The organism is Aequorivita aurantiaca (assembly GCF_030410135.1).
GTDB lineage: Bacteria > Bacteroidota > Bacteroidia > Flavobacteriales > Flavobacteriaceae > Aequorivita > Aequorivita aurantiaca.
The window spans coordinates 1-115343 of the sequence record NZ_JAUGQQ010000004.1; the positions used below are offsets into that span (position 1 = coordinate 1).

At 40.1% G+C, this 115343-nt stretch carries 115 protein-coding genes and 1 tRNA gene (1 of these 116 running past the window's edge); 23 read left to right on the plus strand and 93 right to left on the minus strand.

What is annotated here, in order from left to right; translation table 11 throughout:
- From QRD02_RS07600 to yaaA, 3 genes are all read right to left on the minus strand, one after another.
- On the minus strand, window positions 1–2537 hold a 2537-nt coding region (locus tag QRD02_RS07600), incomplete at its 3' end, for an HYR domain-containing protein (protein WP_290254340.1).
- A 233-nt stretch (window positions 2538–2770) separates the two neighbouring features.
- The gene (locus QRD02_RS07605; protein ID WP_290254341.1) at window positions 2771–3430 is read right to left on the minus strand and encodes a uracil-DNA glycosylase family protein; all 660 of its coding nucleotides are present in this window, start codon (window positions 3428–3430) and stop codon (window positions 2771–2773) included.
- Window positions 3431–3521: 91 nt separating this feature from the next.
- Complete coding sequence (yaaA, locus tag QRD02_RS07610; protein WP_290254342.1) at window positions 3522–4283, minus strand: peroxide stress protein YaaA; 762 nt, start codon at window positions 4281–4283, stop codon at window positions 3522–3524.
- A 101-nt stretch (window positions 4284–4384) separates the two neighbouring features.
- On the opposite strand from yaaA, the gene QRD02_RS07615 reads away from it, so the two are divergent.
- Window positions 4385–5245 carry a sulfotransferase family protein gene (locus QRD02_RS07615; RefSeq protein ID WP_290254343.1) on the plus strand — a complete coding sequence of 287 codons (861 nt, stop codon included), beginning with the start codon at window positions 4385–4387 and terminating at the stop codon, window positions 5243–5245.
- Here the strand turns inward: QRD02_RS07615 and QRD02_RS07620 are convergent, their stop codons facing one another.
- Window positions 5246–6721 (minus strand): potassium/proton antiporter, encoded by a 1476-nt coding sequence (locus tag QRD02_RS07620; RefSeq protein ID WP_290254344.1) that lies wholly within the window; start codon window positions 6719–6721, stop codon window positions 5246–5248.
- A 159-nt stretch (window positions 6722–6880) separates the two neighbouring features.
- On the opposite strand from QRD02_RS07620, the gene QRD02_RS07625 reads away from it, so the two are divergent.
- A complete protein-coding gene (locus tag QRD02_RS07625) occupies window positions 6881–7678 on the plus strand; it encodes a HipA family kinase (RefSeq protein ID WP_290254345.1) in 798 nt (265 codons plus the stop codon).
- Window positions 7656–8039 (plus strand): DUF3037 domain-containing protein, encoded by a 384-nt coding sequence (locus QRD02_RS07630; protein ID WP_290254346.1) that lies wholly within the window; start codon window positions 7656–7658, stop codon window positions 8037–8039. The genes QRD02_RS07625 and QRD02_RS07630 overlap by 23 nt, the downstream gene beginning before the upstream one ends.
- Here the strand turns inward: QRD02_RS07630 and QRD02_RS07635 are convergent.
- From QRD02_RS07635 to QRD02_RS07655, 5 genes are all read right to left on the minus strand, one after another.
- Window positions 8034–8411 carry a PH domain-containing protein gene (locus tag QRD02_RS07635; protein ID WP_290254347.1) on the minus strand — a complete coding sequence of 126 codons (378 nt, stop codon included), beginning with the start codon at window positions 8409–8411 and terminating at the stop codon, window positions 8034–8036. The genes QRD02_RS07630 and QRD02_RS07635 overlap by 6 nt on opposite strands.
- 103 nt (window positions 8412–8514) lie before the next feature.
- The gene (locus QRD02_RS07640; protein WP_290254348.1) at window positions 8515–9264 is read right to left on the minus strand and encodes a DJ-1/PfpI family protein; all 750 of its coding nucleotides are present in this window, start codon (window positions 9262–9264) and stop codon (window positions 8515–8517) included.
- Between the two features lie 2 nt (window positions 9265–9266).
- On the minus strand, window positions 9267–9707 hold the full coding sequence (locus QRD02_RS07645; RefSeq protein WP_290254349.1) for a carboxymuconolactone decarboxylase family protein: 441 nt from the start codon (window positions 9705–9707) through the stop codon (window positions 9267–9269).
- 65 nt (window positions 9708–9772) lie between these two features.
- Window positions 9773–10348 (minus strand): Crp/Fnr family transcriptional regulator, encoded by a 576-nt coding sequence (locus QRD02_RS07650; protein ID WP_290254350.1) that lies wholly within the window; start codon window positions 10346–10348, stop codon window positions 9773–9775.
- Window positions 10349–10435: 87 nt separating this feature from the next.
- Window positions 10436–12073: an ABC-F family ATP-binding cassette domain-containing protein gene (locus tag QRD02_RS07655; RefSeq protein ID WP_290254351.1), complete on the minus strand. Its 1638-nt coding sequence runs from the start codon at window positions 12071–12073 to the stop codon at window positions 10436–10438.
- A gap of 162 nt (window positions 12074–12235) precedes the next feature.
- Between QRD02_RS07655 and QRD02_RS07660 the strand changes: the two genes are divergently transcribed.
- From QRD02_RS07660 to QRD02_RS07670, 3 genes are all read left to right on the plus strand, one after another.
- Window positions 12236–13921 carry a hypothetical protein gene (locus tag QRD02_RS07660; RefSeq protein ID WP_290254352.1) on the plus strand — a complete coding sequence of 562 codons (1686 nt, stop codon included), beginning with the start codon at window positions 12236–12238 and terminating at the stop codon, window positions 13919–13921.
- A complete protein-coding gene (locus QRD02_RS07665) occupies window positions 13908–15233 on the plus strand; it encodes a hypothetical protein (RefSeq protein WP_290254353.1) in 1326 nt (441 codons plus the stop codon). Before QRD02_RS07660 ends, QRD02_RS07665 begins: the two co-directional genes overlap by 14 nt.
- Window positions 15234–15419: 186 nt before the next feature.
- Window positions 15420–15737 (plus strand): STAS domain-containing protein, encoded by a 318-nt coding sequence (locus QRD02_RS07670; protein WP_290254354.1) that lies wholly within the window; start codon window positions 15420–15422, stop codon window positions 15735–15737.
- 693 nt (window positions 15738–16430) lie between these two features.
- Here QRD02_RS07670 and QRD02_RS07675 read toward each other — a convergent pair.
- From QRD02_RS07675 to QRD02_RS07705, 7 genes are all read right to left on the minus strand, one after another.
- Window positions 16431–18836: a TonB-dependent receptor gene (locus QRD02_RS07675; protein ID WP_290254355.1), complete on the minus strand. Its 2406-nt coding sequence runs from the start codon at window positions 18834–18836 to the stop codon at window positions 16431–16433.
- A gap of 93 nt (window positions 18837–18929) precedes the next feature.
- Window positions 18930–19469: a hypothetical protein gene (locus QRD02_RS07680; RefSeq protein ID WP_290254356.1), complete on the minus strand. Its 540-nt coding sequence runs from the start codon at window positions 19467–19469 to the stop codon at window positions 18930–18932.
- Between the two features lie 120 nt (window positions 19470–19589).
- Window positions 19590–20468, minus strand: a complete 879-nt coding sequence (locus QRD02_RS07685; protein ID WP_290254357.1) for a DUF808 domain-containing protein — start codon at window positions 20466–20468, stop codon at window positions 19590–19592.
- 186 nt (window positions 20469–20654) lie between these two features.
- Window positions 20655–21653 (minus strand): alpha/beta fold hydrolase, encoded by a 999-nt coding sequence (locus QRD02_RS07690; protein ID WP_290254358.1) that lies wholly within the window; start codon window positions 21651–21653, stop codon window positions 20655–20657.
- 199 nt (window positions 21654–21852) lie between these two features.
- Window positions 21853–23994, minus strand: coding sequence for a S46 family peptidase (locus QRD02_RS07695; RefSeq protein ID WP_290254359.1), 2142 nt, complete (start codon window positions 23992–23994; stop codon window positions 21853–21855).
- 200 nt (window positions 23995–24194) lie between these two features.
- On the minus strand, window positions 24195–24824 hold the full coding sequence (locus QRD02_RS07700) for a hypothetical protein (RefSeq protein ID WP_290254360.1): 630 nt from the start codon (window positions 24822–24824) through the stop codon (window positions 24195–24197).
- A gap of 241 nt (window positions 24825–25065) precedes the next feature.
- Window positions 25066–25629, minus strand: coding sequence for a DUF2867 domain-containing protein (locus tag QRD02_RS07705; protein WP_290254361.1), 564 nt, complete (start codon window positions 25627–25629; stop codon window positions 25066–25068).
- Between the two features lie 551 nt (window positions 25630–26180).
- On the opposite strand from QRD02_RS07705, the gene QRD02_RS07710 reads away from it, so the two are divergent.
- Window positions 26181–27938 carry a T9SS type A sorting domain-containing protein gene (locus QRD02_RS07710; RefSeq protein WP_290254362.1) on the plus strand — a complete coding sequence of 586 codons (1758 nt, stop codon included), beginning with the start codon at window positions 26181–26183 and terminating at the stop codon, window positions 27936–27938.
- Between the two features lie 59 nt (window positions 27939–27997).
- Here QRD02_RS07710 and QRD02_RS07715 read toward each other — a convergent pair whose 3' ends face one another.
- Together QRD02_RS07715 and QRD02_RS07720 are read right to left on the minus strand one after the other, a co-directional pair.
- The gene (locus QRD02_RS07715) at window positions 27998–29041 is read right to left on the minus strand and encodes an RluA family pseudouridine synthase (protein WP_290254363.1); all 1044 of its coding nucleotides are present in this window, start codon (window positions 29039–29041) and stop codon (window positions 27998–28000) included.
- Window positions 29031–29657 (minus strand): PASTA domain-containing protein, encoded by a 627-nt coding sequence (locus QRD02_RS07720; RefSeq protein WP_290254364.1) that lies wholly within the window; start codon window positions 29655–29657, stop codon window positions 29031–29033. Before QRD02_RS07720 ends, QRD02_RS07715 begins: the two co-directional genes overlap by 11 nt.
- Window positions 29658–29898: 241 nt before the next feature.
- Between QRD02_RS07720 and QRD02_RS07725 the strand changes: the two genes are divergently transcribed.
- The 4 genes from QRD02_RS07725 to QRD02_RS07740 all read left to right on the plus strand — a co-directional run bounded on the left by QRD02_RS07725 (window position 29899) and on the right by QRD02_RS07740 (window position 34848).
- Window positions 29899–30876, plus strand: coding sequence for a D-alanine--D-alanine ligase (locus QRD02_RS07725; RefSeq protein WP_290254366.1), 978 nt, complete (start codon window positions 29899–29901; stop codon window positions 30874–30876).
- A gap of 93 nt (window positions 30877–30969) precedes the next feature.
- On the plus strand, window positions 30970–32088 hold the full coding sequence (gene lpxB / locus QRD02_RS07730; RefSeq protein WP_290254367.1) for a lipid-A-disaccharide synthase: 1119 nt from the start codon (window positions 30970–30972) through the stop codon (window positions 32086–32088).
- A 45-nt stretch (window positions 32089–32133) separates the two neighbouring features.
- Complete coding sequence (locus QRD02_RS07735; RefSeq protein ID WP_290254368.1) at window positions 32134–32727, plus strand: C40 family peptidase; 594 nt, start codon at window positions 32134–32136, stop codon at window positions 32725–32727.
- A gap of 96 nt (window positions 32728–32823) precedes the next feature.
- Window positions 32824–34848, plus strand: a complete 2025-nt coding sequence (locus tag QRD02_RS07740; RefSeq protein WP_290254369.1) for a ComEC/Rec2 family competence protein — start codon at window positions 32824–32826, stop codon at window positions 34846–34848.
- Between the two features lie 27 nt (window positions 34849–34875).
- Here the strand turns inward: QRD02_RS07740 and QRD02_RS07745 are convergent, their stop codons facing one another.
- From QRD02_RS07745 to rpsL, 40 genes are all read right to left on the minus strand, one after another.
- Window positions 34876–35409 carry a thioredoxin family protein gene (locus QRD02_RS07745; RefSeq protein WP_290254370.1) on the minus strand — a complete coding sequence of 178 codons (534 nt, stop codon included), beginning with the start codon at window positions 35407–35409 and terminating at the stop codon, window positions 34876–34878.
- Window positions 35410–35493: 84 nt separating this feature from the next.
- Entirely contained in the window at window positions 35494–37284 is a 1791-nt protein-coding gene (locus QRD02_RS07750; protein WP_290254371.1) for a peptide MFS transporter, read from the minus strand.
- 30 nt (window positions 37285–37314) lie between these two features.
- Window positions 37315–38718: a peptide MFS transporter gene (locus QRD02_RS07755; RefSeq protein WP_290254372.1), complete on the minus strand. Its 1404-nt coding sequence runs from the start codon at window positions 38716–38718 to the stop codon at window positions 37315–37317.
- Window positions 38719–38749: 31 nt separating this feature from the next.
- Complete coding sequence (locus tag QRD02_RS07760; protein ID WP_290254373.1) at window positions 38750–40939, minus strand: S9 family peptidase; 2190 nt, start codon at window positions 40937–40939, stop codon at window positions 38750–38752.
- 173 nt (window positions 40940–41112) lie between these two features.
- Complete coding sequence (locus QRD02_RS07765; protein WP_290254374.1) at window positions 41113–42027, minus strand: dimethylarginine dimethylaminohydrolase family protein; 915 nt, start codon at window positions 42025–42027, stop codon at window positions 41113–41115.
- A 62-nt stretch (window positions 42028–42089) separates the two neighbouring features.
- Entirely contained in the window at window positions 42090–43376 is a 1287-nt protein-coding gene (locus QRD02_RS07770) for a citrate synthase (protein WP_290254375.1), read from the minus strand.
- 177 nt (window positions 43377–43553) lie between these two features.
- Window positions 43554–44840 carry a phosphopyruvate hydratase gene (gene eno, locus QRD02_RS07775; RefSeq protein ID WP_290254376.1) on the minus strand — a complete coding sequence of 429 codons (1287 nt, stop codon included), beginning with the start codon at window positions 44838–44840 and terminating at the stop codon, window positions 43554–43556.
- An 82-nt stretch (window positions 44841–44922) separates the two neighbouring features.
- On the minus strand, window positions 44923–46044 hold the full coding sequence (carA, locus tag QRD02_RS07780; RefSeq protein WP_290254377.1) for a glutamine-hydrolyzing carbamoyl-phosphate synthase small subunit: 1122 nt from the start codon (window positions 46042–46044) through the stop codon (window positions 44923–44925).
- 140 nt (window positions 46045–46184) lie between these two features.
- On the minus strand, window positions 46185–46694 hold the full coding sequence (gene rplQ / locus QRD02_RS07785) for a 50S ribosomal protein L17 (protein WP_290254378.1): 510 nt from the start codon (window positions 46692–46694) through the stop codon (window positions 46185–46187).
- A gap of 65 nt (window positions 46695–46759) precedes the next feature.
- The gene (locus QRD02_RS07790) at window positions 46760–47752 is read right to left on the minus strand and encodes a DNA-directed RNA polymerase subunit alpha (protein WP_290254379.1); all 993 of its coding nucleotides are present in this window, start codon (window positions 47750–47752) and stop codon (window positions 46760–46762) included.
- Window positions 47753–47847: 95 nt separating this feature from the next.
- Window positions 47848–48453 carry a 30S ribosomal protein S4 gene (gene rpsD / locus QRD02_RS07795; protein ID WP_290254380.1) on the minus strand — a complete coding sequence of 202 codons (606 nt, stop codon included), beginning with the start codon at window positions 48451–48453 and terminating at the stop codon, window positions 47848–47850.
- A gap of 90 nt (window positions 48454–48543) precedes the next feature.
- Entirely contained in the window at window positions 48544–48945 is a 402-nt protein-coding gene (rpsK, locus tag QRD02_RS07800) for a 30S ribosomal protein S11 (RefSeq protein ID WP_290254381.1), read from the minus strand.
- Window positions 48946–48956: 11 nt separating this feature from the next.
- Window positions 48957–49331, minus strand: a complete 375-nt coding sequence (gene rpsM / locus QRD02_RS07805) for a 30S ribosomal protein S13 (protein ID WP_014782657.1) — start codon at window positions 49329–49331, stop codon at window positions 48957–48959.
- A 3-nt stretch (window positions 49332–49334) separates the two neighbouring features.
- Window positions 49335–49451 carry a type B 50S ribosomal protein L36 gene (gene ykgO, locus QRD02_RS07810; RefSeq protein WP_009779203.1) on the minus strand — a complete coding sequence of 39 codons (117 nt, stop codon included), beginning with the start codon at window positions 49449–49451 and terminating at the stop codon, window positions 49335–49337.
- 44 nt (window positions 49452–49495) lie between these two features.
- On the minus strand, window positions 49496–49711 hold the full coding sequence (infA, locus tag QRD02_RS07815; protein ID WP_111844210.1) for a translation initiation factor IF-1: 216 nt from the start codon (window positions 49709–49711) through the stop codon (window positions 49496–49498).
- A 2-nt stretch (window positions 49712–49713) separates the two neighbouring features.
- Window positions 49714–51057 carry a preprotein translocase subunit SecY gene (gene secY / locus QRD02_RS07820; RefSeq protein ID WP_290254382.1) on the minus strand — a complete coding sequence of 448 codons (1344 nt, stop codon included), beginning with the start codon at window positions 51055–51057 and terminating at the stop codon, window positions 49714–49716.
- 12 nt (window positions 51058–51069) lie between these two features.
- A complete protein-coding gene (rplO, locus tag QRD02_RS07825) occupies window positions 51070–51522 on the minus strand; it encodes a 50S ribosomal protein L15 (RefSeq protein ID WP_290254383.1) in 453 nt (150 codons plus the stop codon).
- 12 nt (window positions 51523–51534) lie between these two features.
- Entirely contained in the window at window positions 51535–51714 is a 180-nt protein-coding gene (rpmD, locus tag QRD02_RS07830; RefSeq protein ID WP_290254384.1) for a 50S ribosomal protein L30, read from the minus strand.
- Between the two features lie 11 nt (window positions 51715–51725).
- Window positions 51726–52250 (minus strand): 30S ribosomal protein S5, encoded by a 525-nt coding sequence (gene rpsE, locus QRD02_RS07835; RefSeq protein ID WP_290254385.1) that lies wholly within the window; start codon window positions 52248–52250, stop codon window positions 51726–51728.
- An 8-nt stretch (window positions 52251–52258) separates the two neighbouring features.
- Window positions 52259–52615, minus strand: coding sequence for a 50S ribosomal protein L18 (rplR, locus tag QRD02_RS07840; protein WP_111813973.1), 357 nt, complete (start codon window positions 52613–52615; stop codon window positions 52259–52261).
- Between the two features lie 11 nt (window positions 52616–52626).
- A complete protein-coding gene (gene rplF, locus QRD02_RS07845) occupies window positions 52627–53172 on the minus strand; it encodes a 50S ribosomal protein L6 (RefSeq protein ID WP_290254386.1) in 546 nt (181 codons plus the stop codon).
- Between the two features lie 15 nt (window positions 53173–53187).
- Complete coding sequence (gene rpsH, locus QRD02_RS07850; protein WP_290254387.1) at window positions 53188–53589, minus strand: 30S ribosomal protein S8; 402 nt, start codon at window positions 53587–53589, stop codon at window positions 53188–53190.
- A gap of 86 nt (window positions 53590–53675) precedes the next feature.
- Window positions 53676–53945, minus strand: a complete 270-nt coding sequence (rpsN, locus tag QRD02_RS07855; protein ID WP_290254388.1) for a 30S ribosomal protein S14 — start codon at window positions 53943–53945, stop codon at window positions 53676–53678.
- A 3-nt stretch (window positions 53946–53948) separates the two neighbouring features.
- A complete protein-coding gene (gene rplE, locus QRD02_RS07860) occupies window positions 53949–54500 on the minus strand; it encodes a 50S ribosomal protein L5 (protein ID WP_111813961.1) in 552 nt (183 codons plus the stop codon).
- A 2-nt stretch (window positions 54501–54502) separates the two neighbouring features.
- The gene (gene rplX / locus QRD02_RS07865; protein WP_068763215.1) at window positions 54503–54817 is read right to left on the minus strand and encodes a 50S ribosomal protein L24; all 315 of its coding nucleotides are present in this window, start codon (window positions 54815–54817) and stop codon (window positions 54503–54505) included.
- Window positions 54818–54830: 13 nt separating this feature from the next.
- Complete coding sequence (gene rplN, locus QRD02_RS07870; RefSeq protein WP_290254389.1) at window positions 54831–55199, minus strand: 50S ribosomal protein L14; 369 nt, start codon at window positions 55197–55199, stop codon at window positions 54831–54833.
- 2 nt (window positions 55200–55201) lie between these two features.
- Window positions 55202–55465, minus strand: coding sequence for a 30S ribosomal protein S17 (rpsQ, locus tag QRD02_RS07875; protein ID WP_068763097.1), 264 nt, complete (start codon window positions 55463–55465; stop codon window positions 55202–55204).
- A gap of 15 nt (window positions 55466–55480) precedes the next feature.
- Entirely contained in the window at window positions 55481–55672 is a 192-nt protein-coding gene (gene rpmC, locus QRD02_RS07880) for a 50S ribosomal protein L29 (protein WP_045079245.1), read from the minus strand.
- An 11-nt stretch (window positions 55673–55683) separates the two neighbouring features.
- Window positions 55684–56103 carry a 50S ribosomal protein L16 gene (rplP, locus tag QRD02_RS07885; RefSeq protein WP_290254390.1) on the minus strand — a complete coding sequence of 140 codons (420 nt, stop codon included), beginning with the start codon at window positions 56101–56103 and terminating at the stop codon, window positions 55684–55686.
- A gap of 18 nt (window positions 56104–56121) precedes the next feature.
- Window positions 56122–56856: a 30S ribosomal protein S3 gene (gene rpsC / locus QRD02_RS07890; RefSeq protein ID WP_290254391.1), complete on the minus strand. Its 735-nt coding sequence runs from the start codon at window positions 56854–56856 to the stop codon at window positions 56122–56124.
- A 4-nt stretch (window positions 56857–56860) separates the two neighbouring features.
- Window positions 56861–57271, minus strand: coding sequence for a 50S ribosomal protein L22 (rplV, locus tag QRD02_RS07895; RefSeq protein ID WP_290254392.1), 411 nt, complete (start codon window positions 57269–57271; stop codon window positions 56861–56863).
- A 6-nt stretch (window positions 57272–57277) separates the two neighbouring features.
- Window positions 57278–57556, minus strand: a complete 279-nt coding sequence (rpsS, locus tag QRD02_RS07900) for a 30S ribosomal protein S19 (protein WP_045079241.1) — start codon at window positions 57554–57556, stop codon at window positions 57278–57280.
- A gap of 3 nt (window positions 57557–57559) precedes the next feature.
- The gene (gene rplB, locus QRD02_RS07905; protein WP_290254393.1) at window positions 57560–58384 is read right to left on the minus strand and encodes a 50S ribosomal protein L2; all 825 of its coding nucleotides are present in this window, start codon (window positions 58382–58384) and stop codon (window positions 57560–57562) included.
- Between the two features lie 26 nt (window positions 58385–58410).
- Window positions 58411–58701 carry a 50S ribosomal protein L23 gene (gene rplW, locus QRD02_RS07910; RefSeq protein ID WP_290254394.1) on the minus strand — a complete coding sequence of 97 codons (291 nt, stop codon included), beginning with the start codon at window positions 58699–58701 and terminating at the stop codon, window positions 58411–58413.
- 7 nt (window positions 58702–58708) lie between these two features.
- A complete protein-coding gene (gene rplD / locus QRD02_RS07915) occupies window positions 58709–59338 on the minus strand; it encodes a 50S ribosomal protein L4 (RefSeq protein WP_290254395.1) in 630 nt (209 codons plus the stop codon).
- Window positions 59338–59949, minus strand: a complete 612-nt coding sequence (rplC, locus tag QRD02_RS07920; RefSeq protein WP_290254396.1) for a 50S ribosomal protein L3 — start codon at window positions 59947–59949, stop codon at window positions 59338–59340. The genes rplD and rplC overlap by 1 nt, the downstream gene beginning before the upstream one ends.
- A gap of 200 nt (window positions 59950–60149) precedes the next feature.
- Window positions 60150–60455 carry a 30S ribosomal protein S10 gene (rpsJ, locus tag QRD02_RS07925; protein WP_010181931.1) on the minus strand — a complete coding sequence of 102 codons (306 nt, stop codon included), beginning with the start codon at window positions 60453–60455 and terminating at the stop codon, window positions 60150–60152.
- An 11-nt stretch (window positions 60456–60466) separates the two neighbouring features.
- On the minus strand, window positions 60467–62599 hold the full coding sequence (fusA, locus tag QRD02_RS07930; RefSeq protein ID WP_290254397.1) for an elongation factor G: 2133 nt from the start codon (window positions 62597–62599) through the stop codon (window positions 60467–60469).
- A gap of 3 nt (window positions 62600–62602) precedes the next feature.
- On the minus strand, window positions 62603–63079 hold the full coding sequence (gene rpsG, locus QRD02_RS07935) for a 30S ribosomal protein S7 (protein ID WP_290254398.1): 477 nt from the start codon (window positions 63077–63079) through the stop codon (window positions 62603–62605).
- A gap of 61 nt (window positions 63080–63140) precedes the next feature.
- Entirely contained in the window at window positions 63141–63515 is a 375-nt protein-coding gene (gene rpsL / locus QRD02_RS07940) for a 30S ribosomal protein S12 (RefSeq protein ID WP_014782632.1), read from the minus strand.
- Window positions 63516–63702: 187 nt separating this feature from the next.
- Between rpsL and QRD02_RS07945 the strand changes: the two genes are divergently transcribed.
- From QRD02_RS07945 to rlmB, 5 genes are all read left to right on the plus strand, one after another.
- Window positions 63703–65400 (plus strand): POTRA domain-containing protein, encoded by a 1698-nt coding sequence (locus QRD02_RS07945; RefSeq protein ID WP_290254399.1) that lies wholly within the window; start codon window positions 63703–63705, stop codon window positions 65398–65400.
- Between the two features lie 120 nt (window positions 65401–65520).
- A complete protein-coding gene (locus QRD02_RS07950; protein ID WP_290254400.1) occupies window positions 65521–68589 on the plus strand; it encodes a SusC/RagA family TonB-linked outer membrane protein in 3069 nt (1022 codons plus the stop codon).
- Window positions 68522–70042 (plus strand): RagB/SusD family nutrient uptake outer membrane protein, encoded by a 1521-nt coding sequence (locus QRD02_RS07955; RefSeq protein ID WP_290254401.1) that lies wholly within the window; start codon window positions 68522–68524, stop codon window positions 70040–70042. The genes QRD02_RS07950 and QRD02_RS07955 overlap by 68 nt, the downstream gene beginning before the upstream one ends.
- Window positions 70043–70062: 20 nt before the next feature.
- The gene (locus tag QRD02_RS07960) at window positions 70063–70521 is read left to right on the plus strand and encodes a hypothetical protein (RefSeq protein WP_290254402.1); all 459 of its coding nucleotides are present in this window, start codon (window positions 70063–70065) and stop codon (window positions 70519–70521) included.
- Window positions 70522–70655: 134 nt separating this feature from the next.
- Window positions 70656–71393: a 23S rRNA (guanosine(2251)-2'-O)-methyltransferase RlmB gene (gene rlmB / locus QRD02_RS07965; protein WP_290254403.1), complete on the plus strand. Its 738-nt coding sequence runs from the start codon at window positions 70656–70658 to the stop codon at window positions 71391–71393.
- A gap of 4 nt (window positions 71394–71397) precedes the next feature.
- Here the strand turns inward: rlmB and QRD02_RS07970 are convergent, their stop codons facing one another.
- Window positions 71398–72168 carry a rhomboid family intramembrane serine protease gene (locus QRD02_RS07970; protein ID WP_290254404.1) on the minus strand — a complete coding sequence of 257 codons (771 nt, stop codon included), beginning with the start codon at window positions 72166–72168 and terminating at the stop codon, window positions 71398–71400.
- Between the two features lie 90 nt (window positions 72169–72258).
- Here QRD02_RS07970 and QRD02_RS07975 point away from each other — a divergent pair, with 90 nt between their 5' ends.
- Window positions 72259–73536 carry a replication-associated recombination protein A gene (locus tag QRD02_RS07975; RefSeq protein ID WP_290254405.1) on the plus strand — a complete coding sequence of 426 codons (1278 nt, stop codon included), beginning with the start codon at window positions 72259–72261 and terminating at the stop codon, window positions 73534–73536.
- On the opposite strand, the gene QRD02_RS07980 is transcribed toward QRD02_RS07975, so the two are convergent.
- Genes QRD02_RS07980 through radC form a run of 6 tightly spaced genes read right to left on the minus strand, consistent with a single transcriptional unit; the run spans window position 73533 to window position 79012 of the window.
- Window positions 73533–74324 (minus strand): hypothetical protein, encoded by a 792-nt coding sequence (locus QRD02_RS07980; RefSeq protein WP_290254406.1) that lies wholly within the window; start codon window positions 74322–74324, stop codon window positions 73533–73535. The two genes, QRD02_RS07975 and QRD02_RS07980, sit on opposite strands and share 4 nt — an antisense overlap.
- Complete coding sequence (locus QRD02_RS07985; protein WP_290254407.1) at window positions 74321–75736, minus strand: DUF5723 family protein; 1416 nt, start codon at window positions 75734–75736, stop codon at window positions 74321–74323. Before QRD02_RS07985 ends, QRD02_RS07980 begins: the two co-directional genes overlap by 4 nt.
- Window positions 75737–75740: 4 nt before the next feature.
- On the minus strand, window positions 75741–76286 hold the full coding sequence (locus tag QRD02_RS07990) for a hypothetical protein (RefSeq protein ID WP_290254408.1): 546 nt from the start codon (window positions 76284–76286) through the stop codon (window positions 75741–75743).
- A 49-nt stretch (window positions 76287–76335) separates the two neighbouring features.
- Entirely contained in the window at window positions 76336–77025 is a 690-nt protein-coding gene (locus QRD02_RS07995; protein WP_290254409.1) for a YjjG family noncanonical pyrimidine nucleotidase, read from the minus strand.
- Window positions 77012–78310: a DUF7033 domain-containing protein gene (locus QRD02_RS08000; RefSeq protein WP_290254410.1), complete on the minus strand. Its 1299-nt coding sequence runs from the start codon at window positions 78308–78310 to the stop codon at window positions 77012–77014. Before QRD02_RS08000 ends, QRD02_RS07995 begins: the two co-directional genes overlap by 14 nt.
- 6 nt (window positions 78311–78316) lie before the next feature.
- Complete coding sequence (radC, locus tag QRD02_RS08005) at window positions 78317–79012, minus strand: RadC family protein (protein WP_290254411.1); 696 nt, start codon at window positions 79010–79012, stop codon at window positions 78317–78319.
- Window positions 79013–79146: 134 nt separating this feature from the next.
- On the opposite strand from radC, the gene QRD02_RS08010 reads away from it, so the two are divergent.
- Window positions 79147–79587, plus strand: coding sequence for a DUF1569 domain-containing protein (locus QRD02_RS08010; protein ID WP_290254412.1), 441 nt, complete (start codon window positions 79147–79149; stop codon window positions 79585–79587).
- 88 nt (window positions 79588–79675) lie between these two features.
- Here QRD02_RS08010 and QRD02_RS08015 read toward each other — a convergent pair.
- From QRD02_RS08015 to mraZ, 15 genes are all read right to left on the minus strand, one after another.
- Window positions 79676–79749 (minus strand) — tRNA-Arg (locus QRD02_RS08015).
- A 73-nt stretch (window positions 79750–79822) separates the two neighbouring features.
- Entirely contained in the window at window positions 79823–80272 is a 450-nt protein-coding gene (locus tag QRD02_RS08020; RefSeq protein ID WP_290254413.1) for a GatB/YqeY domain-containing protein, read from the minus strand.
- A gap of 149 nt (window positions 80273–80421) precedes the next feature.
- Entirely contained in the window at window positions 80422–82386 is a 1965-nt protein-coding gene (gene ftsZ, locus QRD02_RS08025) for a cell division protein FtsZ (protein WP_290254414.1), read from the minus strand.
- A gap of 77 nt (window positions 82387–82463) precedes the next feature.
- The gene (ftsA, locus tag QRD02_RS08030; protein ID WP_290254415.1) at window positions 82464–83825 is read right to left on the minus strand and encodes a cell division protein FtsA; all 1362 of its coding nucleotides are present in this window, start codon (window positions 83823–83825) and stop codon (window positions 82464–82466) included.
- Window positions 83826–83829: 4 nt separating this feature from the next.
- Window positions 83830–84525 (minus strand): cell division protein FtsQ/DivIB, encoded by a 696-nt coding sequence (locus QRD02_RS08035; protein ID WP_290254416.1) that lies wholly within the window; start codon window positions 84523–84525, stop codon window positions 83830–83832.
- A gap of 10 nt (window positions 84526–84535) precedes the next feature.
- Window positions 84536–85891: a UDP-N-acetylmuramate--L-alanine ligase gene (gene murC / locus QRD02_RS08040; RefSeq protein ID WP_290254417.1), complete on the minus strand. Its 1356-nt coding sequence runs from the start codon at window positions 85889–85891 to the stop codon at window positions 84536–84538.
- 84 nt (window positions 85892–85975) lie between these two features.
- Window positions 85976–87070, minus strand: coding sequence for an undecaprenyldiphospho-muramoylpentapeptide beta-N-acetylglucosaminyltransferase (murG, locus tag QRD02_RS08045; RefSeq protein ID WP_290254418.1), 1095 nt, complete (start codon window positions 87068–87070; stop codon window positions 85976–85978).
- 43 nt (window positions 87071–87113) lie between these two features.
- On the minus strand, window positions 87114–88304 hold the full coding sequence (locus tag QRD02_RS08050) for an FtsW/RodA/SpoVE family cell cycle protein (RefSeq protein WP_290254419.1): 1191 nt from the start codon (window positions 88302–88304) through the stop codon (window positions 87114–87116).
- 41 nt (window positions 88305–88345) lie between these two features.
- A complete protein-coding gene (murD, locus tag QRD02_RS08055; protein ID WP_290254420.1) occupies window positions 88346–89683 on the minus strand; it encodes a UDP-N-acetylmuramoyl-L-alanine--D-glutamate ligase in 1338 nt (445 codons plus the stop codon).
- Window positions 89684–89799: 116 nt separating this feature from the next.
- A complete protein-coding gene (mraY, locus tag QRD02_RS08060; RefSeq protein ID WP_290254421.1) occupies window positions 89800–91032 on the minus strand; it encodes a phospho-N-acetylmuramoyl-pentapeptide-transferase in 1233 nt (410 codons plus the stop codon).
- 4 nt (window positions 91033–91036) lie between these two features.
- A complete protein-coding gene (locus QRD02_RS08065) occupies window positions 91037–92500 on the minus strand; it encodes a UDP-N-acetylmuramoyl-L-alanyl-D-glutamate--2,6-diaminopimelate ligase (protein WP_290254422.1) in 1464 nt (487 codons plus the stop codon).
- Window positions 92497–94497: a penicillin-binding protein gene (locus tag QRD02_RS08070; RefSeq protein ID WP_290254423.1), complete on the minus strand. Its 2001-nt coding sequence runs from the start codon at window positions 94495–94497 to the stop codon at window positions 92497–92499. The genes QRD02_RS08065 and QRD02_RS08070 overlap by 4 nt, the downstream gene beginning before the upstream one ends.
- 65 nt (window positions 94498–94562) lie before the next feature.
- Window positions 94563–94883: an FtsL-like putative cell division protein gene (locus QRD02_RS08075; protein ID WP_290254424.1), complete on the minus strand. Its 321-nt coding sequence runs from the start codon at window positions 94881–94883 to the stop codon at window positions 94563–94565.
- A 40-nt stretch (window positions 94884–94923) separates the two neighbouring features.
- Window positions 94924–95820, minus strand: a complete 897-nt coding sequence (gene rsmH / locus QRD02_RS08080; protein WP_290254425.1) for a 16S rRNA (cytosine(1402)-N(4))-methyltransferase RsmH — start codon at window positions 95818–95820, stop codon at window positions 94924–94926.
- Window positions 95807–96280, minus strand: coding sequence for a division/cell wall cluster transcriptional repressor MraZ (mraZ, locus tag QRD02_RS08085; RefSeq protein ID WP_290254426.1), 474 nt, complete (start codon window positions 96278–96280; stop codon window positions 95807–95809). Before mraZ ends, rsmH begins: the two co-directional genes overlap by 14 nt.
- Before the next feature lie 205 nt (window positions 96281–96485).
- Between mraZ and QRD02_RS08090 the strand changes: the two genes are divergently transcribed.
- The gene (locus QRD02_RS08090) at window positions 96486–97250 is read left to right on the plus strand and encodes an alpha/beta fold hydrolase (RefSeq protein WP_290254427.1); all 765 of its coding nucleotides are present in this window, start codon (window positions 96486–96488) and stop codon (window positions 97248–97250) included.
- A gap of 89 nt (window positions 97251–97339) precedes the next feature.
- A complete protein-coding gene (gene yihA / locus QRD02_RS08095) occupies window positions 97340–97951 on the plus strand; it encodes a ribosome biogenesis GTP-binding protein YihA/YsxC (RefSeq protein WP_290254428.1) in 612 nt (203 codons plus the stop codon).
- A 2-nt stretch (window positions 97952–97953) separates the two neighbouring features.
- On the opposite strand, the gene gldC is transcribed toward yihA, so the two are convergent.
- The gene (gene gldC, locus QRD02_RS08100; RefSeq protein ID WP_290254429.1) at window positions 97954–98295 is read right to left on the minus strand and encodes a gliding motility protein GldC; all 342 of its coding nucleotides are present in this window, start codon (window positions 98293–98295) and stop codon (window positions 97954–97956) included.
- On the minus strand, window positions 98295–99254 hold the full coding sequence (gene gldB / locus QRD02_RS08105) for a gliding motility lipoprotein GldB (protein WP_494337474.1): 960 nt from the start codon (window positions 99252–99254) through the stop codon (window positions 98295–98297). The genes gldC and gldB overlap by 1 nt, the downstream gene beginning before the upstream one ends.
- 105 nt (window positions 99255–99359) lie before the next feature.
- Between gldB and nadE the strand changes: the two genes are divergently transcribed.
- Together nadE and QRD02_RS08115 are read left to right on the plus strand one after the other, a co-directional pair.
- Window positions 99360–100160 (plus strand): NAD(+) synthase, encoded by an 801-nt coding sequence (gene nadE / locus QRD02_RS08110; protein ID WP_290254431.1) that lies wholly within the window; start codon window positions 99360–99362, stop codon window positions 100158–100160.
- A 131-nt stretch (window positions 100161–100291) separates the two neighbouring features.
- Window positions 100292–100924, plus strand: coding sequence for a response regulator (locus tag QRD02_RS08115; protein ID WP_290254432.1), 633 nt, complete (start codon window positions 100292–100294; stop codon window positions 100922–100924).
- A gap of 1 nt (window position 100925) precedes the next feature.
- Here the strand turns inward: QRD02_RS08115 and dnaG are convergent, their stop codons facing one another.
- Both dnaG and QRD02_RS08125 read right to left on the minus strand, forming a co-directional pair.
- Complete coding sequence (gene dnaG, locus QRD02_RS08120) at window positions 100926–102884, minus strand: DNA primase (protein ID WP_290254567.1); 1959 nt, start codon at window positions 102882–102884, stop codon at window positions 100926–100928.
- Window positions 102885–103161: 277 nt separating this feature from the next.
- On the minus strand, window positions 103162–104139 hold the full coding sequence (locus QRD02_RS08125; protein ID WP_290254433.1) for a polyprenyl synthetase family protein: 978 nt from the start codon (window positions 104137–104139) through the stop codon (window positions 103162–103164).
- Between the two features lie 324 nt (window positions 104140–104463).
- On the opposite strand from QRD02_RS08125, the gene QRD02_RS08130 reads away from it, so the two are divergent.
- Window positions 104464–105276: a T9SS-dependent choice-of-anchor J family protein gene (locus QRD02_RS08130; protein ID WP_290254434.1), complete on the plus strand. Its 813-nt coding sequence runs from the start codon at window positions 104464–104466 to the stop codon at window positions 105274–105276.
- Window positions 105277–105324: 48 nt separating this feature from the next.
- On the opposite strand, the gene rlmN is transcribed toward QRD02_RS08130, so the two are convergent.
- The 9 genes from rlmN to dtd all read right to left on the minus strand — a co-directional run.
- Window positions 105325–106365, minus strand: a complete 1041-nt coding sequence (gene rlmN / locus QRD02_RS08135; RefSeq protein ID WP_290254435.1) for a dual-specificity RNA methyltransferase RlmN — start codon at window positions 106363–106365, stop codon at window positions 105325–105327.
- Window positions 106366–106444: 79 nt separating this feature from the next.
- A complete protein-coding gene (locus QRD02_RS08140; RefSeq protein ID WP_290254436.1) occupies window positions 106445–108103 on the minus strand; it encodes a T9SS type A sorting domain-containing protein in 1659 nt (552 codons plus the stop codon).
- 129 nt (window positions 108104–108232) lie between these two features.
- Window positions 108233–109282 carry a tRNA preQ1(34) S-adenosylmethionine ribosyltransferase-isomerase QueA gene (gene queA / locus QRD02_RS08145; protein ID WP_290254437.1) on the minus strand — a complete coding sequence of 350 codons (1050 nt, stop codon included), beginning with the start codon at window positions 109280–109282 and terminating at the stop codon, window positions 108233–108235.
- Between the two features lie 171 nt (window positions 109283–109453).
- Window positions 109454–110698, minus strand: a complete 1245-nt coding sequence (locus QRD02_RS08150) for a 3-phosphoshikimate 1-carboxyvinyltransferase (RefSeq protein ID WP_290254438.1) — start codon at window positions 110696–110698, stop codon at window positions 109454–109456.
- Entirely contained in the window at window positions 110695–110937 is a 243-nt protein-coding gene (locus tag QRD02_RS08155) for a hypothetical protein (protein ID WP_290254439.1), read from the minus strand. Before QRD02_RS08155 ends, QRD02_RS08150 begins: the two co-directional genes overlap by 4 nt.
- Complete coding sequence (locus tag QRD02_RS08160; protein ID WP_290254440.1) at window positions 110938–111264, minus strand: nucleotide pyrophosphohydrolase; 327 nt, start codon at window positions 111262–111264, stop codon at window positions 110938–110940.
- Window positions 111265–111276: 12 nt separating this feature from the next.
- Complete coding sequence (locus QRD02_RS08165) at window positions 111277–113298, minus strand: DUF3858 domain-containing protein (protein ID WP_290254441.1); 2022 nt, start codon at window positions 113296–113298, stop codon at window positions 111277–111279.
- 11 nt (window positions 113299–113309) lie between these two features.
- A complete protein-coding gene (locus QRD02_RS08170; RefSeq protein ID WP_290254442.1) occupies window positions 113310–115208 on the minus strand; it encodes a DUF3858 domain-containing protein in 1899 nt (632 codons plus the stop codon).
- Window positions 115209–115270: 62 nt separating this feature from the next.
- Window positions 115271–115343 carry the end of a D-aminoacyl-tRNA deacylase gene (gene dtd, locus QRD02_RS08175; protein ID WP_290254443.1) on the minus strand. Its footprint extends 380 nt past the window's final position, so only the last 73 of its 453 coding nucleotides appear in the window; the start codon falls outside the window, past its right edge; its stop codon occupies window positions 115271–115273.

Sequence of the window (115343 nt, forward strand, 5' to 3'; positions counted from 1 at the left end):
TCAATAACGTTTACGGTAGCGAAACATGTAGAAACATTACCGCTGTCATCCGTAACAGTAACTTCTACAATATTTTCACCTATGTCTGCACACGTGAATTCTAGGCCTGAACTGGCAAGGGTTTCATAATGAACCGTACCGTTCCAAACGCGTGGTGTGAATACTGAGCCAGTAAACAATCCTGCCACGGCAGTTCCGAGTGATAAGGAAAGATCGGCATTGGAGAAGTTCTGGTTTGTACCATCGCCATTAGTATAACGTTGACCAACACCTGTTGTTACTACTGCAAACCCATAGGTGGTATTTGCTGAAAGTACTACTGGCGCATCTAGCACCACATTGCTCGGTAAGTCAGTGCCAGCACCAACTCCAGAGCCGGTTGCAACAGGAGCACCCCAAGCAGCTGCATTGGTTTCATTACCTACATAAGTTCCCGTAATAACGTATAAATCTAAATCAAACGCTGAGGTACTTGTAGTATTAATATCCAATTCCGTAACCTGAATATCTGCTGGGCCTACGGTCACATCATACATTACTGTCCAACCTGAAGAGCCTCCATTGGTACCAATAAATAAGGTGCTCAATGAACCAGCAGTTCCACCGCCAACTCCACCGGCAGTTACCGTGTAACCACATGCTTCATTCACATTAATCAATAGATCATTAGGATCAATACTAGCCATTCCGTTCGCATCAAGGTAAACGTCAAGGCCACCGCCCGAACCAGCTTCGTAGGTCAACAAGAAATTGTCTACACCTGCGCCCCAGTTCCAACCAGTTTCATCATCCCAAGTAAATTTTACTTGGAAGTTAGCGTTTGCATAAGAAAGTACGTCTATAGCACCAGTGTTCGTGGGATTAACGTCGGCATCGTCAGCAAGGAATATTTCCTGCCAGGCACTACCGTCCCAAACTTCGCCACGCAATAGGCCAAGACCGATAAAATCCTGTATGGCGTAATCAAAAGATAATTCTGCGGAAGTTGCGCCGGTAAGATCATATACTGGAGACAGTAATTCTGCAATATTATCGCCAGAACCTGCTGCGTCGTCATCAAAAATGGCCGCATTTGTTGGGAAATCACCACCCGTTGGCATATCGCCCGAGCCAAATGACCAATCCGTAGAACCTAAAACAATGTTCGTTGACCAGCCGGCAGGAACTGAAGAACCTTCAAAATCTTCAGACTCAGTAAATGTTCCTACGCCACCAATACAAACTATTTCTGGAGCTGTAACGTCCTGAACAGTAACAGTAGCAGTACAAGTTGCTGTGTTGCCAGAGTTATCGGTTACTGTCATAACTACCGTATTTGCACCGGTCATAGAACAATCGAATGAAGAAACATCCAAGGTTAAAGATGCAATGCCACAATTATCTGTAGAGCCATTGTCAATATCTGCACCTGTAATGTTTGCTATACCGGTTACGGGATCAAGATCTATAGTAATATCTTGGCAAACTGCAACTGGATTTTCATTGTCCAATACCGTAACGTTAAAATCACAAGTAGAGGTATTGTTATCGCTATCGGTAACAGAAAGCGTAACGATAGTATTTCCAACCGGGAAAACAGATCCACTAGGTGGGGTGGCAATAATATTGGCAGAAATATTTCCATCCTCTGTATCAAAAGCAACACCGGCGAAATTCGCGACAGCACCGCAAGTACCAGGATCGTTGTTTACTACAATATCAGCAGGACAAGCGATCACCGGTGGATCACCCATTGTAATGGTTGGGAATCCAGAAATATTGAGTTCAAAATTGCCAGAGTTAGCGCTAAAGCCGTGTACCAAAACATAATATGTTGAAGAACCATCGGTCATAAATGTTACTTCACTTCTGTTACCACTAATAGTACAATCAGCGCCAGCATCATCATTAGCGGTTACGCAAGTTAATGCCCCGCAGCTGCCTGAAAATACTGAAAGTTTAGTATCGTATCCAACAGCAGAACAAGTGTTTATTGTAACGGAAGATCCACCTCCGCTAACATCTGTAAAGGAATACCAAACGCCAGGCGCGGTTACGCTTACAGCGTTACAGGCAACTGGAGTATCAACGGTTGCATTGCTTGTTGTGCCAGCTACCGTTCCATCACCTGTCAAAACAATTGCGTTTGCACACAAATCGTTCGCTGGCGGCGGGGGCGGCGTTAGATTCTGTAAGGTTGTAGTAAAACAAGTGGAAGCTGTTCCACAAGTAGGGAAAGGACTGGAATGGGTATGAAGCCTAATGGAGGTAACCGGCATGTTGTTTACCACCACTGGTGAAGGTCCGAATCCTAAGGGATTATTGCTTAAATCGGTAATGGTAACGTAAGCGGCAGATGAAGTAAATTGATAATTACTCCCTACCAACAACCCATTGATAGTGTTGTAATCCCCACCAAAATTACAAGTTGAAATTGATTGAACTGTACCATTGTTAACGGCCGTCCGGGTGAGGTACGGGACCGTTCCAATGCATTGACTGAATGCGCTGCCCACCGTAAAAAGAAACAGCATGAGCAAAAAGGTAATTTTTTTCATAATGATAATTTAAATTAATAGTTAAAATGTCGTTAAAAATACTTTAATTTATCTTAAGTGCCAAATTATTTGATGGCCGATCAGCCTTTATATACAGGGAATTCTTAAGGACTTTATCAAAATATTTTGCTCAATTCTGACTTAAATATTTGTATCCTAACCAGTTAAAAGAATTTATCACAATAAATAAAATTTACCGCAATATTTTATTATTTAAAGTATTCTTTTTAGGACTAAAAAAAGGGTTTGTATAAGGCTACCCTAAAATCAATAGTAGTTTTTTCCGGAAATTTATCCTTCATTTTTTTATAGGCAGCAAGACTACCTACTGCCCTATTTGCGGCACCGGATGGTGCAATTAAAGAAACAGTTTTTATGACTCTATCACTTTCGGGAAGCTGAAAAGTGTGGATACGCGGAATATTGTTCGAAACAAGTTGCATCGAAATATTATACTCCCGTATATTTTTTCGGAAAAAGTATTCCGGACCGTTTTTACTGTTGCCACCCGTGAAAAGCAAGGTGCCAATTTTAGGATGTTGCTTTAATATTGCAATTAAATCCCGCAACTCAACTTCCATCATTCCAATATCAGAAGCATCTATTTTTAGCCGTTTGGCGGAAGCCACCATGTCGCAAATCCCGATCCCTCTTTTCCTTAAAAATTGTTCGCGCTGTTCAATGGCCTGGGCGGTTGTTTCAAACTTTAAATCCAGGCCAAAGATTTTGTCCAAAATTTGCCACAACTGCCCGTCACGGCTGCCGTAACAAAAATCAACATCCCCTTCCTTCAATTCTCCCGTGGTAAACCGAGGGGGCGGCAAGGTACCAACAATAAGTTTTGTAGCGTTTTCAGGAATAAAGGGCGGATATGGGTGGATGTGGTGGAACAACAATTTGATTTACGATTTACTATTTGGGATTGTGGTTTGTGGTTTGTGGTTCGAAATTATGAATTGGTTTCACATTTAAAAATTATGGACATCACCGTATAAAAACCGGCTCATTTTCCTTTTCAGTATATTCTTCACTGTATGCGTAGCCATCATCATCAAAACCTTTCAAAGTTTCCAAGGATTCAATGTTTTCGTCAATGGCGAACCGGGCCATACTTCCGCGGGCCTTCTTTGCAAAAAAAGAAATTATTTTCAGCTCCCCATTTTTAAAATCCTTAAAAACCGGGGAAATAACGGGGACTTTTAATTTCTTTTCGTCTATGGCTCTAAAATATTCCACACTGGCCAGATTCAGAAAAAGTTCGTTCTCCTCAAGTTCATTGTTCAACGTTTCAGTTATTGTTTTCTTCCAAAAGGTATACAAATCCTTTTTTCGATTTATAGGTAGTTTTGTTCCCATCTCCAATCGGTAGGGTTGCATTAAATCCAATGGCCTTAACAAACCGTACATTCCGGAAAGGATGCGCAGAGAATCCTGCATTAAATCTAATTTTTCTGAAGGAATTGTATAAGCGTCCAAGCCTAAATAAACATCGCCGGCAAAAGCATAGATGGCCGGGCGGGCGTTCTGTTTCGTAAAAGGGATGTGGAATTCTTTATATCGCTGATAATTGAGCTCGGCCAACTTATCGCTAATGTCCATCAGTTTTGCGATGGCCGATTTACTTTTGTGTTCCAGTTTGTTGTTTATCAATTCGGCCTCTTTCAAAAATTTTGGCTGCGTGGCTCTCGTTGTTGGAAGTTTAGATTCAAAATCCAGCGTTTTCGCTGGGGAAATTACTATTTTCATGAATGTTATTTGTTTCAAAAATAATCAAAAGAATCTGTACGGCTAAATTCGCCTTCCATATGTTTTTCTTAATTTCAAACCTTTAAAAAAAACTTACAGCATTGAAAAAACCTTATTTTCCAGTTTATACCAGAGTAGGCCCAAACCCTGTGGCTGTATGCGAAAAATTGCCAGTTCAAGTATTTGAATATCCGTTTTTTAATGATGGCGCAGCCATGCAGCCACGCTCAAACCCAAAGCGAAAGGAACTACGTCTTCAAGCTGACCCTATTTTTCCGAATCAAGAATTTTTAAAATTGAAAGGCTTTATTTTCCACACTTCCCATTGTGGCTCTACGCTACTGTCCAACATGCTCAAAAGTTCAAAACAAACGCGGATAGTTGCCGAAACGGAAGCCATTAATGGTCTGCTGCTTTCGGCCATTTTCTATAAACTGGACAAAGAGGAGGTTTTGCGTGGCCTTACAACTATTGTTTCCGCTTACCTGCAACCTTTGGGAAATGCGAAAAACGTAATTTTCAAATTAACTTCTTGGAATATATTTTTTATCGAATTGTTCCAAAAAGCCTATCCAAATGTTCCATGGATTTTCATCGAAAGAAATTCTGCCGATGTGGTGAAAAGTCTCTTAAAAAACGGACGCGGATTTGTGGAATGGTGGTACCACCCTACTGATTTGCTTCAGAAATATTTCTTGGGAAAAAACCCGCAACCAGAAACCTTTGATGCCTATCTTTTCGAAATGGTGGAAGCCCATAAAGCTGCAGCTCAAAAAGGAAATTCTTCAAATAAATTGGCGTTGGAATATCCCGATTTCATCAATGAATTTGAAAGCCGGGTGCTCCTCCATTTCAACTTAAATTTTACAAATACGGAACTCGAAGTTGCTTTGGAAAAAACAAAATTCGATGCCAAAAGTATTGAGAAAAGTGAATTTCTTAAAGATGAAGAGACTGTTTAGTTACCGAGCCGATGCCCTTATTTCTAAGGTTTCGAAGACTTGATCGATTCCTTTTTTGGAATCGGAAAGCACAATAAGCATATCATCCGCTTCAATTATAGTCGCGCCATTGGGGGTTATATATTTGTCATCTCTCTTTATCATTGCAATTATTGCGCTTTTCGGAAATTGTAGCTCCACGATTTGTTTGCCAACCGCAATATTTCCATTATCAATCCCAATTTCGCGCATTTCGGTTTTGGGGTGTTCCAAAAGAAATTCGTCAGTCGGATCCTTCGGCTTTGCTTTTGCTGGAAGTGACACGTGCAACCATTTCGCTACAATGGAAAGCGTGGTACCCTGAATTAAAATGGAGGTCAGCGAAATGAAAAACACAATATTAAAAATCATACTTGCCTTATCAATCCCCGCCAAAAGAGGATAGGTGGCAAACACAATGGGCACCGCCCCGCGCAGTCCCACCCAGGAAATATAAAAGCGTCGGCGCAGTTTCATCTTAAAGGGAATCAAGCTTAAAAACACGCTGATTGGCCGGGCCACCAGCATCAAAAACAATGAAATGACCAGCCCAATGCCAACTACGGGCATAATATGGGTGGGCGTTACCAAAAGTCCCAAGGTTAGGAACAGCACAATCTGCATCAGCCACGCCAGTCCGTCAAACATTTTCAGGATGGTTTTTTTGTGGATTAAGTATTGGTTTCCCAAATAAACCGCACAAATATAAATGGCCAAAAATCCGTTGCCGCCCAAAAAATCCGTTGCCGAAAACGTAATAAACATAAGCGTTATGACGAGCACGGGATATAACCCTTCAAAATCCAGTTTAATTCTGTTGATTATTATTTTGCTGAGTTTTCCAAAACCGAAGCCGGCAATTCCGCCAATAATCATTTGCTGGAAAAACATGGGAATCATCGAGGCCAAACCTTGGTCCTGATTCACGACCAAGCCCAAAAATGCAATGGTGAGCACGTATGCCATCGGGTCGTTACTTCCGCTTTCCATTTCCAGAGTTGGGCGCAAATTGGTTTTAAGGGCAAGATTTTTCGATCTTAAAATAGAAAATACCGCCGCGGCATCTGTGGAAGAAACAATACTTCCCAAAAGCAGACTTTCGTAAATGGTAAAATCGGTAATAAAATACACAAAGCCGCCAAGGGTCAATGCCGTGAGCAGAACGCCTAATGTAGAAAGGGCGATTCCCTCTTTCATTACGGGTTTCACGGTTTTCCAATCGGTGTCGAGCCCTCCGGAAAACAATATGAAATTCAACGAGATTACGCCTATCAATTGCGAAATATGCGGATCGTCAAAAGTTATTCCGCCTATGCCGTCCTCTCCGGCAAGCATTCCAATTCCTAAGAATAGCACCAAAGTGGGAACGCCAAATTTATACGAAGTTTTACCCGCAATTATGCTTATGAAAAGCAACAGCGACCCAATAAGCAGAATGTTTTCAATGGTTAAGGTCACTAAAATAGAAGTTTTTAAAAGTTGGATTTTTGCGAAAATACAAATTTTAAAAAGTAATTCCGGCCGAAATCATTCCTCAACCAAAAAATACTTCCGAGAGATTTTAAACGCAGATATTTAACAAATAGCCTTAATTTTGCCAAGGCTATTAATTTTGAAATGAAAAACAATCCTTTGGAACTCCGCACGGTTAACGTTACCCGCTACATTACGCCTCTTCGGGAAGGCGGTTCCCTGCCTGCTCTGGCCGAAGCGGATGACGATTTTAAATATGTTTTGAAATTTCGCGGCGCGGGCCACGGAGTAAAAGCATTGATTGCCGAATTGCTAGGAGGAGAAATTGCACGAACTTTGGGCTTAAAGGTTCCCGAGCTTGTGTTCGCAAACCTCGACGAAGCATTTGGGAGAAGTGAAGGCGACGAGGAAATACAGGATTTATTAAAAGGAAGCCGAGGCTTGAATCTTGCGCTTCATTTTCTTTCCGGCGCGCTCACTTTTGATCCGGTAGTAACGCAAGTGGATGAAAAACTGGCATCAAAAATTGTTTGGCTGGATTCCTTCACAACCAATATTGACCGCACAGTAAAGAACACCAATATGCTTATGTGGCATAAAGAATTGTGGCTTATAGATCACGGCGCTACATTTTATTTTCACCACTCGTGGGACAATTGGGAAAAAGCTGCCACTAGCCCATTTCCGTATATAAAAGACCACGTTCTTTTGCCACAGGCTTCGGCCGTAAATGTTATAAATTCTGAATTGATTGCACTATTGCCGAATGAAAAATTGCGGGAAATAACAAATCTAATCCCTTCCGATTGGCTGCAGTGGGAAGGCATTGAAATGAATTCCGAAGAAATTAGGGAAGTATATTATCAATTTTTGCTGATGAGAAGAAACAATGCAAACAACTTTGTAAAACAAATTCAGGATGCCCGGGAAAAACTTGTATGAATATGCGGTTATACGTTTGGTGCCTCGCGTGGAACGGGAGGAATTTCTGAACGTGGGGATAATTCTGTTCAGCAAGGGCGCGAAATTTTTAAACTGCAAACACCAAATCGATGTCGAAAAACTTAAACTTTTTTCTTGCGAGTTGGAGGTTGGAGAAATAGAAAACAATTTAAAAGCCTTCGGAAAAATTTGTTCCGGTTTAAAAGACGGAGGTCCAGTGGCGCAATGGGAAAAAGCCGATAGGTTCCGATGGTTAACCGCACAGCGCAGCTCCTCACTTCAAACCTCGCGACCGCACAATGGGTTTAGCGATGACTTAGACGCTACCTTGGAACGTCTTTTTTCAGAATTGGTTTTATAAAACCTTTGCTGCCAAATACCGCTGCACTTCGTAAATATCAATGCTTTTGTTGAATTTTTTGCTCACCGTTGGCAAGTCTTCGCTAGAAATCCAAATTTTCAGTTCGGCGTCCAAATCAAATGTGCCCGCCGTTTCCAACGAAAATCTTGAAATGTGCTTATAGGGCAAACATTTATATTCTGCCTTACTTCCTGTTAATCCTTGCACATCTATTAAAATCAAGCGTTTGTTCGTAAACATAAACACATCGCGAAAAAGCGAGAAACCAAGTTCCACTACTTCGCCAGCGATTAACAGTCGACCGTATTTCTCATTTAATTTTTCTGCGGAAACCTCACTTGCGTTTCCTAGTATTTTTCCAAATAAACTCATTTTTTAGATTTTTAGATTGTTGGATGATTGGATGATTGGATGATTGGATGATTGGATGATTGGAAATATAAGAATTTGATACTTGTTTATTGTTAAGTGATAATCATTCTTTCCATTGCTGTAATTCCTTCAAGTAAATATACGATTCCACAAAATCAACCTGCTCCTGCCCTGCCATTTTCTTCAACAAATTCAATGCTGAAATATAGCTCACAAGATTTCCATTTGAAGATAAAAACTTGCCATCTTCCACAAATCTCACAACACTATCATTTTGAACATTTAGGTTCGGATAGTTCTTTTGAAGCTCTTCGCCACCGCCGATCCATGTAACGATTTTTTTACCATCGGCAATTCCGCTTTCACCAATTAAATGTGCGCCCGCGCAATTGCTCACAGTGTATTGTGTGTTTTTGTTTTGCTCCTTTATAAAGTTTATGATTGCCGAATTGTGTACCTGGGCATACATATCATAAGCGCTCGGCACGAAAAGCACATCGAGTTTCGGGCAATTTTCAAAAGTATAATCCGGAACTATTTTCAAACCTTCCTCGCTCACGATTGCATCTGCAGTTTCTGCAATGGTTATTACATTGAAAAGCTGCTTCCCGTCTTGTGTAGGTTTTGCGAAAACATCTATCGTTGCCGTAACTTCAGTTGTCAAAACGCCATCGTACATCAACAGTCCGATAATTGGCAGGCTATCGTTTATCTTTTTTAATTCCTCGGCTTTCGTGTTGAATATAGGGTTTTGAGCTTCCAGCGATTCCGAAGAATTATCTATTTCCGTTTTGTTTTTACACCCCATAACGGCAATTGCTATTGCCAAAAATAAAATACCCAGCTTTTTCATAGTTAATTGCTTATAGGTTTATGAGTGCTTATGGCCATTCGGTTCCAAGCGTTTATTGTTGTTATCGCCATTATTATTTGCGAAAAATAGTTTTCGTCAAAAAATTCGAGCGCTTTCTTATAGGTTTTTGAAGTTAATCCATTTTTGTGAATCAAGGTAACTTCTTCCGTAATTTGAAGCAAAACCCTTTCCTCTTCAGTGAAAAGTTCCGTTTCGCGCCAAGCATTTAAAAGGAATATTCTTTGTTGGTTTTCACCCAATTTCAGTGCGTCTTTGGTGTGCATATCAATACAAAACGCACAACCATTTAATTGGGAAGCCCTAATCTTTATCAGCTCTTTGTGGGATTTGCTCAATTGGCTTTGTTGCAGATATTTTTCCAAAGCAAACATTGCTTTGTAAGCGTTCGGCTCTACTTGGTCTATTTGAATTCTTGTTTCCATTTTGAAGGGTTTTAATTTGTTTCAACAAAAGTAAAACCCATACTTTGGAAAAAACTTAAGCTGGTTTAAGAAAACTTTTTGCTTTTTATTTCGCTTAAATATTCCGGCGTCAATCCCAGATAGGAAGCAATTAAATACTGCGGAACTCTTTGAATAAACTCGGGGAACTGACGGCGGAAAGCGAGATACATTTCTTCCTTTGAGAAATCGAAAATATATTTTACGCGCATCTGTGCAGCGCCACACGCTTTTTCAAACACGTGTCGAAAATATCGTTCCAGCTGCGGAAAGTTTTTTAATAGAAGTTCCTGTTTTTGAAAATCGATGCAAAGCACTTCGGAATTTTCGACGGCTTGAATACAAAACTCGGTTTTCCGATTTTGCAGAAATGCGAGATTGTCAGTCAGCCACCAATTTTCCAATGCAAATTGAAGGGTTTGCTCTGCTCCTTTTTCATTGGTGTAATACATTTGTAGACAACCCGTTAAAACGAAAAAATGCCGATTGCAAATACTTCCAGCTTCCATCAAAATTTCCTTTTTTCCGAATATTTTTATTTCGAAAAAAGAAATTATTTCATCAAATTCCGATTCACTTATATCAGTGAATTTATTGAGATGGTTGAAGAATTGATTGCACATTCAAAAAAATTTGTTTTGATGACTTAAAGGTAAATTTAATTAGAAACACACAACCATATCTCCTCAAAAAATCCAATAATCTAAAAATCAAACCTTCAAATCAATCTCCCTCAAATTTTCAATTCTATTGCGCTGAAGGAAATCGTCGATGGTTTCAAAATGCTCAATCACGCGTTTGTCCTTAAATTCAAACACTTTTTCTGAAAGGCCCTGCAGGAAATCGCGGTCGTGGGAAACCAAAATCATTGTCCCATCAAACTGTAACAATGCTTCCTTCAAAACATCTTTTGACTTTAAATCCAAGTGGTTTGTAGGTTCATCGAGAATCAAAACGTTTACGGGCTCCAGCAATAATTTCACCATCGCCAAACGTGTTTTTTCACCTCCGGAAAGCAATCCCACTTTTTTGTCAATAGCATCTCCGCTGAACATAAATCTTCCAAGAACATTCTTGATCTGCGTTCGGATATCGCCTTTTGCAACCTCATCAACAGTTTGGAAAACGGTAAGTTCCTTATCCAAAAGTGCGGCTTGGTTTTGGGCAAAATAACCCACTTTGGCATTGTGCCCCAAAGCACATTTTCCCTCGAAATCAATTTCGCCCATTATGGCTTTTATCATTGTGGATTTTCCTTCGCCGTTCCTGCCCACAAAACTCACTTTTTCACCGCGGGAAATGCTCATATTTGCATCCTTGAAAACTACTTGGTCGCCATATTTTTTAGTCATCCCCTCAACCACCACCGGATAATCGCCACTGCGCTGCGCCGGCGGAAAACGTAATGCCAAAGCCGAAGTATCAATTTCATCAATCTCGATTATTTCCAATTTTTCGAGCATTTTTTCACGGCTATTCACTTGGTTGGTTTTGGAATACGTGCCCTTAAAACGTTCAATAAACTGCTGGGTTTCTGCGATGAATTTTTGTTGCTCTTCGTATGCTTTTATTTGGTGCGACCTTCTGTCAGCACGTAATTGCAGATAATGACTGTAATTTGCTTTGTAATCATAAATCCTTCCCATTGTTACTTCAATGGTTCGGTTGGTGATATTATCGATAAATTTTCTGTCGTGCGAAATTACGATTACGGCTTTTGCTTTGTTTATAAGAAAATCTTCCAACCAAATAACCGATTCAATATCAACGTGGTTTGTGGGCTCATCGAGCAAAATCAAATCCGGTTTGTGAAGCAGCAGTTTTGCAAGTTCAATCCGCATACGCCATCCGCCACTGAATTCGGAAGTTGGACGGTGCAGATCACTTCTTTTGAAACCCAGACCGCGAAGGGCCTTTTCAACTTCGGCTTCGTAATTTATTTCTTCGAGCGCATAATATTTTTCACCGAGTTCGGCTACTTTAGTAATGATGTTCATGTAAGCATCACTCTCATAATCGGTGCGGGTTTCCAGTTCTTTGTTCAATCGGTCCATTTCGTCCCGCATTTCAAAAATCTGTTTGAAGGCTTTTGAGGCTTCCTCAAAAACCGTTGCGGTATCGTCCGTCAATAAATGCTGCGGAAGATAGGCGATAACGGCATCTTTCGGCGCACGTACGTTGCCACGCGTTGGTTTCTGTTCGCCGGCTATTATTTTCATCATCGTACTTTTTCCCGCGCCGTTTTTTCCCATTAAGGCAATTTTGTCGTTTTCGTTCACAACAAAGGAAACATCGCTAAAAAGTGTATCGCCACTAAATTCAACCGCCAGGTTATCTATTGAAATCATAGTAAATTTTTGAGGTTGCAAAACTATTAAAATCCAGCTTAGGTTTTCGTTTTAAATTCACCAACATTTTTTAATTCGCTTCGCCTGTGGAAAGTTAGCATCTTTAATTTGTTAACAGTATTTTAAGATATTTTTATATTTTTGTCGCCAACCTTTTTAATTATGATTTACCAAACTTACCGAATCCTCCCAATTTATTTTCTCTTAGTTCTTGGCGTACTATCCTGCCAAAAGGACGACGAAGCTGAAGTTACCGCGAATATTTCAACGTTTCATCAATCGGGGCTGCTGGGAGGTTCCATCAATATTGAAGGCACCAATTTTGAACATGGAATGATCCAAGTATTTTTTGATTTGGAAGAAGCCGAAATAATACAACTAACCTCAACTGAATTGCAGGTAATGGTTCCGAGAAGCTTGGAACGTTACAACCCAATTCTAAAAGTAATCGATTTAAAAAACAACAGAACGATACTGGAAAATACTTTCCATTTAGAAACACCGCAAATAACGGGGTATAGCGCAAATACTGTGACTTTTGGGGAAAATTTGACTATTGAGGGATTTCATTTTGACCTGCATCAAGATTTTGTAAAGGTTACCGTTAACAATGTTCCGGCAATAATTGTAGATGCAGATCTGGGCAACGTTGTCATTAATATTCCCACCAATATTGATACTTCTGAACTTGAAATAAAACTCACCGCCCAATTGCAGGAAGTTACGAGTACAATATCGCTTACCTTAAAAACTCCCATAATTCAAGAAGTGGTGCAAGAGGAAGTATACATTAGCGGCACTTTAGAAGTGATAGGAGCCAATTTTAATCCTGATTACGAAAAAGGCAAAGTTTTCATCAATGATATTCCCGCCTATTTTACTTCCCAAAATGATAAACTATTTATTGATGTACCCGCCGGTCCATTTTCTGAATTTAGATTTACGGAAATACGCTATGAAACTGCGGGGCTTTCCACAACATTTGCCTGCGACGTGGCAATAAAGGATAACTCCATTATGGTAGATGCAAATGACTATGGACCAAACTTTATCTTTGTTCACGACAATGCTGCGTATAGTTTTGTGATGACGCAAACTGAACCGGAAAACCACTACGTGTTAAAGAAATTTGAATCAAGTGATGAAAAATGGCATCAGGTTTCCAACTTTGAATATATTGGCTATTTAAATGACGTAGTTTACGACGAGGAAGATACCGCTTATCTGTATGTTCGCGATGATTCCGAAACCCCTATGCGCCTTGTGGCCTTCAACCTGAATACATTTTCCGAAACAATTATGCCACTGCCCTCCCCTTCGGAAATTATTTATCCAATATTGTTTACGGTAGGCCACAATCTTTATTTCGTGAGTGGCAAGTATTACAACAATGGCAATCCAACCGTTTCAAGGGAAAAATTCAAGTTTACCAAATCTACCGGCCAATGGGAGTCGCTGCCCGAAAGTACCTTTAGCGAACTTCCTTTGGTTGACATTTATGGCGGAGGAACTGCCACTGCATATTTTGATGAAGGCAAAAGATATATAAATTATGGGCTTCACGATAAAACCTTCGTAATACATCCAGACCTTTCCGTAACTGTTCTGAACAGACAGATTTTCTTTATCTACCAAAACACCCCATTGGGTGGTCGATATAATTACACAGACACGCTGTATAATATGATAACCCAACAGGGAATGAATATTTATTATGGCAATTTTAGATATAGGGTTTATAATTTTTTTGTGCTTAATGGCGAAGTCTATTTCCACGGAAGTAGAAACAACGTAAACAACACCACCACTAACCGATTGCGAAAGGAAATACTCAATGAAATATTATAAGAACCTACTTTGCCTGGCATTTGCCATCCTTACATTAATAAGCTGCAATACCTCAGACGACGAATCAAATGGACCATTAAGGGTGGAGATTACAAATTTCCAGCCTTCATATTCCCAAATGGTTCTCGATTGGCGGCTCTCAAAGCCAGAAAATATTATTATCCAGGGTATCTCGGTTATGCGGCAGACTTCAGAAGATTTTTCGTATCCGGAAACAATAGACAACATTCCTTCGAACAGTGAAACCTATACCGATCTTGACGTGCCCTATTACCCAGAAGTATCCTACTTTTTAAGTATAGATTACCGCGATGACAATCAGCCAGAATTGGGAATGCAAACCCTGGAAAGTGAATTGAAAACCTTCACCAGAAATATTGTGCTCATAAAAACAGTGCCATACCAAGTAAAGCAGGATCCATTGAATCCGGATGATTTTCATTTAATTGACCGAATGGACCAAAATCTATTGAAAAAATACAACGCCATCCAAAATTCCATCGTGGCAGAAAAATCTTTTGATAATGCCTTTAGCTATTACAATCGGTTTTTTATACGAAACAGTTTATTGTTCTTCGTCAATTCCTATGGTCACATCGACCAGCTAAACACCGCGGATTACGAAACGCAAGCCAATTACCAATTGAACGTTCGCAATAGGGTGAATGCTTTTTCCGTAAACGCCGATAGGCTTTATTATATTGACGGGGAGGTAATAAATTTTATGACCTTGTCCACGGGAATAAGCACAAGGCTTGGTTGGGGTTTCAATCCCGAAGAAATGATCGCGCTGAATGATACCGACATTTTGTGCATCTATGACGGGTTCAATTCAACGGGCGCGACCATTTATGAGTTTACCCCGCAAAACTGCCCGGGAACTTCCTTCTGCGATCCCGTAAACCTTGCCTACACCGATGGGGCTTTGGATGGCAATGATGTGGATGCCAATATTCTTGCAATTAATAGTAGCCAAACCCAATTGGTTACAGGACGGGACGGCAATATTTTTAGAATGAGCGATCTTTCCAAACTTGCGAGTCTTTCCACAATTGCGGGAGAGCCATATTTTCAATTTGCATATGACTCACAAAACAATATTTATGCTACCGTACAGGGCAAAAAACTTATCCATAAATTTAAGGCCAACACTTTTGAACTGCTTGAAACCATTGAAACCAAGCTATATCCGCTTTATCCATTGATTACCAGTAATGGCCTTTACGTTATTGGGGGCTATTCTCCCGTTTCCTATTGGGGCCCTTATGAGAATTTCTCTTTCAATGTTGAATGTGCTATTGAAATTTTTTGATGGAAGCCGGGCAAATTGTAAGTTTTCTTCTTAAACTTCCATGGTAGCTATCTTCGCACAGGAGTAAGGGTGTTATTTGTATATATAATTTGTAAATTCCACCTTCATTAAACTCCCCGAATTACAATCGCCCTTAAATTCCTACGCAAAACCTATGTGATCCTTTAATTTTTCAATCACATTTGCATGGCTTTATATCATTTTTTAAACGACCGGTTTCTGCGCTTAGAGGGAAGGCTATACAGCGGAAACCTGTCCGAGGTTCAATTTAAAATAGAAGCTGCCTTGGACAAAACCCAAACCCTTATTGTAGATCTCGATCCCTTGGAAAAATTTGATGCCGCAGGGGCATACATGCTTTATATTGCGTCAGAAAAAGCAAGGGAAAACAACAAAAAGATTATCCTATTCTGCAAGGAAAATGAAAAGGTAAAGCAGGTATTTTCATTCGTCGGCATTTCCTATTCCATAAAACTCTCCCCCCCGACTTTAAAGGTATTTTGACTTGTTAATGATGCAATAATTGGCTATGTTTACCGGGCAAGCAAAAAGTTTCCAAATGCCTAATATTTATATATTCTGTAAGAGCAAACGTAACCAGATTAGGTGGCGGAAACCCTTGTTTTCTCACTTTAAACTGAAAATCATCTTTCCGAATTAAGGCACACCTGCGAGTGTGCCGTAACGGTTTCCTTTTTTTAAAGCTACACCCAAAATTTGAGCATCATTATATGGGCTCGCTACTCGCTTTATGAATTTTTACGGAAAGGAAAACGGGGTGTTAATTTCAAATTTAAAGTAATTGTATCATGGCAAAAGGAAAAAATCTAAGAAGCTCCTCGAAAGATGCAAAAGCATTGAAACAGGAAAAAATAATGAAAAAACTGGAAGAAAAGAAGATGAAAAAACGCAAATCGCGCGTGTAGTCTTTGTTTTTGAATAGTTGGTTTGATGAAGAACAGGGGCCAATGTCAGAACAACATGTTTTGACAGGCCCTTTTTCGATTTTGTACATCGCTGCAAACCCATCGTCTAAAACTTATAGCTAAAACACATCCAATAAAAAACCCGCACTTTTCAGCACGGGTTCCTTCAAATTAAGTGGGGAGAAATGAGCCATTGGCTCAATTCAAATATAATAAAAAAATTAAACAGTAATCACCGGTTTCAAAAATACCCTATTTTGAATGCAGATGATTAAAAATGAGCAGTCAAAGCAAGGATGAAATTCCTGCCTGCACCCGACAAGCCGGAACTATAAGGTCGGTAACGCTGGTCCGTCAAATTTTCGATACCCCCACTAATATCAAAAGTATCGGTCAATCTATAAAGCGCCTTAAAATTTAAGGTGTGCCAAGATGGAGCATAGGGATTTCCATTTTCATCCAAAGCATAAATTTCTGTTTTGTCCTTTTCCTCTTCCGGAAGGTCATCAAAATCACGTTTCGCCTGGAAATTTACATTCAATTCCATGCTTAATTTGTTCGCATTATAATTTAATCGCGAAACCCCGAAAAATGGAGATGCATGGCGAGATGGGCTGGTGTCGCCGTTATCCAGCTCCTCTTCCCCTTTTTGAAAATTAACGTCTGTAGAAAAACCAAAACCCTGTGGCAATTTCACTTCTACCCCCGCTTGCACCCCATATACATGGGCAACTGCGGCATTTTGAATGGCCTGCACTTGACTCATTTCCCCTTGGTACATAATACTGTCCTGTCCATTAAGGGTATAATCCCGCCGCACCATCGCATCCTTTAAATGCGTATAATAACCTGTAACGTCCAGTTTCACTATATTACCGAATACCTTGGCAAATCCAAGATCGGCATTATAGGCATATTCCGGCTTCAAATCAGGATTCGGGACCACCACATTGCCAGGTTCGGAATCGAAAACCTTGCCTACATCGTCCACATTGGGCGCTCTAAAAGCACTCCCCAAATTTGCACTAATCACCCACGTGTCCGAGGGTCGGTAAACTCCACCAATGCTCCCGGTTAATGCGCCGTTGTTCAGTTTGGCTTCCGAAAATGGAAACGGATAAAAAGTAGTATCAAATTCTGAATCCAACAATACCAAATTATATCTGGCGCCTGCACTTAAGGTGAAATTATCTGCCACCTTAAATTCATCCGTTACGTAGGCCGCCATGGATTGCCACTTGGATTGTGGATACCGAGCCGGCCCGACTTTCGAAATTCCTGTTGTAATATCGGTCAACTCCCCGTCGGAATCCACATCATTCAATACGTATTCAGCACCGTAAAATAAGGTGTTGCGTTCGCCCGTAGCTTTCATAAAATCCAGATTTACGGAATAGGCGCCCACTTCTTCACTCTGTGTATTTCGCTCGGACTTGTTGAAATTCCTATCGATCCTACTCTCCTCAAACCATTGATGTGCCAAACGAAGGCTCATTTGATCGAATACTCTATTGTTCGCCATATAGTTTATGTTCAGATTGTTCATCATCCAAATCTGTGGGCCATAACTCCATTCGGCATAGCGCGCGGTGCCATTTCTAACCCTGTTATGGCGGTCATATCTGCCATAAGGTGAGGTTTCGGAAAAGTGGAAACCATATTGAAAATCCCAATTTTCGTTTGGCTGAAAACGAATTTTCTGCATCATATTGATTTGCGAATAAGCCGAGGGAATCTGCAATAACTTGTCGTCCTGAGTTATTACAACATCAGTACTATCCTGCCTTTGTACATAATAATCCTTTATATAATCCTCGGGGCCGTGGCTACCTTGCCGTAAATTATCATAGTCCCACGAACTAATACTTGTTACGAATGCCCATTTCTTAAAACCCAAATTCACATCAAAATGGCCTGTTTTCTCATTATTGGCAGATGCGTAACGCGCCGTGGCCTTGCCGGAAATAAAAGGCTTTTCCGATAAGGAAAACTGAGGCGTCAAGGTTTGAAAACTCATCACCCCGCCTATGGCATCACTTCCGTAGATAACGGAGCCGGGACCAAAAAGCACCTCGGTATTTTCAATGGCGAAGGGATCCAAATTGATAACATTCTGCAGGTTTCCGGAACGGAAAATAGCAGTGTTCATACGCACCCCATCCACCGAATATAACAATCGACTAGTAGCAAAACCCCGTATCATTGGGCTGCCGCCACCTTGCTGGCTCTTTTGGATAAAAACTTCTCCCGAAATGCCTAAAAGATCTGCGGCCGTTTGTGGATTTTGAAGCGCCACGTCCTTTGCGGAAATCGAGATGATTTTTGAGGGCACATCATCACTGCTTTGTCGCCAGCGCGAACCCGAAATAACCACTTCCTCTAAATTCAAATTAGTCGTTTCCAGCGTAACACTGAAGCCTTCGGATTCCAGTTCGACATAACTTTTTACAATTGTTTTGTAGCCCAAACTCCTAATTTCAATTCTTTCCACATCTCGAAAGGCGGAAATATCCGCTTGACCTTTGACATTTGTTGTAGCATAAAGATTGGTCTTTATATTGGCTAGGGTAACCAATTCAATAGGTTCATTGGTCCCTTGCTCTGTTATGGTTACGGTTTGGCTATAGGCTGTGCCCATAAAGCCGAACAATATCCATATAATGAATATTTTTTTCATGTTTTTGCTTCATTTAATTAACGTGCCATAAAAGCACAATAGTTCGTGCTGCCATTCTGCGGCAGCAAGGAAAATTTTAGATCTATTGGAATGTTAACTTATTTTGGGAGGCGGAGTTGGTGGCGAGTTTTGAAGGGAATCAAATATAGTTGCCAGCATTTCATTTTCACAAACCAACACTATTTGTTGTGGCTGTTTTGCTTGCCATTTAAACGGCACATTGCAGAAAAAAGACCATAAATAATTGTGGAAATTCTGTTGGTTTCGCTGGTTTTCCTCGTTCTGATCGAAGGCAGACGCCACCAGCTTTTTCAGTTTCTTGTTGAGTTTTGTTTCCTCATGGTCCCACCAACATGTGTAAAAAATGGAATCTCCTTTCATTTCGGTGGAAACAATATCATACATCTGCCCGTCATATTCAAATTCCTTGGAATGTTCCCAACGCAGTTTTGTTTTAGTTTCCGTTTTGGTAAACTTTAAAACAACCAATTCCTTTTTGTCCAGTCCCGCAATCATCTTCCATTTTATTTCCCGCTTGATGGCCGATTTTTCAAATTGCATATAAAAATAAAGGGTTGCAGCTGGGGCAATCAGAATGAAAAGCAGTATCAGAGCAATTAACCTTTGTTTCAACTGGACATTAATTATAATTCAAATGTCGTAAAATTGACTGTATTCAGCCACGCATTTCCAATTTTTTCAGTGTCGGCATAAATGTGAAGGGAAAATTCTACTTCTAAAATATTCCTCGCACTACTTCTTTTTAATCAAACTCCAGGTTTTCTTAACGCCCATAACTATCATCAGACATAGAAACCCCACTATAAGTCCGACAATAAATTCAGTTAACATGGAAGGCAATTGGGGCAGGAAATGATGGAAAAAATCTATATTATGAACAAATATCCCTCCCGAAACCAAAAGTAAGGCAATGGTGCCAATTACGCTAAGACTTTTAATTACCTTCGGAAGTGCCTGAACTAAGATATTGCCTAATATTCTTGAAAAACTTTTTTCACTTTTGCTTCGTTTTATAAGCTTAAACCCAGCTTCATCCATACGAACAATTAGGGCAACTATGCCATATACACCAACCGTGGCAAGGAGGGCAATTACGCAAACCACCATAATCTGCGTGCCAATGGGTTGTGTAACGACCGTGCCCAAAGCTATGATAACGATTTCCAATGAAAGTATAAAATCCGTAACAATGGCCGATTTTACCCGTTCCTTTTCAATGGCCAAAATTTCACTTTCGGTAAGACCTTCCGCTACTAACGATTCATCGGCCTTTGGATGCGGAAAGAAGAATTCATAAATTTTCTCGGCCCCTTCATAGGCCAAATACAGGCCTCCGAGCACTAAAACTATTGTCACCGCCCAAGGCAAGAAGGCACTCATCAAAAATGCCAAAGGGAGGATGATCAATTTATTCAATAATGATCCTTTGGTTATGGCCCATAAAACGGGAATTTCTCTCGTTGATGCGAATCCCGAAGCTTTTTCGGCATTTACGGCCAGATCGTCCCCTAAAATACCCGCCGTTTTTTTGGCCGCAACCTTGCTCATCATGGCAACATCATCCAGCAATGCGGCAACATCATCCAAAATTGCGAAAATACCTGAAGCCATACGTTTATTAGTTTAGTTATCTAAAATTCAAAATTTTTTCTGATCACTTCAATCGGAAAAGTATCGGGTAAAATTATAAAATAAAACCAGTCCATTGTTATGGGACCGCTCAAATTACGGATATAATCTCTCCAATTTTTTTTCAAATTGAATAATATTTTTTCTACCGTAACACATAAATATTTTTTAGTCCTCGTGCTTCGCCTCCGCATATTTCAGGAATTCCAAAATCCTTCTGTTGATCTCATCTTCCTGGTCCACCGACAGGAAATGGCCCGAGTTCGCCACAATACCTCCGTGAAAATCTGGGAATAACCGTTTGGCCCTCTTGATGGAGTGTTTGTTGTTGAGCATGTCATTATCGCCAACCAAAACCAGAACTGGCATTTTGAGCGACCGTAGCTTTCTCCCGCCGAAGGGCACCATTTGTGGAATAAATTTGTTCACCGAATCATTTTTTCTTCCCTGCCGGTATTGTTCCAAATAATCGGGATTGATTTTGGAAGTATCGTTGGTGAGTGTTTCCATTGTTCGCGAAATGCCTCGCTCCGTAGAGTAGAAAATATTGAATGTATTTTTTAGCAATTTCCAACTGATGGGAATCCATATCAATGTTTGCACGGGACTCAACAAAACCAAACCTTTAATATCCTTGGTGGAGTTCAGCGCCAAATTTGTTGCCAACCATCCACCCCGGGAAGGGCCCATAACGTAAAAGGAATTTAAATTTAAGGCCGAAAAAATCTCGTCGTACCAAAGATTAATATGGTCAATTTTGTTGATATTTTCCGTTTTATAGGATTTGCCCGGCTCTATAATCAGGTCTATGGCAAAAAGTCTATATTCCTGCGATAACTCCCGCGAATGGGAATACCACATAGTGGAACTGCCACACATGCCATGCAACAAAATTATTGGCGTTCCATTCTTTGGGCCGCTGGTAATAACGTGGGCAATACCTTTAGAGGTGGGCACATAAAGTTCTTCAAAGGGCACTCCCCAATCTTCCAAAGTTTTGTTATAGGCATCAAAATAAATTTTTCGCTCGGGCGTGGGATTGGCAATATAATCGGGAACTATTTTAAACTGGGAGTATTCATCCTCTTGTGCTACTTCCACATCCGCTTGTGAAAAACCAGAAATAAAAGAAAGGAATAGCAAGGGCAGTAAAAAAATATATTTCATTCAAAATTGAATTTGCGGAGGTTTTGAGCCGATAAAATTCATCAAACAAAATTTAAATCCAATAAGGTTTTGCAGGGTTTTAACAAACGCAAAGGTTTGGAAAAAGTTCCAAAAAAAACTTCCGAAATATACTCAAGTAATGAATATATTTCGGAAGCATTCTATTTTATTCTGAACAACTCGGTTTAAATATTACCGGTTATTTCGATAACGTAAGCTCTTCAATAATATGGCTAGCTCCCGCTAATTTATCTATCAAAAATAAAACATAGCGAATGTCCACATTAATGGTGCGCTGCAATTGGTCGTCAAAAATAACATCACCCGCCATAGCTTCAATGTTACCGTCAAAGGCCAAGCCTATAAGTTCACCTTTCCCGTTCAACACGGGAGAGCCGGAATTTCCGCCGGTAATGTCATTATCGGTCAAAAAGTTAACGGGCAAATATCCATCGGCATCGGCATATTGTCCAAAATCTTTGTTCTCATAGAGTGCTATCAGTTCTTTCGGCATATCAAATTCATCATCGCCCGGCTGATATTTTGCTACGGTACCTTTTAGGGTGGTGTAGTAATTTTTCGCGGCATCATTGCGCTTGTCTGCCGGCAGGGCTATCACTTTGCCGTAAGTAAGGCGAAGGGTACTGTTGGCATCGGGATAATATTTTTCGTCCGGATTTTGAAGTCGCATCCCTTGGACCATCAATCTGTAGGCACGCTCAAAATCATTGTTCAATTGCTTTTCCTCTGCACTCTCGTAACGGTAGTGCTTCATTAAATCTGTGGAAAGCTTATACAATGGGTCATTCTGTATAACTTCCGCCTTTGGATTTGCCATAAAGTTCTGCAGTTTCTCTTTGCTCTCAAAAATGCTGTTTTCAAAAGCGGTATTGATGTAGTTGTTCCAGCCTGCATTATTTTTATTGTTTGCCTGTGCCGCCTCGCCGATCATCGGTGCAATATTCTTAGCCTTTGTGGAATATAGCTTCAGTTGGGTAGCCAAAACATCTTCTTCTAAGGGAATATACATCCCCTCATATAGATCATTGATTTCAGCCTCAAGTTGTGGTTTTAGCTCCGCTTGTTTTGCTTCATTCTGTTCCAGGTAATACGCAATGGCATTGCCCAATCTGTATGGGGTGGATGCCATTCGCGTACGCAATAACAGCCCAAGGTAATTATTGTGTGCGCTTATATCATTTGTTTTTTTGTAGTAGTTATTGATCACCGGGATAACTTCCGCATATTTTTCGTTGCCTTTTTTAGAAGCCCATTTTTGAAAGGCCGCTTCACTCTCTTTTTTACTTTTGGCAGTTTTATGTTGAGTTAGGGCATCTATCATCCCTTGGCGGTTTTTCCAATAGTTTGCGATAGAAGCATAACTGGAAGCATAGTCAAGTTTCACCTGTTGGTCCTTGTCCATATATTTCTTCATCACGTCCATCGACGTTTTGGAGGCCTCTACCCACGCGGGATAGGCATATTTCACATTTTGCTCAATTCCGCCGGCTGGCATCCATCGGTTGGTGCGGCCCGGATATCCCATAATCATTGCGAAATCACCTTCCTCAAAACCCTTCAAACTTGTAGTAAGATGTTTTTTCGGCTTTAGCGGCACATTGTCTGGAGAATATTCCGCCGGGTTGCCATCTTTATCTGCATAGACACGAAACAGAGCAAAATCGCCCGTATGTCTTGGCCATTCCCAGTTATCCGTATCGCCCCCAAATTTTCCGATGCTGGCCGGTGGTGTTCCCACAAGGCGCACGTCATTATAATCCTGATAAACGAAATAGTAATATTCGTTTCCTTGGTAAAATGATTTTACGGAAACAGTGTATTTTCCACCTTCGCTGTTCTCTTGTTCAATTTTTGCAATCTCGCGGTTAATGGCTGCTTCGCGATCGGCTTCAGTCATAGATTCGTTCACCTGTTCTAAAATTCTCTTTGAAACATCGTCCATCCTCACAAAGAAGCGCACGCTAAGTTTTTTCGGCTTTATTTCCTCACTTCGGTTTGCGGCCCAAAATCCGTTGGTCAAATAATCGTTTTCAGCTGTGGAAAGTTCGGCGATTTGTCCATAACCGCAATGGTGGTTTGTGAGCACCAAGCCACTATCTGATATAATTTCGGCAGTACAGCCACGGTTAAATTGCACAATGGCATCCTTTAGGCTGGCATTGTTAATACTGTAAATTTCTTCGGGCGTAAGTTGTAGACCCATTTTCTGCATATCGCGGTAGTTCAATCGCTCAATATGCATCAAAAACCACATACCTTCATTGGCCTGAAGAGGCAAAATAAAGGCGGCAAGTAAAAGGGAAAGAATAAATTTTTTCATTAATTAAGGGAATTTATATTAGTAATAAAACCGATAATTCACAGCGTTTTTGCACTTAAATTATCAGCGGGTTAAATATAGCATCATTCGTCATTTTTAGTCGCCAAAGGTTACTGAAAACACCAATTTTAACTTTTTGTTAGGATTAAAGCGCGAATAAAATGGAAATTGAGATTTCTTGATTGCGAGACTGGCAATGATCAATCAATACAACTAGTATTATAAATCTCAACAACCTCTGGAAGATCCGATCTTTCAAAACCTTTTTTATTTATGAATTCCATGGCAGGCGTACACGCTGCGAAGTAATCTTTTGACTTTCGCTCATATTTCGGCCCCGTTCCGGTTCCTGATCGGTGAAGTTCAAAAGGTTCTTCATCGCCGGTTTGAACAAATATTGAAAAAATATCATTTCCGTCTCCAGATTTAACAAGTAACTGGCATTCGCCGTCCTCAACTATATAATATTTTTCATAGCGTTTTTTATCCTTAATATATTTAATCCCTACGTAATTGTATATTAACTTATTGCCCACCATCAATTTACCGCTGATGTGAATTTTCTTAATATCCTTAATACTCACCAAATCGGATTTGTCTTTATATTCCTGATTTAGCTTTCCGGCGCCAAAACCCATAATGGATGTTTTCCTTTTCCATTTTTCCTTAAAATACCTCAAGGAATCTTTCTCAACAATAAGATCGTCGGTGGCCATATCCAATTGTTGGCTATTATTCATTTCTATCACCCCATATTGGCTCTGAGCATTAAAAGCCAGGAGCATAAACAGGAATACCATAATTAAGTTGATTGATTTGGTTCGGTTCATAGTTGTTTTTGTTTAGTTTATTTTTATTGGATTAAGGCAAATATTCTGAGGGTGACTATCAAACTTATTTTAATTCCACCCTTCGTACTTGCGGGTCACAATATAGAAAATTTCGTTAAAGCCAATAAGTAAAACTTGAAAAAACCCATACCGCTAAGCCATGTACCATTTTATTTAACTTGATAGAATTAAAGTTTCGAAGAACAATTGAAGTTGTTAGCTTAAACCAATAGCTTAAAACCTAAAGTTCTTTAATCCTTGTGTCAAAGTTCATATTTTCAACATTCCTAACAATCCCCTTCAACATAACTGGCACAATCAATTTGTGAAATGGCCGAACAGGAATAAAATAAAGCCTTCCAAACCAGTTGTTGAATTTTACGGCAGTGGTAATAATTAATAATTTGTCAATGGTATTTTGATTTTGATTGACGATTAATAAAGAAATTCGAAAATTCAAATGTTTGTCATCTTCCCCCAATATAATTTCACCATTGGTTTTATCCAACACTTTAAAAAGACCCATTTGTTCCCCCTTCTCACATTTAAAATCTTCAAGCATTTTTTGTCTGTTAGTTATTTTGCCCGAGGTTTTTAAACCGAATAGTCCAACCAACTTATTTCTAAATTCGAATAGTCCGTCTATCCATTTGGGTCCACTCGAAAAAAAAGATTTTCCTATATCAGTAATTCCAATTTTTTGAAGAGGGTCATTAAAGTATCCTTGAAAACTGTCAATATAATCGTAGTTCAATTCAGCTTTCAAAAGTGAATTGGGAGGAATGTCAGTAGCGCTAATTGCCATTCTTTTTTAAGTTTTCATTTTAGTTCGGTGTAAATTCTTCCCTCATCATCAACGTCTGGACTAATGTATTGAGCCCTTTATCATTGGTTAAAAGTATGGATATAAATTGAATGAAATTATAAAATAGGAACCGGGAAGCGCCATAAACGTACAAAGAAATAGATATTCCGCTTAGGTGGAAGCCGTACGGATTTCTAAAGAATCAAAAATAAAAAACCGGAAAATGGTAACCCAGAGTCCGTTAATACGAAACTATGCAATTCCTATAGTCCCCTTGCATTCGAAGCATAAACCCGTTCTCCCAATAGCTGGTAAAACCGCCCCTTCACAACGCCAAGCACAATAGCTCTCTTTTTCCGCTCCTCAGGCACTTCTCGCAACAACGACCGCGCCTCCACCCCATTTCAACTATAAATTCCCATCCCTCTGCTTCCAAAAAACCATCAAATTCCGAACAACACAAAAACAATTCCCACCCAGACAAAGCATAACTTTTTGATAAGCCAACATTTATCAATATTTTTATAGGAAGAACTTCAAAAACAAACCTTATGAAAAAAAGAATTACAGTATTTTTCACAATCCTTTTAGGCATCACCACCCCAATAAAGGCACAAACTCTAGGCAAAAAAGCTAGTCTGAAAAATGACGGTACCCTTTCAGTTGAATCAATTCTACTTCCTGAAAATTATACCAACCATCAAAAGTCCCAAACATTGGAAATGCTCTGGCGTTTTGGCGAGCCAGCCCATCCTAACCTCAAAAACAGTCGCGGTACAACCCTGGCAGATATTAACAATGATGGCGTTGAGGAAATTCTATATGGAATCTGGAATACACTTTACGTCCTAAATGGCGATGGCGCTATTCTCTGGGAAAAGGCCGTGAGCGGCACTATTTTGTTACCTCCAACAGTGGTGGATTTAAATAACGATGGATCCCTCGAAATAATCTTAAACACAGGTGGCGTGCCAAGCGCTGGCCGGGTTTATTTGTTAGATACTGTGGGCAATGATTTGCCGGGTTGGCCTTTAAACTTTGATGATCATTGGATGATAAATGCCCCTGCCGCGGCTGATATAGATGGCGACGGAATTTTAGATATTGTAACAGGTGAGCGCGTAGCCAGCAATCAAGGTTTTGTGCATGCCATTAAAATGGACGGTACTCCAATTAACGCAAATTGGCCAGTGGAAGTAGCCGCCACGCCAGCATTTACGCCTTCAATTGCTGATGTTGATAACGATGGCAATAATGATGTAGTGATAGCCGCCTCCAGTGCTGGGATGTATATTTTCGACAATCAAGGTGCGGTGTTTCCAAACTTTCCAGTTTTTGATCCAAATGTGAATTATTCCTACCAATCACCCATGCTCGCTGATTTAGATAACGATGGCGACCTAGAAATAATAGGAAGCAATCACGGCAACGCTGCCGGTTTTTATGTTATGGAACACGATGGTAGCTACAAATCAGGTTGGCCAATTGCTACTAGTGAATGGACCTACTCTCCTTCCACCGTTTGGGATGTGAATAATGACGGCGTTTTCGAAATTTTTATGTCAGATAGAAATACTAGCGGAACACAAGGCGAAGAACTACCCGTGGTTTATGGTCTAGACCCCGATGGCAATAACCTGCCCAATTTCCCAATAGAAAAATACGGAGGCACCGAAGGGGTAATTTCACTGGCAGATGTGAACAATGATGAAGTACTGGATATAATTTTTCCAAGTGTACTAACCGATGCTGATGGCTATGGTTATATACACGCCTATAATATGGATGGAAGCGGCGAAATAGCAGGCTTCCCGCTGCGCCCTCGCGGCTTTACGTTTTTGAACGGTGCCGTTTTGGGCGATGTGGATAATGACGGCATGTTGGACCTAACCGCCAATAGTTACACCCTAACCTTTGGCGCAGGGATAGACTCTACCTTCGTTAATGTTTACAACCTAAATGTGCCCTATAATCCAGAGAGAATCAAACGGAATGGTTACAAAGGTGACAATACCCGCGATGGTTTTGTAGAAATAGAAGACATTATAAGCATTACTGAATTCAAGACCAGTTCGATAATAAGTATATTCCCTAACCCTTCTGAAGGCATTTTGACATTCACAATCCCTGCCGCAATTCAAAACGCAAAGGTGAAGATTTTCAGCATTGATGGTAAGTTGGTTTTTTCAGAAGAAAAAAACCTAGAAACAACCTCAACTTATAATCTGAAACATCTAAACAGCGGGCTGTATTTTGTAACCATTTCTGATGGGGAGCATACTTCTACTGCAAAGTGGATAAAGAATTAATTTGTTGAAAGATTGATTGTCCGGTCGAGCGCAGTGGAGACCTCCGTTCGGCCAGGCAATTATTCAACTACATGCTGCGAATAATTTCGCCACTTGTCCAAACACCCTTCTATATCATCAGGAATGGGGCATTCAAAGCGCATAAACTCATTAGTTACTGGATGAACGAAGCCAAGTGTTCTCGCGTGTAAAGCTTGGCGTGGTAATACCTTAAAACAGTTTTCAACAAACTGTTTGTACTTGCTGAAAGTGGTGCCTTTCAATATTTTTTCGCCGCCGTAGCGCTCATCATTAAAAAGTGTATGGCCTATGTATTTCATATGCACACGAATTTGATGAGTTCGACCTGTTTCCAATCGGCAGGATACTAAAGTAACGTAACTAAGGCGTTCCAAAACTTTATAATGTGTAACCGCTGGCTTTCCTTTTTCCTCTTCGTCGTTTTCATAAACGGTATTTTGAAGTCGGTTTTTCGGATGTCTCCCAATATTTCCTTCAATAGTTCCTTCCTCCTCTTCTACATTTCCCCAAACCAAGGCCACATATTCCCGCTCAGTGCTTTTGTCAAAAAACTGTTTGGCGAGGTGGGTCATTGCTTCCTCGGTTTTGGCAATAACCAAAAGACCACTGGTATCTTTATCTATTCTGTGGACTAAGCCTGGGCGATTACTTGAGTTATTTGGAAGATGCTCAAAATGATAAGTCAAGGCGTTAATAAGTGTGCCGCTATAATTTCCGTGTCCGGGATGCACTACCATTCCGGCGGGTTTGTTTACAACCAAAACTGCCTCATCTTCATAAACAATGTCCAACGGAATATTCTCGGGCACCAACAAAAATTCATACGGCGGATGCTCAAAAAGAACTGTCACAACATCATTGCCCTTAACTTTATAATTAGATTTTACGGGAACTCCATTTACGTGAATATTGCCTGCCGCTGCAGCTTTCTGTATTTTGTTGCGCGTTGCCTTTTCAATAAGGTTCATCAAGTATTTATCAACTCGTAGCGCTCCCTGCCCCTTGTCTGCCTTAAAGCGGTAATGTTCGTAAAGATCATCGCTTCCGCCGGCGTCATCTATTTCCTCTTCGTTAAAATTCATCGGTGCCTTCTTCCAGAATTGGGGTTTCCGGCTGATTCTCCATAAGGGAATCCTCCGTTTGTATTCGGTTTTGCGACTCATCGCCCACAATCAAATCAATTATCGACGTTTTTTGAAGCGGCGTGCCAGGATCAAGTTTTTCGCCTTTAAAGCGCATTTCCAAAACATTGTCACTGATGTGCGGACGGTAACTAATTTTCCCTATTTTGAAGCCCATTGCCAAAAGTGTAGGCTCAGCTTGGCGGCGCGTACGGCCGAGAACATCGGGCACTTCAATTTTGCGATATCCGGACGGATTTAGCGTTAAATATAATTTGCGATTTTCCTTTACAAATTTTCCGGGTTTCGGTATTTGCTCGATAACCGAAAATCTCGGAAAGTCCGGATTATAATTTGCCGAATCCAAAATCTCGTAGCGAAGGTCCATTTCATCCAACTTCTCCTCTACTTTATCCAACGACATTTTGGCCAAATTTGGCACTTCAATCCTTTCATTGTGATTGGTGCTGATGCGCAGCCACCACAAAATCAAAAAAGCCAATACAAGCAAAGCCACAATAGCCAAGAGCAATTGTTTCAGAAATGCCTTTGAAAACACGAATTGGAAAAAAGTCATAAGTTTGTTTTGTTAATGCTCAAAATACAAAGGCCCAAAGGTAGTATCTTTTGCTGAAATAAGTTTAATTAGTGCTTTTAGTGCCTAGTATATTTGGGAAATCACGTTCAATTAAAATATTTACATCTCCAAAAATAGAGGATCTATATCCGCAGCAAGCGTCCACCATTTACCATTACCTAATACCTCAAACCTCATCCCTTTTTAATACTTTTGTAAACGCAGATATTAATCATTTGTTATGGGAAAGAAACATATAGCTGTTGCCATGGGCGGCTATTCCAGCGAATTCGAGATTTCGATAAACAGCGGCGGCGTTGTTTGCGATGCACTTGACAGAAATAAATATGAAGTGTATCCCGTCCACATTTTGGAGGAAGGCTGGTATTTCGTTTCCAAGAATGGCACCAAACATCCCGTAAACAAAGCCGATTTCAGTTTCAACAATGGCGCTGATACCATAAAGCCTGATGCTGTTTTTAACACCATCCACGGTACACCGGGCGAAGATGGTTATCTTCAGGCCTATTGGGAATTGCTGGGCATTCCGCATACCAGTACCGATTATTACCAAGCTGCGCTCAGTTTCAATAAGCGCGACTGCCTTTCGGTATTGAAAAATTTTGGCGTACGCGCGGCAAATTCTTTTTATGTAAATCAAGGTTCCGAAATAAATCTGGAAGAAATAGTTAAGAAAACCGGCCTGCCATGTTTTGTAAAACCCAACCGTTCAGGCTCCAGCTTTGGCGTAAGCAAGGTGCACGAAATGGACGAATTGATGCCTGCCATCGAAAATGCATTTACAGAGGATTCTGAAATAATTATTGAAACCGCAATCCATGGCGTTGAAGTTTCGGTAGGGGTGTACAATGATGGCGATAAAATTATCGCGCTGCCCGTTACCGAAATTGTTTCAGAAAACGATTTTTTCGATTACGAAGCAAAATATTTGGGGAAATCACAGGAAATAACTCCGGCGCGAATTTCCGAGGAAGAAACCGAAATGGTAAAAAAAGAAGCCATTCGCATTTACAGATTGTTGAATATGAAAGGCATCACCCGCAGTGAATTCATCATACAAAAAGGAAAGCCCTATTTTTTGGAAATAAACACAAATCCCGGATTGTCGGTTGAAAGCATCGTGCCCAAACAAGCGCGCGAAGCGGGAATGTCACTGACGCAATTTTTTGATATTTTGATACGGAATGTACTAAAATAGAATAAAGAAAAGAGAGTAAAGAAAAAAGACGAAATATTATGTCACCCTGAGCGCAGTCGAAGGGTGCAATCTGCAATAATTTAACCAACATCAATGAAATATTACCTCATAGCAGGCGAGGCTTCCGGCGATTTGCATGGAGCCAATTTAATGAAGGCCTTAAAAAAGGAGGATGCCGAAGCGGATTTCCGTTTTTGGGGTGGCGATTTAATGAAAGCTGCCGGCGGAACTGAGGTAAAACATTACAGGGATTTAGCATTTATGGGCTTCGCCGAAGTGGTGATGAATCTTGGCACCATTCTGAGAAACATTAAATTCTGCAAAAAAGACATCGAAATTTTCAACCCCGATGTTATCATTTTTATAGATTATCCCGGCTTCAATTTTCAGATTATGAAATGGGCCAAAAAGAAGGGCTATAAAAATCATTTTTATATTTCGCCACAAATCTGGGCGTGGAAGGAAGGCCGCATAAAAGATATAAAACGGGACGTTGATGAGATGTACGTTATTCTTCCTTTTGAAAAGGATTTTTATGAAAACAAACACAATTTTCCCGTGCACTTTGTGGGCCATCCGCTCATTGATGCCATTTACGATCGAAGACAAGTGGACCCCGCCACATTTAAAAAAGAAAATGGCTTGGATGAACGGCCAATAGTTGCACTACTTCCTGGCAGCCGAAAGCAGGAAATAAAGAAAATGCTGGAAATAATGATTTCCGTGGCAAAAAATTTTTCGGAATATCAGTTTGTGATTGCCGGTGCACCGAGCCAGGAAAAATCATTTTATGAAACATTCACAAGCACGAAAAATGCGTATTTCGTTTCAAACAAAACTTACGATCTGTTGAGCATTTCCGATGCGGCTTTGGTCACTTCCGGCACGGCCACCTTGGAAACCGCGCTATTTAAAGTACCGCAAGTGGTTTGTTATAAAGGAAGCCGAATCAGTTATGAAATCGCGAAACGCGTCATTAAATTGGATTATATTTCCTTGGTGAATTTGATTTTAAATAAAGAAACCGTTACAGAATTGATTCAAACGGAATTCAATACAAATCGATTAAAAGAAGAGCTCACAAAAATTCTGGAACCCTATAAAAGGGCAACCATATTTTTGGACTACTACGAGCTGGAACAAACCTTAGGTGGTCGTGGCGCAAGTGAAAAAACCGCGAAATTGATCTACTCCGAAATAAGGGGGAATTAAATAATATTTTCTATTTTTAAAGCTTTAACCTTCCATTTTCAATCGATGCGAAAATTTTTATCCTTTTTCTTTTTTGCCTTATTTCTAATTTCCTGCGGAAGCACCAAAAATACGGGCAAGGTTTCGGAGGCCATTATCGGAAAGGAGACCGCAAAGGGAAAGCCTTCCCGAAGGGTTGGTCCCAATAAAAACATAGCAACCTCAAAAGGAAGTTCTTCCAAAGAAAAAATTGAGAACACGGAAGATGTGAAACCAAAGGAAATTCGGGAAAACATCATCGATTTTGCAAAGACTTTTGAGGGAACCCGATACAAATTCGGGGGGACTACCGAAGCAGGAATGGACTGCTCCGGCTTGGTTTTTACGGCGTTCCAAAAGGAGAATATTACATTGCCAAGAATATCTCGTGACATGGCCACTAAAGGAATATTAATTTCTTTTAAGGATATTGAGGAAGGCGATCTTGTTTTCTTCAAAACTAGCAGCAAAAATATTATAAACCATGTAGGCTTGGTAGTGGAAGCCAAGCGCGGCGAGGTAAAATTCATCCACTCCACCACCCGCGCCGGCGTCATCATTTCATCGCTTGAAGAAGATTATTGGAAAAAAGCTTTTGTTGAGGTAAGAAGGGTTATCTAACGCTTTATATTTAGATTAGGTTTTATGATCAATTTTTTCTAAATTTAATTTCATTCTCCCCAGTAAATTTTAAGTGTAACCTTAAAACTATGGGGCATGAAATTTATCAATTTCGCCGTTGTAAAACTTTCTTTATTCCTTGTTCTTGGAATACTCGCCTCCCATTATTTCCTCATTTCCGTTAGTATCTTCCCACTTCTCTTGGTGCTTTTTGTACTCGTAATTTTCTTCTGGTTTCTGGACAGGAACCATTTGTTCCCAAGAGTATTTTTTGGAATTGCAACCTATCTTTGTTTCTTCTCCATTGGTTATTTTTCTTACCAAATGCGTCTGCCCAAATTTCAGCCAACGCATTTTTCGCATTTAATGATGGAAGATAGAGCTGATTTGCTTCAACTGAAAATAACCCAAATTCTTAAGCCGGATAAATTCAATTATAAATATTTCGCTGAGGTAATGGCACTGAATGGTTATGCTGCCACGGGAAAAATTCTATTGAACATTTCCGCAGAACCTGAATCAGAGACAATAACCCCGGACAAAATTTTACTGGTTTACACCTCGCTGAGCGAAATTCCCAAACCTTTGAATCCATATCAATTTGATTATTCCAAATATATGGCGTCACTGGGAGTGCATGGGCAAGTGAGAATTTCGATTCACGAAATTATTGACACCAAAAAAGGTTCGCATACCATTTTGGGAACTGCCCAACAATTACGCGCTTCAATTGTTGCAAAACTGAAAAAAACAAATTTAAAAATTGACGAACGTGCCATAATTCAAGCCTTGGTTTTAGGCGAAAAGAAAGATATTGACAAAAACCTTTATGCGGAATATGCCGCGGCGGGGGCGGTTCATATTTTGGCCGTATCGGGACTTCATGTTGGAATTTTGTATGTAATACTAGCCTTTCTTTTCAAACCCTTGGCCCGGGGTCGATATGGGATTATTTTTTACACGCTAATAATTGTGCTTCTTTTGTGGGGATTTGCCTTACTTTCTGGGCTGTCTCCATCGGTTACCCGTGCTGTCACGATGTTTAGTTTTTTTGCGGGGGCAAAGCTTTTATACCGGGAAACTAATTCGCTCAATACCTTATTTCTTTCATTCTTGGCACTGTTAATCATTAATCCATTTTGGTTATTTCAGATTGGATTTCAGCTTAGTTATCTGGCCGTATTTTTTATTGTATGGTTGTTGCCAATATTTAATAAAATCGGCTACTCACGATATCTAATAGTTCGCAAACTTTGGTCAATTGTAGCTGTAACCATATGTGCGCAAATTGGGGTCTTACCCTTAACCTTATATTATTTTCACCAATTTCCCGGACTGTTCCTGGTAACAAATATTGTGGTATTGCCATTCTTGACAGTTTTAATGTTTGGGGGAATTTTGGTGGTAATCCTGGCTACCTTTGAAATCTTACCAGATGGTTTGGCATCCTCCTACAATTTTTTGATTGAAACATTAAATGGGTTCATACATTGGATCGCTGTGCAGGATGAATTTCTTTTTAAAAACATCAGCTTTTCACCTTTAAAAGTAATTACCGCCTATGTGTTGATACTCGTTATGGCTCTCTATCTGAAGAATATGAATAACAAAAGACTGGTTCTCTCATTGCTAGTAATTTCAACCTTTGTATCCATTTTTATTTATGAAGAATACACCACCTCATCCAACCATCTAATAGTTTTTCAAAAAAGCAAACAAACTTTGGTGGGTTATAAAAATGGGAAACATTTAAGTATATTCAAAAAAGGATTTATTGAAAATGCTGCAGATAACTACCCCGTAAAATCCTATATAAGTTCGGTGAACGTAGCTTCTTATTCTGAAAGTGAGCTTCCAAATTTATTCAGGTATAATCATAGCAATATTCTCGTTTTGGATAGTTTAGGAGTTTTTCCAAAACAGACAAAAATCCATACACTACTGCTAACAAATAGTCCGAAATTGAACTTAGACCGTCTGCTTGACAGCTTAAAACCTACACGTGTAATAGCGGATGGAAGTAATTACCACACGTATGTTGCGCGATGGGAAAAAACCTGCCAAACAAAAAAGCTCCCATTTAGCCATACTGCCAAACAAGGAGCTTTCCTACTAGAATAGCCCGAATATGAAACCGAAAATGCTATTCTAGAATGTATATTTAAAGTTCTTTTGATAATTCTCCCATGCCTGCGCGGTAGTTATCTCCAAATAGTCATCGCTGTGAATCATTTTTAAAAATATTTCAAGTTGTTGTGGAGTTCTATACCCCGGCACAGCCTGAATTAAATCACCATCTTCCTCAAAAAACACAACAGTTGGATACGCCGTTACCTTTAGGGCATGGGCAAACAAATGCTGCGAGTTTCTACCTTTTCTTGCCGGGTCATAATTAGGATTTGTATACACAAAGTCCTGATAATCGACCTCTTCGGTTCCCTCCGCATTAAATTTTACCGCGTAATAGTTTTCATTTATATATTCAATAACCTCCTTATCACTAAAGGTATTTTTATCGAGCATCTTGCAGGGCCCGCACCAAGTAGTGTAAACGTCCATAAAAATTTTCTTGGGCACCTTTTTTTGTGCTGCAATAGCCTCATTCATCGTTAGCCACTTTATTTCCTGTGCCTTGGCAGGGAACAGTGCCAATAATAGAGCAAAGAGTAAAATATTTTTCATCTATAAGGTTTTAAAAAATTTTTAATTATCAAACAAATAGCGTTCCAAAATAGGGAACGCTATTTATATAGATTTTATTTTATGTTAACGGATGCCGTGCATCAACTTTTTTAGAACAGGGTTCAGCAAAATAGAAATAACCCCAACACCTATCGGTATCATCGTAAAAATCAAAAAGAACGTACCGAGGGAATATTCCGCAGAAATTTTATCAATCATACCGCCCATTGTGTTTGCGGCCTTTTGGCCCACGGCAATGGCGAGGTACCACACCCCGAACATAAACCCGATCATTCGCGCGGGCACTAATTTACTTAAATAGGAAAGTCCCAATGGCGATAGGCACAGTTCGCCCATGGTATGTAGCAGATAGGCCAAAATCAGGAAAATCATACTCACGGAAGCGGTCATTGCCCCGGAAGGAATGTCCGAAGCGCCGTATGATAAAATTCCGAAACCGAGACCCAATAATATTAATCCGATTCCATATTTCATTGCAGCACTTGGGTTGTATTTGCTTTCCCACCAACGTGAGAAAAGCGGCGCCAAGGTTATGATAAAGAATGAATTTAAAATTCCGAACCACGTAGCTTCAATCTCTAATTCAGTTTGGTTGAAATTATTGTATAATCTAAAAAGAACAAGTGCCCAAATACCGACAAAAGCCAATATCAACGCAACATTCGACGCTGCTATTCTATGATGCGTTTTCTTTATCAATAAATAAATTACCCACGAAATAATTACCAACGGAAGCGTTGTTAATAGCGTATCAACAATTTTGAAAATTATAGCCGAATTCCCGGATAAGGTTCTATCGGTATAATCCTGAGCAAAGAGCGTCATTGACCCAAGGGATTGCTCAAAAAATGCAAAGAAGAAAACCGTGAAAAGACCAAAAACCGAAACAGCTATCAATCTATCACGCACAACTGGCAAATAGCGGGCGATTCGAGTTACCAATAAAATCAGGAACATGGCCAGTGCCGCTAGAACAACGATGTTTGTGCCACTCATGCCCCCTATTTCAAAAGGAACTAAGGAAGTGTTATAAATCTTTTCCAATGGATCATTGAAAAGATAAAGTAAGCCGCCAATGGACGAAAGAACGATGAGTACATAATCAAACATCGTGAACGGATTCAATTTTGTTGGTGCTTCGTCCACTTTGTCACTTCGCAATTCTGGTCTTTCTTCATTAATGTTTTGGGGAATTTCAACTTCGTGCACCTTAGTCGGTTTAGCACCAATACTTCCGAACAGGTTACCCGCCAACAAAAACTGAAGCATTCCAAAAAACATAAAAATACCCGCAAGGCCAAAGCCCCACGACCATCCATAGTTTTCAGCCAAATAGCCGCAAAGCATCATTCCGAAGAAAGCGCCGGCATTAACCCCCATATAGAAAATGGTGTAAGCTCCATCCTTTTTGGATTCCTTGCCTTTGTACATTTCTGAAATGATGGAAGTAATATTCGGCTTAAAGAAACCTGTACCAATTACTAAAAGTGCGAGACCCAAGTAAAATGAAGCCGTGGTTTCCAAAGCCATCGATGCGTGACCCAACGTCATAACAATACAGCCAATAACCACCGCCATTCTGTAGCCGGTTATTTTATCTGCGATCCACCCTCCAATAATAGGGGTTAAATATAAAAGCGATGCATATGTTCCGATAAGAGCGAGTGCGTGCTCGCGCGGCCAATCCCAACCTGGGTTGTCACTTAAAAGGGGAGCGGTTAGGAAAAGCACTAAAAGTATTCGCATACCGTAGAAGGAAAATCGTTCCCACATTTCGGTAAAAAAGAGGATAAAAAGTCCGGCGGGATGCCCCAGTACCTTGTCCTTAAATAAATTTTCAATATCTGTATTCATACCTCGGATTGTTGAATTTTGTAAACAATGTTAAGCTTTATTGATGTTGGGGTCTGCTATTTCGTATCCCTCATTATCCCCACCAATATTGCGCTCGTTGTCCTCGGCACCATGGGTAAGATTTTCCAATTTCTTTCGAATCAATAAAACAAGTAAACCGAATACCACACAGAATACCGCAATTCCCGTAAATACGGTATATTCTCCCAAATCTGAAGCAGATTCGCCCAATAATCCCGCAACCTTGTTTCCGAAACCTGTCATGGCGAAATAAACTCCCATCATTAATGAAGCATATTTCAGCGGAGCCAACTTTGTAATGTATGAAAGGGCAACCGGAGAAAGACATAACTCCCCAATGGTATGGAAGAGATAGGCCAAAACCAACCAGTACATAGCCGAAGCACCTTCACTGCTAAATTGTGCAGCGGCCGCGGTCATAAAGAAAAAGCCCATCCCCATAATAATTAAGCCCAAACACATTTTGAAAAGGGAAGTCGAAATTTTTCCTTTTAGCTTCCGTTTCGCCCAATATGCAGCTACCACAGTTCCGAAAATGATAATAAACATAGCATTTAAGGATTGGAACCACGATGCAGGAACTTCCCAGCCCAACAACATTCTATTGGTTTTTTCCGAAGCATAAATATTCATCAACCCGCCGGCCTGTTCAAAAGCACCCCAAAACACAATCACCAAAATAAAGGAAATGAAAAGCACGACCATTCTATCTTTTTCAATTTTAGACAGTGGTCTTTTCATCGCAGCTTTCTCTTCCGGATCAATCGATTTATTGGTGTTATTACCTACGTATTTCAAATGTTTTTGACCTACCAAATATTGGATTAATCCTAATGCCATTCCTATTGCGGCTAATCCGAATCCGTAGTGCCAGCCGTAAACTTCACCCACATAACCCACGATTAAGCTGGAAAGGAAAGCACCTATGTTTATTCCAATATAGAAAATAGTAAACCCTTTATCCCTTCGAATGTCGCCCTGCTTATAAAGACCCCCAACCATTGTTGAAATGTTCGGTTTTAGCATACCAACTCCAGCAACAATCAAGCCCAGACCGGTGTAAAATGCCCACATTTCCTCCACGGAAAGTATTCCATGACCTAAAACAAGTAAAATTCCGCCCACGAGCACCGATTGCTTTTGACCTAAAAATTTATCGGCAATCCATCCCCCGGGAATTGAGGCTACGTAAACCAACATAGTATAGGTGCCATACAAGGATAGCGCTTCGGCATTGGTCCACCCTAAACCAGGATTGCCACTGGTGGCTTCGGCCACAAGATAAAGCACCAAAATGGCCCGCATTCCATAATAGGAAAAACGCTCCCACATTTCGGTGAAAAACAGTATATAAAGACCTACCGGGTGGCCAAATAATTCCTTTTGCTTTTGGTATTGAAGTGCTTCTGACATAAAAATTTGAATTTGTAGTTAGAGTTGTTTTCTATAAATTTTTCTTGATGAAATCGGTCATTAAAGTATAAAGATGCAAACGGGTGTTACCACCGTAAATGCCGTGGTTTTTGTCCGGATAGATGCGCCAGTCAAATTGTTTGTTTGCCTGCACCAAAGCCTCAATCAAACGCATGGTGTTTTGAACGTGCACATTATCATCTGCGCTTCCGTGTACCAAAAGAAATTTTCCCTGTAGATTGTTCACGTGCGTAATGGGCGAGTTTTCATCGTAACCGGAAGGATTTTCTTGCGGTGAGAGCATAAAGCGTTCGGTATAAATACTATCGTAGAATCTCCAACTTGTTACGGGCGCCACGGCAATGGCCATTTCAAAAGTATCGGGTGCCTGAAACAGACAGTTTGATGACATAAACCCGCCATAACTCCAACCCCAAATACCGGTTCTTCCAGCATCAATATAGGGCAGCGCGCTCAGTTTTTGGGCTACTGCGGTTTGGTCCTCCACTTCATATTTGCCCAATTCCTTTTGGGTCATTTTTTTAAACTCCCTCCCTTTAAAGCCGGTTCCGCGGCCATCAACGCAAGCAATAATTATTTGTTGATCATTGGCGAGCAGTTGGTGCCAAAAATCGTTGGCGTTCATCCACTTATTGGCAACACTTTGCGACCCGGGACCCGAATATTGAAACAGAAAAAGAGGATATTGCTTTGTTTCATCAAAATCAACCGGCTTTACCATATACATATTCAAATCCTCGCCATTGATATTGATAATCGAATATTCCTTTGGAGAAATTTTATAGGAAGCCAATCGGTTCTTTAACTCGTTATTGTTTTTTATTTCGCGGAGCACTTTCCCAGTTTTGGCTTCATTTAATGTGAAAATATATGGCGTATTTGAATCAGAAAAAGAACCGATATAATAGGTATAATCTGCGCTGAAATCGGCATCGTTCGTGCCCGTTTTATCGCTAAGCCGCACTTTATTTTTTCCCGACGGGAGAATGGAATAAACATCACGATTTATATTTCCATTTTCGGTGCTTTGGTAATACACACGACCCGTGTTTTGGTCAAAGCCGTAATAGGCCGTAACTTCCCAAGGCCCTTTGGTTACTTGGTGCAGAAGCTTTCCATTTTTATCGTATTGGTATATATGGTTCCACCCATCCTTCTCACTGGTCCAGAAAAAACTATTGTCATTCAGAAAGGTTAAATTGTCGGTAACATCCACATAGGCATCGTCCTTTTCCGCCAGAATTAATTTTGAAGTATTATTGGAGGCATCCACAAAAACCAAATCGATTACGTTTTGGTGGCGGTTGGCGAGTTGCACACTAAGAATATCGTTATTCTTAGTCCAAAGCAATCGGGGAATGTAGTAACTGTTATATTTGGAAAGGTCCACTTCAGAGGTCTTGCCGCTTGAAAGATCATAAAGCTGCAAGGAAACTTTTGAATTTGCCTCGCCGGCCTTTGGATATTTAAAAGTATTGGCCGAAGGATAAAGCTGGTTGCCGTACACATCCATATTAAACTGTGGCACTTCGGTTTCATCGAATTTAATATATGCCAGTTTATCGCCACTGGTGCTCCACTCAAAAGCGCGCACAAAGGCGAATTCCTCTTCATACACCCAATCGGTAATCCCATTTATGATGCTGTTCTTTTTGCCATCCGTAGTAATCTGTTTCGTTTCCCCTGAATTAAGATCCTTTATATAAAGATTGTTCTCAAAACCATAAGCAATCTTGTTTCCGTTGTTACTGAAGGTTGGCTCCTGGATTTTATTGGTGGAAACAAGGTTGAATTGTTTCGTATTTATATCGTAAACATAATAGGTGCCGAGGGAAGAATGGCGGTACACCGGTTGCATTTCAGTAGTGAAAAGGATTTTTGTTTCATCGTTGTTGAATTCATATGAGATAACGTGGTCAATACCGTTCATTTCCTTTGAATTCAATAGGGTACGAACCTTTTCACCCGTTTTGTAATCATACACATCTACGGTGGAAGCCTGCTGCTGTCGGTCATAATTCAACACCGCATATTCCTTTCCATTTTTCATGGAGCGGAGCACATCAAGCCTTTCGGTTTTAAAAACCGGGGAGCCAGGTTTCCAAATATCTTCTAAGGTTATGTTTCTTTGTTGAGCAGTAAGGGTAGTAAAAGCTGTTAAAAACAGCAGTAAAAAAGAGAGGGAGTTAAATCTTTTCAAAGTGTTAAAATTTTAATATGCCAAGTTTACTAATTTTTTGTGAAAGAGGGAAGGGTTTTTTTGTTAAATAAGCCGAGAACGCACTATTTAATGCCAATTACAATTAGCAACAATACCTCACAAAAACTATTGTTTTTAAGAATCAAGGAAGTACGTGTGAAAAAGATTAAAGGTTAATCGCGAATCAATGGCATAGTGGAACAACGGAGTAAACCTTCTTGTTTGGAAATTTCCGAATACGGAACTTCCTCGACCGTAAATCCCTGTTCGCGCAGCCACGTATTTAATCGCGTGAAGTTTTTTTCTGAGAGGACAACCTCGGGAGAAATGGAGAATATGTTGCTGTTCATATCGTACATTTCGCGTTTGGTAATATGGAAACAATTCTCCTTTCCAAAGAAATCTACAAGCCATTGATATTCTTCCTCAATCAAAAATCCCTCTTTGTGCAGTATTGCTTTTCCTTTGCCCAAAGGTTGAAAACAGCAATCGAGGTGCAGCGCATTTTCATCAGCCACAGTATTACTTTTTCTTAAGTTGAAAGACTTAATTTTTTTATGCGGAAACAATTTCTGAAGATGCTTTACGGCATTCATATTTGTGCGCGCGGTAATAAAGCTTGGGTAATCCTCGCCATAATAAGCACCCACAAAAATATAGTCGCCCCACGGCATCACATCACCTCCCTCAATATGGGCATTCTCCGGAAATTCTATAATTTTTGACGGATCAATCTGGTTTAAAACATGTTCAATGGCCTCAATTTCCATAGATCGGTCCTCGAGAATATTGGCAATAATAAATTTATCCTCGATAACGAAGCCAATATCGCGCGTAAAAATTTGGTTATAATCCTTTATGGAATGGGGCCTGTAAACTTTTATGTCATATTTTTTAAAAACTTCGGCGACTGCTTCCATTTCGGCAACCATATCCTCATCGGTGGGGTATGTTCCGGCTTTTATATGTTCTGCGGACTTAGGATCATAAGCATTTTCCAGCTTTGGCACAGGGCCATTACTATCCGCCCTGCCCAGCACCACCGCGCGCAGTCTGGAAATTTCATCCTTGATATTCAAATTGATCATATGGCAAATATAGAAAAAGCACTTCTATAGTGAAGTGCTTTCAATAGTATTAAATAATGTCTTTATCGTTTTTCGATAGGCACGAACGAACGAAGGTTTTCACCAATATATATTTGTCTCGGACGGCCTATCGGCTCTTTTTGAAGCCTCATTTCCCTCCATTGCGCAATCCATCCAGGCAAGCGGCCAAGCGCAAACATTGGCGTAAACATTTCAACAGGAATTCCCAGGGCTCGGTAGATAATTCCCGAATAGAAATCCACATTTGGGTAAAGTTTTCTATCTACGAAATATGGATCCTCCAAAGCTTCTTTCTCGAGCGCTTTCGCAATATCGAGCACCGGATCGTCAATTCCTAAAGCATCCAAAACATCATCGGCGGCTTTCTTTATAATTTTTGCGCGTGGATCAAAGTTTTTATAAACCCTATGCCCAAAGCCCATCAAACGGAAAGGATCGTTCTTATCCTTCGCCTTCGCCATAAATTTTTTGGTATCGCCACCATCTTCCTTAATGGCTTCCAACATTTCGATAACGGCTTGGTTCGCCCCTCCATGAAGTGGACCCCAAAGGGCTGCAATTCCTGCGGAAATAGAAACGAACAAACCAGCATGGGAAGACCCCACAATCCGAACAGTGGATGTCGAGCAGTTTTGCTCATGGTCGCCATGAAGAATTAAAAGTTTGTTCAACGCTTCCACTACGGTAGGTTTGGAAGTATATTCGCCACTAGGCTTTTTGAACATCATCTTTATAAAATTCTCAACATACCGAAGGGAATCATCACCGTAATCTAGCGGTAATCCTAAACGCTTTCTGTAAGTCCAAGCGGTAAGCACCGGAAATTTGGCCAATATTTTTACGATGGCTTTATACATATCTTCCTCGCTGTCCACGTTGACGGACGAAGGATTGAAAGCAACCAATGCAGAAGTCAAAGAAGAAAGCACACCCATAGGATGGGCGGATTTTGGGAACCCATCCAATATTTTTTTAACGTCCTCATCAACGTGGGATTGGGCCTTTATATCATCGTGGAATTTTTCGAGTTGCTGCTCGGTCGGCAATTCCCCAAAAATAAGAAGATAACATACTTCCAAGAATCTAGCCTTTTCTGCCAATTCCTCAATGGAATAGCCACGGTATCGAAGAATGCCTTTTTCGCCATCCAAAAAAGTGATAGCACTCTCGCAGGAACCAGTATTTTTATAACCAGGATCCAGGGTCACCACACCATCAGTCGCACTTCTAAGGTTTTTAATATCTATTCCTAATTCATTCTCGGTTCCTTCCACAATGGGAAATTCGTACTTTTTACCATCTATTTCTAGAGTTGCAATCTTGGCCATAAAATATGTGTATGTTTAATTTAATTCAGAAATGCTAATTTACAAAATCTCGCGCTAATTTTTTAACATTCCTGAATATTCTTAGGTTAAAAAAACCTTAATTGATAGGTAATACAGTGTAATTTTCAAGCATAAAAAAACCCCGCTCTAAGCAGGGTTTGTGAATAATATATATAGTTAAATTTTAAATGCCCTTCGTTGCGGAAAATAGGCTACCTCGCCCAATTCTTCTTCAATCCGAAGCAGTTGGTTGTATTTTGCCATTCGGTCGCTACGGGAAACTGAACCCGTTTTTATTTGTCCACAATTCAACGCCACTGCCAAATCTGCAATGGTATTATCTTCGGTCTCCCCGCTTCTATGGCTCATTACCGAAGTATAGCCCGCATTGTGCGCCATATTTACGGCAGCAATTGTTTCAGTTAAAGTTCCAATTTGATTTACTTTTATAAGAATTGAATTTGCTATTTTTTCCGAAATACCTTTTGAAAGTCGTTCCACATTTGTAACGAACAAATCATCGCCAACCAATTGCACTTTATCACCAACTTTTTCTGTTAAATATTTCCAGCCTTCCCAATCGTTTTCATCCATTCCATCCTCAATTGAAATGATTGGGTATTTTTTGCACAATTCAGCTAAATAATCTGCCTGTTCCTTTGAAGTGCGTACTTTTCCTTTTTCGCCTTCAAACTTGGTGTAATCGTATTTCTTTTTAATATAAAATTCCGCGGCAGCGCAATCTAAGGCAATCATTACGTCATCGCCCAATTTGTAGCCAGCTTTTTTAGTTGCTTTTGCAATAGTATCCAATGCATCCTCAGTTCCTTCCAACGTGGGAGCAAACCCACCTTCGTCGCCTACTGCAGTACTCAAACCTCTATCGTGAAGTACTTTTTTAAGGTTGTGAAAAATCTCAGAACCCATTTGCATGGCGTGCGTAAAACTTTTAGCCTTTACGGGAATCACCATAAATTCCTGAAATGCGATTGGCGCATCGCTGTGCGAACCACCGTTGATAATATTCATCATCGGCACGGGAAGTGTTTTTGCGCTTACCCCGCCAACGTAACGATATAATGGCATTCCCAATTCATTCGCGGCGGCTTTAGCAGCAGCTAATGAAACGCCCAAAATTGCATTTGCCCCAAGCTTCGATTTGTTTTTGGTACCATCCAAATCGATCATCGTTTTATCGATCAATTCCTGTTCGAAAACAGAAATCCCCAATAGGGTTCCGGCAATTTTTCCGTGAACGTTTTCAACTGCTTTCAAAACTCCCTTTCCCATATAATCCTTTCCGCCGTCTCGAAGTTCGACCGCTTCGTGCTCACCCGTTGATGCTCCCGAAGGAACCGCGGCGCGGCCCATAAAACCGTTTTCGGTAATTACGTCAACTTCAATAGTTGGATTTCCTCTTGAATCAAAAATTTGTCGGGCTTTGATGTCGATTATGATACTCATTGGTGAAAGTTAATAGTTATTGGTTAATAAGTTATTTGAAAAGCCCTCAAAGATTTTTGAAAACCTTTAAGGGCTATAAATTTTATGCAGTTTGCAATTTATGTTTTTCAATACTTTCGATAAACTGATCAAAAAGATATGATGCATCGTGTGGTCCGGGACTCGCTTCGGGATGGTACTGTACAGAAAACGCTGGTTTGTTTTTCATTCTTATTCCACTTGCGGTGTGATCGTTCAAATGCATATGTGTGATCTCAATATCGGGATGCGCTTCGGCCTGTTCACGATTTATAGCGAATCCGTGATTTTGTGAAGTAATTTCACCCTTACCTGTAACCAAATTCATAATTGGATGATTTATACCCCGGTGACCGTGGTGCATTTTATAAGTAGAAATTCCGTTTGCTAAAGCCAAAATTTGATGGCCCAAACAAATTCCAAACATTGGCACTTCCTTTTCCAAAATTTCCTTTACTACTTGAATTGCGTTGCTTAAGGGCTCGGGATCGCCGGGACCATTTGAAATGAAAAAACCGTCCGGACCGAAAGCTTCCATTTCTGAAAAAGTAGCATCGTACGGAAATACTTTTATGTAGCAATCGCGCTCTGAAAGCCTGCGTAAAATGTTTTTCTTTATTCCCAAATCCAAAGCCGAGATTTTGTATTTGGCATTTTCATTTCCGAAGAAATAGGGTTCTTTTGTGGAAACTTTTGATGCGAGCTCCAAACCATGCATATCCGGTACTTCGGCCAATTGCTTTTTCAAACCTTCAATATTATCAACTTCCGTGGAAATAACGGCGTTCATCGCACCATTGTCGCGGATATAACTTACCAATGCGCGGGTGTCAACATCGCTTATTGCGAGCAGATTGTTTTTGTTTAAGAAATTTTCAAGGGAATCATCCGCAGCTTCGCGTGAATAATGATAGCTGAAATTGCGCACCACCAAACCTGCAATTTTTATTCCTTCAGATTCCACTTCGTCTTTATTGACACCGTAATTCCCAATGTGGGCATTGGTGGCGACCATTATCTGTCCAAAATAGGAAGGGTCCGTAAAAATTTCTTGGTAACCGGTCATACCCGTGTTGAAACAAACTTCGCCAAAGGCAGAACCTTCTTTGTTTCCAACCGCTTTTCCATAGAAAATGGTGCCGTCTGCCAATAAAATGAGTGCTTTTTTTCGTGTTTGGTATTTCATTTTTAAAAGAGGTCTCGACTGCGCTCGACCAGACATAAATTTGTCGTAACAGTCAAATTATTTTTTTTGCAAAAATAGTATAAAAAAAAGGGATAAACGAAAACGCTTATCCCTTTGTTATTTAATGAATTCAAATTCATTTATTCTTCTTCTTTCTTCGCTTCTTTTTCAGCTTTTGCTGGAGCGGCTTTTGCAGCAGGTGCAGCGGCAGCAGCTTCAGTTCCGGTTCCGCTTCCACGACGGCTTCTACGAGTAGATTTCTTCTTGGTTGCTTTGCCAGCGTTGTAAAGTTCGTTGAAATCTACAAGCTCAATCATTGCCATATCAGCATTATCACCTAAACGATTACCCAATTTAATAATACGGGTGTAACCTCCCGGACGGTCACCAACTTTTGGCGCAACAGTTCTGAAAAGTTCTGCAACTGCATCTTTTTGACGCAATTTGGCGAAAACCAGACGACGGTTGTGCGTGGTGTCTTCCTTAGATTTTGTTACCAATGGCTCCACAAATTGTTTCAACGCCTTTGCTTTTGCAACAGTAGTGTTGATCCGTTTGTGCTCAATTAAAGAGTTCGCCATATTCGCCAACATTGAATGTCTGTGGGCTGTTTTTCTTCCTAAGTGATTTATTTTTTTTCCGTGTCTCATGACATTTTTGTTTTAATCATCATCTTGCATCAACCCATTTTGGGGAGCAAAATATGACGTATTAACTAATCTTTATCTAATTTATATTTTGCAAGATCCATCCCGAAGTTTAGGCCTTTCACGTTTACAAGCTCTTCAAGCTCTGTAAGCGATTTTTTACCGAAGTTGCGGAATTTCATCAAGTCATTTTTGTTGAAAGAAACAAGATCTCCCAATGTATCAACTTCTGCAGCTTTCAAACAGTTTAGCGCACGAACCGAAAGGTCCATATCTACCAATTTTGTTTTAAGCAACTGACGCATGTGAAGGGATTCTTCATCATAGGTTTCAGTCTGTGCAATTTCATCTGCCTCCAAGGTAATGCGCTCATCGCTGAACAACATAAAGTGGTGGATCAATGTTTTTGCAGCTTCGGTCAATGCATCTTTTGGGTGAATAGATCCGTCTGTTACGATTTCGAAAACCAATTTTTCGTAATCGGTTTTTTGCTCTACACGGAAGTTTTCAATACTGTACTTCACATTTTTTATTGGAGTGTAGATAGAATCCGTAAAGATGGTTCCCAAAGGAGCGTTCGCTTTTTTGTTCTCTTCAGCAGGAACATAACCGCGACCTTTTTCAATGGTAATTTCAAAATTAAGGTTCACTTTTGGGTCCATATTGCAAAGAACCAATTCTGGGTTCAATACTTGGAAACCTGAAATGAATTTTTGGAAATCCCCAGCAGTTAGCTGATCTTTTCCAGAAACTGAAATAGTAACGGTTTCATTATCTATCTCGTCAATCTGTCTTTTGAAACGAACTTGTTTCAGGTTCAAAATAATTTCGGTAACATCTTCCACTACGCCCGCGATGGTTGAAAATTCGTGATCCACGCCCTCGATGCGAACCGAAGTGATGGCGAATCCTTCCAAAGAGGAAAGTAATACGCGTCTTAATGCGTTACCAACGGTAAGTCCGTAACCGGGTTCCAAAGGGCGAAATTCAAATTTCCCCTCGAAATCGGTGGAATTTACCATTATAACTTTATCAGGCTTCTGAAAACTAAATACTGCCATTTTTTTTCTTCGTTTTAATTGTTATTTAGTTGCGCGGTTTAAAAGTTTGAAGAATACTATAAACCCTTTGGCTAAATACCAATATGATTATTTTATTATTTAGAATATAATTCGACGATCAACTGCTCGTTGATGTTTTCTGGGATTTGAAGACGCTCTGGAATAGAAACGAAAGTTCCTTCCTTTTTATCGCCGTTCCAAGTGATCCACTCGTAAACATGATTAGCATTTGCCAACGAATCGTTGATTGCGCCAAGAGATTTTGATTTCTCTCTAACGGCCACAACATCGCCAGGTTTCAATTGGTACGATGGAATGTTTACTTTTTCACCATTAACGGTGATATGACGGTGTGAAACCAATTGTCTGGCACCGGAGCGACTTGGGGAAATTCCCATTCTGTACACTACGTTATCCAAACGCGACTCACACATTTGAAGCAATACAGTACCTGTAATTCCAGGAGCTGCGGTAGCTTTTTTAAACATATTTCTGAACTGACGCTCCAAAATACCATAAGTATATTTTGTTTTTTGCTTCTCCATCAACTGGATAGCGTATTCAGATTTTTTACCACGGCGACGTGCGTTACCGTGTTGCCCTGGAGGGTAGTTTCTTTTTTCGAAAGACTTATCGTCTCCGAAGATAGCTTCCCCGAATTTACGGGCGATTTTAGTTTTTGGACCAGTATATCTTGCCATTGCTTGTTTAAGGTTATGAAGGAAAACTAAATTAAGGTCTTACGTTAATCCTTTAGTTTTTGATTCCTTCAGATTGATATTTATAATTAATTAAACTCTTCTTCTTTTAGGAGGACGGCATCCGTTGTGTGGCATTGGGGTAACGTCGATGATTTCGGTTACTTCAATTCCTGCATTGTGGATGGAACGTATTGCAGATTCTCTACCGTTTCCTGGCCCTTTTACGTATACTTTTACCTTACGTAAACCGGCGTCGTGTGCAACTTTTGCGCAATCTTCCGATGCTAACTGAGCTGCATAGGGAGTGTTTTTCTTTGATCCGCGGAAGCCCATTTTACCGGCTGAGGACCAAGAGATAACATCTCCGTTCTTATTGGTCAACGAAACGATAATGTTGTTGAAGGAAGCATTGATGTGCGCCTCTCCGGTTGATTCAACATTAACCTTACGTTTCTTAACTGTTTTCGTAGTTTTTTGAGCTGTCTTTGCCATAACTCTAGGTTTTATTTAGTTGCTTTTTTCTTGTTAGCAACAGTTTTACGTTTTCCTTTTCTAGTACGAGAGTTATTCTTAGTACGCTGTCCTCTTAAAGGAAGACCCGATCTGTGACGAATACCTCTGTAACAACCAATATCCATTAAGCGTTTTATGCTTAATTGAACTTCACTACGTAATTCACCTTCGATTTTGAAAGATCCAACAGCATCACGAATAGCACCGATTTCATCATCGTTCCATTCGCTTACTTTTTTGTCTTCGTTAACCTCGGCTTTTTTCAGTATATCCTGGGCACGGCTCTTACCGATTCCGAAGATATACGTTAACGCGATTACACCCCTTTTGTGCTTCGGGATATCTACACCTGCGATTCTTGCCATAACTTATCCTTGTCTTTGTTTGAACTTTGGGTTCTTTTTGTTAATTACATATAATCTGCCTTTTCTGCGAACAATCTTGCAGTCGGCACTTCTTTTCTTTACGGATGCTCTAACTTTCATCTCTTTTCGTTTTTATTGTTCAATGAACCGTGAGGTCCGTTGTATTAATATCTGTATGTTATTCTTGCCTTACTTAAATCGTAAGGGCTCATTTCCAGTTTCACTTTATCCCCTGGCAACAATTTAATATAGTGCATTCGCATTTTACCGGAAATGTGTGCGGTTACTACGTGACCGTTTTCCAATTCAACACGGAACATTGCGTTTGATAGTGCTTCCACTATACTGCCATCTTGTTCTATTGCGCTTTGTTTTGCCATAATTATGCTACTGCCTTTCTATTTTTTCCGCTTTTCATTAAGCCATCATAATGACGGTTCAATAAATACGAGTTTACTTGTTGCATTGTATCAATAGCCACACCCACCATAATTAATAGTGAAGTACCTCCGTAGAACAATGCCCAACCTTGCTGAATACCCAAAAGCTTCACCGCAAATGCCGGCGCAATGGCGATAAGTGCTAAAAAGATAGATCCGGGTAAAGTTATTTGCGACATAATTCTATCCAAATATTCTGCAGTTTGCGTTCCGGGTTTAATACCTGGAATGAAACCTCCACTACGTTTAAGATCGTCCGCCATTTTATTGGTGGGAACGGTGATAGCCGTATAGAAATAGGTGAATATAATAATCAATATTGCAAAAACAACATTGTACCACAATCCAAAAATATCGCTAAATGTAGCTTGAATACTCTGGGAGAAATCACTATCTGAAAGACTTGCAACAGCTGAAGGCACAAACATAATTGCCTGGGCAAAGATGATTGGCATTACCCCTGAAGCGTTCAACTTTAAAGGAATGAACTGGCGTGCGCCGAAAATATTCTTTTCATAACCACCGCTAGCAGTTCTTCGGGCATATTGCACAGGTATCTTTCGCACTGCCATAACCAACATAATAGAAAGGAGGATAATTACAAACCAAATTACCAATTCAATAAGTATCATAATCAACCCACCGTTTGACTCTATTACCCTTGAAACAAATTCCTGGGCGAAGGACTGTGGCAAATTGGCAATAATACCAACCATAATAAGTATCGAGATACCGTTACCAATACCTTTATCGGTTATTTTTTCACCCAACCACATTGCAAAAATTGTTCCCGTAACTAAAATTATTACTGAAGAAACGTAGAACATAACGCTTTGCCCCATTATGAACGCCTCTGCCGGAACGCCCATTGCTGGAAGACCTGCAAGATAACTCGGTGCTTGTACCAAACAGATACCAATGGTTAACCAACGAGTAATCTGATTAATTTTTTTACGTCCGCTTTCCCCTTCTTTCTGTAACTTCTGAAGATAAGGAACAGCAATCTGCATCAATTGAACTACAATGGAAGCAGAGATGTAAGGCATAATTCCCAATGCAAAAACAGAAGCGTTGGCAAAAGCCCCTCCTGTAAATGCGTTAAGCAAGCCACCAATTCCGCCAGAATTAAATTGTCCTGAGAATTTGGCCAACATATCAGCATCAATCCCTGGAAGTACAACTTGGGCGCCAAAACGGTATACCAAAAGCATTCCAAGAGTAAGCAGGATACGGTTACGCAGCTCCTCTATTTTCCAAACATTTTTTAAGGTATCGATAAATTTCATCCTTAGCTGTTGTTACAATGTTACTACTTCACCTCCGGCAGCTTCAATAGCTTCCTTTGCCGAGGCAGTGAACTTGTGTGCAGATACCTTTATTTTTGCTTTAATTTCGCCTCTTCCTAAAATCTTCACCATTTCGTTTTTACCAGCAAGACCCAAACCTACTAGGGTTTCGAAGTCAACGGTATCATTTATCTTTTTGTCGTCAACCAACTGTTGAAGGGTATCAATGTTGATTCCTTTGTACTCTTTACGGTTGATATTTGTAAAACCAAACTTAGGAACACGACGTTGTAGGGGCATTTGACCACCTTCAAATCCAACTTTCTTGGAATAACCTGAACGTGATTTTGCTCCTTTGTGTCCACGGGTGGCAGTACCACCTTTACCGGAACCTTGTCCGCGACCTACTCGCTTGCCTTGATTTTTTACCGACCCTGGAGCCGGTTGTAAGTTACTTAAATCCATTATCGTGTTTTCTTAGTTGGTTTCAACAGAAACCAAGTGATTAACTTTATTGATCATACCAAGAATGTTTGGCGTATCTTCATGTTCAACCGTTTGGTTCATCTTGTGAAGACCCAAAGATTCCATGATTCTCTTTTGGTTTTTTGGACGTTTTATAACGCTCTTTACCTTTGTTACTCTAATTTTTGCCATCGCTCTGATATTTATCCTTTGAATACTTTTTCAAGTGAAATTCCTCTTTGGTCAGCTACAGTTTGTGCACTTCGCAATTGCAAAAGCGCATCAAAAGTTGCTTTTACCACGTTGTGTGGGTTAGAAGATCCTTGAGATTTTGACAATACATCGTGAACACCCACTGCTTCCAATACAGCACGTACGGCACCACCGGCAATTACCCCGGTACCAGGCGCAGCTGGAAGAAGGTTTACACGGGCTCCGCCGTATTTTCCTTTTTGTTCGTGAGGAAGGGTCACTTTGTTAAGAGGGATACGAACTAGATTTTTCTTAGCATCCTCAATAGCTTTTGCAATTGCGCTAGCTACATCTTTGGATTTTCCAAGACCTTGTCCAACCACTCCTTTTTCGTCACCAACAACTACAATAGCTGAAAATCCGAAGGCACGACCACCTTTGGTCACCTTGGTTACACGTTGTACACCTACCAAACGGTCTTTTAATTCAAGACCTCCTGGTTTTACTAATTCTACGTTTTTATAATCTTGATACATAATTTGACTTAGAATTTAAGGCCACCTTCGCGTGCACCTTCAGCTAATGATTTTACTCTTCCGTGGTAAAGGTAACCGCCTCTGTCAAAAGCAATGGCTTCTACGCCTGCTTTTACAGCTTTTTCTGCGATTGCTTTTCCAACCAATTTTGCAGCTTCAACTTTGTTTACTTTTGAAGCGTCAATATCTTTATCTCTTGAAGATGCGGCGGTAATGGTCTTTCCATTTACATCGTCAATAATTTGAGCGTATATTTCTTTGTTGCTGCGGAATACAGCCAAACGTGGGCGACTTTCAGTCCCCTCAACCGTTTTTCTGATTCGCATGCGCAAGCGCTCTCTTCTTTCGTACTTTGATAATGCCATAACTCTATTTGTTATGCAGATTTACCTGCTTTTCTTCTTAATTGTTCCCCAACAAACTTGATACCTTTTCCTTTGTAAGGCTCTGGCTTGCGGAAGCCACGGATTTTCGCCGCTACTTGCCCAACCAATTGTTTGTCGTGAGAGGTTAACTTCACGATTGGGTTTTTACCTTTATCAGATACGGTTTCCACTTTTACCTCTGGAGCAATGTCCAGAACGATGTTGTGCGAAAATCCTAAGGCCAAATCCAATTTTTGCCCTTGGTTGCTGGCGCGGTAACCCACACCCACCAATTCCAAATTCTTTGTCCAGCCATTGCTTACTCCTTCAATCATATTGTTGATTAAGGATCTGTAAAGACCGTGCTTTGCAGTGTGGTCTTTTGAATCTGATGGACGTTCTACCAAAACGTTTCCGTCCTCTACTTTCACGGTTAAATCAGTATCAAATTCCTGAGTTAACTCGCCTAATTTTCCTTTTACGGTAATTACGTTGTCTTTTACATCAACTGTAACTCCTTGTGGGATTGCTACCGGGTTTTTACCTATTCTTGACATTTCTTTGTCTATTTTTTAGTAAACGTAACACAATACTTCGCCACCAACATTTTGAGCCTTGGCTTGCTTGCCAGTCATTACTCCTGAAGAAGTAGAAACAATAGCAATACCCAAACCGTTCAAAATACGAGGAAGTTCTGTTGAACTTGCGTATTTACGTAAACCTGGTTTACTGATTCTTTGAATTTTTCTAATTACCGATTCTTTGGTAATCTTGTCATATTTCAATGCAATTTTGATGACACCTTGTGCGGTGCTTTCATCATCAAATTTGTAGCTTAAAATGTAACCTTGGTCAAAAAGGATTTTTGTAATCTCCTTTTTTAGATTTGAAGCTGGAATCTCTACAACGCGATGTCCGGCTTTCGCAGCATTTCTAACTCGCGTTAGATAATCTGAAATTGGATCTGTAATCATTTATTTGAATTTGCGGAAGCGGTTTTTGGACTATTCCAAACCTTCAACCAGTTTATACTTTTTCCTGTGAACAGTAAAACCTGTTCTTACCAAGATGCTTTGCGCACTCCTGGAATTAACCCTGAATTTGCCATTTCACGGAACATTACACGTGAAATTCCAAAAGTTCGCATATACCCTCTTGGTCTGCCGGTAAGTTTGCAACGGTTGTGCAAACGTACTGGGGAGGCATTTTTAGGTAGTTTTTGCAAGCCTTCCCAATCGCCGGCTTCCTTCAAAGCTTTGCGCTTGGCGGCATATTTTGCTACCATTTTTTGTCTCTTAACCTCGCGGGCCTTCATTGATTCTTTAGCCATCTCTTAGTTCTTTTTAAAGGGTAATCCCAATTCCTGTAATAATGATTTCGCTTCTTTATCGGTAGCTGCGGAAGTGATGAAAGTAATGTTCATCCCTTCAATTTTCTTCACTTTATCGATATCGATTTCTGGGAAGATAATTTGCTCAGTGATTCCTAAAGAGTAATTTCCTCTTCCGTCAAAACCCGTAGCTTTAATTCCGTTAAAGTCACGTACCCGTGGCAAAGCTGAAGTAACCAACCTGTCCAAAAATTCATACATACGCTCTCCACGCAAGGTAACTTTCACACCAATTGGCATGCCCTTACGAAGTTTGAAGTTTGCAACGTCTTTTTTAGAGTTGGTTGAAACCGCTTTTTGCCCGGTTATCTTTGTAAACTCATCAACCGAATAGTCAATAAGTTTTTTGTCAGCCACTGCTGCGCCCACGCCGCGGGAAACAACAATACGCTCCAATTTTGGTACCTGCATAACGTTTTTGTAACCAAACTCGTCAGTAAGTGAATTGATCACTCTGCTTTTGTACTCTTCTTTAAGTCTTGGTGAATATGCCATAACTATATTGCTTGATTCGATTGTTTTGAAAACCGTACTTTCTTACCATTTTCGGTTTTGTACCCAACACGTGTAGCTTTTCCAGATTTTGGATCAACTAATGAAAGGTTAGAAATATGGATAGGAGCTTCTTTTTTTGCGATGCCACCTTGAGGGTTTTTCGCGCTTGGCTTCTCATGTTTTGAAACCATGTTTACTCCTTCTACGATTGCTTTGTTTTTGTCAAGGAATATCTTCATTACTTTACCTTCAGAACCTTTGTGGTCTCCGGCAGTAACTACTACTGTATCGCCTGATTTTATTTTAAGCTTTGTCATCTTAGTTTTCATATTAAAGCACCTCTGGTGCCAATGATACTATTTTCATAAATTGCTTGTCGCGAAGCTCTCTTGCTACCGGTCCGAAAACACGTGTTCCTCTCATCTCGCCTTGGGCGTTCAAAAGTACACAAGCGTTATCGTCAAAACGGATGTAAGAACCGTCAGGTCTTCTAATTTCCTTAGCAACACGTACAACTACGGCTGTAGAAACTGCTCCTTTCTTAATGTTTCCATTTGGTGTTGCTTCCTTTACGGAAACTACAATCTTATCACCAATAGAAGCATACCTTCTTTTTGTTCCGCCCAATACACGAATGGTAAGTACTTCCTTAGCACCGGTATTATCTGCGACTTTGAGTCTTGATTCTTGTTGTAACATAATTACTTCGCTCTTTCAATTATTTCTACTAATCTCCAACATTTGGTTTTGCTTAAAGGACGTGTTTCCATGATCCTTACTGTATCGCCTTCGTTGCAGTTGTTTGTCTCGTCGTGCGCAACGTACTTTTTAGTTTTCGTTACGAACTTTCCGTACATAGGGTGCTTTACTTTTTTCACCTCTGCAACTACGATGGACTTGTCCATTTTGTTGCTGGTTACTACACCTATACGTTCTTTTCTTAAGTTTCTTTTAATTTCTTCCATCTTTCAGCTGTACAATTATTGCACTTCTCTATTAGTTAGTTCCGTCGCTATTCTTGCTATCACCCTTCTTTGGGATCTTAGTTGAATTGGATTCTCCAACGGGGAAATGGTGTGAGCCATTTTAAGGTCTGTATAGGCCTTTCTTGATTCAGCGTATGCTTCCTGAAGTTCTGCCGTTGATGCTTTTTTAATTTCTGATTGTTTCATCGTTCAAAAAATTATGCTTGGAAATCCCGAGACATTACAAATTTAGTTTTAACCGGAAGCTTTTGGGCGGCAAGGCGCAATGCTTCTTTCGCTGTTTCAACTGGAACTCCGGACACTTCGAAAAGCATTCTTCCTGGCTTTACCACAGCTGCGTAATATTCCACGGCACCTTTACCTTTACCCATACGTACTTCAAGAGGTTTTTTGGTGATTGGTTTATCTGGAAATATCATAATCCAGATAGAACCTTCTCTTTTCATAAAACGGGTAGCGGCAATACGAGCGGCCTCAATCTGTCTTGCTGTAAGAAATTCAGATTCCATCGATTTTATACCGAAGGTTCCGTATGCTAGCTGGTTGCCACGTTCGGCATTGCCCTTCATACGGCCTTTCATTTGTTTGCGGTACTTTGTTCTTTTAGGTTGTAACATTTTCTTTTATTTAAAAAATTACTTTCTGCGACGTGCTTTGTTGCCACCGCGTCCTGCTGGAGCTCCTTTTCCGCCGCCAGTTTTGGTTTTGCCAGTGGCCAGACCAACTAGTGGAGAAAGTTCTCTCTTTCCATATACTTCGCCTTTCATAATCCATACTTTAACACCCAATCTACCATAGGTAGTGTGTGCCTCAACTAAAGCGTAGTCAATATCGGCTCTAAAAGTTGATAACGGGATACGACCTTCTTTGTACGATTCTGAACGTGCCATTTCAGCGCCGTTCAAACGTCCTGAGATTTGAACCTTAATACCTTCCGCGTTCATTCGCATAGTTGCCGCGATAGCCATTTTAATGGCACGACGGTAAGAAATACGGCTTTCAATCTGGCGGGCAATACTTCCTGCCACCAAAAATGCGTCAAGCTCAGGTCTTTTGATCTCGTGAATGTTGATCTGTACCTCTTTATCTGTAATTTTTTTAAGCTCTTCTTTTAGCTTGTCTACTTCCTGGCCACCTTTACCGATAATGATACCGGGACGGGCAGTGGTTATAGTAACGGTTACAAGCTTAAGCGTACGCTCAATAATTACTCTACTCACACTAGCTTTACTTAAACGTGCGTGAACATATTTTCTAATCTTGTCGTCTTCGGCAAGTTTATCGCCGTAGTCGTTGCCTCCGTACCAGTTGGATTCCCAACCTCTGATGATACCTAAGCGATTCCCGATTGGATTTGTCTTCTGTCCCATTTAATTAATTGCTTTGTGTGTTATCGTTTGCTGCCAAAACCAGTGTTACGTGGTTGGAGCGTTTTCTAATTCGGTGTGCACGGCCTTGTGGGGCTGGACGAAGTCTTTTCAACATTGTTCCACCATCCACACGGATTTCCTTAACGAAAAGATCTGCATCTTCTACTGAAGCATCTTCGTTTTTTTGTTGCCAGTTGTTGATGGCAGACAAAAGTAGTTTCTCCAATTTGCGTGAAGATTCTTTTGAACTGAACTTCAAAATGTTAAGTGCCTTGTCTATTTTCTCACCACGCACCAAGTCTGCCATTAAACGCATTTTTCTTGGTGAAGTGGGGCAATTATTCAATTTAGCCATGTAGATTGTCTTCTTGGCTTCCTTGATTGCTTCTGCTCTTTCTCTTTTACGAACTCCCATGGCCTATTATTTTTTACCTTTGTTTTTAGCACCTGAGTGACCACGGAATGATCTTGTAGGTGAAAATTCTCCTAGTTTATGCCCAACCATGTTTTCTGTTACATACACAGGAACAAATTGGCGCCCGTTGTGCACAGCGATGGTTTGACCAACAAAATCTGGGGTAATCATAGAAGCACGTGACCAAGTTTTGATTACGGTTTTCTTATTATCCTCAACGTTTTGTTGAACTTTTTTATCTAATTTGTAATGAACGAACGGTCCTTTTTTTAACGATCTTGCCATAACTTATTTCTTTCTTCGTTCTAAGATATATTTATTACTTGCTTTCGTTTTAGAACGGGTTCTGTAACCTTTTGCAGGGATACCTTTTCTAGAACGTGGATGACCTCCGGAAGCGCGGCCCTCACCACCACCCATCGGGTGATCTACAGGGTTCATCACTACTGGTCTTGTACGTGGTCTTCTACCCAACCATCTGCTTCTACCGGCTTTACCAGAAACCAATAATTGGTGGTCACTGTTTGAAACGGCACCAACGGTAGCCATACAGTTTACCAAAATCAATCGGGTTTCACCTGAAGGAAGTTTAACGGTAGCATATTTTCCATCACGAGCCATCAACTGTGCGAAAGCACCAGCGCTACGCGCCATAATGGCTCCTTGACCGGGACGAAGCTCGATGCAGGAAATAATAGTACCTAATGGAATAGCTGAAAGTGGCATTGCATTTCCAATCTCGGGAGCTACTGCTTCACCTGAAAGGATATTTTGCCCAACTTGTAGTCCGTTTTGTGCAATTACATATCGCTTTTCACCATCTTGATAGTTCAAAAGTGCGATAAATGCAGTACGGTTTGGATCGTATTGAATACTGGCAACTGTAGCAGGAACTCCCGCTTTGTCGCGTTTAAAATCGATAATTCGATATTTCTTTTTATGACCACCACCTATGTAGCGCATGGTCATTTTTCCTTGACTGTTTCTACCACCAGATCTCTTATTCGGAGCAAGTAAAGACTTCTCCGGCTTATCGGTTGTAATGGCGTCAAAACCATTTACAACCCTAAAACGCTGACCTGGGGTGATTGGTTTTAATTTTCTTACTGACATTTGTGTCTAATTAAATCTAAGAATTCTTAGATGTTGTTGTAAAAATCTATTGTATCACCTTCCGCCACCTGTACGATTGCTTTTTTATAAGCGTTCGTTTTACCAGTTTGGACACCTGTTTTTGTATAACGGGTCTTCCTATCAGGGCGGACATTCATTGTGCGAACTTTTTCAACAGAAACTCCGTAAGCAGCTTCCACCGCTTTCTTGATTTCTACCTTATTCGCCTTTGGGTTCACTACAAAGCCAAAAACGTTTTTGTCTTCAGCATCTTTGGTAGCTTTTTCCGTAATTATAGGTTTAATTAAGATGTTCATCTTGCTTCTATTTACTTAAGTTTGTTTCAATTCCTTCCAAAGAACCTTCAAATAGCACTACACTATTTGCATTCATAATTTTGTAAGTACTTAATTGTGAGTTAGTTATAACTTCAGTACCTTTCAAATTGCGAGAGGACAAATATACATTATTATTTAAGTCTCCCAACACAAACAAAGATTTTTTGTCGTTAAGCCCTAAACTGTTCAAAACCGCTGTAAAATTCTTGGTTTTTGGAGCGTCAAAATTTAGGTCTTCCATTACAAAAATAGCTTTGTCATTCGCCTTCATCGTTAGGGCAGATTTACGTGCCAAACGCTTCAGGTTTTTGTTCAATTTGAAGGAGTAGTTACGCGGACGAGGTCCAAACATTCTACCACCACCTTTAAATACACCAGACTTAATGCTACCCGCACGGGCAGTACCAGTTCCTTTTTGTTTCTTTATTTTTCTGGTAGAACCAGCAATCTCTGCACGTTCCTTTGCTTTGTGAGTACCTTGACGTTGATTGGCAAGGTATTGTTTCACATCAAGATAAACCGCGTGGTTGTTAGGCTCTATTCCGAACACATCTGCAGAAAGTTCAACTTTCCGGCCTGTGTCTTTTCCGTTTATGTCTAATACAGCTACCTTCATTATTTCTCGATCATTACATAAGCGTTTTTATGGCCAGGAACTGCTCCCTTTACCACAAGTAGATTCTTTTCAGGAACTACTTTTAAAACCCTTAAATTTTCAACTTTTACTCTTTCGTTGCCCATTTGGCCCGCCATACGCATTCCCTTGAATACTCTCGCAGGATATGATGCAGCTCCAATAGAACCTGGTGCACGCAAACGGTTGTGCTGACCGTGTGTGGCTTGCCCAACACCGCCAAAACCGTGACGCTTTACAACCCCTTGGAAACCTTTACCTTTTGATGTACCCGCGATATCCACGAATTCACCTTCGATAAAATGCTCCACAGTAATTGTGTCACCTAATTTGTAATTTTCTTCAAATCCCTTGAATTCGGCGACTTTGCGTTTTGCAACGGTTCCTGCTTTTTTGGCGTGCCCTTCGGCAGCTTTAGTTACAGTCTTCTTGTCATCGAAACCAAGTTGAAGAGCTTCGTACCCGTCAACCTCTTTGGTTCTGACTTGGGTAACAACACAGGGTCCTGCTTCAATAACGGTACACGGAATGTTCTTTCCGTTCTCGTCAAAGATGCTGGTCATCCCTATCTTTCTTCCAATTAACCCAGACATATTTAATTATTTATTGATTATTAATATTTATTTGAATTGCGATAAATCGCGATATTCATTTCAAAAGAAACGGGATCAAAATAAATTCGATCCCGAATATTACTTTGTTTTCCGTTTTTCCCTTGCTTACAAGCTCAGGACATTTTATCAAGGAACATTCCGTTCCTAATCATGAGATTTCCGCCTTCGCGGAAATTACACTATACTTTAATCTCTACTTCAACCCCACTCGGAAGCTCCAATTTCATTAGAGCATCAATCGTTTTTGAAGAAGAACTGTAGATATCCAAAAGTCTTTTGTAAGAACTTAGTTGGAATTGCTCTCTACTCTTCTTGTTTACGTGCGGAGAACGCAAAACTGTAAAGATTTTTTTATGTGTTGGCAAAGGAATTGGGCCAGTTACTACAGCACCAGTACTCTTTACGGTCTTAACGATTTTTTCAGCAGATTTGTCCACCAAATTGTGATCGTAAGATTTTAGTTTTATTCTAATTTTTTGACTCATTGCTGAAATTATTATACGTTAGCGGTTCCTCTTGCTGCTGCTATTACACTTTCTGAAATATTAGAAGGTGTTTCAGCATAATGTGAAAATTCCATAGTTGAAGTTGCACGGCCGGAAGACAATGTTCTCAATGTGGTTACATAACCAAACATTTCAGAAAGTGGCACTTCGCCTTTTATTACTTTCGCGCCAGCGCGGTCACCCATATTATTAATGGTTCCACGACGGCGGTTAAGATCCCCAACAATATCACCCATATTCTCCTCAGGCGTAATTACCTCAAGTTTCATAATAGGCTCAAGAATTACGGCACCTGCTTTTTTGGCAACTTCTTTGAAACCAATTTTTGCAGCCAATTCAAAAGACAGGGCATCAGAATCCACCGGGTGGAAAGATCCGTCCTTTAAAGTAACCTTCATACTGTCAACCTCGAAACCTGCAAGTGGGCCATTGACCATTGCTTGTTTGAAACCTTTTTCAACAGCTGGAATAAATTCCTTTGGAACGTTTCCACCTTTTACGGCGTTTACGAATTCCAAACCAACTTTTCCTTCCTCAGCCGGCTCAAGGGTGAAAACGATATCAGCAAATTTACCACGACCACCCGATTGTTTTTTGTAAACTTCTCTGTGATCGGCAACTTTTGTGATAGCCTCTTTATACTCAACCTGTGGCTGACCTTGGTTTACTTCAACTTTGAATTCGCGACGCAAACGGTCAACGATAATATCTAAGTGAAGTTCGCCCATTCCAGAAATAATAGTTTGTCCAGACGCTTCATCTGTACGCACTTGGAATGTTGGATCCTCTTCGGCAAGTTTTGACAAAGCCATACCTAATTTATCAACATCAACCTTAGTTTTAGGCTCCACTGCGATACCAATTACTGGATCGGGGAAATTCATACTTTCTAAAACGATTGGGTGTTTTTCATCGGACATGGTATCACCAGTCTTTATATCTTTAAAGCCAACTGCCGCTCCAATATCTCCAGCCTCAATATATTCGATTGCATTTTGTTTGTTGGAATGCATTTGGTAAATACGTGAAATACGTTCTTTTTTACCTGAACGGTTGTTCAATATATATGAACCTGCATCCAAGTGACCGGAATATACACGGAAGAATGCCAAACGACCTACGAAAGGATCTGTTGCAATCTTAAACGCCAATGCGGCAAAAGGAGCACTTACATCGGGTTTGCGAATTTCTTCTTTTTCAGTTTCTGGGTTAATCCCAACGATACCTTCTTTGTCGGTCGGGGCAGGCAAATAACGGCATACAGCATCCAATAGGAACTGAACACCTTTATTCTTGAATGAAGAGCCACACACCATTGGAATGATGGACATATCCATTACTGCCGCACGAAGCGCAGCGTGGATTTCGTCTTCCGTGATGGATTCCTCGTCTTCCATATATTTTTCGAGCAGGTTTTCATCGTAGGCAGCAACCTCTTCAATAAGTTTTCCACGAAGAACTTTTGCTTCAGCTTTCAAATCTTCTGGAATTTCAATTACATCGAAAGTAGCTCCAAATGAATCATCGTGAAAAATCACGGCTCTGTTTTTAACCAAATCAACAATTCCCTTAAAATCCGCTTCGTCACCAATGTTCAAAACAATTGGCACTGCATTGGATCCTAACATATCCTTCACTTGCTGGCAAACTGCCATAAAGTTAGCGCCAGAACGATCCATTTTATTAACAAATCCAATACGCGGTACCTTATAATTGTCAGCCAATCTCCAGTTAGTTTCAGATTGAGGCTCCACACCATCAACCGCGCTAAAAAGGAAAACCAAACCGTCAAGAACTCTAAGCGAACGGTTCACCTCTACGGTAAAATCCACGTGGCCTGGAGTGTCTATAATGTTGAAATTGTATTCTTTTGTCTCGGGAAGCACTTCGCCGTTTTCCATTGGGAATTTCCAAGTACAGGTGGTAGCGGCTGAAGTAATGGTAATACCACGCTCCTGCTCTTGCTCCATCCAGTCCATGGTTGCAGCTCCATCGTGAACCTCGCCAAGTTTGTGGCTCACCCCTGTGTAGAAAAGGATACGCTCCGTGGTTGTAGTTTTACCCGCATCAATGTGTGCGGCAATCCCGATATTTCTTGTATATTTTAAATCTCTTTGTGCCATTGTTTAGAATCTGAAATGTGAGAATGCTTTGTTAGCTTCTGCCATTTTGTGAGTATCCATACGTTTCTTTACCGCAGCGCCTTCTTCTTTTGCAGCGGCAAGAATTTCACCCGCTAATTTTGCGGCCATGGATTTCTCGTTTCTTTTTCTTGAATAGGTAATCAACCATTTCATTGCAGTTGCAATTTTACGGTCCGGACGTATTTGCATAGGAATCTGGAAGGTTGCCCCACCAACTCTACGACTACGAACCTCTACGTGTGGCATAACATTTGAAAGTGCATCCTTCCAAAGCTCCAACGCAGTCTTTTCTTCGTCTTGTTTCTTTTCTTCTACAATGTCAATTGCATCATAGAAAACTTTGAAAGCCACACTCTTCTTTCCGTCCCACATCATGTTGTTCACAAAACGTGTAACCAACTGGTCGTTAAACCGCGGATCTGGTAAAAGTGGTCTTTTTTTGGCCTGTCTTTTTCTCATTTGTTGTTTGTTAATGGCCGAGAATCAATTTTTTCAATTTATCCCAAACCCGTTTTCATTTTTACTTCTTTGGGCGTTTTGCTCCGTACTTAGATCTACGTTGCGTGCGGCCTGCAACACCTGCGGTGTCTAAAGCTCCACGAACAATGTGATACCTAACTCCTGGCAAATCCTTTACCCTTCCACCTCTAACCAATACTATCGAGTGCTCTTGGAGATTGTGACCTTCGCCCGGGATGTATGCGTTTACTTCCTTACCGTTGGTAAGTCTTACCCTTGCAACTTTACGCATTGCAGAGTTAGGCTTCTTAGGCGTAGTAGTATATACACGCGTACAAACACCACGACGTTGTGGGCACGAATCCAAAGCAACCGATTTACTCTTCTTGGTTATTTTGGTTCTTCCTTTACGTACTAATTGTGAAATTGTTGGCATATAAAATATGTATTATTACTGTTTAAAAATAAAACACCCCTATTTTTAGGGGATGCAAATGTAGAATTTTTTTTCAACTAATCAAACCATACCAAATTAATTTTCAGCATACTTTGATTATTTTTTTGATTTAATATGAAACGCAAATTTGAAGCGTTAGTTTTACACAGTAAATTTTCGTCTTTTTTTGAAAAAAATCCTATTCACATTCTTTTACCTTAATATATATACCTGTTTTTTCTTCGGAATAAATGCACAGGAACTTACGCTTTCTATTAAAGCGGAAAAACCAATCTCACCAAGCCTTAAGGATTCGCTGAAAATTCCCAACAGTTTCATAGATTCCATTTCAGTTAAAAAAGAAACTGATACCGTTTTTATGAAATTCCAACAAATGGGATTTATTGAAAGTGAAATTTTGAATTTAAAAAAAGAAAATGACAGTAGCTATGTCGCAAATTTTTTCCTCGGAAAAAAATACAGCGAAATAACCATTTATTATTCCAAAGAAGACTTCAGCAAAAAGGAATTGCAGCGCTTTTCATCAGAAATTACCGAAAACTATTTCGTACTTCCATTTGAAACAATTCCCATTTCCTTGAAAAAACTTACCGCCGTGCGAAATCAACAGGGCAATGCCTTTGCGCGGTTGAAATTATCGGAATTCGAAAAAGATGAAAACGGCAATTTAAGCGCCACCCTAATCGTCGATAACGGAAATGTACGCACAGTGGACTCCATTGCGGTGAAGGGATATGAAAAATTCCCCCGATCCTTTCTGAAGTATTATGCCGGTGTAAAAAAAGGGGGGATTTTCAATCAAAAGAAATTGGTGGAACAGAATGAAAACTTGAACAGTCTCGGATTCGTAAATGCAATTAAAGCCCCCGAAGCACTTTTCAGAAAAGACTCCACCACAGTTTATTTTTATTTGGAAAAACATAACAACAATCTTTTTGACGGGATACTCGGGTTTGCAACCGATGAGGAAACCAAAAAACTTTCCTTCAACGGCTATTTAAATTTAGAACTGAACAACAATCTAAATTTTGGAGAGCAACTATTGATAAACTATAAGGCCGACGGTCAAGAACAGGTGAATTTTAGAACCAAGGTCACGCTGCCGTATTTGCTGAAAACACCCTTTGGCCTAAGCGGCGAGCTAAGAATTTTCAAACGCGATAGTTCCTTTATTACAACTGAACAGCAAATTAGAACCACCTATCAAATAAATCCGAAATCAACGACCTATATCGGCTACAAAGGTTATGATTCTAGCAATCTCTTAGACATAGCTGTTGCAGGAACACCTGTTGAGGATTTTAAGTCCAAATTTTTTATTGCCGGTGTGTCCTATATTAAACCCCAGAACAAAAAACTTTTTCCAATTAAAACAATGATTGGTGCAGACGCCGGGGTGGGAGTTCGCGATACTCAAGGAAATAGCGATGACCAATTGCGAATAGAAACATTCCTAAACAATATTTTTAACCTTAATTATAAAAATTCCATTTTTGTTCAAAATATCACCAGCGCACTTTTCAGCGACAGCTATTTGGTTAACGAATTATTTCGTTTTGGAGGTATTAACAGCATTAGGGGTTTCAATGAAAATAGCATTGATGCTTCACTATATTCAATAATAAACACAGAGTATCGGTATCAATTCAATGATGGGGTATACATTCATAGCATAATAGATATCGGTTATTTCGAAAACGAAACCCTAGCACTTAAACAGAAATTGTATAGTTTCGGATTCGGTATTGGGCTGAATACCAAGGGCGGACTATTCAAATTCAACGTTGCCAATGGAAACACACAGGACCAGGACTTCAGTTTTTCCAATACCAAAATTCACATAAGCGTTTCTACCAAATTTTGAGAATATCCAATCAAACGCTTTTCATAAGGTTTATAAATCGTAAAAAATGGGAGCAAATACTTGTGTAATTAACTTTTTATTATGATTTTTGCCGTTGGCTAATTCAAATAATTTATAAAAATGAGAACAAAGTTTAGTGGAATTTTAACGCTTATATTAGCGTTAGTTGTGCAGCTTACCTTCGCACAGCAAAAAACTATTACAGGTACGGTGACGGACGATACAGGTCTGCCATTGCCTGGTGCAAACGTTATTGTTAAAGGCACAAGTTCTGGAACACAATCGGATTTTGATGGAAACTTTACCATCTCCGCCAATGTGGGGCAGACTCTTGTATTTAGCTATGTAGGGTTTGTCGCCAAAGAAGTAAAAGTAGGAGCTCAAAACAGCATCGACGTTTCTTTATTACCAGATGCTGCGGCACTAGAAGAAGTTGTTGTAACTGGGTATTCTACAAGAAATCAAACGGTACAAACATCAGCTGTTGTATCCATTTCCGCTTCGGAATTATCGCAAATGGCGCCAACCACCAGTATAGACAATATGCTGCAAGGTAAGGCGGCTGGTGTGCAGGTAACTGCCGCTAACGGTAAACCGGGACAAGGAGCTTTCGTTCGTATTCGTGGAACAGGATCACTTGTTGCTGGAGCATCTTCCCCGCTTTACATCGTGGATGGCGCACCAATAAGAGAACAAGATCTTGCAAATGTTCCTAACGAAGATATTGAAAACATTACTATTCTTAAAGATGCTGCCACAACGGCGCGTTACGGTTCACGTGGTGCAAACGGCGTTGTAGTTATCACAACAAAAAATGGTAATAGAAATAAAGATGCGGTAATCCGCTACAGTACACGTTACGGTACAACCTCTAGAATAGAGCCCAACTTCACCATGATGAATGCGGAACAAAAACTTCAATACGAAGCAGAAATTTATGCTTTGGGCGGACCTGCAGGATCATTGCCTGGGGTGCAAACAACGCCTGGCTCGCCAGAACGTGCTGAACTATTGTCTAGAGAAACGGATTGGGCAGACCTTATGTTGAAGGACGGGGTGATTCAGAATAATAACGTCTCTGTATCTGGAGGTGGTGATCGTGTTGATTATTATTTCTCTGTGAGCCACGACAAGAATACTGGTATCATTGATAAAATAGACGGTTTCGAAAGATTGGGAACTCGTTTGAACGTTAATTTCGATGCAAAAGAATGGTTAACAATGGGCGTTAACGTGGGTTATTCACGTTCCACTAGTGACGAACCAAGAGATAGAAACAACACTCAGAACCCTTTCCAGGCTGTTTACGTTACCAATCAATATGAAACGGAGTTTTTGTATGATGCTGATGGCAACATACAGTTAGATGATAACGGAAATCCCGTTTACAATCCAACCCACAGAAATTTCGCCACAAGAGGTGCTTTGGAAACAGAGCCTTCAACAGATATTGACCAAGTTACCCTTGCGAGCGTTGATGCCTTGATTAAGTTCTCCAAAAATTGGAGCTATGGATTCAATACATCCGTTAACCACGGCTTAATTAGAAGAGAAAGCTATTCCAAGCCAGGAGGTATTTTGGATATCATTCTGAACAATGCGCCCGTTGGTAACAAGTTTGACGATCAACAGGACCGTTTGGATTTAACCATCAGTAATAGACTGAACTATACCTTGAATTTAAACAATCACAATCTAAATGTGTTAGGTCTGTATGAATACAACCTGAACGAATTCTACCGTACATTTGTACGTAGTACTGGATTCCCGTCCCCATTGTTAAGTACTCAAATTAGTGCTGCTGATTTGAACGACGGCTTCACCAATAGATCAAGATTAACTTTGGTATCGTACGGTGTTTTTGCTGACTATGATTATAAAGAAAAATATCTTGCCTCAGGGTCCATTCGTAGTGACGGTTCATCAAACTTTGGTGACGACTACAAATACGGAACATTCTGGAGTGCGAGTTTAGGATGGAACATTGCAAAGGAAGATTTCTTCGGAGTTGATGCAATAAACGATCTTAAATTAAGAGCTGCATACGGTTCTGTAGGTAACAGAAATGGAATACAAAGATATGATTCTCAGGCAACAAATGCATTTGGTTTTTACCCTGGTGGATCAAGCTCCTATCCTGCTACAGTGGCTAACCCTGAACTAAAGTGGGAAACTACAACCACTGCTAACGTAGGTCTTGAATTTAACCTTTTCAACAAACGCCTTAGAGGAGTTACCGATTATTTCGTAAGAAATACTACCGATCTATTATTTAATATCCCTACCGCTTGGGAAGCTGGAATTATTGACCCTACTGGAAGAAGAGGGGTTCCAGGAAACTTAGGAGAAATACAAAATAAAGGTGTTGAAATATCCTTACAAGGAGATATTATCCGCACAAGTGATTTAACTTGGACAGTTGGTGGAAATATCATTTTCTTGGATACCGAGATAATCGAATTACCGGAGGGTGAGGACATTTCTGTTCCTCTAACAAACATCTTGTTTAGAGAAGGAAGTAAGATCAATGAGCACTATTTGGTTCGTTACGTTGGAGTTGATTCCCAAACTGGAAAATCATTATTTTTAGGCGGAGATGGGAACACATATTTCGCTGAAGACCTTCCGGAAGGTGAAAACCGAGTATTGCAAGGAAAATCAACCATTGCAGATAAAGAAGGAGGATTCTTCACTAACCTAAACTACAAAGGTTTCGGTCTACGTGCTGATTTTGTTTTCAAAGCTGGAAACTGGATTAATAACTATGTACGAGCTAATGCAGAATCTGATGGTCAAGCCGTTGAAGATAATCAAGCCGTTACTGCATTTAACTATTGGCAACAGCCTGGTGATACTGACGTAATGCCAAGTCCAATATATGCAGCAGTTGATCAGGCAGTTAATTCTGATAGATTCTTGGAAAAAGGTGACTATATCCGAATGAGAAATGTTACACTTTCATACAATTTCCCTAGCAAGTATTTGGATAAAACACCTTTACAGTCTTTGAGGATTTATGCTCAGGGTCAAAATTTATTGACGTTTACTGACTTTTGGGGTGATCCAGAAGTAGGTCTAGCATCTGGAGAAACAATCAATTTTGCTGATTCAGTTGCTCCTGGTGAAGCTACTCTTTACAGTTATCCAAACGTTAAGTCATTCCAATTCGGTTTGGATGTTAGTTTCTAATTTAAAAAAAATTGATAAGATGAAAAAAATAATTTATAAAATTGCGGTTCTTACCCTTGTCATAGGAGGCTTTACCTCCTGCGATAATGAGCTGGACCAGATACCATTTGATTCTCTTGCAACTTCTCAAGCATACATTACCGCTTCGGATTTTGAGAATGCAGCCAGAGGTATTTATTCAACCTTAACAAACGCTAGTTTGTACGGCGGCAGTGATGCCGGAGGAATGCTTGATGCTCCGGACGTTTTGGCTGACAACGTAACCCTTGCCTCAAAAGGTAGAGGAAGTAGAAGAACTTTGCATAACTGGCAATATTCTGCATCTACTGAACCTATGAGTGGTCTATACGAACGTTCTTACCAAATGATTTTTAGAGCCAATACTTTGTTGGAACAAAGTGTATCCTTTGAAGGTACTAACAAGGAAAAAGTAGTTGCAGAAGCAAAAGCTTTAAGAGCCTTAGGTCATTTGAACCTTGCAACGTTCTTTGCTAAACTACCTACGCAATCTGCAGACGCAAACAGCAGCCCAGGAGTTGCTTATGTAACTACAGCTGACTTCTCAATTGAGCCAGCAAGATTATCAGTAGGCGAAACCTATGATATGATTGTACAGGATCTAAAAGACGCTTTGGTAGGTATACCTGCAACAAGTGAGCCTGGAAGATTGAATGCCGACGGTGTAAACACCTTATTGTCCAGAACCTATTTATATATGGGTCAATGGCAAAATTCTATTGACGCAGCAAATGCGGTAACAAAAGCAGTTGCTCCACGAAACACTGTAGTGGGTGTATGGGAAGATGTAACTAAGGACGGAGTTATTTTCTGGATTGATGTAGATCCTCCAGGATTGGACATTACACCTGGGGTAACTTGGAGCCAGTTCGGTGTCAATACACTAGTTCCCGAATATGTTGTTTCATATCCGCTATTCCAACTTTTCGAAGATGATGACATTAGAAAAGATGCCTATACCCTACAAGCAAGAAACGGCCCATCAAAATATAACGCAATTAAAAAGTTGTTCGCAAGAGAGGACGGGCAATTCCCAGGACGTGTGGATATAAAAATCCTTCGTGCTGCTGAATCCAAATTAAACATTGCTGAGGCTCAGTACAATCTAGGGAATGAAGCCGCTGCACTTGCTGCATTGGATGCTGTTAGATCAAAAAGATACGCAAGCCCTCCAACCGGTGAAACTGGCACAGCTTTACGTGACGCAATTCGTCTTGAAAGAAGATTGGAGTTCGCTTTTGAATCACAACGTTTCTTTGATTTAAAAAGATGGGCCCTTCCGGTTGAACGCGGAGGTTTTGGAGATTTGAACGATGGAACTGGCGTACCGTCTGAAGCACAAAATTTAGCTGTTGGTTCAAAATTTTTCCAACTGCCAATTCCGCAAACAGCAATGGATTTGAATCCAAACTTGGAACAAAATTCTGGATATTAATAATCTAAAAAGTTATCATAATGAAAAAATTCAATATAATATTAACATTCGTCGTTTTGGCCCTTGTTGCCGTTTCTTGTGAAACTTACGATGATTATGACACTGACCGTAAAACTGTAATCGGATTTACTAGCGCTTCAGACAATGTCAACAATATTCCCGAAGGAGGCGAAAGAACAAGAACGTTTACAGATGTATTGTTTGTTTCTGATTTGGCACCTGTAGATAGACAATTTACGGTAACAGTTATTCCAACTATTTTGCCTGATGCTGAACCCCCTTCAACAGCTACAAATCCTGAAAACTATACTTTTGAGTCTACAGTAGTGATTCCCGCAAACTCTCAACGTGGTTCCTTTACCGTTACTGGTATTGACAACTCTATTGAAGATGAAAGAGGTGAGTATTTCTCAGTCGCCATTCAAGGCGGTGGAAATGTTGTATCTGGCGGTAGATTTACAGTAAGACTTAGACAATAAGTTTTTTGCAATCGCAACCAATATTTTTAAAACATCCCTTAATTTTTAAGGGATGTTTTTTATTACCAGATTTTTATATCCAATCCCATCCCAAATCTATTTACCTTTGAAAACATTAAATTCTTATAAATAATATGAGCGATACCACAAATACCATTTTTGGAATTTATCCAGTGAAGGAAGCCCTAGCATCACGAATTGTTTTCGACAAAGTTTTCATTCAAAAAGGAATTGAAAACGATAAATTTGAAGCACTCATTAAAGATCTTGAAAAAGCGAACATACCCATAAGTACAGTTCCCTTTGAAAAATTAAATAGGCTCACTAAAGGAAACCACCAAGGTATCGTGGCCGTAACATCTCCTGTCGCATTCCACAGTTTGGAAGAAGTTGTGGAGACGGCATTAACTAGCGACAAAGCTCCGCTATTTCTAATACTAGATCAAATTACGGATGTCCGAAATTTTGGCGCCATTCTTCGTACCGCAGAGTGCACCGGCGTAAATGCTGTAATCATTCAAAAAAGTGGTGGTGCGCCCGTTTCTGGCGACACCGTAAAAACTTCTGCCGGAGCCATATTTAAGATTCCCATCTGCAAGGTAGAACATATAAAAGATGCAATATTCTATTTGCAAGGTTCCGGAATAAAAACCATTGCAGCAACGGAAAAATCAAACTCGGAAATATTTTCAGTTGATTTAACCATGCCATTGGCTATTATCATGGGCTCGGAAGGAAAAGGAGTTTCAAAATCTGTGCTGTCATTGGTAGATGAGCGCGCGGCCCTTCCCTTAATGGGCGAAATCAATTCATTAAATGTTTCGGTGGCTTGCGGAGCGATTCTTTATGAAGTGATTAGACAACGGAGATAGAACTTCATTCGAGATCTGTTTCAGACTTCTTCTTAAGGGTATAAACTATTTTTATAAATCGTGGCGTTGGAGCGGTAATTTTCTCAGAAACTGGATCGATTGGTATATTCTTAGGTATTTCAATAAAATTTCCATTTTCGTCAAACTGTTTCAAAAACGGATCCTTTTCCGAGTCGTAATCATCGTGTTCCCAGTCATATTTCTTATTCGGAATTGGATTTCTTTTAAAATAAAAAGCGAATAATAAGCCAATAAAAAATCCTGAAAGATGCCCTTCCCAAGAAATTTCCGGATTAACTGGAAAAACGTACCAAAGCATTCCACCATAAAGGAAAACCACAATTAATGATAAGGCAATAAGTTGATATTGTTTGGAGAAAACCCCCTTAAAAAACAAAAAAGCAGCTAACATATAAACAATCCCGCTAGCGCCAATGTGTAGCGAAGGCCGGCCAATAAGCCACGTAGCGATACCAGTGAATAATAGCCCGAACAGCAGCACTTTCCAACGGATATCGCGATAAAAATAAAACAAGGCGGAAGAGAGCACAAAAAGTGGAACCGAATTATTAAAAAGATGTTTTAAGCTTCCATGAATGAATGGGCTAAAAATAATTCCGCGTAAACCCTTCCAATCGCGCGGATATACGCCGAATGAATTGAAATTCAAACTGAATCTCGACTCAACCCAAAATACAATCCACAGTACCATTACGAAAAGTAACGGAAATCCGAAAACCTCGGGACTGAATTTCAATTGGTTTGAAGTGGACATAAAAAGTAAATTACAAAAAGTAAACCTCTATTCAAATTTATGATAAATTGTCAGTGAATCGGATTTATTAAAATTGTAATTTTGAACAGTATGAATGCACCGCTTGCCGAAAGAATCCGCCCAACCATTCTTAAAGATTATTTAAGTCAGCAGCATTTGGTTGGTCCTAATGGTTCGTTGACTACACAATTAAAGACCGGAATGATCCCCTCCATAATATTTTGGGGACCTCCTGGAACCGGGAAAACTACTCTTGCAAACATTATTGCCAACGAAAGTGGGCGGCCATTTTATATACTGAGCGCCGTAGATAGTGGCGTTGCCGCAGTTCGTGAAGTCATTGAAAAAGCGAAGAAAAGTGACAATCTTTTTTCAGCCAAAAATCCAATTCTATTTATTGATGAAATACACCGTTTCAGCAAATCGCAGCAGGATTCCCTTTTGGGAGCTGTGGAAAAAGGTTGGATTACATTAATTGGGGCCACAACAGAAAATCCGAGTTTCGAGGTAATTCCAGCCCTTTTGTCCCGCTGTCAGGTTTATGTTCTTGAACCCTTTAGCCGCGAGGACTTGGAAGCACTTCTCAAAAAAGCATTGCTACACGACGAAATTTTATCAAAAAAAAATGTCACCCTAAAAGAAACCGAAGCAATAATTCGACTTTCAGGCGGTGATGCACGGAAGCTTTTAAATATTCTGGAATTGGTAGTACTTTCAGAAAATGAAGAAAATATTGTAATTACCAATGAATTGGTCATGCAAAAGGCACAGAAAAATACGGTGCTATATGACAAAACTGGAGAACAACATTATGATATCATTTCGGCCTTTATTAAATCCATACGAGGAAGTGACCCCAACGCAGCCGTTTATTGGCTGGCCAGAATGATTGAGGGCGGTGAGGATTTAAAGTTCATTGCCCGCAGGTTAGTGATACTATCTTCCGAGGATATCGGAATGGCAAACCCGAATGCTCTTTTACTGGCCAACAGCACTTTTCAAGCAGTAACTACCATCGGATATCCCGAAGCACGAATCATTTTGAGTCAATGCGCCATCTATTTGGCAACCTCTCCAAAAAGCAATGCTTCATATAAGGCAATTGGGCATGCCCAACAACTTGTGAGGCAAACTGGCGATCTATCTGTGCCCTTGTCAATTCGGAATGCACCTACCAAATTGATGAAACAGTTGGGATACGGGAAAGAATATGAATATGCCCACAATTATGAGGGCAATTTTGTGCCTCATGAATTTTTGCCAGAGGAAATTAAAGGAACAACATTTTATAAACCCGGAAACAACTCCAAGGAAAATTCACTAAAAACATATTTAAAGCAACTGTGGAAAAACAAATACGAATTTTAATCCTCAATTTGGTAAGTGGTGGAAGAACCATTCGCCGTTATCACTAAATTTCCCGAAGCATCAAAAGTAGCATTTGCAACATTTCCGGAAACGTCCATAAATTTCACCACTTTCTCCATTACAATTATTTTTCCGACCAAAACAAGTCCGTCGGCCGCCGCGACAGATTCTTCATATAATGAATAGCCTTCAGCGGTTTTGCGAAGTAAATAGGTTTTCCCGGCACTGGAATAGTTTGAAAATTTGGCATCTGGCAATAAGCTCTCGTTTTTGGGCAAAATTATGGGTTTCGAGGCGCCAGACGACTGCTGTTGTACTTCTTTTTCCGATTCCGGTTTGGCGAAATTGTTAGCTAAAAGAACTACTTCCTTTTGATCCACGTTCATTGCTTTCAAGCTGATAAATGCCTTCCGAAGCGCATCCTGATAGGATTTGTCGAACTCTTTGAATTTGCTTTTTCCTTCTTGACTTCTATATATTTCCTTATCATTACAGTCCTTCAAAACCACTTGTAGCTTTGTACCGAAAATGGTGCTGATCTTTTCAACATTCGCGAATAAACCGTCGCATCTGTTGGCATTAGGAGCTTGGTCTGCCATAAAGGCATTAAAACCATACTTTTCCAAATAGAAGTGCGTCATGGAATTTATTTGAAATTGATCCCTGCCCTTCAAAAAGTCATATTGTTCGGGCACAACCACATAACTGTAGTCGCTTAAATTTGAATTTTGTGAAATGATGTTAGAAGAAAATAAGAGCGCAACGGAAATTAGAAAATAACGGATCATTCTTCGTCAATTATTATATTAAAGCCTAGTTGTAAAGATACACTTTTTGCTTTTGCCAAATTGCTATAATTTATGAGGTTGTCCGTAACAATGTAAAAATTCAGCTTGCCAAAATCGGCTGCCATTCCCAGTCCAATATTTGAATATGAATAAGAATCTACCGTATATGTTGCTTTTGCGGAAAGAAAGTCTGTAAATCTTCTTTGGTAAAAAAGTGTTGCAGCCATTTGGGGTCTTTTGGGCCTAAAAATGGAATACAGTTGAAGCCCGATATTTTGCTTATGAAGATTATTATTGCCCATATTCAAACAATCGCAGGCGCCGCTGCCATTAAATCTGCCAAAGCCATAACTTAAGCTAGCATTCAATTTTGTGGGCCGGAATTGCACATAGCTGTTATATAAGGTATCAATGGGAATTTCCTCCTTTATTTCGTCTTCAAGATTGTCATAATAGGGAAATGTCGGATCTCCTTCACCCAAAGGTGGAAAAATCAGATTAATTCCATCCAACGTATAGCTTCCGTGGGCTCGATAGTTTTCAACATCTTTTGAATGGAAAATGGCGCCAACATCCAAGGCACTTGCGGAAAGGGTAAATGCATCATTAATTTCATATGTTAAACCCACATCCACTCCAACTCCCACATTGCCGCCAAAAAAAGCGCGGCCTAAAATTTCTCGAGTAACCTGCCCCGCCCCGTCTAAATCCCGCAATGAGGAATAGCCCGAAGTTTCCACGCTAACATCTGCGTTTTGAATGGTGTGTTCATAAATATTTTCAGAAGTTTCATCACCCAAACGAGTTACGAAGGTTCCGGAATTATTTACACTTCGATAACTGAACATACTTGAATAAAGCTTCAATCGGGCGCCAACGGTAAGTTTTTTGCTTATTTGCTTATTGAGCCCGAAATGGTATACTGTCATAAAATCGCCCGTGGTGCTTATTTCGCCCAAATCAAATTCATAATTCAAATAGTCCCGATTTCCTTCCCAAGCCAAAATGGCCAGATCTCTGGGAAAGTAGGCTATAAAATCAAGTTCTTGATAAATACCTCCAGAAAAGTAAATTTCACTTTGCGATCGCCATCCAAAATTTATAAGCTCCAACTGCTGCGTTGCCGTAAAGAAATCCGTATTCTTCATTTCGAAAATCTTCTGGGTAATACGATCATTGATATTATCATTGCCGTTCTTAAAAATATCATAGGCAGATACGCCCGAGGAGCCACCGTTCACATGAATTTGTGACAGGAACGGGATTCCATAATGTTTCTTTTGAAGCACCTTGCTACCAGGGTTAAGCATCAAGGATTGGGGAATATCATCAAATCCGTAGAGAATTTGCTTATTCTGTGATGTAGCAATTGCTCCCACGAGAGATAATATGATAACAAGAAAATTTCGCATTGTATTAGTATTCCAAAAAATAGGTAGTCTTGGATTTTAAATTCAAGTTGCCTTCTAAGGTTTCATCGGAGGAGGGAATTGATACCGAAACCACAACTTTATGTGCTTGGGTTAGAAGCAAAATATTTTCGCCTTCCACATTTTCAACAAATTCCGTTACTACAGGAGCAGCAAGCGAGCCTTGTGCTACGGGCGTTCCTGTTGCATAGGTTGTGTCATTAGCCTCGCTCAAAAATTGGAAATTTACTAGAAAATCTCGTGGAATGCTGTTTGTGAATTTAAAGTAGAATTCGGCCCGCTTTAGGCTTTCCTGCAGTGTACCGTCATCCAAAAATTTAATTTCAGTTGTGTCGCGAACGGTAAGTACGGGTGTGGAATTTATAGAGTCAAAGAACCGATTTGCCTGAATATCGAAGTAAATCAAATCCAGTTCAACAATGGGAGTAAGGGCTATTTGTTCGGCTTGGTCAAAATCAGTATCCTTTATGCATGCCGTAAAAAATAGGCAAGCACAGGCCATAAGAATGGACAAAGAGAATTTAGTATTCATTAATGGGGATAATTTATCTGTAGTAAACGCCGAATTTATCAGATTATTACTACAAATATTTTTTTATCTCGGAAAGTTCAGTAATGGCCAAATATGGTGGCGCCACCGCTTCATTTCTATAATTGAAGAATAGTGTATGCATCCCAGCGTTATTTGCGCCAATGATGTCCGCTTCAAAACTGTCGCCAATCATTACGCTTTTATTCGGAACGGCAGATGCCTTGTTCAGCGCAGCTTGGAAAACGGACGGATGGGGTTTTTTTAGTCCCACTTCCTCCGAAGTGGTTACGGTCTTAAAATATTTTTTTATGCCGCTATTATTCAATTTTAGATATTGCACCTGTTCGAACCCATTGGTAATTATGTGAAGATTATATTTCGAGGAAAGGTAATCCAGGATTTCAACGGTGTTTAGAAAAAGATGGTTGTCAATGGGAAGCTCCTCAATATAGCAAACGGCAATCGCGTCAATGGTTTCAAGCGGATATTTTAATTCGAAGATATTGAAGGTATCTGTCAATCTACCTCTTCGAAGCTCGTCTTTTGATACACGATCTTCTCGAAATTTTTTCCAATACAAAAGATTGATGGGCTCATATTCTCGCAAAAAATCCACAAGCGGCAAGGTGATGTTATGCTTCCGGAAAACCCTTTCAAATGCCAAGCCGGAATTTCGATCGAAGTCCCAAAGGGTATGGTCCAAGTCAAAAAAAATGTCGGCTATCTCATTGTTTCGCATATTCTTGGAGTTTTTCTGAAAAAATTATTCGCCAAACCTTATTATTATCTGTAGCCGAAAAATCTCGGTTTGAGAAAATCATGCTAAAAGTTCCGTTTACTTCCTCCACTGCCTTAATTGTATTGTTCACGGTTTTTTCAATATCCGAGGCATATTTTTTTTGGAAGGCCAAAGTTGTCATTGCCGAAGGATGAATTACCAGCGGAGTTTTAACTTCATAATCCAAATCATAGAATAAAAATGGAGTGCAGGTACCTGCCCGGAACCCGACCGTATCTCGAAAAACCATAGTGAAATCGCGTTTCACTTCTAGTTCCACCAAATGTCTGTAAATGTCCGGAAGGTTCACCAAATAATCTGAATTCATGGAACTAGCCAAGGCACGATTGGTAATTTCCTGCATCCGCCGCTTTTCAATTTTTAATAGCTCATAATCTTTAAGAGAATTAAATGAAAAGATAAGTCCCACTTCCTTGTAATCAGATATATATTTTATCAGCATTTTGAATGTCTGCCGATGCGTATTCATACTTTCAGTGAACGACCGGGCATTTCCCAAAAGAAAGAAAACAGTGAGTTTAAAATCGCTGCGCGTGGCTTTGTTAACTACCCATTTGAAAGTGTCCATCGGGTCCCGCTTAATTCCTAGTACAACTTGGGTCCGCTCCATCATATTTCGAAACTTTCCGTTGAAAAAGCTATCAACGAAGCCCACCACCGTCCTAAACATGCCTTTCTGTTTATACGCATAAGGCTGCGCGGCCTCAATCACGGGATGTATCGTGAGTGATTTTTGTGGAAAGACAAGTTCTGGAAAAGTCTGATTCAATTTATCCTTAAAAAGATAGGCCCAAATATCTACGATAGGTTGGTGCAAAAATCCTTCTTTATATGCAAGACTTTCCGAGGCCATAAAACGGCCAATTTCATCCTTCACGTGCGGAAGATATTCCTCATAACGCGTAATCATATAAAAGCTGGCAGAAAAAATATCAAATGGAAGGCCGCTACTACTTGAGACAGAAAAAAAACCAAAGGTCTCGCCCCACTTCTTCACTGTAAATTCAATCGATTCCAAACCTTGCTGTTCCAGCAACCCATAACTCTGAAAAAACAGTTCGTTGCCCAGTGGTTTTTTTCCATAGGAAATTTTGGGCCCTTGATGTGCTATAAACTCTTCAATCCCCGAAGTGAACGAAACCTCTGTTCCCAAAATACGAATGCAAATGTGCTTAAAAATATAGGATATTCGCGGGGTAAGTTTTTGGGTGTAGATTAACAGCATGGCGGGTTACAGCATATTTTCATCGGCAAAGCTAAAGTAAGCCTTTTCGGTAATTATAAGATGGTCCAGCACTTTAATGTCGAGGCTTTCGCCTGCAATCTTCAATTTTTTGGTTAGTTGAATGTCAGCCTGGCTGGGCTTCAATGTTCCCGACGGATGATTATGTGCCAAAATAATGCCCACCGCTCCAAGTTGTAAAGCATCTTTGAAGGCCAAGCGAACATCCACTACAGTTCCAGTGATTCCGCCCTTGCTCAACTGGGCACTTTTAATAATTTTGTTCGAATTGTTTAAATAAAGAATCCAAAATTCCTCGTGCGGAAGTTCGCCAATAATGGGTTGCACGAATTCGAATACTGAATTGCTCGACGTAATTTTCTTACGTTCCAAGGCCTCGCCGGTTCTTCTTCTTCGGCCCAATTCCATGGCGGCGGCAATACAGATGGCCTTAGCCTGCCCTATTCCTTTAAATTCCATTAATTCAGGAATTGAGAGTCTTCCCAATTCGCTCAGATTGTTATTTGCAGATGCCAGGATACGCTGGCTCAGGGATACTGCACTTTCGTTCCTGCTGCCGGACCCTATCAAAATTGCTATTAATTCTGCGTCACTAAGTACAGCTCGACCTTTCAACAGCAGCTTTTCGCGCGGACGGTCGTCTTCGTTCCAATTTTTTATGGAAAAGGAATTGTTGTCTTCCAAGGTTAGTTACGTTTCCTTAAAGATAATAATGATTGGGTGAACCGCCATTCAATTTTATCGAAAACAATACTTTGGAAAATATAATTTTCATTTTTATTGAATACATTTATTCCTTCAACCAACATGATTTAAAGATGAAATCACTTTTAGAAGCAGAACCCTTGGCGGAAATAAAAACTAGGCTCAATGCACTTACTCCAATAAGCGAAAGAAAATGGGGAAAAATGGAGGTTGCTCAAATGCTCCATCACTGCCAGCACCCTTTAAACGTTTCATTGGGGAAGGGGAATGTCAAAAAACAATTTTTTCCGTTGGCCTTTCTTTTTAAACCCCTGCTTTACAACGACAAGCCATGGAAACAGGGATTGCCCACGTCAAAATCATTTAAGGTAACGGACAGTAAAGATTTTGAAGTAGAAAAAGCCACACTTGGGCAGCTAATTGATGAGTTTCACACAAAGAAGAATGAAACTCACTGGAATCCGCACCCTCTTTTTGGGAAGTTCACGCCACAGCAATGGGGACAGATGCAGTATAAACATTTAGACCACCATTTTCAGCAGTTTGGGGTTTAAACCGATTTGTTGGGTGTGTATACAAAAAAAAGGAGGAGAAAAAATTCTGAGCAAGCTCAAAATTTTTCTCCTCCCTTTCATTTATTCGTGACCGCGGAGGGATTCAAACCCCCAACCCTCAGAGCCGAAATCTGATGCGCTATTCAGTTGCGCCACGCGGCCTTATTTCAGTGTTCAGTTTCAGTGTTCAAAATTCATTCTTTCAGAAAAATCTTTTACCTGGTAACCATTTTAATTATGAAAGTTTTGCCTTAACTACTGTAGAAATAGTTTTTCCATCTTTCTTTCCCGCCAATTTTGCACTTGCCAAGCCCATAACCTTACCCATATCTGCCATTGATGTGGCTCCAGTTTCTGCGATAATTTGTTCAACAATTTTTGCAACTTCCTCATGGCTGAGTTGCTGTGGCAAAAATTTCTCTATAATTGCCGCTTGGGCCAACTCTGGTTCAGCCAAATCTGGCCGATTTTGTTGATTGTAAATTGCAGCGCTATCCTTGCGTTGCTTCACTTGTTTTTGAAGAATTTTAACTTCTTCTTCTTCTGATAGTTCTGCCCTAGAACCTGTTTCTGTCTGAGCCAATAGCAGGGCAGATTTAATGGACCTCAATGCTTCCAAGGACTGTGTGTCCTTAGCTTTCATTGCCGTTTTCATTGCTTCCATTACTTTATCCTGCAGACTCATTTTTTATTTTTATAGAGTGCGAAGATACTTAATAAACAGCAAATGCAAAAAAGGAAATCTTATATTTCTATGCCCAAAATTAGTTCAATAAAAAAGCCCGAACTCAATATTGAAATTCGGGCTCCAGCTTTAAGTGAAAAAAATATCACTTAGTCCACGTTATCGTGCAAAAATGAATTGTTTCTTCTTAATTCAATTCCGTCTTCGTCAGTGTTTACCGATGTCCTGGAAATATTGGGCTCGCTTTTGGTTTGGTTTAGGTCAATCCCCATACGTTTGTATGCGGGTTGTTTTTCAATTTCATCAATGCGGGATGGACTGTTTTTAAATTTATAATTAAACTCCTTCATCTTTCTTTTTCGCTCTTCCGTGCGTTCACTCAATATTTTGGATATTGGGGAGTTTAATGGGTCTTCATCTTCCTGGCTCTCTTTTTCGTTAGTTTCTGGGTCTGAAATGGTCCTCTTTTCAAAAACAATTTCCTCTTCGTCCACTTCTTCGGCAACTGCTTTGGAGGGTTTCGCACTATTTAGCCGATTTTCCACTTCTTGATAATCGTCCAAACTATAGCGTTTTATACCATCACCAGAAACCTCTGTAACTGGAATAATTTCAATATGATCCTGAACTTCTATTTCATCCAAATTAATGAAAACGGCATCTTCAGTATTATCCTTCTCTACACTCTTTTTTGCATTATTAATAGGAAGGTCAAACATTAAAATTTGATCTTCATTATTTTCAACACTATTTTTCGGAACTACGGTTTCGTCTTTTTTCGGTGCCTCAAGAATTACGAATTGGTTAACATTCATATTGTTCACCGCCACTTGATTGAACTCTTCTATGTCCTTGGCAACAACTTCCTCGTAAGAAACATTTATATTTTTCAGTAATTCCGAAGTTTTCACGTAACCTTCGAACGGCGGTTTTTGTTCAATTTCGGCGTCGTCAAAAAGGGTATGCTTTACAACTGTCGGTTCTGTTTTTTGTTGTGGCGCTATGAGCTGCGGAGGTAATTTAACTGAAGTGGCTGTTGCTTTTGGATTAAGCTCGTGTTCCGCCTTTTGTTCGTCTTCCAGAGTGTGGATTATCTTTTTTGTTTCAGTATTGACAATTTCATTTTGTTGTTCAACATTGAAACCAGTTGCAATTACTGTAATGGAAATGGAGCCTTCCAGACTTTCCTCTTCGCCAACACCCATTATAATATTTGCACTGTGCCCTGCCTCATCTTGAATATGGTCACTGATTTCCCCAATTTCGTCAATGGTGATTTCATCGGATCCAGAAACGATTAACAACAGTACGTTTTTTGCGCCTTTTATTTTATTATCGTTTAGTAACGGGGAATCCAGCGCCTTACCTATGGCCTCCTTAGCCCGATTTGAACCAGATGCGGTGGCGCTTCCCATTATTGCCGTTCCGCTATTGGCAAGAACAGTTTTAGCATCGCGAAGATCTATGTTTTGGGTGTAGTGGTGCGTGATAACTTCGGCAATTCCACGAGCAGCGGTGGCCAAAACTTCATCGGCTTTTGAAAATCCGGCTTTAAAACCAAGATTTCCATAAACTTCACGCAGTTTGTTGTTATTGATTACCACCAAGGAATCCACATTTTGGCGTAATTTTTCTACCCCGATTTGAGCTTGGTCGTTTCTGGTTTTTCCCTCAAACTGAAAAGGTATGGTAACAATCCCAACGGTAAGAATATCCATATCCTTTGCCATTTTCGCGATTATAGGCGCGGCACCGGTTCCGGTTCCTCCGCCCATACCTGCTGTAATGAAAATCATTTTGGTGCTGGAGGTGAGCATACTACGTATTTCTTCCATACTTTCCACCGCGGACTGTTCGCCTACTTTTGGATTCGCGCCCGCGCCAAGCCCTTCCGTAAGGGAAACTCCCAATTGGATTTTTATGGGTACGGGGCTATTTTCCAAAGCTTGCGAATCTGTATTACAAATTACAAAGTCAACTCCCTTTATGCCCTGGCTGAACATATGGTTAATGGCGTTACTTCCACCGCCGCCTACTCCAATCACTTTAATCACGTTGGATTGGTTCTTCGGCAGATCGAATGAAATGTTGTCGAATTCTGTTTTGCTGCTCATAGTTCTATTTTTTTTGCAATTTTTTTATTTTCTTTTTTTTTCCGAATTCAAAGTTTTTAATCCTTGACATAAACTCCTTATTCCGCATTGTCCAGAAATTCTTTGAATTTCTCGGCCCATTTGTCAAAAAACCGTTTTGAGGTCTTCGTTTCCTTTTCGGGATTCTTTTTTTCCTTTTTTGCTATTTCTGTTTCAGAAGTGGTTTCAGCTGTGTCCGCTTTTTCATCTTGGGAAACTGCCGTATCATGCGGAAAGCGTTTCATCAATGAAGATTTTTCCTTGCTTTCCAGACTGTTCAACACCAATCCAACGGCGGTGGCATACATGGGGCTGGTTGTTTCGGCATCGCTGTCGCCGGCCAAATGCTCATTGGGATAACCAATTCGCGTATCCATTCCCGTAATATATTCCACCAACTGCTTTATATGCTGCAGTTGGGCACCACCTCCGGTAAGTACAATCCCGGCAATAAGTTTCTTTTTTTGGTCCTCGTGTCCATAATTTTTTATTTCCATGTAGGCCTGCTCAATAATTTCGATTACGCGGGCGTGGATTATTTTGGAGAGGTTTTTTAAGCTGATTTCTTTTGGCTCCCTGCCTCTTAAACCGGGGATGGAAACAATCTCATTGTCTTTGTTTTCTCCTGGCCAAGCGGAACCGAATTTTATTTTCAACAGTTCGGCCTGCTTTTCAATTATGGAACAACCTTCCTTTATGTCTTCAGTAATAACGTTGCCACCAAATGGGATAACGGCCGTATGGCGAATAATTCCATCTTTAAAAATTGCCAAATCCGTTGTTCCGCCTCCAATGTCAATCAACGCAACTCCTGCCTCCTTTTCTTCCTGGCTTAATACCGCCTTCGCCGATGCCAATGGTTCCAACGTTATGGCGGAAAGTTCCAGTCCCGCACTTTTAATACATCTACCTACGTTTCTGATTGATGAAACCTGCCCTAGCACAACGTGGAAATTAGCTTCCAATCTGGCGCCGTACATCCCGATAGGTTCCTTTACTTCAGCCTGCCCATCTACCTTAAAATCTTGAGGCAGCACGTGCAGTATTTCTTCACCGGGTAGCATTACCAATTTGTGGACCTGGTTGCACAGACGGTCAATATCTTCCTCGCCAATAACATCCTCACCGTTGGGACGGGTTATATAATCACTGTGCTGAAGACTTCTAATGTGCTGCCCGGCAATGCCCACAACCACTTCCTTTATTTTCAATCCGGATGAAGTTTCGGCATCCTGCACGGCTTGTTGGATGGATTGAATGGTTTGGGTAATGTTGTTCACAACGCCTCGGTGCACGCCAAGGCTTTTCGCTTTCCCAATTCCCAACACTTCCATTTTGCCATAATCATTTTTCCTACCAATCATTGCAACTATTTTGGTAGTTCCAATATCCAATCCTACGGCAATATTATCTTTTTCCATGGTCTTACTTTTTTGTGGCAATTACCTGATTTTCAAATTTCAGGTTTACCTTGTTGTACGCGTACAACGTACTATCCTGTTTTGTCTTTTTATAGAATGCTTTAAAGTTTTGAAACTTTTTATCGATGTTTTCTGGTTGCCCGAAAAGCACTTGAAAATCCATCGTGCGTAGTTCCAATGCTATGTTGCCATCAGCTTTTCGGTGCAAACCAATCACGCTGCTTTTCATAAATTCATCCTCTTCAATTTTGAGCAACAGCGAGGTTACTTCCTTAAAATTATTTTTTGAAACTCCTGTAATTATTGGCACCCTTGCGGAGTATACATCAGAAAGTGGCATTTTTTTACCATCCGCATCCAAATAATAATCCGGTGTTGCGGAGACCCGACCTACTGGTTTTCTTTGTTCAATTTTAGCGCCAAGTGCGCCATCTATCGATACATAAACCTGAGCGCCACGAACCATAGGATTTTCAAGCAATCTTTGCTCCATCTTCTTCAAAACTAAAGTTTCTTTACCTATGCTCGTAACATCGTCATGTTTTTGTATCAACAATTTATTAACTGTATTATAGGTGATAAAAGGGCTATTTTCATCTAAAAACTCTACGTTTAGTTTGGTGATCTTTCTGGCATCATTTCGTTTTTTGGTAAAGCTGAAAAGAAAGGCCAAGAGTCCGATAAGGAGTATAAATTTCATTATGTCAATACTACGTCTCATGTCTCAACTTTTCGGTTAATTTTTGTACTTCGGCCCCAATATCGCCAGCACCAACCAGCAACTTTATCCTGCATTTGGATTGTAATAAAATTTCTGGCAAGGCAGATTTAAACACCACTCTTTTATGTTCTACGTTTATCTGTTTTAAAAGCCATTCGGAAGTAATTCCAGCCATTGGCTCCTCCCTTGCCGGGTAAATATCCAACAGGACCACTTCGTCAAATTGGGAAAGACTTTTTGCAAAACCTTCAGCAAAATCGCGCGTTCTGCTAAAAAGATGGGGTTGAAAAACAATCTGTTTACGATCTTCCGGATACATTTCATCCACCGCCTGGAACAGCGCGTCAAGTTCTGTAGGATGGTGCGCATAATCATCTATCAGAACAAGTTCCTCGGTTTTAATTTTGTATGAAAACCTTCTTTTAACACCTTTAAAGGAAGCCAATGCTTTGGGCAGGCAATCGGTTGGGGAGCCTGCTAGAATTGCCATGCCCAGAGCCATAATGGCATTCGTAAGATTGTGGTGTCCCGGAAGTTTGAAGGTGAAATTTTCCAAAACTCCGTTCGGCGTTTTTAAGTTGAAATAATATATACCATCCTCAATTTTTACTTGCTGCGCTTCATAATTCGCCGTTTCATCAATGGCCACGGTCATTCCATCCAAAGGCAGATTCTTTTTTATAAGAATGTGATCATCCTTTTCAACCAATTGCGCGAAAGTTCTGAAAGCGGCCTCAATTTCAGAAGCATCCCCGTAAATATCCAGATGGTCAGCATCCATCGACGTAATGCAGGAAATGTCGGGACGAAGCTGAAGGAAGGAGCGGTCAAATTCATCTGCTTCAACAACGGTTATTTTATTGCCTCTGTAAATAAAATTTGAGTTATAATTTTCTGCGATTCCACCTAAAAAGGCAGTAACGGGCATCTTGCATTCTGCCAACAAATGCCCTAAAATTGCGGAAGTCGTAGTTTTTCCATGTGTTCCGGCAACGGCAAGGCAAAGGGTATTTTTTGAAACTTCACCCAAAAGTTGTGCGCGCTTCAAAATTTTAAAATTTTCAGAGATAAAGAAATTGAATATTTTGTTGCCCTGCGGAATGGCTGGCGTATAAACGATCAAAACAGTTTCCTTTGCTAAAATTTCTTCCGGAATTTCAGAAACTGCATCCACAAATGTTACCGGAATTCCTTCGGAAATTAAATCATCGGTCAAATCCGTGGGCGTTTTATCGTACCCAAAAACAGCCTTCCCCTGCATCTTGAAATACCGCGCGAGCGCACTCATTCCGATGCCACCGATGCCGACGAAATAGTAGGTTTGTATGTTTTTGAGTTCGATCATTTTAAGTTTAAATATTTAGAAGTTTAAATGGTTAAAAGTCGGTGCGATTGAAAAAGCACTAAAACTTTTAAACTCATAAACTCTTCAACTCATTTCGAGTAATTTTTCTATTTCTTCAACTATATCTTTCGTGGCATTTGGTTTTGCCAGTTTTTTTATGTTTTCCGAAAGGGTTTTTTGTTTTTCTTCGGAAGAAATTAGTGCCAAAAATTCCTTTTCAAACTTGCTTTCCAATTCCGTTTCGCGAATTAAGAGTGCTGCATTTTTATCAGAAATAGCCATTGCATTTTTAGTTTGATGGTCTTCCGCAACATTTGGTGATGGAATGAAAATTACCGGTTTTCCCACCAAACATAACTCTGAAACCGAAAGGGCACCCGCGCGTGAAATGATAAAATCGGCTGCGGCATATGCCAAATCCATTCGGTTTAAAAATGTGTGCACCTGCACACTTTGGTTTCCGGAATTTTTATAGGTTTCTTCGTAATATTTCCCGCACTGCCAAATCACTTGCAAATTATTTGCCTCGAAAAATTGTAATGATTTTTCAATCAATTGGTTTATTCTTTTAGCGCCCAAACTTCCGCCCAAAACCAATAGCGTTTTTTTGTCATTTTCTAATTTAAAAAATTGGATTGCTTCAGCTCTTTTTGATGAAATGTCCAGCAAATCCTGCCGTACTGGGTTGCCAGTTAGTTTTATTTTTTGTGGGGGAAAGAACTTTTCCATTCCTTCATATGCCACACAAATTCTTTGAACTTGTCCGCTAAGCCATTTGTTTGTAATTCCGGCGTGGCTGTTTTGTTCCTGAATCAAACAGGGAATTTTTCTTATGGAAGCCATTTTCAGCAACGGGGCGCTAGCATAACCTCCAGTTCCAATGGCTGCATCAGGTTTAAATTTTTTCAGAATTTTGCCCGATTTTATCAAACTTGAAATCAATTTCAGCGGAAATGCCAAGTTTTGTAACGAAAGATTTCGTTGAAAACCGGAGATCCACAATCCTTTAATTTTATATCCGGCCTGCGGCACCTTTTCCATTTCCATTCTGTCCTTTGCGCCCACAAACAAAAATTCAGCATCGGGGAAACGACCTTTTAACTCGTTCGCAATGGCAACCGCCGGGTAAATATGACCGCCGGTTCCTCCTCCGCTAATGATGAATTTTTTTGGTTTCAACAGATTATTATTGTTTCATTTTTGAAATTCTTGTTTCCTGTTTTTAAATAGCTTCGCTTAAAATGTCCAAGGGATTTTCTTCTTTTTCTTCCTTCGCGACCACTTCCCGTTTTGCACTTACACTTAAAATCATTCCCAAGGCCAAACACGTCATCCAAATGGAGGTTCCGCCACTGCTTATTAATGGTAAATTTTGCCCGGTAACTGGGAACAATTCCACCGCAACCGCCATGTTTATCATAGCTCTAAAAACGATGGGCAAACCCACGCCAATGACGAGCAGTTTTCCGAAAACTGAGGTAGATTTATGTGCAACTACAACAATTCTGAAAAGCAAAAACAGATATAATACCATTAGAAACATACCGCCCAAAAGGCCCCATTCCTCAACGATAATGGCATAAATAAAATCTGAAGAGGACTGTGGCAAAAAGTTTTTCTGCACGCTTTTGCCTGGGCCCAACCCCGTTATGCCACCGGAGGCGATTGCTATTTTGGCCTTTTCAATTTGGTAGTCGGCTTCGGTATCTTTATTATCGCTGAAATTTTCAACCCGACTTATCCACGTATCCACACGGTTCGGGAAAACCCCGGGAAATGCCTTTGCGGAAATCACAAAAAACGTGAGAAAAACTAAACCCGCACCAAGTATGATAGCCAAGTAACGCAACGGATACCCGCCAATAAAAACAAGGATAACAATCATTACGAAAAAGATTGCGGTGGTTGAAAAATTCGCGGGAAGAATTAATGCCAAAACAATGAAAACTGGGGTCCAAAGGGGCAGGATGGTTTCCTTAAAAGTTACGGTTTTGTCCTTTATGCGAGAAAGATACCGGGCCACATATGTCATTAAAACAACGCCCGCCAAGGTTGACGTCTGAAATGTTACGCCCACAAAAGGAACGCGTATCCACCTACTTGCGTTTGCCCCGTCAATGGTGGTTCCTTCAGCCATTGTGATTATTAATAGTAGAATAATTACGGGAACGGCAATAATGGAAAGGCCTCGGAAATAATTATATGGAATTTTATGTACGCCATACAAAATGGCGATTCCCAATACCAAATGTGCAAAATGCCTTAACAGGTATGGAAGCGTGCTACCATCGCCATACAGATAGGCCAAATTACTGCTGGCGCTGTAAACCGGCAAAAAGGAGAAAAGCGCCAAAAGGCCTGCTATTCCCCATATTGCCCTATCGCCCTGTAAGTATTGGAAAATGTTTCGCACTTTTATTTATTGTTTATTGATTATTACTTCAATTTCAAGAATTATAGGTTCCTTACCGCTTCCTTAAACTGTCGGCCTCGGTCTTCGTAATTTTCGAACAAATCGAAGCTGGCGCAGGCCGGAGAAAGAAGTACGGTATTATTTCTTTCAGCTAATTTGTAGGCAATCTGCACCGCTTGCGCCATGGAATCCGTTTCAAAAATTGTATCGACAATATTTCCAAAGGCATTAATGATTTTTTGATTGTCGACGCCCAAGCATATAATTGCCTTCACTTTTTCATTTACCAGCGGCAAAAGTTCACTGTAATCGTTGCCTTTGTCCACGCCACCCACAATCCAAACCGTTGGGTTTTCCATACTATCCAATGCATAAAATGTTGCATTTACGTTCGTAGCCTTGCTGTCGTTTATATACATCACATTGTTGATTTTCAAAACTTTTTCAAGACGGTGTTCAACCCCTTGAAATCCTTCCAGACTTTCACGAATGGTTTGTTTTCTAATTCTCAATAATGTGGCTACGGTTGATGCGGCCATAGCATTTTTAACATTGTGTTCCCCCTGTATTCCTAATGTTGCGATTGGCATAGTAAATTCTGTGTTATTTATTTTTATTATTATTTCGTTGTTTTTTTTAAATGCCCCTTGATTCAATTCTTTTTTAACTGAAAAAGGCAGCGGCTGCGATTTTATTTGGTTCTGCGAAAGCCATTTTATAATTTCCACATCGTCTGCGTCATAAATGAAATAGTCCTGCGACGTTTGGTTCATTACGATCCTGAATTTTGAAGCGATATAATTTTCATATTTATAATCATATCTATCCAAATGGTCCGGACTTAAATTGGTCAAGACCGCGATGTGGGGCGTAAAGGTTTCAATTCCGTCAAGCTGAAAACTGCTGAGCTCAAGCACAAAATTTTCATACTTTTCCTCGGCAACCTGTTCCGCAAAACTCTTCCCGATGTTACCGCCCAATGCCACATTCAGTCCGCCGTTTTTCAATAATTCGTATGTCAAACTTGCGGTTGTGGTTTTTCCGTTACTGCCGGTAATTCCCACGGTTGTTGCTTTCGTAAATTTTGAAGCGAATTCTATTTCAGAAATTATCTTCACTCCTTTTTCAATCAATTTTTTAATGATCGGCGCCGTATCAGGAATTCCCGGACTTTTCATCACCAAATCCGCAGCAAGGATTTTTTCTTCGGAATGGCCTTCATCTTCCCATTCAATCCCATTATTTATAAGAACTTGTTTGTATTTCTCCTTTATTTTTCCGAAGTCTGAAACAAATACTTCGAAACCTTTTTTCGTTCCCAAAAGGGCAGTTCCCACTCCGCTTTCACCACCTCCCAGAATTACGATATTCTGCTTCATAATGCGTACAGATAATTTTCTTCTTCCGATGACGCTAGGGCGCAAAGTGTTTTCATATCTGCATAAACTTCTAAACTCATCACTAAACTTTTAAACTTATTGACCCACCGATTTCCTCAACGTATCTTCAGCGTTACAATCGTAATTACTGCTAAAAAAATCCCCACAATCCAAAACCGTGTTACAATTTTACTTTCGTGAAAACCTTTAATTTGATAATGGTGATGCAATGGCGACATTCTAAAAATCCGTCTTCCCTCGCCAAATTTTTTCTTTGTGTATTTGAACCAACTTACCTGCAAAACCACCGAGAGATTTTCCATCAAAAATATTCCGCAGAGGATGGGGATTAACAATTCTTTTCGCACTGCAATTGCGATCACGGCAATGATTCCGCCGATAGTCAAGCTGCCCGTGTCGCCCATAAATACTTGTGCGGGATACGTGTTGTACCACAAAAAACCAATGAGCGCTCCCACAAAAGCTGTTATGAAAATGGTCATTTCGCCCGTATTTGGGATGTACATAATATTTAAGTAATCAGAAAAAATGACATTGCCCGAAACCCAAGCGAAAAGTGCGAGGGTGAGGCCAATGATGGCTGAAGTTCCCGCCGCAAGTCCGTCAATACCATCTGTTAGGTTTGCGCCATTTGAGACTGCAGTAATAATAAAAATAACGATTGGAATGAAAATGAGCCAGACGTAGCTTTTGTAGTTATCGCCCGCCCAACTTATTAATTCTGAATAATTAAATTCATTTTCCTTTACAAAGGGAATGGTTGTGAGCATCGCTTTGTCCTTCACATAAAATTCATTTGTGGGGCCTTTGGCAATTATTTCGGTTTCCGTTCCCGGATTTTCTATAGTTCGCTGCACAATGATGGCCGGATGGAAATACATTGTGGCGCCCACGAAAAGTCCCAGCCCAATTTGACCGATCACTTTAAATTTCCCCGGCAAACCTTGCTTATCGTTTTTAAATTTTTTGATGTAATCGTCTATAAATCCAATGGTTCCCATCCACAGCGTAGTTACGATTAGAAGGATTACGTAAATATTTTCTAGCTTGGCAAAGAGCAATACGGGAATAAGCGTGGCCAAAATGATGATTATACCACCCATAGTCGGGGTTCCAGCTTTTTCATTCTGGCCTTCCAACCCAAGGTCGCGGATGGATTCCCCCACCTGTTTCTTTTGAAGGAATTTTATTATTTTCTTCCCATAAACAGTGGCAATAAACAAAGAAAGAATAACGGCCAAAATAGCGCGAAACGTAATAAAATTGAACAGCCCGGTGCCCGGTACGTCATATGTTCTGTCTAAATATTCAAAGAGATAGTAGAGCATTAGGCTATTTGTTTAGAATTTTTAAAAGTTGGCTCGCTATTTTAAAATCATCAAAATCAAAGCGTTCACCGTTTATTTCTTGATAAGTTTCATGGCCCTTTCCGGCAATTAAAATGATGTCGTTTTCCTGGGCCATTTGGCATGCCGCCTTTATGGCTTCCTTTCTATTTGTTATTGAAATGGTTTTTTTATAATGTTCCGGCGGTACGCCGGCCTCAATTTGTTGTATTATTTTCTCAGGATTCTCCGAACGCGGATTATCACTTGTGAAAATAACTTTTGTGCTCAGTAATGCCGCAATATTGCCCATAACCGGCCGCTTTTGAGCATCGCGATCGCCGCCACAACCCACAACTGTAATTACTTCTTCATTGCCGGTGCGAATGCCGTTTATCGTTTCCAAAACATTTTTCAAGGCATCAGGCGTATGCGCATAATCTACAATTGCCGTGATTTGCTTTTCAGAAATTAGATATTGAAATCGGCCGTCAACACTTTCCAAAGTGCTCATAATTTGAAGAATTTCAAGCTCCTTCAATCCCAAAAGCTTAGCAGTACCGAAAATTGCGAGTAGATTGTAAGCGTTGAAGCCGCCAATCAATTTCACCCATAGTTCCTGATTTTTTATTTTTAAAAGTTGTCCGGTAAACTGGCTCTCTAAAATTTGGGCTTTGAAATCGGCATAAGTTTTTAGGGCGTATGTTTGCTTTTTGGCCTTTGTGTTTTGGAGCATCACCACGCCATTTTTATCGTCCACATTTACCAATGCGAAAGCCTTTCCAGACAATTCATCGAAAAAGGATTTTTTCACATCGCGGTATTCAGCAAAATTCTTGTGATAATCTAAATGATCGTGGGAAAGGTTGGTGAAAACGCCACCGCAAAAGTTTAGCCCTTCAGTTCGTTTTTGATGTATTCCGTGGGAGCTCACCTCCATAAAACAAAACTCCACCCCCGCGTCGACCATTTCACGTAAATAGTTGTTGATGGTCAATGAATCCGGTGTAGTGTGCGTAGCTTTATATTCCGTATTGCCAACCATTATTTTAACGGTGGAAAGTAGCCCAGCCTCCATACCCGCCTTCTTAAAAAGCTGGTATAATAGGGTGGAAACAGTGGTTTTACCGTTGGTGCCAGTAATGCCAACCAATTTTAATTCTTCGGAAGGATTGTTGTAATAATTGGCAGCCATAATTGCCATTGCCTCATGTGAATCCGCAACTTGCACGTAGGTTATTCCGTTTACTATAGTATTGGGCAAAATTTCGCAAATAATGGCCAATGCTCCGTTATCCGCAGCTTTCTTTATAAATTGATGGCCATCGGAAACGGTTCCCTTTATTGCAACAAAAACATCATTTAGCGATACTTTTCGGGAGTCAAATTCAAGATTATTTATTGCCACGGAAGTGCTGCCCACAACACTTTCAATGGTAACTTTATATAATATGTCCTTAAGTAATATCACGATAAATTCAAGGTTATCAATTGGCCTTTTTTGATGTTTTCGCCGGATTTTATGGATTGGTGGGAAACGGTCCCATTCCCCACCACCTGAACTCTTAGGCCAAGATTTTCCAACAGCGATACTGCGTCCATACCAGCCATTCCTGTTACGTTGGGCACAATTTTGGGAGCTTGTTGTAATTTGGCATAATATCTTTCATAATCCTTTTTTACAACCGGATCAGATTTTTCTACTTCTTCCACCGAATCAATATTCGGAGAATCCGTAAATATTTTTTGAGCAATTCTTTTAAAAACCGGACCCGAAACATCAGCGCCGTAAAAACCCTTTCGCGTACTAGGTTTGTGAATGATCACAATGCAGGAATATTTAGGATTTTCCGCAGGGAAAAACCCTGCAAATGAGGAAATATAGCGGCGGTTACCCTTCCAATCCGGCATCCAATATTCCGTTTGTGCCGTTCCAGTTTTACCGGCCATTGAGAAGTCTGGGGAATACAATGATTTTGCGGTACCGCGTTTCACTGTATTTTTAAGAATTTCCCGCACCTGCTTCAATGTTTCATCGGAACAAATTTTAGGGTTTATAATTTTCGTATCGTAGGTTGTAACCTTTTCATTCCAAGCCCTCACCTCCTTGATAAAACGAGGTTTTACCATTACACCATGGTTTGCAATGGCGTTGTAAAAAGTCAATGTTTGCAAAGGCGTTAAGCGCAATCCATATCCATAGGACATTGAAGGCAAGGCATTTTTACTCCATTTTTTATCGCCCGGCTGCGGAATCATAGGAATTCCCTCACCTTTTATTGCGACTCCTGTTTTCTGATCTAAATGCCAGCTTTTTAAACGATTGATAAATTTATTGGGTGTTTTGGAATAGCCATCGTCAATAATAGTTGCCAGGCCAATATTGGAAGAAACCTCCAGCGCGCGGGCAGCAGAAATTTTTCCGAAGCCTCCCCGGTGCGAATCATTTATAGGTTTTCCGTAGAAAATTTTTCTGCCATTTCCGGTATCTAATACAGTGCTAGTATCAATTACCTTGTCCTCCAAAGCCGCCATAAATGCCATTACTTTAAAGGTTGATCCCGGTTCATGGGACTCACCGATGGCGTAGTTTAATTTTTCATAATAGGTGCCTTGCGAGGTTCGACCCAAATTGGAAACTGCCTTTATTTCGCCTGTGGCCACCTCCATCACGATCACGCTTCCGTGTTCAGCCTCATAATGTTCTAGCTGTTTTAAAAGCGCATGATGGGCAATATCTTGAATATTTACATTTATAGTTGAAACAATATCAAACCCATCTTGCGGCTCAATTTCATTGTCATCGGAAATTGGCTTCCATTGGCCTTTGGCAATTTTTTGTTTTAGGCGATGGCCTTCTTTTCCGGTCAAAAGATCATTAAAAGCGCCCTCCAAACCTACGGCGTAATAGCCTGGGCGATCGAATGCTTCATCGCCCACTGTCCGCTGTGCGATTTGGCCAATAGGATGTTCACGAACGGTCCGTTGCTCCACTATAATGCCTCCCTTGTATGGCCCTTTTCTGAAGAGCGGCAAGTTTTTCACCTTTATATAGTTAGAATAACCCAAATTTTTGACTACCAATTGATATCGGTTTTTATCGGCGCGAGCCTTTCTAAACATATCCTGATAATACGATACGGGCTTGCCGAAAAGCTTACTTAAACCTTCGGAAAGGGGTTTTAAATTTTCATTAAAATCTTCGGAAGAAACCGTTACAGCGTCAAAACGTATATCATATTTTGGAACTGAAGTAGCCAATAAGCTCCCATCATCGGCATATACATTGCCCCGGTTAGCAGGAATAACGAAATTTTTGGTTGTGCTTTCCTTGGCAAGTTCTCTGTACTGCTCTCCATGAACAAATTGAATATTCATCAATTTAACGCTTATGGCCAATGCAAAAACAAACATACATCCCGCGATGATGTATAAACGGTTCAATATGTTTTTTTCCTCAAATGCCATATTCAGTGGTCAGTGGTCGGCGGACGGTGTATTTCTGTCCTTGCCTTTTGTTCTTTATTATTAGCTTACTTTTTCCTCTGTATAATTCTGATTCTCTTTGGCGGTGTGGATGAAGGCTGCAACCCGCGACTTTCCATTGCAGCAATTATTTTGCTCTCCATCCGGGCTTGCATCAACAGCATTCTTACATCAACATATTCGCTTTTTAGCTCCTTAACTTGTGCATTTAGCTTAGAAATTTTGTGCACTTTTTTGTCGGCGCTGTGCGAACTCCCAATCATTACAAGGGCCAAAATGGAAAGGAAAATGATGAACCGCCAATTTTTGAGCGCATCATCACTTACTAGAAATTTCCCTTTTATAATGTTGTAAAAACCCTCTTTCATTATCCCATGTTTTTTCTTTCCTCTGTGCTAAATGCGTGACCTAATTTTTTTCGGCGATACGAAGTTTGGCGCTTCTGGCGCGATTGTTTTCTTTAATTTCCTCATCGGAAGGAGTTATGAATTTCCCGATTGGCTTAAACGGAACCTCTACCCTTCCAAAAACGTCTTTTTCCGGCTCACCCTCAAACATCCCATTTCTGATAAAGCGTTTCACCAGTCTATCTTCCAAAGAATGATAGCTAATTAGGCTAATTCTTCCCCCGGGCTCCAGAACCTCTTTGGTTTGAAGCAAAAATTCTTTTAGGGCCTCCAATTCCTGGTTTACTTCAATGCGAATGGCTTGATAGATTTGCGCCAAAAGTTTGTTCGCCTTGTGCGGGGGCAAAAACCTGCTCAAAACTTTTTTAAGCTGTTCGCTGGTTTTTATTTTTTCCTCTTGCCGCGCCTCAACAATTACTCTTGCCATTCCGGCCGCGCTTCGCAATTCACCATAATTTGAAAGAACGCTCCGCAATTGGGCTTCTTCATATTTGTTGACCACCGTATACGCCGAAAAATTGCTGTCTCTGTTCATTCGCATATCCAAATCCGCTTCAAAACGAGTTGAGAAACCTCTCTCTGCCACATCAAATTGATGGGAGGAAACTCCGAAATCGCCGAGAATTCCATCCACTTTTTTGAAGCCGTTAAATCTTAAAAATTGCTTCAAAAAGCGAAAGTTTTGATTTATCAACAAAAATCGGGAATCATCAAGGGCATTTTGGAGGGCATCCTTATCTTGGTCAAAAGCGATCAATTTGCCAGTCGGACCCAAACGGTTCAAAATTTCCCGGGAGTGGCCGCCGCCGCCAAAAGTTACATCCACATAAACCCCATCGGGCTTTATGCTTAAACCCTCAACCGTTTCTTGAAGCAAAACCGGATTATGATATTCCATCACCATCATTGCTTTTGTTTCCCATTACTTCTTCCGCCAAATCAGCAAAGTCGCTAGCGGCATCGTCTATGGCCTGTTCATATTTATCCTTATCCCAAATTTCCACAATGTTGATTGCCGTGGCAATCACCAATTCCTTGTTTAAGCCCGCAAAAGCAAGTAAATCCTTTGGGATCAACAAGCGACCTGTAGAATCTAGTTCTACGTGCTTCACTCCGGCAGTAAACCTTCTAATAAAATCGTTGTTTTTTCTGTTGAAACGGTTTAGCTCCCCCATTTTCACCATTAAGCTGTCCCATTCTTTCATTGGGTAAATTTCCAGGCAGGGCTGAAAAACAGCTCGCTTAATTACAAAGCCTTCTGGCGCAACCGAAGCTAATTGCTTTTTTAAAGGGGCGGGCACCATGAGCCTTCCCTTTACGTCTGCTTTACATTCGTATGTGCCTATTAGATTGAGCATTGTGAAAATTTCCTGTATGCAATTTGTATTTTCAAATATAAATAACTTTTACCACAATTTACCACATTCTACCACTTTGTTGATAAGTTTTACCACCTTGTGAAGAACGGGAAAATCATTTCATCATTAACAAACCCTGCATATAGTTAGATCATATGAAAATATTTTGTTTACTTTTGTTCTTTCTAAATTGGACCAACCAAGTATGTCGGATAACTTAAAGAAAGAAGGGAAATTTTCATATTTAGAAATAGGTGAAGGCGCTCCGATAATCATCCTTCACGGGCTTATGGGCGGGTTGAGTAATTTTGACGGAGTGGCAGATTTTTTTCCCACAAAAGGCTACAAAATTCTAATTCCCGAACTTCCCATTTATAAAATGACGTTGTTGCGCACGAACGTTAAAAATTTCGCGAAATACGTTGGACAGTTTATTGACCATTTAGGTTATAACGAAGTTATTCTTCTAGGAAATTCATTGGGCGGACACATAGGTTTGCTTTGCACGAAAATGTATCCGGAAAAAATAAAAGCGTTGGTAATAACAGGAAGCTCTGGGCTTTATGAAAGTGCAATGGGCGAAAGTTATCCAAAGCGGGGCGATTATGACTATATTAGACAGAAAGCCGAAAATGTTTTTTATGATCCGGCCATTGCCACCAAAGAAATAGTAGATGATGTTTATCAAACGGTAAACGATCGAAACAAGCTGATACGTACGCTTGCCATTGCCAAAAGTGCAATTAGGCACAATATGGCGAAGGATTTGCCCAAAATGCGCACTCCAACTTGCATCATCTGGGGAAAGAATGATAATGTAACGCCTCCGGAAGTTGCTATTGAATTTCACGAACTTCTACCGGATTCCGATCTTTTTTGGATTGACAAATGCGGACATGCCGCAATGATGGAGCATCCGCAAGAATTTAACGAGCTGCTTTATAACTGGTTACAGAAACGCGGGTATTGATTCATTTTAATTCTTAGCTGCAAGGGTTGAGGTATCACATTAAATTCCAACAAAGTTAATCTCATTCATTTTTAAATATTTTCCAAAAAATGCAAATTAAATCGGCTGAATTTCTAATGAGCAATAGCGAGGTTGCCAAATGCCCAAAGGATCGATTGCCGGAATACGCATTTATTGGTCGCAGCAATGTGGGAAAATCATCGCTAATCAATATGCTGATGCAGCGAAAAAGTCTTGCCAAAACTTCTGGCAGACCTGGTAAAACACAGTTAATAAATCACTTTCTTGTAAATAAAAATTGGTATTTGGTAGATTTGCCAGGTTATGGATACGCCCGAGTTTCCAAGAGCAGCAAAAAGACTTTTCAGAAATTCATTACAAATTATTTTGAAAAAAGGGAACAAATGGTACTCGCCTTCGTTCTTGTAGATTGCCGTCATGAGCCGCAGCCAATAGACCTCGATTTTATGCAATGGTTGGGGGAAAGTGGGATACCTTTCAACATAATCTTTACAAAAGCTGATAAGTTGAAAACCAAAGCATTGGAACGAAACATCGCCACCTATACCGAAAAAATGCTCGAGTCTTGGGAGGAAATGCCCGCATTTTTCGTTACCTCCGCGAGCAATTCCATAGGAAGGGAAGAAGTTTTACAATATATTGACCAACTGAATTCCACAATCCAAAATTCCGATTTCTAAATTTAATTCCCTCGTTTAAGCTCTAACTTTTCTGCGAAATAATCACAGAAGTCGCGCATCGTATCACTCATTTTATCATCATTGGTAGCACGCTGAAAGGTATCAGCCATTGCGGTTAAGGTTTGGTGGAAAAAGATTTTCATTTCATCAACAGGCATTTCTTTCGTCCACAAATCAATCCGAAGCGATTCCTTCCGCTTGCTGTCCCACACCGATAGCATTACTGCCTTGGTCTCTTCGTTGGTTATGCCACCATCTTGGGCAGTCCAAGTGATGTGTTCAGGAATCTTGTTTTCGTCCAAGCCGACTTTTAATTTTATTTCAGAAGTATGTTTTACTGCCATTATCTTTTAGGTTTGTATTTTGAATTTTTAAATATTTCATCCGCATCAGCAACCATAAGTTGTTGAACCGTGGTTCTGTTATTTTCCATATACGCCCGAACAATTTTCCAGCCCAAATACCGCCCCAGCATTCCGGGTGATTCATTATCTATTTCAAGATAAAATTTTGAAAACGGTGCCGGATTTATGAAACGAGCGCCCAGTTTGGGATCTGTACTGTACAGCAATTCTTTCTCAATAAAATAACGCCACATATATTCCTCATTTTCTTCGGACCATTGAAATTCCTCTTCAGTATAACCTATTTTTTCAGCGTCAGAAACATCCGGAAGCCATAAATCCATTAAATAAAGTTGCTTTCCGAAATAAATAATTTGGTGCAAGAAAGAGGTCTTTCGAGGCGGCTGTATATATTGTGTTGCATAAACTTCTGCCACATCGGGCCCAATTTGGGATGGCTTCATTTCCTTTGAAATATACTTTTCAATGCCTTCGTAAAAATGGTGATCACTTCCCAAATAGTTGTCCAATCCAATCACCAACAAACTATCCGTGGGAATTACCTTGTTCCGGTAATCAACGTCCGAAGTGGTAGTTACAACCACGGGCGTCTGGAATTGTGGAAAATAATATTTTATGTGCTGAAACAGTGGCACGAGCACGTCCGTTAAGGCATCATTCTGAGGAAAAGTTTGTATTACCTCATTTTCCAACTCATTTTGAAGGGTATCGGCCATTTTTGCGAGCCAAATGCTGTCATGATATTGTTTGGGAAAAAAAGCTGGAAATTCAGCCTTTAATTTTTGTAGATTTTCCGGGCTTGTGGCTGCAAATGCTTTATCAAAACGTAAAATTTCAACATTGATAGGTATTCTTTCAATATCTGTTTCAACTTTGCTTTTATTATTACAGCCTAAAAGGAAAATGAACACAGCCCCAAAGACGAAACGAAGAATCATGTTAAAAATGTTATGTTTGGTTAACGCCATTCCTTTTTATTAATTTTATCTTTAACATCTTTTGCGTTGCAAAGGTATTATTATAAAAAATTAAAAGCACAGAAAATGCAGACTGAAAAAGTTATAAAATTTATAGTTGAATGGTTAAGTAACTACGCGGAAAAGGCAAAAATGAATGGCTTCGTAATTGGAATTAGCGGCGGAATTGATTCTGCAGTAACATCAGCGCTGTGTGCAAAAACGGGACTTGATCTTTTGTGTGTTGAAATGCCCATTCATCAAGAAGTCTCGCAAGTTGGGCGTGCCTATAGCCATATTGAATGGCTAAAAAAGAACTTTAGCAGTGTAAACAAAATTGAGGTCAATCTTACACCGGTTTTTGATTCTTTAACAACTGCGTTGCCAAAGGTGCAAAATGAGGAATCCAGATTTATGCCCCTTGCAAACACGCGTGCGCGATTGCGAATGGCAACTCTTTATTATTTTGCGGGGCTTCATAAATATTTAGTTGCGGGAACCGGCAACAAGGTGGAGGATTTTGGAGTTGGGTTTTACACTAAATATGGTGATGGAGGTGTAGATTTAAGCCCTATAGCCGATTTGATGAAAAGTGAAGTTTACGAAATCGCAAAACATCTTGGAATTAATGATGAAATAATAAACGCCGCTCCCACTGATGGCCTTTGGGGGGATGATCGCACCGATGAGGACCAACTGGGCGCCACTTACGATGAACTGGAGTGGGCCATGAAAATGACCGAATCGGGCAAAACCAATGCTGATTTTTCGGGAAGAAAACAGGTGGTTTTTAATATTTACAATCGGCTCCATAAAGCCAATCAACACAAAATGGTTCCTATTCCTATATGCGAAATACCTTCGGAGTGGAAAAAATCTGTAATTTAACGAATAATTTAACCATTAAACGAAAGGTTTAATATTCTTAGTCTTAAGATTTTATAAATTCAAAATGTAGTATTAATATTACGCACTTAAATACTAGTTTTTTACGAATACTGAACTATAAATCCCACAAGATGAAAAAAGTTGTAATTGCCGATCATCACCCAATAACTAAAAAAGGTGCAGAAGTTTTGTTGAACAGCACAAATGAATATTCCATAGTGGGGAAAGTCTCTCGTGGATCAGAATTGCTAAAATGTTTGGAAAAGGATAGACCAGACATTTTGATTTTGGAACTTGACATTCCCGAAATAAATGGATTTCATGCCTTAAGAAGTATTCGTGAAGAGTTTCCGAGAACTCGTATTGCCATTTTTTCCTCCCATCCCGAAGAAATATATGCACTACGTTCCATAAAATCTGGGGCCGCGGGGTATATTCCAAAAACTTCGTCAGAATCCATTTTTCTTCAAGCCATTAAACTTATTGCTGCTGGTGGTATTTTCTTAAATGAGGAACTAACGGCCGCATTCAACAACAAATCCATAAATGACAACTCAATTATGGGACGCTATAAAAAACTTTCCGCGCGAGAAATTGAGGTGCTGAATTTATTAAGCAACGGAAAGCGCAATAAGGATATCGCATCGCTTTTGGAGATAAACGAAAAAACAGTTAGCACTTATAAAACACGATTGCTTAAGAAATTGAAGGTTACGAGTTTGGCAGAATTGATAAACCAAGCTCGCATGTTTCAGTTTAATTAATTTACAGCACGCGGTTCAATTTATTAGAGAGCACTTTCTTTAAGCTTATGTAATCCACAATTTCCTGTAGGCCGGACTCTTTATCCGCGTTTTCTTCGTGTTTTATTGCTTCGGAAAGTTCGTTTATTTTTTGAGAGACCAAATGCCTACGTAAATTGAGGATAGTCTCACTAACTATTTGGGCTATGGTTTGCTCCTTTACCTTCACATAAATTTCCTTTCGCTCCCAGTTACTGAGGGAATATTTTTCTTCTTCCATCAAAATATGTGTTACGGTGGATGCCATTTCTGGGTCAAGCTCATTTATAAAAGTTTCTGATTTGGCTTCGGGATTTTGGTTGAACCGGTTGACGACCTCAACATATAATTCTTTGAAATCCCGAGTCATAAACTCAATTTCATCTTCCTGTAGATCGAGATATATTTTTTCAAAAACGCGTGATTTATGAATTTCAGGTTTTAATATAATTTCTCCCTTTTCATCGGCCTCCAGAATTAACTCCTCAAAATCCTCTTCCACATTTCCGTACAGTAACAGCAACTCGATAATTTTTTGTTCCAATTGAAACTGCACATCGACCTTTTCAATTTTTTTCTCTGAAGAAATTACCTCAAAAGATTGCTGTGGAATTTCATTTCTTTTTGCCGAATCCTTTTTTTCCTTTTGAAAAATCTGTGCAAGGGTGTTGAAAAGCACTTGTTCCGAAATATCCATAATTCGCGAGCATTCCTTAATATACACTTCGCGTTTGATAACGTCGGGAATTTTTGCGATGCTGTTTACCATATCGTGTATGGTTTCGGCCTTTTTTATGGGATCGTTTTTTGCTTCATCGGCAAGCAAAGAAGCTTTGAAAGTGATGAAATCCTTTGAGTTTTCCTCCAAAAAAAGCGTGAGCTCTTCCAAAGAATTTTTGCGTGCAAAACTGTCCGGGTCCTCGCCTGGTGGAAAGGTGCAGATTTTCACGTTCATGCCCTGTTCCAAAATTAAATCTATACCGCGAAGGGATGCGCGAAGCCCAGCAGCATCACCATCAAAAAGGACGGTAATGTTTTTGGTGAGCCTATTTATAAGCCTAATTTGCTCGGGAGTTAAAGCCGTTCCCGAAGAGGAAACTACATTGTGGATGCCCGTTTGGTGAAACTGGATTACATCTGTATAGCCTTCCACCAAATAGCAATTGTCTTCTTTCGCGATGCTCTGCTTGGCGTGAAAAATTCCGTAGAGCACTTTACTTTTATGGTAAATGTCGCTTTCGGGGGAATTTAAATATTTCGCAGCTTTTTTATCGGAAGTCAAAATACGTCCTCCAAAACCAAGCGTTCGACCGCTCATACTTAAGATGGGGAACATTACCCTGCCTTTAAAGCGGTCGAATTGTTTTTCTTCCTTGACAATAGACAGACCAGTTTTTTCAAGAAATTCAAGTTTGTAGCCTTTTTTTATTGCGTGACTTGTGAAGGCGTCCCAAGCATCCGGTGAATAGCCGAGCTCGAATTTTTTTATGCTTTCCTCTGTAAAACCGCGTTCCTTAAAATAGGAAAAGCCGATGGCCTTGCCTTCATCTGTTTTTAAAAGTGTGTTATGAAAATAATCTTTCGCAAATTCGCTAACCAGATATAGACTTTCGCGTTCGTTTGCTTGCTCTTTGTCCTCGGGAGTTTGCTGGGTTTCTTCTACTTCAATTCCGTATTTCTTTGCCAAATATTTTATGGCTTCGGGGTAGGTGAAATGTTCGTGCTCCATTAAAAAAGCAACCACGTTCCCGCCCTTTCCGCTACTGAAATCTTTCCAAATTTGCTTTACCGGGCTTACCATAAAACTGGGGGAGCGCTCATCTGTAAAAGGACTTAAGCCTTTGAAGTTGCTGCCGGATTTTTTAAGGTGTACAAAATCGCCGATAACCTCCTCTACTCGGGCGGTTTCCAAAACATTGTCTATGGTGGTTTTTGAGATCAGGTTTTTGGATTTTTAGATTGTTGAATTGTTGAATTGTTGGATTTTTTCAAGTGTAAAAATAGGTATTTCTATAAAGTTTGGGCTATGGTAGTGGATGGAAAACATAATTTGCGAGGAACGGTGGCCGTATTGCGATTTGATTTCTTGGGAAGGGGTTACTTTATTGAACCAAAAACATTTTCTAAAAGCCTCAAACCGCTGCTCTCATAAAAACGCAATACAGAAACAGCTAGTTCATTTCGGCGAAATTTCAACTGAAAAGTGAATCTGTTTACTGCTACTTTTTTCTATCAATCACGTAATTCACCATCAAAACCAAGGATTCTTTATAGACAGATTCGGGATAAGTTTCCAAAAGCTGTAGGGCTTGCTGTTGGTATTCCTTCATTTTCGCTACGGCATAATCAAGGCCACCGGTTTCTTTTACTAAAGTGATGACCTCCTTCACGCGCTGTTTGTTTTTATTATGGTTCTTAACGGAATTGATGAGCCACTTTTTTTCTTCGGAATTGGAATTGTTGAGGGTGAATATTAAAGGTAGCGTCATTTTTTGCTCTTTAATATCTATGCCGGTTGGCTTGCCGATGTGTTCGTTGCCATAATCAAAAAGGTCATCTTTAATTTGAAACGCGGTGCCAATAAGCTCCCCGAATTTTCGCATTTTTTCAACCTCTTCATCTGGCGCCATCACAGATCGTGCGCCCATTGCGCAACAAGCTGCGATTAAGGTTGCGGTTTTTTGACGGATTATTTCGAAGTAGATTTCTTCAGTTATATCGAGTCTTCGGGCTTTTTCAATTTGAAGCAATTCACCCTCGCTCATTTCGCGAACGGCTACGGAAATTATTTTCAGCAAATCGAAATCATCGTTATCAATGGAAAGCAATAATCCTTTTGAAAGCAGATAATCGCCCACGAGTACGGCGATTTTGTTTTTCCAAAGTGCATTTATTGAGAAAAAACCGCGGCGGCGATCGCTGTCGTCCACCACATCGTCATGCACTAAAGTTGCTGTGTGTATAAGTTCAATTACCGATGCGCCGCGATAAGTGCGTTCGTTCACTTGGCCGTTGCCAGTCATTTTTGCAATGAGGAACACGAACATCGGTCGCATTTGTTTTCCCTTTCGGTTTACTACGTAATGTGTGATTCGATTTAAGAGGGAAACTTTGGAAGACATAGAGGCGGAGAACTTTTTTTCGAAAAGCTCCATTTCGGTTTCAATGGGAAGTTTGATGCGCGAAACTATCTTCATAAAGGCCAAAGATAGTTAAAAATGAACGATGGTTTTTAGGGTTACGCTTCCTGAATTTGATGTGCTTTTCAGCCAAATTAAATATTTTAACTTTTTTTTATTAAAAGCAATTGGAAGCCGTTTTATGGGAAAGTCAGATTTTTTTTGATAGAAAAAGAATATTTCAATTATGCTGTTAATAAATGTTATGATTGCGGAAAAAACGAAGAGATTTTTTCCAAATTCCGAAACTATGTTAAACTACCCTCATCAACCCTCGAAAACACTGTGCAAGCCCTATTTTTGAAAAAATCATTTTTTTAACCCTTATTAATAATTTACAAAATGAAAAAAATTACATTATTGGCAGCATTATTTGCTGGCTTTGCTATGAATGCGCAGTTGTTCAGTGACGATTTTGAGGATCAGGATATTTCTGACTGGACATTATTGGATGAAGATGGTGATGGTTTTAACTTTAGAGCCTATGACCCGAGTATCGCACAAAACGGCGAGCGTAATTACATGTCATCAGAATCTTGGGATCCAATTGTAGGACCTCTAACACCAGACAATTATGCGATATCTCCTGCAATTGATGTAGCCGGCAACGGAACATTACAACTTGATTATCTAGTGGGTGGTCAAGACCCTCTTTATTTTGACGAGATTTATACTGTATATGTGTCTACAGGAAATACTATCGCTGATTTCGAGAATACTGACCCCACTGTAACAGTTAGCTTTACAGAGAATATAGGTAACGATCCTGCTGCTGCAGGAGAACTTGTTCCTAGAAACCTAGATTTATCTTCTTTGGACGGTGCAACAACACTTTACATTGCTTTCAGACATCACGATGTTACAGATCAATTTATCATTAATTTTGATGATGTTGTTCTTACCGGTGTTCTTAGTGTTGAAGACAATGCTCTTGCCGGTTTCAATTATTTTGTTTCAAACAATCAATTGAACCTTTCCGCAAACACCGCTTTGGAAAATGTCGCACTTTACAATATGTTAGGGCAACAAGTTGTTTCTCAAAAATTGAGTAACAATACCGAAACTGTTGAACTTTCTGGTCTTCAGTCTGGTATTTACATCGCTACTGTTTCTATTGACGGAGCAAGCAAGTCTTTTAAAATTGTAAAAAACTAATTTACGTTTTATACTGAATTGAGAAGAGCGGCCAAAAGCCGCTCTTTTTTATTGCTTGTTTGCCAATTGCCCGCAGGCTGCATCAATATCCTTTCCGCGGCTGCGGCGTACGGTTACTGGTATTCTGCCATGTTCCAAAGCTTCAATATAATCCTGAATTACCGTTGAGGATGCCTGCTGAAATTCGCCATCGTCTATCGGATTGTATTCAATAATATTAACTTTGCACGGCACATATTTACAAAAGGTGACTAACGCTTCTATATCTTCCCATTTGTCGTTTATGCCTTTCCAAACAATGTATTCATAAGTAATTTTTCGTTTGGTTTTGCTGTACCAATATTCTAAAGCCTCGCGCAAATCGGGTAATGTGAAGTTTTTTGCAAAAGGCATAATCTGTTCCCGGGTTTCCTGGATTGCGGAATGAAGGGATACTGCAAGATGGAATTTCACCTCATCATCGGCCAGTTTTTTTATCATTTTCGGCACACCCGAAGTAGAAACAACAATACGTTTTGGGGACATTCCTAATCCTTCATCAGAAGTTATTTTCTCAATGGATTCGAGCACATTTTTATAATTCATCAGTGGTTCGCCCATTCCCATAAACACAATATTGGTGAGCGGTTTGTCGTGATACAACCTGCTTTCTCTATCAATGGCAACAACTTGATCATAGATTTCATCGGGATTCAAGTTTCGCATTCGCTTTAATCTGGCAGTAGCACAGAATTTACAATCCAAACTACAACCCACTTGTGAGGAAACGCAAGCAGTAGTCCTTTTTTTCGTTGGAATTAAAACAGATTCCACCACCAAATCGTCGTGAAGTTTTACGGCGTTTTTTATTGTACCATCTGCACTTTTTTGAAGATGGTCCACCTTTATGTGGTTGATTACAAAATTTTCGTTTAAATGTGCGCGGATTTCCTTGGAAAGATTTGTCATTTCCTCAAAGCTATGAAGTCCCTTGCTCCAAAGCCATTCATAAACTTGCGTTCCGCGGAAGGCTTTCTCACCAATGCTTTCGAAAAAACTCCGAAGTTCTTCTTTTGAAAGGGCGCGTATATCTCTTTTTTCTGAAACCATTTTGCAAAATTACTTTATTTTAAAGAAAAAAGCCTCTTTCCTTTCAGAATAGAGGCTTTGCACATAATGAGTAATTTGGTTAGTGCTTAATGATTATCTTTTTAGTAATGAAATCCTTACTGTCCTCATCAACCAAACGCAGGAAATAAATACCTTCGGAAAGATTATCGACGGCAATGGTGTTCATCGTATTGGACAAATTACCCGCACGAATCTGTTGACCCATCGCATTGGAAAATACAAAGGACAAATGTGGATAGCGATTGTTCATGACCGTAATCATTGAACTTGCGGGATTGGGATAAATTTTAAGGTCGCCAATTAATTGAAAATCGGGCGTATTCAACAAATTTTGAAGTGTTTCAACGGTTGCGTTACCGGTGTTTGCTGGGTCTAACCATTCTTTTAGTCTAGATTGCGGGGAATTTCCATTATTCCAGGAAACACCGAACCTACCATAAATATCATAATCTCTGTTGTTTTGCAAGCCGGCGCAAGCAGATTGTCCGGCATAAAGTTGACCAATGATTCTTCCATTTTGGTCAAACAATGGTGAGCCGGAAGAGCCACTTTCGGTTGTGCCGATTTCCCATCCATTCCCCGCGCCGTGTGTTCCTCCTCCAATTAGCCAAACTTTTGTTCCATTGGCATCCACTTTTTGTGCGCCGGAATCATCGCGGCATACTTTCATAATATCACCATTTGGATGATGTATCCCAACTTCGAAGGTTGGGTTTGTATCCGAATTATCCCAACCCGCAAAGGCAACATCCCAAGATTCGGGAATTGGAGTAAAAAGTTCCACCAATGCGAAATCACTCAAACTGCTTTTGGCTTTCAACTCAGCGCCGCTTACGGTGAAATTGGTCTGAAGATCGCCACTATCACCGCCCGTCGCACACACCGGGGTCGGGCTTACCCAATTGAAACGAGCGGACCAAAGCGCTGGATTGCTGTTGTCCAGACAGTGGTTCGCGGTCAATAAATATGGTGTTTTATCGTTCGCGGTATTATTTATAAGCGAAGCGGAACACAAATGGCCATTGCCCAAATTTAAAAGTGCTACTGCTTTTTTGAGAACGTCTTTTTTTGAATCAAAGTCATTTCCAATGGGACAGTTAACGTCATAATTGCATTCGCCAGAATCATTCAAACCGCGGTTTTCATCAATTAAAACATTTAACCTTCCCATTCTATAGCCGTGAATAACGCTGTTAATGTTAAGCTTTGGGGTTCCTTGTACTCCTGGGGGTTGATAGTATTCAATCCAAATAATTTCGCCTTCAATAAACCAGGTTCCCAAATGACCCTGGCTACTGTTTTGATTGCTGGTAAGGGCTGAGATTATATCAGATTTTGTGTCATTGTATAGCTGTAGTCGCGTGCCGGGTGGCAAAAAGAAATCGTCAAAATTCACGCTTAAATTTAGAGCTCCTGCAGACTTTATTGTTGCTTGCCAAATTTTTCCGCCGTTTGGCAAAGCTGTCCATAGCCCGCCGTGCTGCATATTTAAATTCAACGGAATTTCTATGCCATACCTCCAAGGCAGGGTTTTATCCAAATCATTGATACTGTCCTGTTGCAATATGTTTTCAAAATCCAATCTTGGAAGTCTTATAATATTTGGAATTCTTACCAAATTCAAATCCCAACTTTCCGGCAATTCCTCACCCCCACCCTGTGGAAAGGCGGAAAATATGGTGAAAAATAAAAGGAAGAAAAGAGTAATTTGTTTCATTCCGGCCGACAATTAGATTTTAAAAGGAAGACTAAGGTAAATTTTTATTCTGACATTTGGAAACCAAACCCTTATAAATTAAAAAATCCCGAATGATATCGGGATTCCTTTAATTTTGCTATGAATTTTTTAGATTATTAGCATTGCGTCACCATAAGTATAAAATCTATATTTCTCTTTTATGGCTTCGGCATAGGCTTCCTTTATAAAATCGTGGCCGGCAAATGCAGAAACCATCATCAATAATGTGGATTTTGGGGTGTGGAAATTGGTCACCATTGCATTGGCAATACTAAAATCATAAGGAGGAAATATAAATTTATTGGTCCAACCAGTGAAAGGGTTCAAAGTATGGTTAGAAGAAACCGAACTTTCCAAAGCCCGCATTGCAGTTGTTCCGACAGCACAGATTCTTCTCTTTTTTTGAATTCCCTTATTAATAATTTGTACAGCTTCCGGGGTAATCATCATTTCCTCAGAATCCATTTTGTGCTTCGAAAGATCTTCAACTTCCACTGAGCTGAAAGTACCCAAACCTACGTGCAGCGTTACTTCAGCAATACTTACACCTTTTATTTCCAATCGTTTCAAAAGATGTTTTGAAAAGTGCAGCCCAGCAGTTGGCGCGGCAACGGCTCCTTCATTTTTAGCAAAAATGGTTTGGTATCGCTCGGCATCTTCGGGCTCGACTTCTCTTTTAATATATTTCGGCAGAGGCGTTTCACCCAGTTCGGTCAATTTATTTCGAAATTCCTCATAGGAACCATCAAACAGAAAGCGCAACGTTCTGCCGCGCGAGGTAGTGTTGTCAATAACTTCCGCCACGAGGGTTTCATCATCGCCAAAATACAACTTGTTACCTATCCTGATTTTTCGGGCGGGATCTACCAAAACGTCCCAAAGACGTGTTTCGGGATTCAATTCCCTCAAAAGGAAAACTTCAATTCGAGCGCCGGTTTTTTCTTTGTTCCCGAACAATCGCGCGGGAAAAACCTTGGTATTATTGGTAATCAAAACATCATCCTCCTCAAAATAATCAATAAGATCCTTGAACATTTTGTGTTCGATTGTTTTGTTTTTTCGGTTCAGTACCATCAGGCGAGATTCATCGCGGTTTGGTGCTGGATATTCAGCCAATAATTCCTCAGGAAGATTAAAGTTGAAATTTGAAAGTTTCATTCCCATAATTCGTTGTGTCTTTAAATTTTTACAAGGGCGCAAATATACAACCTCCACACAGGCGTTGTCAAGTAAATGCGGGTTTATTATTTGGAAATGTGGATTGGCGGGTGCTGGAAGCGAAAAGTTGAAAGTTTAAAACTTGAGGTCCGGAGCAAAAACTGGCAATAGTTATTTTGATGTGTTCTCAAAAACACAATCGATGCCTACCTTTTGCAAGTCTTCCCAAAACATTGGATATGATTTTGAAACCACCTGGGCGTTTTTTATAATTAGATTTGTTTTCATTGCCAAAGGCGCAAAGGCCATTGCCATTCGGTGATCTTGATAAGTTTCGATGGAACTGTTGGGGTTAATTTTGAAGGATTTTTCAAGAACTAATGAATGGTCATCAACGGTTATATTGGCGCCCAATTTTTTAAGTTCAATATTAAGTGCGGCGAGTCTATCAGTTTCTTTTATTTTTAATGTTTGCAGGCCTAAAAGTTTGCAACCGATTCCCAACCCAAAACAGGTTACGGCAATTGTCTGCGCCAAATCTGGTGTGTTGGACAGATCGAGCATTAAGGAATCCGGCAATTCCGAAGTCTTTTTTGAAAGGGAAATTGTTTTTTGGGAAGCATCAAAAATCGTTTCAACTCCCAGGGATTTATAGATCTGCGCCAATGCAGCGTCACCCTGTCTGCTTTCCTCAGAAAAACTGGAAAGCGTAATTTCCAAATTATCCGAAAGGGCAACCAAACTATAAAAGTAGGAAGCCGAGCTCCAATCAGATTCCACAACTATTTCCGTTTTTAAAATAGTTTCAATGGAAGGAATTGTAATTGTATTTTCACTGAAATCGCCCGAAATTCCAATTTTTTTCAAAAGCGAAAGAGTCATTTCAATATAGGGCGCGGAAGTTATATTGCCCTCCAAATATATTGTCAAACCGTGGGGAAGATTCGGCGCAATCAGCATTAATGCTGAAATGTATTGGCTACTCACATCTGCATTTATCTTCACTTCTTTTTTCGACAGTGATTTGCCTTTGATTTTCAGTGGCGGAAAGCCTTCTTTCTTGAGATATTCAATGTCGGCTCCAACGTTTTTTAATGCATCCACCAATATTGAAATAGGCCGTTCTTGCATGCGCTGGCTGCCGGTGAGCGTAATTTCCGCTCCTTCTTTTGCTGCAAAAAATGCAGTCAAGAAACGCATTGCAGTGCCCGCGTGATGCACATCCACAAGTCCAGTTTTTGTTTCCAAACCTTTTTTTAGAACAACCGTATCATCACTATCGGATAAATTTTCGATAGAAATATTTGGAAAAGATGCCTGTAGAATAAGTAATCGGTTCGACTCACTTTTAGAGCCGCCAATATTTATTTTGATATTTTTTTGGGGAATTGTTCCTCGTTTCAGAAGCACATTCATCTTCCGGAATCTTTATCTTTTAGTCTGGCCCGAAATTTTCCAAAGGTTACAAAAAAGCCATAAACAAAGCCGGCCAAAAGAAGGGTGAGAAGAAACATTAATGGATTTCTATCTGTGAAAAAGGCCATATCAAAACCATCAATCGCCCATTTTATAAACGTGAAAATAACCGCGAATGCAATGGCAAGAGATACTACCGAGGGCCAAAAACCTTTTGTATTGATTACTTTTTTAAACATCTACTTTAACTTTTCATTTCCGTGATGCCTGTCGTGGTCGCGCTTGGTTTTTAGCTCCAATTTTTTCTCAAAAGCTTGTTCGAGATTGACTCCCGTTTGGTTTGCAAGACAGAGCACCACGAAAATAACATCTGCCAGCTCTTCGCCCAAATCTTTGTGTTTATCGCTTTCCTTTTCGCTCTGTTCACCGTAGCGACGTGCAATTATACGCGCTACTTCGCCCACTTCCTCGGTAAGCTGTGCCATATTGGTGAGTTCATTGAAGTAGCGCACGCCATGCTGTTTTATCCACACATCAACAGCTTTTTGGGCATTTTCGATATTCATAATGGTTATTTCTTATACCTTCGAAAGTACTACTTTTTCATTTTCTTTGGCAATTAAAAGCTCATAGAATTTTTTCAAATTATCATATTCCTCGGCCGCGATAAAGGATTCATTGATTGAAAATTCCACCGAAAGCTGCAATTTGTTGCCCACATGAGAAATTAAATACTTAAAACTTCCCGTGTTTTCCCCTAAATTGAAAATGGCGTTTGCGGGCATGGTTTCTACTTTATAACCTTCCGGCAATTCAATATTTATAATGTAGCGGTCTTTCATCGAGTAGCCAAAATCAATGGGGTATTCGCGAGTTTCGGGTTTAAAGGGACTTTCCTTTTCAGCCATAAAAACCATTGGCGAAAAGTACAACTTGCCCGCCACTTCCTCAACGACATCAATGGATTCAAAATCATATTCCAGGGAAACGGGTTTTCCCAAGGTTTGCAGATTTTCGAAATGCAGGTTTGAAAGTTCCACTTGGGCGAGGCTTTTTTCAACCTCCTTTCGCTGTGCGTCCTCATTCATACTTTTGAATTCCGATCTGTACTGAAAGGCATAATTTCCAGTGAATCTGTTCTGTGTCTTTCCGCTGTCCGAATGATCGGGTTGAATGGTTGCCGTTACCATTGCACTCTTAACAGCTGGAATTTGTGGGCTTAATGACACCCATCCGGAAGTGCCATCCTTTTTAATGATTCGGCCTTTCCAGTTCATAATGCTGGGTCTTAAAATGCCGATTTCGGCTCCCTTATTTGTTGCATCAAGCAATATAATTCCATTGGGAAATTCCACTGCCGCAATTACATAATTGAATCCGTTGCGCGTGGGAAACAGCGGCATTCCGTGATCTTTGGTGCTCACTAAAACCGGGTTTGCGTTTATATTGGCATTACGGAGCATTGCCACGAGCATCAAATTGATGTCCGCCACATTGCCGGAACCTTTTTTATATGCTTCCTTTACTCCTTCATTAGTGTAATAGCCAGTAAAGTTATTCCATGTCATTTTGTTTACCACAAAAGAAAAAATGCGGGAAACCTTTTCCTCGGGATTGCTTATCCCGCTTAGTAGCTTGCTTAAATCGTCCTCAAAATAGTTGGTGCGCGTCAATTCATTTCCGAATGAATCTACTTGATAAATGCTTTTCGAAACGTCTTCCCACGTGGTGGAAAATGTTTCCAACGGAGCACCCGGAAAATCAACATAGCTCAATTCAAATTTAATGCCCGTGGAATAGTTATCAATATTGCCCGCAAAGGCTTCATTTTTCATTGCGGGAACGTCTTTTAACGCTATGGTATAAATATCTTCTTTCATCTTCACCTCTCTTGCACCTCCCGCGCTTGTTCTATTGCCATAAATATCATATTCTGTGCGGGCATTCGCTAACGGAATGGTTCGGTCTTTTACTACCTTATCAATTTTATATGGCACCCAACCTTTTTGGTGGGTCTTGAAAACAAAATATTCGGGAGAGGCGAAGCGAATTTCTAGCTTTTCCACTGGAATGGTTTCCTGAAAACGAAATTCATCAATATTGCTAATGAATGGTGATTTTATGGTGTATTTGTATTCCACCACACTGCCTTGCCTTAAATCTGGCATTGTAAATTTCACCTTTTGCAGATACTTAGTGGTTTTTTCCTCAAAGATTCCGTCACTTTTTAATTTGATTTCCTCAACTTTATTGTTAGCGCCTAAATTATAAGTGTAAGCTTTCAGCCCCGAAATTTCGTCATTTGAACTTGATACACTTTGGTAAAGATCAATTTCTTTTGAAGCCCATTCAAAACCTTCCTTTTTATAAATTTTTACACGCTCGAAGTAGTCGGTAATCAAATACCATCCGCTGTCTTCGCTGTATTGAAATTCGGTGGTGGATTCGCGATACAAAATGGCGGCATTAGCCGAGGGGTCCGTGGGATGCTGGGTTTGAAGCAATTCCTCTTCGGAAACTTTTCCGAATTTATAATTTTGGGCAACTGAAACAGTAGCGAAGCATATAGTCGCAAACAATGCAAGAAAGGTTGATTTCATTGGAGAGTTATTTATTGAATATTTTGTTTTAAAAGTATTTTTGAACGGTCAAGCCGGGCGATGGATCTTAGGAAATCGCGATAGTTTTCATATTCCGCCGGCGGATATTCGCCTTTGTTCATAATTAATTTTCGTGTGTAGATTAAATTGTTTTCGGCATTTAGGCTGAAACCGATTTCATATTTACCAAATTTTGTTTCCAACAACGACGCATTCGGCAGGGCGTCCACCACTAAATTTTTGGGCAACTGTACTTCAACCGTATCAACATCCACAAATCCATGGCTTATGTATAAGTTTTGCTTTCTGTTTTCAATTCTTGGTGGGATGTATTTGTTTTGGTTGAAAATATTGGCGCAAAAAAGAAAATCATTGCCCACCGGATTTGCATAATTTGGGATATTGAGCGATAACTTTTCGGTGAAAACTATTTTCTCCCTATCGTTTTCAAAGGTAAAGTCATTGATGGTAAAACCATTGATATAGCTCCATCGGTCTTTGTAGTTTTGATCAACCTCATCCTCTTTTTTCTTCGGAAGAAAATATTTATCATCGTACTGCCATCCTTGGGAAACACTTTGGAAATTGGCAACAGCATTTCCCTTTGGGTCCACGATCACGGTGGAAAAACTTTCTTGCGTATTCTGTTCTGTTTTATACACTTGGGTATGCGCAATTTTACCGCCTTCGGGGGTCACAATAAGCACGTCACGATCATCCGTAAAATTGGCGATATATCCAAAAGGCGCATCCTGACTGGTACACTCGAGCCAAGTAAACTCCTCTCCATCCGGAATTGCGAGAATGGCATGATTGAACCATGGCAAAGGAAAATCCTTATTTAGGGCTATTTTGTTGTCGCCGGCATTCACTAAGGTATAATACGAAGGAACATCCACGGCCTGCAATAGCGCTCGAGTATAATTAGTTAATGCCTTGCAATCACCATAGCTCAGTTTGTCCACCTCGGATGCAAGCATCGGTTTCCATCCGCCAATTCCAATTTGAATGCTTACGTAGCGCACTTTGTCTTGCACGAATTGGTAAATTTTTCTGGCCTTTCCCTCATTGGTGGTTTCGTTTGCCACCAAACTTTTAATGCGTGCAAGCGTACCTTCGGGCAATTCGCCCAGATCAAAAAGCAGTGTTTTGTCCACCCAACTCCCAAACTGTTGCCAATCTTTCCCGGAGCCGACGAGGTTTTTCATTTTAAATTTTTCAAGAGCCAAATAAACCGCGGGGAAAATGGTACTTGTGGACGGACTGCGTTCTTCTCTTTGGATTGCCTTTAGGTCTGAAGCAGAAAATATTATTTCATCAAGATTTTCAGAGACGGAAATATTGAATTTTTCTAAATTTTGCGCTCTATATCTTGGCTTGTTTGCGGGATCAAATTTAATTTTAAAGACACTTTTTTGAACACTTTCGGCATAACCTCCCATTGGGAACCAAGGGTTAATAAAGGCAGAATCGCCCGATTCCGTTTCACTGTCGTAAACCACAATGTATGGATAGGTGGTGGGAGTATAATTTAGATAGAGCATACGGTCATCACTATAAATGCTGATGCCAGTTCTGCTTACATCTATAAAATCCTTCTTTTTAAAATGCTCCAATTCCTTTCCGACGGCATTATAGATTCGAACTTCCACATTTTTTACGCGGGAATTTGCATCATAAAATTCATAAAGATTTGGATCTTGATCACCGAGCTTGTTCAAAACTGCAATTACCCTATGGGTTTTTTGCTTCATTTTTCCAATATCGGTCACATCAATCTCTACCAATTCATCAATCAAAATACTGTTGGAATATTCAATAAGCTCTTTGTTTATTGAAGCTATGGAGTAATCTTGGGCAAAAATGACAGTCGTGCAAATGAATAGTGCAAAGCAAAAAACCTTTTTCATGAATTTTTTATTATCGGTGGCAATATATAAAATTCTAAAAGGTTAAAAAAAAGTTAAAGAAATTATTCCTTATTTTTTGAATCCATCCAAATTGTTACAGGCCCATCATTCACCAGAGCAACATCCATCATTGCT

Bases quoted from the DNA above. Each gene is read 5' to 3' on its own strand.
- yaaA (WP_290254342.1), bottom strand. From the start codon at position 4,283: ATGAAAATAGTAATTTCCCCAGCGAAAACGCTGGATTTTGAATCTAAA.
- QRD02_RS07625 (WP_290254345.1), top strand. From the start codon at position 6,881: ATGAAAAACAATCCTTTGGAACTCCGCACGGTTAACGTTACCCGCTAC.
- QRD02_RS07630 (WP_290254346.1), top strand. From the start codon at position 7,656: ATGCCCGGGAAAAACTTGTATGAATATGCGGTTATACGTTTGGTGCCT.
- QRD02_RS07635 (WP_290254347.1), bottom strand. From the start codon at position 8,411: ATGAGTTTATTTGGAAAAATACTAGGAAACGCAAGTGAGGTTTCCGCA.
- QRD02_RS07640 (WP_290254348.1), bottom strand. From the start codon at position 9,264: ATGAAAAAGCTGGGTATTTTATTTTTGGCAATAGCAATTGCCGTTATG.
- QRD02_RS07645 (WP_290254349.1), bottom strand. From the start codon at position 9,707: ATGGAAACAAGAATTCAAATAGACCAAGTAGAGCCGAACGCTTACAAA.
- QRD02_RS07650 (WP_290254350.1), bottom strand. From the start codon at position 10,348: ATGTGCAATCAATTCTTCAACCATCTCAATAAATTCACTGATATAAGT.
- QRD02_RS07655 (WP_290254351.1), bottom strand. From the start codon at position 12,073: ATGATTTCAATAGATAACCTGGCGGTTGAATTTAGTGGCGATACACTT.
- QRD02_RS07660 (WP_290254352.1), top strand. From the start codon at position 12,236: ATGATTTACCAAACTTACCGAATCCTCCCAATTTATTTTCTCTTAGTT.
- QRD02_RS07665 (WP_290254353.1), top strand. From the start codon at position 13,908: ATGAAATATTATAAGAACCTACTTTGCCTGGCATTTGCCATCCTTACA.
- QRD02_RS07670 (WP_290254354.1), top strand. From the start codon at position 15,420: ATGGCTTTATATCATTTTTTAAACGACCGGTTTCTGCGCTTAGAGGGA.
- QRD02_RS07675 (WP_290254355.1), bottom strand. From the start codon at position 18,836: ATGAAAAAAATATTCATTATATGGATATTGTTCGGCTTTATGGGCACA.
- QRD02_RS07685 (WP_290254357.1), bottom strand. From the start codon at position 20,468: ATGGCTTCAGGTATTTTCGCAATTTTGGATGATGTTGCCGCATTGCTG.
- QRD02_RS07690 (WP_290254358.1), bottom strand. From the start codon at position 21,653: ATGAAATATATTTTTTTACTGCCCTTGCTATTCCTTTCTTTTATTTCT.
- QRD02_RS07695 (WP_290254359.1), bottom strand. From the start codon at position 23,994: ATGAAAAAATTTATTCTTTCCCTTTTACTTGCCGCCTTTATTTTGCCT.
- QRD02_RS07700 (WP_290254360.1), bottom strand. From the start codon at position 24,824: ATGAACCGAACCAAATCAATCAACTTAATTATGGTATTCCTGTTTATG.
- QRD02_RS07705 (WP_290254361.1), bottom strand. From the start codon at position 25,629: ATGGCAATTAGCGCTACTGACATTCCTCCCAATTCACTTTTGAAAGCT.
- QRD02_RS07710 (WP_290254362.1), top strand. From the start codon at position 26,181: ATGAAAAAAAGAATTACAGTATTTTTCACAATCCTTTTAGGCATCACC.
- QRD02_RS07715 (WP_290254363.1), bottom strand. From the start codon at position 29,041: ATGAATTTTAACGAAGAGGAAATAGATGACGCCGGCGGAAGCGATGAT.
- QRD02_RS07720 (WP_290254364.1), bottom strand. From the start codon at position 29,657: ATGACTTTTTTCCAATTCGTGTTTTCAAAGGCATTTCTGAAACAATTG.
- QRD02_RS07725 (WP_290254366.1), top strand. From the start codon at position 29,899: ATGGGAAAGAAACATATAGCTGTTGCCATGGGCGGCTATTCCAGCGAA.
- lpxB (WP_290254367.1), top strand. From the start codon at position 30,970: ATGAAATATTACCTCATAGCAGGCGAGGCTTCCGGCGATTTGCATGGA.
- QRD02_RS07735 (WP_290254368.1), top strand. From the start codon at position 32,134: ATGCGAAAATTTTTATCCTTTTTCTTTTTTGCCTTATTTCTAATTTCC.
- QRD02_RS07740 (WP_290254369.1), top strand. From the start codon at position 32,824: ATGAAATTTATCAATTTCGCCGTTGTAAAACTTTCTTTATTCCTTGTT.
- QRD02_RS07745 (WP_290254370.1), bottom strand. From the start codon at position 35,409: ATGAAAAATATTTTACTCTTTGCTCTATTATTGGCACTGTTCCCTGCC.
- QRD02_RS07750 (WP_290254371.1), bottom strand. From the start codon at position 37,284: ATGAATACAGATATTGAAAATTTATTTAAGGACAAGGTACTGGGGCAT.
- QRD02_RS07755 (WP_290254372.1), bottom strand. From the start codon at position 38,718: ATGTCAGAAGCACTTCAATACCAAAAGCAAAAGGAATTATTTGGCCAC.
- QRD02_RS07765 (WP_290254374.1), bottom strand. From the start codon at position 42,027: ATGATCAATTTGAATATCAAGGATGAAATTTCCAGACTGCGCGCGGTG.
- QRD02_RS07770 (WP_290254375.1), bottom strand. From the start codon at position 43,376: ATGGCCAAGATTGCAACTCTAGAAATAGATGGTAAAAAGTACGAATTT.
- eno (WP_290254376.1), bottom strand. From the start codon at position 44,840: ATGAGTATCATAATCGACATCAAAGCCCGACAAATTTTTGATTCAAGA.
- carA (WP_290254377.1), bottom strand. From the start codon at position 46,044: ATGAAATACCAAACACGAAAAAAAGCACTCATTTTATTGGCAGACGGC.
- rplQ (WP_290254378.1), bottom strand. From the start codon at position 46,694: ATGAGACACGGAAAAAAAATAAATCACTTAGGAAGAAAAACAGCCCAC.
- QRD02_RS07790 (WP_290254379.1), bottom strand. From the start codon at position 47,752: ATGGCAGTATTTAGTTTTCAGAAGCCTGATAAAGTTATAATGGTAAAT.
- rpsD (WP_290254380.1), bottom strand. From the start codon at position 48,453: ATGGCAAGATATACTGGTCCAAAAACTAAAATCGCCCGTAAATTCGGG.
- rpsK (WP_290254381.1), bottom strand. From the start codon at position 48,945: ATGGCAAAGACAGCTCAAAAAACTACGAAAACAGTTAAGAAACGTAAG.
- rpsM (WP_014782657.1), bottom strand. From the start codon at position 49,331: ATGGCAAGAATCGCAGGTGTAGATATCCCGAAGCACAAAAGGGGTGTA.
- ykgO (WP_009779203.1), bottom strand. From the start codon at position 49,451: ATGAAAGTTAGAGCATCCGTAAAGAAAAGAAGTGCCGACTGCAAGATT.
- infA (WP_111844210.1), bottom strand. From the start codon at position 49,711: ATGGCAAAACAAAGCGCAATAGAACAAGATGGCAGTATAGTGGAAGCA.
- secY (WP_290254382.1), bottom strand. From the start codon at position 51,057: ATGAAATTTATCGATACCTTAAAAAATGTTTGGAAAATAGAGGAGCTG.
- rplO (WP_290254383.1), bottom strand. From the start codon at position 51,522: ATGGATTTAAGTAACTTACAACCGGCTCCAGGGTCGGTAAAAAATCAA.
- rpmD (WP_290254384.1), bottom strand. From the start codon at position 51,714: ATGGCAAAAATTAGAGTAACAAAGGTAAAGAGCGTTATAAAACGTCCA.
- rpsE (WP_290254385.1), bottom strand. From the start codon at position 52,250: ATGTATCAAGATTATAAAAACGTAGAATTAGTAAAACCAGGAGGTCTT.
- rplR (WP_111813973.1), bottom strand. From the start codon at position 52,615: ATGGCATTATCAAAGTACGAAAGAAGAGAGCGCTTGCGCATGCGAATC.
- rplF (WP_290254386.1), bottom strand. From the start codon at position 53,172: ATGTCAAGAATAGGTAAAAACCCGGTAGCAATCCCACAAGGAGTTACA.
- rpsH (WP_290254387.1), bottom strand. From the start codon at position 53,589: ATGATTACAGATCCAATTTCAGATTATCTAACGCGAGTTAGAAATGCT.
- rpsN (WP_290254388.1), bottom strand. From the start codon at position 53,945: ATGGCTAAAGAATCAATGAAGGCCCGCGAGGTTAAGAGACAAAAAATG.
- rplE (WP_111813961.1), bottom strand. From the start codon at position 54,500: ATGGCATATTCACCAAGACTTAAAGAAGAGTACAAAAGCAGAGTGATC.
- rplX (WP_068763215.1), bottom strand. From the start codon at position 54,817: ATGACAAAGCTTAAAATAAAATCAGGCGATACAGTAGTAGTTACTGCC.
- rplN (WP_290254389.1), bottom strand. From the start codon at position 55,199: ATGTTACAACAAGAATCAAGACTCAAAGTCGCAGATAATACCGGTGCT.
- rpsQ (WP_068763097.1), bottom strand. From the start codon at position 55,465: ATGGAAGAAATTAAAAGAAACTTAAGAAAAGAACGTATAGGTGTAGTA.
- rpmC (WP_045079245.1), bottom strand. From the start codon at position 55,672: ATGAAACAATCAGAAATTAAAAAAGCATCAACGGCAGAACTTCAGGAA.
- rplP (WP_290254390.1), bottom strand. From the start codon at position 56,103: ATGTTACAACCTAAAAGAACAAAGTACCGCAAACAAATGAAAGGCCGT.
- rpsC (WP_290254391.1), bottom strand. From the start codon at position 56,856: ATGGGACAGAAGACAAATCCAATCGGGAATCGCTTAGGTATCATCAGA.
- rplV (WP_290254392.1), bottom strand. From the start codon at position 57,271: ATGGGAGTTCGTAAAAGAGAAAGAGCAGAAGCAATCAAGGAAGCCAAG.
- rpsS (WP_045079241.1), bottom strand. From the start codon at position 57,556: ATGGCAAGATCGTTAAAAAAAGGACCGTTCGTTCATTACAAATTAGAT.
- rplB (WP_290254393.1), bottom strand. From the start codon at position 58,384: ATGTCAGTAAGAAAATTAAAACCAATCACCCCAGGTCAGCGTTTTAGG.
- rplW (WP_290254394.1), bottom strand. From the start codon at position 58,701: ATGAACATCTTAATTAAACCTATAATTACGGAAAAAGCTACCAAAGAT.
- rplD (WP_290254395.1), bottom strand. From the start codon at position 59,338: ATGAAGGTAGCTGTATTAGACATAAACGGAAAAGACACAGGCCGGAAA.
- rplC (WP_290254396.1), bottom strand. From the start codon at position 59,949: ATGTCTGGGTTAATTGGAAGAAAGATAGGGATGACCAGCATCTTTGAC.
- rpsJ (WP_010181931.1), bottom strand. From the start codon at position 60,455: ATGAGTCAAAAAATTAGAATAAAACTAAAATCTTACGATCACAATTTG.
- fusA (WP_290254397.1), bottom strand. From the start codon at position 62,599: ATGGCACAAAGAGATTTAAAATATACAAGAAATATCGGGATTGCCGCA.
- rpsG (WP_290254398.1), bottom strand. From the start codon at position 63,079: ATGAGAAAAAGACAGGCCAAAAAAAGACCACTTTTACCAGATCCGCGG.
- rpsL (WP_014782632.1), bottom strand. From the start codon at position 63,515: ATGCCAACAATTTCACAATTAGTACGTAAAGGAAGAACCAAAATAACC.
- QRD02_RS07950 (WP_290254400.1), top strand. From the start codon at position 65,521: ATGAGAACAAAGTTTAGTGGAATTTTAACGCTTATATTAGCGTTAGTT.
- QRD02_RS07960 (WP_290254402.1), top strand. From the start codon at position 70,063: ATGAAAAAATTCAATATAATATTAACATTCGTCGTTTTGGCCCTTGTT.
- rlmB (WP_290254403.1), top strand. From the start codon at position 70,656: ATGAGCGATACCACAAATACCATTTTTGGAATTTATCCAGTGAAGGAA.
- QRD02_RS07970 (WP_290254404.1), bottom strand. From the start codon at position 72,168: ATGTCCACTTCAAACCAATTGAAATTCAGTCCCGAGGTTTTCGGATTT.
- QRD02_RS07975 (WP_290254405.1), top strand. From the start codon at position 72,259: ATGAATGCACCGCTTGCCGAAAGAATCCGCCCAACCATTCTTAAAGAT.
- QRD02_RS07980 (WP_290254406.1), bottom strand. From the start codon at position 74,324: ATGATCCGTTATTTTCTAATTTCCGTTGCGCTCTTATTTTCTTCTAAC.
- QRD02_RS07985 (WP_290254407.1), bottom strand. From the start codon at position 75,736: ATGCGAAATTTTCTTGTTATCATATTATCTCTCGTGGGAGCAATTGCT.
- QRD02_RS07990 (WP_290254408.1), bottom strand. From the start codon at position 76,286: ATGAATACTAAATTCTCTTTGTCCATTCTTATGGCCTGTGCTTGCCTA.
- QRD02_RS07995 (WP_290254409.1), bottom strand. From the start codon at position 77,025: ATGCGAAACAATGAGATAGCCGACATTTTTTTTGACTTGGACCATACC.
- QRD02_RS08000 (WP_290254410.1), bottom strand. From the start codon at position 78,310: ATGCTGTTAATCTACACCCAAAAACTTACCCCGCGAATATCCTATATT.
- QRD02_RS08010 (WP_290254412.1), top strand. From the start codon at position 79,147: ATGAAATCACTTTTAGAAGCAGAACCCTTGGCGGAAATAAAAACTAGG.
- QRD02_RS08020 (WP_290254413.1), bottom strand. From the start codon at position 80,272: ATGAGTCTGCAGGATAAAGTAATGGAAGCAATGAAAACGGCAATGAAA.
- ftsZ (WP_290254414.1), bottom strand. From the start codon at position 82,386: ATGAGCAGCAAAACAGAATTCGACAACATTTCATTCGATCTGCCGAAG.
- ftsA (WP_290254415.1), bottom strand. From the start codon at position 83,825: ATGGAAAAAGATAATATTGCCGTAGGATTGGATATTGGAACTACCAAA.
- QRD02_RS08035 (WP_290254416.1), bottom strand. From the start codon at position 84,525: ATGAAATTTATACTCCTTATCGGACTCTTGGCCTTTCTTTTCAGCTTT.
- murC (WP_290254417.1), bottom strand. From the start codon at position 85,891: ATGATCGAACTCAAAAACATACAAACCTACTATTTCGTCGGCATCGGT.
- murD (WP_290254420.1), bottom strand. From the start codon at position 89,683: ATGAAGCAGAATATCGTAATTCTGGGAGGTGGTGAAAGCGGAGTGGGA.
- mraY (WP_290254421.1), bottom strand. From the start codon at position 91,032: ATGCTCTACTATCTCTTTGAATATTTAGACAGAACATATGACGTACCG.
- QRD02_RS08070 (WP_290254423.1), bottom strand. From the start codon at position 94,497: ATGGCATTTGAGGAAAAAAACATATTGAACCGTTTATACATCATCGCG.
- QRD02_RS08075 (WP_290254424.1), bottom strand. From the start codon at position 94,883: ATGAAAGAGGGTTTTTACAACATTATAAAAGGGAAATTTCTAGTAAGT.
- rsmH (WP_290254425.1), bottom strand. From the start codon at position 95,820: ATGGAATATCATAATCCGGTTTTGCTTCAAGAAACGGTTGAGGGTTTA.
- mraZ (WP_290254426.1), bottom strand. From the start codon at position 96,280: ATGCTCAATCTAATAGGCACATACGAATGTAAAGCAGACGTAAAGGGA.
- QRD02_RS08090 (WP_290254427.1), top strand. From the start codon at position 96,486: ATGTCGGATAACTTAAAGAAAGAAGGGAAATTTTCATATTTAGAAATA.
- yihA (WP_290254428.1), top strand. From the start codon at position 97,340: ATGCAAATTAAATCGGCTGAATTTCTAATGAGCAATAGCGAGGTTGCC.
- gldC (WP_290254429.1), bottom strand. From the start codon at position 98,295: ATGGCAGTAAAACATACTTCTGAAATAAAATTAAAAGTCGGCTTGGAC.
- gldB (WP_494337474.1), bottom strand. From the start codon at position 99,254: ATGATTCTTCGTTTCGTCTTTGGGGCTGTGTTCATTTTCCTTTTAGGC.
- nadE (WP_290254431.1), top strand. From the start codon at position 99,360: ATGCAGACTGAAAAAGTTATAAAATTTATAGTTGAATGGTTAAGTAAC.
- QRD02_RS08115 (WP_290254432.1), top strand. From the start codon at position 100,292: ATGAAAAAAGTTGTAATTGCCGATCATCACCCAATAACTAAAAAAGGT.
- QRD02_RS08125 (WP_290254433.1), bottom strand. From the start codon at position 104,139: ATGAAGATAGTTTCGCGCATCAAACTTCCCATTGAAACCGAAATGGAG.
- QRD02_RS08130 (WP_290254434.1), top strand. From the start codon at position 104,464: ATGAAAAAAATTACATTATTGGCAGCATTATTTGCTGGCTTTGCTATG.
- rlmN (WP_290254435.1), bottom strand. From the start codon at position 106,365: ATGGTTTCAGAAAAAAGAGATATACGCGCCCTTTCAAAAGAAGAACTT.
- QRD02_RS08140 (WP_290254436.1), bottom strand. From the start codon at position 108,103: ATGAAACAAATTACTCTTTTCTTCCTTTTATTTTTCACCATATTTTCC.
- queA (WP_290254437.1), bottom strand. From the start codon at position 109,282: ATGAAACTTTCAAATTTCAACTTTAATCTTCCTGAGGAATTATTGGCT.
- QRD02_RS08150 (WP_290254438.1), bottom strand. From the start codon at position 110,698: ATGAATGTGCTTCTGAAACGAGGAACAATTCCCCAAAAAAATATCAAA.
- QRD02_RS08155 (WP_290254439.1), bottom strand. From the start codon at position 110,937: ATGTTTAAAAAAGTAATCAATACAAAAGGTTTTTGGCCCTCGGTAGTA.
- QRD02_RS08160 (WP_290254440.1), bottom strand. From the start codon at position 111,264: ATGAATATCGAAAATGCCCAAAAAGCTGTTGATGTGTGGATAAAACAG.
- QRD02_RS08165 (WP_290254441.1), bottom strand. From the start codon at position 113,298: ATGAAATCAACCTTTCTTGCATTGTTTGCGACTATATGCTTCGCTACT.
- QRD02_RS08170 (WP_290254442.1), bottom strand. From the start codon at position 115,208: ATGAAAAAGGTTTTTTGCTTTGCACTATTCATTTGCACGACTGTCATT.